Here is a 115343-nt window from a genome sequence, read left to right as displayed (position 1 = left end):
GGCCAGCGAGTTTCACACGTCCGTTGGGCAGGAGTTCCTCGTCCAGACGGACATCCAGCACACCCCAAGGGTGGGCGATGGCGAGCGGGACGAATTGTTGCTGGTCAAATTTCGACCACAGGCTCTGTTGCTGAAAGTGATGCGGCGAGAGCACAGCGCCTTCTTGCCAGAGCGGTTTGAATGTCCGCATATTCTTATCGATAAGGTTTACTGAACATTAGTTAGACGGATTTTAAACACACCGGGATGCGTGCCGTCTATCAATAAATGTATGAACGTACGACTAGAATCCGCGAAGAGTACATTCATTCTATTTATATCAAAATAAGATTTATTGAAGAATAGCAAGGTAATTCTTGCTTGTTGTGAATTGAATGATTCGTTGATTGTCGGCAAGACTCTGCACGATTATTCGTGGTATTTGGGCGATAAATCAGATATGATTTTAAAAAATTCCCGGTGGTGTGTGGATGAGAAATTTGGAATTAACAAAAAATGACGATTTAGGCATGGATATTAAGAAAAATCACCTTTGACGAAATGGGAAATAGGGGGTTTAATGCAGACCCAATATCTCGGGCGAAAGACAGCATCAGATTGATCGAGCTTATTGGGAAGGTGCGTAGGAAGCCTTACGGCACACGTTGACTGAAAGCCGAGACACGGTAGGCAACTGCTGCCGACAGGACATCACATGGCAAACAACGATTCCCAGCAAGCGGGCGCACGCGAAATCGTCGTGCTGGACGTTCGTGAAGAGGACGGTGACAGTGTCTATCAGACGCTCTGCGAAAAGATTGACCTCATGCCGGCGCGCGCAACTCGTCCGCTCGAGGCATTCCAGAACAGCGAACTGCTTTCCGGATCGTCGGCAAGCGAGCGTATCGCGTGCGGTATGAGCGCGCTCCTTGAACTCTTTAGCAAGGGCGACAAGTCGGTCGAGCGACTTGACAAGTCACTGCTAGATTTCCATATCGGACAGCTCGACGCGCAGATCGGGATGCAGCTTGATGCCGTCATTCATCACCCCGAGTTTCAGGCCGTAGAGGCACGCTGGCGCGGTGTCAAGTACACCATCGATCGTATTGATTTCCGCCGGGGCGTGCGCGTGGAGATGCTCGATCTGTCGAAGGAAAGCCTCCTGCATGACTTCGAGGACTGCGCCGAAATCATCCAGAGTGGTCTCTACCGTCACACCTACATCGACGAATACGACACGCCGGGCGGCCGGCCTGTCAGCGCCATGATCGCCGACTACGAATTCACAAACTCTCCGCAGGATATTGCGTTGCTTCGCAACATCTCGAAAGTGGCGGCCGCTGCGCATATGCCGTTCATTGGTTCGGTTGGCCCGGCGCTCTTCGGCAAGCGGACGATGGAAGAAGTGGCCGAGATCCAGGATATCGGCAACTACTTTGATCGTGCCGAGTACATCAGGTGGAATAGCTTCCGCGATACCGATGACGCGCGCTACATCGGCCTGACAATGCCTCGCGTGCTCGGGCGTCTGCCGTATGGCCCGGACACGCCGCCGGTGCACAGCTTCAACTACGAGGAAAGCATAAAGGGCCCGGACCGCGACAACTACCTGTGGGTCAATGCATCGTTCATCTTCGCGGCTAACATGGCCCGCAGCTTCATGGATCACGGCTGGTGTGTCCAGGTGCGGGGCCCCCAGGCGGGCGGGAAGGTCGAAGACCTGCCGGTTCATTTGTACGACCTCGGCACGGGTGTTCGGCCCAAGATCCCAACCGAAGTGCTAATTCCCGAGACGCGCGAATTCGAATTCGCCAACCTCGGCTTCATCCCGCTGTCGTTGTACAAGAATCACGACTACGCGTGCTTCTTCTCGGCCAACTCGGTTCAGAGGCCGGCGCTGTACGAGACCCGGGAGGCGACGGCCAATAGCCGCATCAATGCGCGCCTGCCCTACATCTTCCTGCTCTCGCGGATTGCGCATTGCCTGAAGATGATCCAGCGCGAGAACATCGGTGCGACGAAGGACCGCCGTGTGCTGGAGCTAGAGCTGAACAACTGGATCAAGGGGCTAGTGACCGAGATGAAGGACCCCGGCGACGAGCTTCAGGCGTCTCACCCGCTGCGTGAGGCCAAGGTCGTGGTTGAGGATATTGAGGATAACCAAGGTTTCTTCCGTGTGAAACTCTTCATCATCCCGCACTTCCAGATCGAGGGGATGGACATCGGCCTGTCGCTGGTGTCGCAGATGCCCAGGGCCAGCAATTGAGGGCCGAGGGTCGGGTGCCGGTTTCCATTTGTCATTTGCCAGCCGCCACGCACCGGTTGAAGTTCCGACCAGGGCATTCGGTAGCAGGATTTTTCGGGAGTGTCGAAGGTGGGTGTCAACGAAGCAATTGGATCCCTGAAGAGGGATGGCCTGCAGGCCTATCATCTTGATGTCAATGGCAGCAAGTTCGCGCCGGGGTTCGACGTCGTGGAATTTTCCGGTGTCGAGGAGGCGGGTGCGCCCACGCACTTCAAGATCAAGCTGACCCATCGGGTCGCCGATCTGCCTATAGAGGATATCCTGACGAAGACGGCGGTCTTTTCAATCCTGCCGCCAACATTGGCTGGCGTGACGCTGCCAGCGGGCCCTGGCCGGCAGTTTCAGGGCGTGATTACAGAGTTCAACCAGCTTTCCAGCAGCAAGGACGAGACGACCTACGAGGCCGTGCTTGAATCGCGCATTGCGCTGCTGAGAAACGTCAAACGCTGCCGTATTTTCCTGGGCCAGACCGATCCCGAGATCATCGAGCAGATATTCCGCGAGCAGGGGTTCGGCGCGGGCACGAGTGACTTTGAATTCACGCTACGCCGCGAGTATCCGAAGCGCGATTTCGTTATGCAATGGCACGAGACGGATCTGCAGTTTTTTTCTCGTCTTGCGCGCCGCTCCGGTATCTGGTTTGTGATTCGCCAGGGCGAATATGGCGAAGTGACGCACTTCGGTGACGACTTCACGCACTACGAGCGCAGTGATGCATTTGTCGCGCCATTCAGGCCAGCTTCAGGTCTCGAGAGTACCGGTGCCGAGTCGGTCGAGAAGTTCGAAACCCGCACGAAGACGATCGCTCAAGCGGTCACAGTACGCCACTACAACCACCGCAAGGCGCCGCAGCCTATCGATGGCGAAGCCAACGCCGCGCCGGATGACAAGACCACGTGGGGCACGCCGGACGTATGGGCAGCCGGGCACCTGAGCGACGATCAAGCCGGGTGGGAAGCCCAGTTGCGGCACGAGGCACTGCTCTGCGAAAAGATCGTCTATACCGGCGAGGGGAATGTGCTGTGTGTCGCGCCCGGCCGCGTTTTCCGCTTTACCAACCGGGTGCTGCCGGAGGCCGAGTACGGTCAGTTGATCACGCGCGTTGAACATGGTGGATCGCGCGATAAGGCCTATCACAATATCTATACGGCGATCCCGTCGCACGTGATCTACCGTATGCCGCTGCTCGAGGAAACCTGGCCCAAAATCCACGGCACCGTCAGCGGACGTATCACATCTCCGAACCGCTATAAATACAGCTACGTCAACAAGGACGGCCACTATATGGTCGCCTTCGATTTCGATCGCGATGAGCGTGCGGGCGGCTTGACGAGTTGCTGGATGCGTATCGCGAAGTCCTTTGCTGGTCCGCGGACCACCGGGAATCATTACCCGCTGCTTGACGGTTCGGGCGTCGAAGTTGGCTTCGAAAACGGCAATCCAGATTTTCCGTTTATCGCTCACGTGATGCACGACAGCGTGAATCCGGATGTGATCACGAGCGACGATCGATGGATGACGCGCAATGTCATTCACACGCAGTCGAATAATACCCTTCAGATGGAAGACTTTGAAGGGGAAGAGCACATCAAGCTTGCAACCGAAGGTGGTGGCAAAAGCCAGCTTAACCTCGGCAACATGGTCAACGCCAGCCGTGAGAAGCGCGGAAGCGGGGCTGAATTGCGCAGCGATGACCATGTGGCTGTTCGCGGCGGTAAGGGCGTATTCGTTTCTGCTGACAACCAGCCAATGGCTTCGTGCACGCAACTCGAAATGCGTGCTGCAGAAGAATTGCTTCAACAAGCCGTTGATCAGATGCAAATCGTTTCGGATGCGGCCAAAACTGCTAACGCGTATGCGGCGGAAGTCGAAAAGCAGCGCGACCTGCTGAACGAAACACTCAAGGGGCTCAAGCAAGCTGGTGTCCTGCTAAGCGCACCTGCCGGTATGGGCCTTGTCTCCGGCGACCATCTCCAAGTTAGCGCCTCCAAAAACCTTATCGCAACAGCCGGTGGTAACGCAGACATCGGCATCTTGCGAAAGCTGACAGTGGCCGTCGGCGACGCCATATCACTTTTTGCCCAGAAACTCGGAATCAAAATCTTCGCTTCTCAGGGCAAGGTTGAAATCCAGGCACAGGGCGACGAAATGTCCCTTGGTTCGCTCAAAGATCTCACCGTCACTAGCACGAATGGCCGAGTGATCATATCTGCATCCAAGGAGGTCTGGATCGGTTCCGGTGGATCGTATATCAAGATTACCGGTAACGGCATCGAGAACGTATCGCCGGGTGACATTCTCGAGCGTTGCGCGTTCTGGGATACGGTGGAACCGGCCTCGGAAACTATGCCTTTGCCACAGTTCCCACGGACGACCTGCAAGAGCTGCCTCATCGATGCGATGCGCCAAGGTTCGCCTGGCGTCTACACCAGCTAGGAGCATCAAGTGTATCGCTATATTCTGCTCGATTCGAGCCAGCATATGCGCTTTTCCAGCCGACTTGACCGACTGGGAGCGCAGTATATCTCTCTGTTTGATGGGCATCCGGAAGAGCCGTTCCGCGACATTGCACCGCTTCTGATCGACGTGACGGTCGACGGTGACGTCACACGATCAGTAATTGACGAAACGACCCGAATCGGCCTCCTTAAGCCCTGCGTGAGCACCTTGGATTCGACGAAATCTCTCCATGAGCTCGGCGAGCATCTCCGGAAATTTCATCTGTTCGAAATGCCAGGCGGCAAATTGATAGTGATGCGCTGGTATGACACTCGCATTCTTCCGGCGGTTATGAGCGTTCTGAATCCTCAACAGGCAGCAACGTTCTCCGACGGTATTACGGCATGGAAGATTTATAACCGGTTCGGCCTCGTTGAGGAGCAGCAACTACCAAATTGCAGCGACTTGAGGTCTCGCGAACCTATTCCGCTCACGCTTGACTTTGCACAGGAGCAAACACTATTCGACGCAGCGGAGCCTGACAAATTGATCCACGAGCTTCGGCGCAACATCAGGGCAGAGATCGATCGTGTACCGCGCGATATCTTGCATCCATTCATCAGCAGTCAGTGGCAGAGAGCACGGGAATGTGGGATAACGGATAGGGATGACCAGCTTCAACTGATGATTCTCGCCCTTTCCACTTCAGGCAACTACGTTGAGTATTCGGGCATCGCAGATCGCCTGAAGGCAGGTTTCGCCAACAGTCAGGAACCTTTCCAACAATGGATAGAGACACTTCCGGCGGAAGCCTGGACCGCAGGGCAGCCCCTTTGGGCGATAGACGCCAAGGCCCAAGAAAACTCCAACGGCCGGAGCGCAAGCGAAGCATCGCACCGACTCTAGCAAAATCGGTTAAAAGAGCCCTCGCGATGCTTGCTTATGTTGGCGCTGCTACGGTGGTCAGCTTCGTCGTGCTCAACGTGCTCGTTGTATCCGGTATCGATGGAGCCTACCGCCGCATATGCACGGACGGTGACATGAGTGCGGGGATAGTTCTCTTCCTCGCGCTAGCTCTCGTTGCTACCGTGCCAATATCAGGTCTGACGGGTTGTGCAATTGCGTCTCTGAGGCCACGAATGACATGGAAACGACTGGGCTACGGCGTAGGATCAATAGTGATATCGATCGGAGTGGTGTATTTGACGAGCTACGTTGGGGCGGTCCTAACCCAAGCGCAACAGCGATCCTGTGTATCGAAGTGGACACTTGTTGTTCCAGTCGACAGGAACCGCCTTGCGACTTAGGAATTTTGAACTCCAAGATCTATGGAAATGGTAATGCTGTGACTCGATAGGTTTGGCTGTAGTTTCGCCAACCCCGAATACGACATCTTGGAAATTGAACTGAGGGAAATCAAAACGATGACTTTGTTGCGAGTGGCCGCAAAAATTTTCGCATTGATTATGTTTTCTATTGCACTAGCCAGTTGCGAGGAAAAAAGCGACGCGATGGGGCTAGATGTGACTGGTTATAACCACACTGACAAAGATATCGGATTCTATTCCGTTAATGGACAAGGTGGCTCCTTCGTTGCCAGGCATGGTCAAGGCGGATCTGCATGCTGTGTTTCTATTCCTGAAAAATATGTACCGGGGATGATGGTAACCCTCAGATGGGGCGGAGAGGAAATCGGAAAGGAACAGAAGAGAGTGGTATCTGTTCCACCCTACACAGCCGATACTGCAGGTCATATCGCAGTACATTTTCTGAAGAATGGTGATATAGAGGTTTTCGTAACAATGTACTACCCTGAAAACCCTAACTATCCTCTAAAAGGCAGCGCGGCAAAGTTGTAAACCGACTACAAGGATTGCACGATGACATCTGCGGTAATTCCCGATCCAATGCCTGAAGAGGGCTACCGAAAGCTCTCACCGCAAGAAATGATGCGACGACAACGGGCGCTGACTTGTATCCGAAGCAGAGAGACGGCGCAATGTCAGGGACAGGTCTATGTAACGCTATTTTTTGATGGGACAGGCAACAATAAAGATGACAAAGAGGGCGGTAGCAAAACTCAGAAGGAGCGCTGGAAGCATAGCAACGTTGCTAGGCTGTTCGATGCAGCGATGGCCGACAATCCAAATGGGTTTTTTCCCTACTACATCGCTGGCGTGGGTACCCCATTTCCAGACGTCGACGATACAGACGGTGGCAAGACGCTCGGCGCGCCTCTAGGATTAGGTTCCGGTCACATGGGGGCCGACCGAATCAATTGGGCAATAACAAGAGTCTATAACGCGGTTCATCACTACCTGACCGGATCAGATCTTTTCAGAGGCACAAGCGCAAAGACGATTGTCAGGAACATGAGCTCCTCCGTCGGTGCGCTTTCATTTGAAGCGGCCTACCGGAAGATGGTCCTGCAGACATGGGAAAAGAAGCTGGCGGCAGTCGCACAAAGCAGTCAGCGCAAGGTGACCCAAATCAACTTGGCCGTCTTCGGATTCTCACGTGGATCGGCTGAAGCAAGAGCGTTTGCCAACTGGTTCACCGACATCGTTAAGCAGAATGATGGTGGGTTTGAGCTGGCTGGTATATCTGTACGTTTCTATTTTCTTGGAATTTTTGACACCGTTGCTTCAGTTGGAGCGCCCAATCTCGTTTCGGGTTGGGATGGTCATATGGCGTGGGCCGATGGGGTGATGGCCATCCCGGCTACCGTCGAACAATGCATTCACTATGTAGCACTTCACGAGCAACGCGCATGTTTTCCGGCGGAGGCGGCGAGCAACGTCAAACAGATAGTTTACCCCGGCATGCATTCCGACGTGGGTGGTGGATACTTGCCAACGGAACAGGGAAAGCTTGCTCAATGTTCGCAGATTCCTTTGAATGACATGCACTTCGAGGCGATACGTGCTGGCGTGCCATTAATGTCGATCGATGAGATCAATTCACATGGTGACTTGAAGACGGCTTTCCATATTCCTAAGGAACTCACTGCTGCGTATAACCAATTCTGGACGGCCTGCGGACTTGCATCAGGTGGAAGACTTCGCGATATCGTACGCCAACACACCCACCAATATGTCCAATGGCGGGGCGGGATGCTTGTAGCTGGAAAGGGGCTGTCAACGCGCCGCTTCTTCAGGGATTCTAGCGACGTAGACCGTGGGCAGTTGCGCAAAGCGGAGGATGATCTGGAGGGTCAGGTTAAGAGACTACGCTTGCAAATTGATGCGGAGAATATTCCGCAGAGTCAGATTGATAATACCGGACTCGTTGGCTTGTACGGTGATACCCCGAAGGTAAAGCCAGTCGATACGGTGACTCGCAGTTTGCTCGCGGAACTCGACAAGCATGCGACCTTGCCTCAGGCCGTAAGTGACTTTTTTGACGACTATGTCCACGATTCTCGGGCTGGTTTTACTTCTATTCCGATTTCCAAGCTTGAACCATCGGACATTACTGGTGGCTACCTTAGATACAGAAATATTTACCAGAACGAGCGTCGGGCAGCTAATGTCGCATCGATACCACAGCAGTCTTCGTCTGTTGCCGATTTGGATGCCGACAATCAGACGATGGTGGCCTGATCACTTTGCGAGGCAATTTCGTTGCTATGAAAAATTTCATACGACTTGGAGATAGCACTGATCATGGCGGGAAAGTGATCACTGCGTCAAAGAAGGTACGCATGCGCGGTCGATTCGTCGCTAGAAAGGGCGATGAAGTCACATGCCCGAAGCATCCTGATGTCCGTCCCAATCTGATAACGGAAGGGGATATCAAGGCAAACGACAATGGAATCCCACTTGCGAGGGATGGCCATCACGCGATGTGCGGCTGTCGTCTGATATCTAGTTTGGGCTGAAGATGCCGATTGAGCTACCACCGTCGCGCGACGACCAGACGTCACCGGCACCACCCAATGTATTTATTTGGGGAGGTGTCGGTGTGCTGCTCGCCGCACTTGGAATGGCACTGTCGATTGCGACGTGGCCCCATGGGAAATCAACTTCAGATCCGTGGTTTTGGGTTCGGTCGGTTGTGCTTCCTGCGATGTTCGCCGGCTTTGTGTTCGGTCTAAGGTGGCTCTTCTACGGCCAGCAAGTCTCGTTGCATGAGGCAGACGAGGAAACCGACGCGAGAGATCGTGCGGAGGCGATCAGGTTCGGCCGAGAACATCTCGCCATTATTGGGCTGGATTACCTGACGGCCATGGGAAACGGGAACGTTAGCGCGCGTATCGTTGGAGGTGAGCGGGCACTCCGATCGCAGCAGTCACCGACAACAGGCACAACGCTGCGTCGAACTCAACTGGATATTCTCGATGGTACAGACGGCATCGCGCGGTTTAACTTATGTCTGACTGAGGTGATGCGCGGTATTCGCAGCGTTATACAGGCCGCGCCATCGAATATACCGCTCGACGTGTATATCCAAATACCCGGGTCTATTTCCGACGACGAAGTTTTATCGGCGTGGCAGGCGTGCACGAAGGCGGTCGGGGTCACTCTGGCTGAGCCGCTTCGCCTTACGAAAGAAGACGGCTTGATGACCATTGATGAATGGCTCGATATTCGAGGTGGCCCTTTGCTAGAGAAGCTCGCACTTTTCGTCGCGGTGCAAGCCTCAGGCGAGGCCGCGCCAGGCAATTCAGAAGCCGCTGCTGCGATGGTGATGGCGTGGTCATCACTTGCTGAGCGTATGCATCTGGATGTGGTCGCGAAGCTGCACAGACCGGTGGATGTGCTGGAAGAACTGGCAGTTGATGACATGTCTAAGACCTTGCTTTGGGGAAATACTGAGGCGAAGGAGGTTCTTGATATGTGGCAGGCGGGCCTCTCCGAGGCTGACGATGACGTTCTGTCAAAAGCGACATCCGATCTTGGGCTGGCGCTGGTGGAAGCAGATGAGCCGGCCGGGGTCCACGATATAGATGCGGCATTGGGGAATACCGGTGAAGCTGCAGGGTGGCTCGCCATTGCACTCGCAGCTGAACGGGCGAGCGAGGCTGGAACGCCGCAGCTTGTCTGCACTCGACAGGGCACTATTCGCATGGCGGTTGTTCGACCGGCGGAGAAAGCAAATCAAGCGGAACGGACGGGATGAAGAACAAGAAGGTATTGGGATACTGGATTGTCGTTGGAACGATGACAATTGGGCTGGCTGTGACCGCCCTATTTAAGGGCGAGTCGATCAATCCCTCGTCGGCCGTCCGTGTGCTTGCTGTATTGCTTGCCGGTGCAGTTTTACTCTTGATTCAAAGCGCACTTGCATGGGCATGGCGACTGTTTTCCAAGCTTGCACCGACGAGGAACCCGGATCGATATGCTCGCGATCCGGCTGCTCGCGTGGTGTCGACGGAAAATCGGGATTGGGAATTGGAACTTGCGCAGGAATTGCGTACCCGCTATGGCTGGAAATGGCGCTACTTCCTGCCGTGGGTGCTCGTCTCTGGTGATGACCGGCTCGTTACGGGTCAGCTACCAGTCCTGGCAAAGAAGCAGTGGTGTGCGACCAATGATGTCGTTCTTCTTTGGGCGCCGCGAAACAAAAGTGGTTTGCCGGACGAAGCTTGGTTACTAAAGCTGCGTAAGCTTCGCGGACGCAGGCCGGTTGATGCCATAGCGTTTGTCATCGACGGAAGGAGTGATCCGTCCGCGTTGGCTCGGCGTACTGCGTCGCTTGGGTCATTGTTTTTTGGCATCTCGCGCATGCTGCGCTTTTCTGCACCCGTCTACCTGGTTGCCGATTCTGGCATCAATGCAATGGACAAAGAGGCCGTCGACCCGGTCGGTTGCCTTCTCCCAAGAAAATACGATGACGGGGCAACTGCGGATGCTTTAAGGTCTCTGAGCAACAATCTGGCTATTACCGGGACAAAGCGCCTGGTCGAAGACCGGCGACTCCATTACCTCGCTGGGCTGTCAGTTCAGATTGAGCACCGTTGCAAGGCGCTAACCGATCTGATGACGGCGTTGTCGACTTCAGTCCGAAGCTCACTGAACATTCGCGGGTTGTGGTTTTTGCCTGCGGCTGCGGGACAGGTCACAGCAGATCCAGAGGCAAACGGTTTGTCCAGGCTCTGGGGGGAAATCGGTAAGTGCGGAATCAAAAGCGGTGGTCGCCGTACGGGTTGGCATCCTAGCTCAATATTCGCTTCGGTGGTCACCACTCTAGCTTGCGTTTGGATTGCTGGCATGTTCATTTCTGGTGGGTCAAACACGCATGAGCTTGTCTACGCAAATCAGCTTGCTCGACAACAGGTATCGGCTCCTGACAGCAGATCCGGGCTGCACACACTCCTCGATACCCAGCAAAACATCGAGCGCTTCGAATACCGTGCATCATCAGGCGCGCCGTGGTATTCGCGTTTCGGCTTGAACCGCGACAGGGAGATTCTTGCTGGGCTTTGGAACGCCTATACCCCTGCAAGTCGACGTCTCCTCGTTTCACCGACGCAGCAGGGTCTTGAATCCTCGTTGGGAAATGTAGCCGCGATGCGTACGGATGTTTCTGATGACGCAACGAGCAAGCAGGCGCTGGCCGGGCACAAGACACTTCGGACCTACCTGATGCTGGCCGAACCGAAGCGCGCCGATGCGAAGGACATGGTGCCCGAACTCACGTGGAACTGGATCACGAACGCCAGCCTGACCGTCGGCGAACGGCTGGATCTGGCACACCAGTTTTTCCCGTTCTTCGCACAACATCTCGCGGCGCATCCGGAATGGGCGATCCAACCCCGTACCGATCTCGTGAACAACACGCGACAGGTTCTCCTCGCGCTGATCGGCACGCGCAACTCGACGGATACTATCTATCACTCGATCCTCGACACGGCTACCGGCAAGTACGGCGATCAGACGTTGGCCACGCTGCTGGCCGGAACCGACGCACGGGGTCTGTTCCGCACGAGCGCCACAGTCCCCGGTGTCTACACGCGGCAGGCCTGGGATGGCCAGATTTCGCAGGCTATCGACGAAGCAGCCCAACGTCAGAACGTGACGACCGACTGGGTGCTGAACGCTACCGCGAACAACCAGCCGACGCAGTCAGTCGAAGAGCTTCGCAAGGCGCTGCGCGACATGTACTTCGATGAATACGCGCGCCAGTGGCAGGCGTTTGCCAATTCGATCCAGTGGGTAAGCGCGCCCACGTTGCCCGCTATCGCCGAGCAGCTACGCCTTTTCGCGGACTCCCGCCAGTCTCCGATGATCGCACTGATGAAGGCGCTCGACTATCAGGGACGCGCTGGGGAGAATATCGCATCGCTTTCCGATAACCTCGTAGCGAAGGCGCAGAGCCTGATCGGCAATCATGCGGTTGCGGGGGCGGTTGAAGGCGCTGCGCAAGCGATTATCCCGCCGGAGCCGCTGGATGCCGCCTTCGGGCCGGTCCTGCGTCTCGTGAGCGCCGGCCAGCAACAAGGCAAGGCTGCCGACTCGAATATCAGTCTGCAGCGCTATCTTGACACCATAACTTCGCTGCGCCTGAAGATCGAGGCAATGACCAACAGCGGCAGCATGGACGATCAGGCCCGTCGGGTTGCACAGTCGCAGTTCCAGGGCAAAAGCTCCGAGCTGTCCGACACTCGCACCTACGCCAGCCTCGTGGCGGCGAGCCTTGGCGAGCAATGGTCCGGGCTCGGGGAATCGCTCTTTCTGCGTCCCGTTGACCAGTCCATGCAGGCCGTCATGCAACCGGCGCAGGCAAGCCTGAATGATGCATGGCGGCAGACGATCGTCGAGCCGTGGACGCGTGCATTCCAGGGACGCTATCCATTCGCGTCGAGCGACGACGATGCCTCGTTCCCGGAACTCGTGCGCTTCCTGCGCGATCAGACGGGCCTTGTTCCGGCGTTTGTCAACCAGCAACTCGCAGGTGCGCTCGAGCTGCATGGCGATCGCTGGGTTCCAGGCAGTGCTGGCGCAGGACTTCGCTTCGATCCGGCCTTCCTGAAGGCGATCAATGTGCTGCAGGGGATCGCATCCCACATGCTTGCGTCGGGCGCCGCACAGTACCGCTTCGACTTGATGCCGCAGCCGAGCGCGGATGTGACGCAAACGCAGTTCACGGTCGACGGACAGACGCTGAAATACCTGAACACGGCCGATCGCTGGCAGCCGTTCGTGTGGCCTGGCAATGACCTGCTCGTGACCGGCACTCGCCTTGAGTGGCAGACCGTCCAGTCGGGGCTCAACAAGGGTTTCGAGAAGCAGGGGCGCTGGGCTTTCGTGCGCATGCTGGCGTCTGCCAATGTCGAACCGCTCTCGGATACGCGATACAAGCTGACGTGGATCGCCATTCCCGGCCCGGTGCCAACCACCGTGGCGGCTGCAGCCGTTGCATCGAATCCGGCGACAGCGTCAGCGCCTACGATGGCGAGCGACCCGACGACGCTGACGGCGAAGGCGCCTGAGACTGCGGTGCCGAAGAGTGTGACGCATCCGCTTACCTGGGTGATGCGCACCGATGCGGGCAGGGGGCCGCTGGAACTGCTCGCGCTGCGCGGCTTTGTGATGCCGACGAGAATCTTCGCGCCGGCGGCCGCGCCGGGCCCAGCTCGCATGCAGAACGCGGGTCCGCCGCCTCTGCCAGCATCAGCGGTTGCAGCTGCCCGTCACGCGGCGATTTCACTTCCCCACGGCGCGGTGCCTGATAGCGAATGACACCGCGCATAACCCTGTTTGCCAATTTCATCAGCTCGGCCATGAAGTGACTGTGCTCGATCCGGTGCGAGCTATCGCTGTTCTGTAAAAAATACCCCAGGAATACCAGATGGATGACGATTCCACGCTGCGCTATTACGAATCCGAGATGCGCTATCTGACCGAAGCCGGTCGCGAGTTCGCGAAAGCCAATCCGGACCGCGCACGTATGCTCAATCTCGATCGTGTGGGTGAGCGCGATCCCTACGTCGAGCGGCTCTTCGAAGGCTTCGCATTTCTGGTCGGGCGCCTGCGCCAGAAGCTCGACGACGAACTGCCGGAGATCACCGAGGCGCTGGTGAGCCTGCTCTGGCCGCACTATCTGCGCATGCTCCCCTCGCTCTCTATCCTTGAACTTGTTCCAGACTTCGGCACGCTGCAAAAACGCGAGACGATTCCCGCTGATATCGAGGTACGCTCCGATCCGATCGGCCCGGAAGGCACTCGCTGCACGTATCGCACGACATGGCCAGTGGACCTCCTGCCTCTGCATCTAAAGGCGGCCAGTGCCGGCATGCGGGAAGACGGACGCTCGACCATTCGCCTGACGTTCCAGATCGAAGCCCAGTCGCGACAGAATACGCTGAGCGTTCCTTACCTGCGGCTCTATCTGAACGCAGACCGGCCGGTAGCCATGGCCCTGCATCTCGCGCTGACCCGCCATGTCGACGATATCGTGCTGCGACTGCGTGATGGGCACAATGAAGTGCGCGATGGCGAGCCGCGTTCGCTGCCGGACGCGTACTTCGCAACTGCGGGATTCTCGGCCGAAGAACGCCTGTGGCCCAAGGCCGATAATTCCTTCGGCGGCTACCAGTTACTCCTTGAATATTTCAGCTTTCCCGAGAAGTTCCTTTTCATTGACCTTCACGGCATCGATCTCGCCGCGCTCGCGCCGAGCGTGACCGAGTTCGAGGTCGAGGTGGTCTTGAACCAGACCTATCCGTCCGATCTGCGCTTCTCGGAAAAGAACATCCGCTTGTTCTGCACCCCGATCATCAACCTGTTCCGCATGGATGCCGAGCCGATCCGCGTCGATCATCACGCGACGTCCTATGTTGTGCGGCCACGGCTGCGCCACGGTGAACATGTTGAAACGTACTCGGTCGATGGGGTGGACGCGCACGATCATGCAAGCGGCGACCGCGTCGAGTACGTGCCGTTTTCAAGTTTCAAGCACCGTGGCGGCATGCTGCGGCACGAGGCACCTGAGCGTTACTACCACGCGCGTGTCCAGCAAGGCGTGAAAGGGCTCTACGAAACCTGGCTGGTGCTTGGCGGCCATGCTTGGGAAAACGCCGAGGCGCTGCCGCGCGAAACGCTGTCGCTACGCGTTACGGGTACGAACGGCATGCTTCCTCGCAAGGGTTTGCGTGAGGCCGGCATCAACGAGATGGGCAAGGGGATATCGAACGTCGTATGCGTTCGCAATCTCGTGTCGCCCACGCTGCCATTGCACCCTCCGACGGGCGACCGCTATCAGTGGCGCATTCTTTCCCATCTCGCCCCGAACTACCTGTCGCAACTCGACGCGGAAATTCTGCGTGGCACGCTGGCGTTATACGACTGGACCAACGGCGAGATGAACCGGCGGCGCCTCGACGGCATCCAGAAGGTCACTCGCAAGGGCCAGCGCAAGGTTATGAAGGGCGCCGTCGAGCGGGGCACGCAGATCGAGGTGACGCTCGACAGCCACGCGTTTGCTGGCGAGGGCGACATGATGCTGTTCGGCGAGATGCTGCACCGGTTTTTTGAGCTTTATGCCGACGTGAATCATTTCACGCAGCTCGTGATCGTGAGCCTCCCGACCCAGGAGCGCATCGAATGGCCCGCCAGCAAGTCGGACAGGTCGCCGTTATGAAGGAGATGGATGGCATGCGAAGCCGCCGGTACAAGCTCGCGCCGTTCGTGCGCGCCCTGCTGGCCGCGGCGCCGCAGACGAATGTGTTCCAGCTGCTTCGCCTGCTTGAACTGCAGGCGCCGGACAAACCGGGCTTCGGTACGCTGGACACGCCAGAGCATGAGCCGGTGCGCTTCCGGCCGCATGCGCGGGTTGGGTTCCCGGGCTCCGAAATCGCGGGCGTGGCGTTCGATGAAGAGGATGAAGACACACCGCCGTTCGTACAGACAACTTTCCTTGGCCTCTATGGCGTGGATGCGGCGATGCCGCCGCACCTGATCGACGACATCGTGCTGCGCAAAGAAGGGCACGAGAAGGTGACTGCCTTTCTCGACATCTTCAACCATCGCATCGTCACGCTGCTCTATCGCGCCTGGCTCAAGCATCACTATCCGGTCAACTTCCGCGCGGGTGGCACGGACGAGATCTCGCAGTACCTCCTGTCTCTCGCCGGTATGGGTATCGGCGATCCAGCCGGGAAATCCGGGCTGGCGCCGTCGCGACTGCTGGCGCTCGTTGGGCTCTTTATGCAGCGCACGCGGCCGGCCGAAGGCGTGGCAGGCGTTGTAGCGCATCTACTCGATGGCGCGAAGGTTACGGTGCGCGAGTTCTACCCTCAGTGGACGCCAGCCGGGCTGCAACAGGGGCTGACTGCGGGACGGCGGGCGCGTCGGGCCAACGGGGCCGCCTTGAGTGGGCTCGGTGATGGTCACGTGCTCGGCTCGCGCGTACTGGATCGCTCGCAGGCGATTCTCGTGACGATCCGACCGCTCGACACCGCGCAGGCGCACAGGCTACTACCGGGCGAGGTGCTCCATGAAGATCTGATGCGCCTGGTTGGCCTCTATCTCGGCAACAAGTCCGACGCGATTTTTCGCATGGAGATTCCTGCAAGCGCTGCGCCTACGCTCGCCCTGACGGGCGGCGCTGCGCCATCGGTCGGACATCGGCCGCGTCTGACGTGGACGGCACTGCTGACGCCTGCGGCAAACCAGACGGTGAAGATCAATCTGGGGCGATACAACTCGCTCAATTTTTGAAGATTGAAAAGGATACCAAAATGTATCGTTTGATAAAAATTCTCGCATTTTTTGCAGTTCTCGCCTTATCGAGTGCGTTGCTTGTCCATCGCAATGCAGCAGCCGATGACACCATGGGACTTGACGTCGTGGGCTACAACCATACCGATCACGATATTGGCGGATTTTCGGTTAACGGAGAAGCTGGCTCCTATCTCGGCAAACACGAGGGAGGCGGAGGATTCACCTGCTGCGTATCCTTGCCTGCGAAATACGCCTCCGGTATGACTGTCTCGGTGAGATGGACCGATGAATACAACAAAAACTCTCAAAGTCGTGCTGTAACTGTCCCGCCATTCGGACCTAAAGACACGGGTGTATTTGCAGTTCACTTTCTGCGCAATGGCGAAATCAAGGTTTTTGTCACAGACCTCGTTTATATAACCAACCCTGACTACCCGCTGAAAGGCGATGAAGCCAGAATGTAGAAGCAAAAAGGACGATAATAATGTCTTACACGCTCACAATTCCAGAGCCACTCCCGGACGATGGCTATCGCAAACTTTCGCCACGCGATTTGGCGCAAAGATCTGCCGCGATGGATTGCATACACAAGCAGGAGGCGGGACATTGTCAAGGTCAAGTTTACGCCACCGTATTTTTCGATGGTACAGGTAACAATCAAGAATGGATTGAGCCGAAAACTACCGGGAATCAGCAGGCGCGCCACAAGCACAGCAATGTTGCTCGACTCTACAATGCACGAATCGACAAATCTGATGAAGGATTCTTCTCTTTCTATATTCCTGGTGTGGGCACTCCGTTTAAAAAGATTGGTGACTACAACCAAAGCGGGAACACGCTTGGCAAGGGTGCGGGCTACATGGGGGCAGATCGGATTAATTGGGGAATTTCGCAAATCTTCAATTCCATACATGCGTATGCCACTGACGGCCACGTGCTGCTCACCGATGATAACGCCAAGCAACTCGTCAACTCCATCAGCTCCAGCACGAATTTGGATCCGAGAGGACTGATGGGGCTGGGCGACCCCCCTTCCATTATGATCGCCCTCGGGGCCGAATTAGGGAAAATGCTCGCGGACATGGCAGTGGAAAAGCAACGCCGTATTGCAGCCCTGCGTCAATGGGAGGAAAAACTGGTGGCTGTATTGAAAAGCAACAAATGCAAACGCAGAGTCACATCGGTTAACGTCGCGGTATTCGGTTTCTCACGTGGATCGGCGGAAGCTCGCGCTTTTTCGAACTGGTTGAACGAACTGCTCAAGCAGGACGACGGTGGGTACTACACACTGGCGGGAGTTCCGCTGCGCTTTTATTTCATGGGTCTCTTCGATACTGTTGCGTCAGTTGGTGTCCCGAACATGATACCTGGTGTTAATGGCCATATGGCTTGGGCCGACGGCACACAATCTATTCCTTCAATAGTGGAAAAGTGCTTCCACTTCGTTGCATTGCACGAGCAGAGAGCATGCTTTCCTCTCGAAATGGCGGACAACGTACACCAGGTGGCATATCCTGGGATGCATTCAGATGTGGGCGGTGGATACCTTCCAACGGAACAGGGAAAATCCGGACAAATGTCCCAGATTCCGTTGAATGACATGTATTACGAGGCCGTCAAGGCGGGGGTCCCGCTGTTGTCTCGCGACGAAATTAACAACAGTCCTGCGCAGAAGGACGCATTCGAGATTCCAGCTAGGTTGCTCTCAGATTATAAGGCGTACTGGAAAGATTGTCACATCGCCTCGAACGCATCAGGTCAAGGCGGCGTAATGAACATGATTCATCAGCACACGCGTCAATACCTGCAGTGGCGCAAAGCGTTGCCGACAAAAGTAGATCTACAATACCGGGAGTTTTTTATTTCAGCAGAAGGCCCGGAGAGGGACCAATTGAAAGAGGCGCAGGATAGTCTGGTCGAGCAGGTAAGTGCCATTCGCACCAGCTTGCAATCGCCGCTTAGAACCCTAGGAGCTGAAGCCACGCTTGGTATTCTCGTACCCGCTAAGGCAGCAAAGTTCGCATGGGAACATCGTCCGACAAGTGGTGAGGTTCGCGAACTCTTCTCGGCTGTTACTGAAAATACTGATGTACCAAAAGGAGTTGAGAATTTTTTCAACCACTATTTGCACGACTCCCGAGCTGGATTCCGTCTCCCAACGAATATGGAGCCGCAAGACATCACCGGTGGTTATCTGCGTTATCGGAATGTGTATCGGAATAACCACGAGCAGACTGTCGCATCTGCTTCGCACGACGGTACGGCGCCTTTGACCATCGACGTCGCGAAAGACGCGCTGGCCGGAGCTGGGAAAGAGTCCACCGTGTGAAAGGCATTCGTCTTTACTGCGGACATGTTGGATAGCCATTCCATTGCGACTCACTGAATTCATGATTCACGGAGCAAACGTGCGGATCTTTCCCGTAATGGCCATAACGGGCCTGTGTCTTTTCCTGTCGGCGTGCGGCGCGTGGCAATCCGTTTCGGACGGCACCGCGAGCGCGTACAACGCGGTGTTCCACAAATCGGTCAAGACGCTCAATATCGACTTGAACGCGCGCTCGGCGCTAAACAATACCTCGGGAACCCAGCCGTTTTCGGTTGCCGTAAGGATCTACCAGCTCAGGGACTGGAAGAGCCTGGATGCTGCGTCGTACTACGATCTTCTGGACAACGATCGAACGGTGCTTGGCCACGATCTTCAGGACATGGCCAGCGTCATCGTGACGCCGGGTGGCGCGGTGAATGTGACGCAGCCGATGAAGGCCGATACGCAGTATGTCGCGGTGGTGGCTTTTTTCCGCGATCCGGCTGGCGGCACCACCTGGCGGCGTGTGTTCCCGAAGAAAAGCCTGTCGGCGGATGACCCGCTGAAGCTCGAACTTGTCGGCAACGATCTCGTTGTCGCGGGCGACACACAAAAGACGCGGCCCGCACCGTGAGGGTCGCGAATCTGTTCTGTGAGCGGGACTTGCCGACGGAGTATCAGTTCATGGCGCTCACAGCACCACCGTCCGCGCCCCGTTGATAAACACGCGATGCTCCAGCACGGCCTTGAGCGCCCGCGCGAGCGTCACGCATTCCAGATCGCGCCCGACCGCGAGCAGCCGCTGCGGCCCATACGAGTGATCGACGCGTTGAACTTCCTGCTCGATGATCGGGCCTTCGTCGAGATCGGCGGTCACGAAATGCGCGGTCGCGCCTATCAGCTTCACGCCGCGAGCATGCGCCTGGTGATAAGGCCGCGCGCCCTTGAAGCCGGGCAGGAACGAGTGGTGGATATTGATCGCGCGGCCCGCGAGCTTCGCGCTGGTGGCGTCCGACAAAATCTGCATATAGCGCGCGAGCACGACCAGTTCCGCGCCGCTCGTGTCGACCAGATCCAGCAACCTCGCTTCCTGCTGCTCGCGCGTTTGCGCGGTCACGGGCAGATGATGAAACGGCAGCCGATGCTGCTGCGCAATAGTTTCGAAGTCCGGATGATTCGAGGCGATGCCCGCAATCTCCATCCCCAGCTCACCCACGCGCCAGCGAAACAGCAGATCGTTCAGGCAGTGTTCGAGCTTCGAAACGAGGATCAGCACCTTGGGCCGCCGACGCAGATCGTGGATCGCCCAGTCCATGCCGTGCGCGCGTCCGATAGGCGCGAAATCGTCGCGCAATGCAGCGATATCCCATGACGCTTGCGCGCCGTCCTGCGTGACTTCGTGGAAGACGCAGCGCAGGAAAAAGCGCGTTCCTTCGGCGTCGTCGAAAACGGTCAGTTCGTCGATATAGCAGCGATGGCGGTCGAGAAAGGCAGCCACGGCGGCCACCTGACCGGCCGCGCTCGGGCAGGAAAGAGTGAGGGCATAACCGTGCGGACTAACGGGCGTAGCAGCAGGGACAGACGCGGACATGCAAGTCTCCAGGTGTCATCGGGGCCGCGCGGCGCGGGGGATGACATTGGGGCGACCCTGACTGCGCGCGCGGGGATGACTTGCACGGTACGGCACACGCCCGGCAGGCGCATAGAACGATCGCGCTAACTTGCCGGTATGGGTGCGCCACGTCGCAGGGTTAGCCTCGCCGCCGGCCTGCCTGAGCAAGCAGCAATTGATGCAGCGCGCGCATATCCACCGGTTTGACCAGATGGAAATCGATGCCTGCTTCTTTCGAGCGCCGCCGGTCTTCATCCTGTCCCCAGCCGGTCAGCGCGATCAGCAGCACTGCGGCGCTCGCCGGATGCGCGCGGGCGCGTCGTGCGACTTCATAGCCGTCCATGCCCGGCATGCCGATATCGAGCAGCACGACATCGGGCGGCCAGCTATCGAACATGGCGAGCGCCGCCTTGCCGTCACGCACGATGCGAACCTGGGCGCCGAGCAGTTCGAGCAGCACGCCCAGGCTGTCAGCGGCGTCGCGGTTGTCGTCGACGATCAGAATATTGCGGCCGACCAGCGTGTGAGCGGGCAGGGCCGGGCGCTCCCCGGTTTCATCGGCGCGCGCGGCGGCCGCCATCGGCAGGCGCACGACGAATTCGCTGCCGCGTCCCAGGCCGTCGCTGCGCGCCTCGACGCTGCCGCCGTGCAGTTCCACCAGGCTGCGCACCAGCGTGAGGCCGATGCCCAGCCCGCCCTGGGCGCGGCTATAGGTGCGTTCGCCCTGAATGAACAGATCGAATACCTTGGACAGCATCGGCGCGGCAATTCCCATGCCGTTGTCGCGGATCGACACCACGGCGCTGCTGCCGAGGCCGTCGCTTTCGCCGTAGGCCGTGAGCCAGATCTGGCCGCCCGGGTCGGTGTATTTGGCGGCGTTGTTGAGCAGGTTGGCGACCACCTGACACAGCCGCACCGGGTCGGCGTCGAGCACGAGCGGCTCGGGCGGCACGCTCACCGTGAGCCGATGTCCGGCGGCGTCGATCAGCGCGCGGCTGGTCTCGACCGCCTGGCGCAGCACCGAGCCCAGTTCGACCGCTTCCTTGCGCAGCCCGATCTTGCCGCCGGTGATGCGCGAGACCTCCATGAGGTCGTCCACCAGCCGGACCATGTGGTCGAGCTGGCGCTCCAGCATGTCGTGGGTGCGCTGGGCAGCGGCGCTGCCCGCACCGGCGAGGCGCAGTATGTGCAGGCCGTTGCGGATTGGCGCGAGCGGGTTGCGCAGTTCGTGGGCGAGCGTCGCGAGGAATTCGTCCTTGCGGCGGTCGGCTTCGCGTAGCGCCTGTTCGGCGGATTTGAGCTGCGTGACGTCCTGCACCACCACGCACGCACCGATCACGCGCCCCGCGCCGTCGCGCAGCGGCGCGGCGCTCGAACGCATCCAGAGCTGTTCGGCGTGCTCGTCGGTGTAGTGCATTTCGATGCCGGGCATCACCGTTTCGCCGCGCAGCGCGCGCCTGCCGGGCCAGTCGTCGGGCGCGAGCGGATTTCCCTGGGGATCCCAGGCGCGCCAGCGCGCAAGCTGGTCGGCTTGCATCGAAGGGATGCCGCCCGGCAGCCAGCGTTTCATTACGGCGTTGCTCAGGGTCCATTTGCCGGACAGATCCATCACGCCGACGCCCGCCGGCAAGTGCTCGATGATGGTCAGCAGACGTTTTTCGCTGGCGCGCAGGGTGACGTTGGCCTGCTCGCGCTGGCGGGCGAGCCTGACGTGCGCGTCGACGCGCGCGAGCAGTTCGCGCGCCGAAAACGGTTTGACCAGGTAATCGTCGGCGCCTGCCTGCATGCCTTCGATCTGCGCTTGCTCGCCCGCGCGCGCCGACAACAGGATCACGGGAATCGTCCGCGTGCTGGCGTCGTGGCGCAGAGCGCGCAGCAGGGCAAAGCCGTCGAGGCCTGGCATCATCACGTCGGCGAGCAGCAGCGCGGGCGGGGCGCGGCGCACGCTCGCCAGTGCCGCTGCGCCGTCGTTGAGCGTCTCGACGTCGTAGAGCGGGGCGAGCAGGCGCGCGACGTAGCGGCTCATGTCGGCGTTGTCGTCGACCCAGACGATGCGCGGGCGTTGGGGCGCGGGCGAGGCCACCGGAGGGGCGGCGGCGCGCAGCCGGATCGCTTCCGCCGCGCCCGGCAGCAGGGGCGGCGTCGGGAGCTGGGCGTCTTTCCCAGCCGCGCGCTCTGCAAGGGCCAGCCAGCTAATCGCTTCCTCGACGTAGTGGCGCGCGGCGGCCGGCGCGGCGGGCGGCACAGCGGGCGTCGCGGCGGGCGGGGCGTCTTCGTCGCGAGCCGGCTCGATGCGCTCGGCCGCGAGGTGGTCGCGGCCCTTGGGAATGGCCACCGTGAAGGTGCTGCCCTGGCCGGGCGTGCTGTTCACGCTCACCGTGCCCGCGTGCAGCTTGACCAGTTCCAGCACCAGCGCGAGCCCTATGCCGGTGCCCTCGTGGGTGCGGGCGCGCGCACCTTCGATCCGATGAAAGCGCTCGAAGATATGCGGCAACTGCGCTTTGACGATGCCGGTGCCGGTGTCGCGCACCGTCAGCTCGACGCTCAGGCCCGCATCGCGCAGCTTCACTTCGATCTCGCCGTCGAGCGTGAACTTGAAGGCGTTCGAGACAAGGTTGAGGACGATCTTCTCGTACATGTCGCGATCGACGTAGATCGGCTCGGGCAGCGGCGGACAGTCCACCAGCAGGCGCAGGCCGGCGCGCTCGATCGCCGAGCGGAATGCGCTCGCAAGGTCGGTGGTGAGCCGCGCGAGATCGGTCGGCGCAAAGCTCGCGCGCTCGCGGCCCGCCTCGATGCGCGAAAAGTCGAGCAGCGAATTGACGAGTTTTTGCAGGCGCAACGTGTTGCGGTGAAGCATCTCGACGCGCTCGCGCGGCCAGGGTGCTTCGGGCTGCGCGAGCGCGTCTTCGAGCGGGCCGAGCAGCAGCGTGAGCGGCGTGCGGAATTCGTGGCTCACGTTGGAGAAGAAGGCGGTCTTGGCGAGGTCGATTTCGGCCAGCGCTTCGGCGCGGCGGCGCTCCTGCTCGTAGGCGAGCGCGTTGGCGACGGCCGAGCCGGTCTGACCGGCGACCAGGTCGAGAAAGGTGCCATAAGCGCGTTCGAGCGGGCGGCGCGGGCTCACGCCCAGCACGATCAGCCCGCAGATACTGGCGTCGCCGCCCCAGCGCAGCGGCAGCGCGCGCGCGGCGGCACAGACTTCGGGCCACGCGCCGCCGGGCGTTTCGAGGCCGCGCGCAGCCAGATCGACATCGACCGCGCGGCCCGTGCGCAGCACTTCGTCGAGCGGCCACGCAGCGGGATCGTGCGCGGCGCTGGCTTCGTCGAGTCCGGTCGAGGCGAGTTGCTCGAAGCGCGTCTCGCCCGCGTTTGAGCCGCTTGGGCCGCTTGGGCCGCTTGAGCCGCTTGAGCCGCTGTGACAGCGATAGACGATGGCAAACGGTACATCGTGGCGGTTCTGCGCGAGCACGCCGGTCACATGCTTGCAGGCCGCGACGATGCCGGTGGTTTCCGGTGCGCGCACGCCGAGCATGCGCAGCGTCTCCAGCCGCCGCGCGCTGACGACGCGCTCGGTGGTTTCGGTGCACGGGCAGAACACGCCTTCGACGGTGCGCCCGTCTGCTGCGAGAATCGGCCCGTAGGTGAAGGTGACGTAGACCTCTTCGCGCGGCAGGTCGCGATCGAAAAAGTACTGGCCGTCGTTGGACCAGACCGCTTTGCCTTTGCGCGTGACGCCTTCGAGCATCGGGCCGATGGTGGGCCAGATCTCGCTCCAGCACTCGCGGCCCGGCTGGCCGAGCGCGACCGGATGCTTGGCCTTGCCGAGGAAGGGAATGTAGGCGTCGTTGTAAAGAATGCTGTAGTCGCTGCCCCACCAGATCACGATGGGAAAGCGCGAACTCAGGCACAGGCTCAGGGCCGCGCGCAGGCTGGGCGGCCAGTCGGCGGGGCCGCCCAGCGAGGTGCCGGTCCAGTCGAGCGAGCGCACCCGCCGGGCCATCTCGCCGTGGACCGGCAAAAATCCGAATGGGTTGTCCGGCTCAGCGTTGAGCGTTGTCTTGACTTCTGCCATCGAGGGTTCTCGCGGTTTTCAAGAACCCGGTAGCAAAGCTCGCTCCCGCCAGCCAGCACGGGGCAGCCTTGCGGCCAGCGTCAGAAGCCGTGCCGCACCGTGAGGGTCGCGCCGGAATCGTGCGAGTGCAGCACGGCCACGCGCGCCGTGCCGGAGAAGACCCAGTCGTCGACGGTCAGCGACAGCCTGCGCTGCGGCGCAGCGCCAAGCGCCGTGTTCGATGAAGGCAACTGGACGATGGAGATTTGCGGCGCGGTGGACGGGCCGGTTTCGAGGAATTGCGCGGAGGGGCTGGCGCTGGCGAGCGCGGACGCGCTTGTGTCAGAGGCCGCGGCAGGCTTCTTGACGAAGGTATAGGTGTGGCCAAGCTGGGCGCTGTAGAACTGGTCCATCTGCGCGAAGAAGGCTTTGGGCTGGCTGGCCTGTTGTTCCATCTCGTAGTGGAACAGGTAGGCCTGCGGTTCGGGCGCGGGCGCCACCACCTCCACCGGCAACGGCGCGATGTTCGCGACCGTCATCGCTTCGGGCAAATCGTTCGCCGGGCTGCCCGCGAACGCAGCACCGCCAAGCATGAGCAAGACGGCGCCCACCAGCCTTTCGTTCAGGCACGTCATGGGCATGCCTCCGTAAAGAAGGAATCGAAACGTCACACGACCGATGATTACGTCTGAACAGACCTACCGTGCAAGGCGTTCTAGTGATGGCTGCGTTGCGCGCGTTGGATGCACCAGATCATTGTAGTCAGTGATTCGCATCGCGCTACCGGAATGTGTGCGCTGCCAGACATGATCGGGATGACGAAGCATGGCAGGCAGTGATGGGGGCGGTGCAGTCAAGCCGCATGAAGGCCAGATGAAATCGATGACGAAACAACCTGACGGATGCAGACGCGATGCGTTCTGCGATCTATTCACAAACAAGTATCGGACGCCACGAACGCGTTGGGGAAAACGCCAGGGAAGCGATGGCCCCGGAATTGATGCGCTATGGCGACGTGGCCCGGCGCGCACATGAGGCGCAGATAAGGCGCTTATCAGGCACGCGAGAGGAGCGCGAGGGGCACGTCGTGGCGCGCGCTCCTCGCGTGCGCTTCAGATCACCGCAAGCTCGCCCGGCTGCGCGCCTTGTTGCGGCGTGCGCGGTAACCGGATGGTGAATACGGTGCCTTCGGCCTCGTTCGACAGCACGCTCACATCGCCGCCATGCGTGCGCGCGATCAGCCGCACGATATGCAGGCCGAGGCCAAGGCCCGAACCCTGGCGTTCGGCGCGCGTCGCGGTGCTGAATGCGCCGAACAACAGCGGCATGACGTCGGCGGGAATCGCGCCGCGATTGGCGACCGTCACCAGCACTTCGGACGGCGAATCGCCGCTCGCCAGCACACGCACCGGCGCATCGGCTTCGCCATGTGTGAGCGCGTTGAAGACCAGATTGGACACGGCCTGGGCGATCAGGTCCGAATCCCACTGGCCGGCCAGATCGCCTTGCGCTTCGAACCGCACGCGGCCATCGGAAACCGCCGCCGTATTCGGCGCGAATTCTTCGATCACGGCCAGGCACAGCGCGTCGAGTTGCACGTTCGAGCGCCGCAGCGGCAAGCGCCCGCCTTGCAGACGCGCAAGATTGAGCAATTGCTCGACCATGCGCGACATGCGCCGTCCGCAATGCTCGATGCGCCGTCCCACGGCGATGGTCTTTTCGTCGGTGGATGCGCGCATCAGATATTCCGCCGAACTCATCACCGCCGAGAGCGGCGTGCGCAGATCGTGGCTGAGCACCGCCATCAGCATTTCGTTGGCTTCGAGCATCTGGCGCGTGGCCGCGAGCTGTTCGGCGAGCTGGCGCTTCTGCAGTTCGAGCTGCACGAAAATGCCCACCTTCGACTGCACGATGCGCGGCTCGATCGGCTTGTAGAGGAAGTCGACCGCGCCCGCCTCGTAGCCCTGGAAGGTGCTCAGCGCATCTTGCGAGGTGGCGGTGAGAAAGATGATCGGCACATGCGCGGTGCGCGGGCTGCCGCGGATCAGCGAGGCCAGCTCGAAGCCGCTCATGCCTGGCATGTTGACGTCGAGAATGGCAACGGCGACGTCGTGTTCAAGCAGATGTTCAAGCGCCTCGACACCCGAGCGGGCCACGAGCAGCCGCACTTCTGGCCGCGCCAGCAGGGCCGATAGCGCGGTGAGGTTGTGCTCGATGTCGTCGACGATCAGCACATTGACGGTGGGCAGGTTCATGCGGTTTGTCCGGGTCAAGCCAGTTTCATCTCCGGCCACGCGGCAAGCCGCGCGCCGAGCATGGCGGGTGTCAGGGTTGCGGTGACGGCGCCTAGCGCGATGGCCGCTTCCGGCATCTGCGGCGCGGCGGCCGTGGCGGGCGTCTGCGCCCAGGTGGTGCCGCCCGCGGCGCGAATCGCGGCGAGTCCGCGTGCGCCGTCGTCGTTGGCGCCAGAGAGCAGCACGCCCAGCAGGCGCGGGCCGTAGACGTCGGCGGCCGATTCCATCAGCACGTCGATCGAGGGGCGCGAGTAACGCACCGGGCCGCCGATCGACAGCGCCACGCGCGCATCGGTGTCCACCAGCATGTGGTAGTCGGGCGGCGCGACATAGACGCGCCCGCCGCATATCGGCTCGCCCGCGTCGGGTTCCGCTACCGGCAGCGCGCAGCGCGAGGATAGCGCGCTCACGAGGAAGCTGGGCGTGGCGGGCGGCAGATGCAGCACGATCAGCACGGCCGCGCCGAAGTGCGCGGGCAGCATCGGCAGGATCTGGCCGAGCACGTCCACGCCGCCCGCCGACGCGCCGATCACGACGGCGTCGAACGGGCCCGCGACGGCGCGCTGCGGCGCGGGCGCGTCGTTGCTGGCGGGGCCGTGTGCGGATTCGGGTGTGGGTCGAGCGGTGGACATGGCTTCAGCGCTTCTGGTAAATGCGTTCGGCAGCGCGGAACTCGTCGAAGGCTTCGTGGCGTTTGGAGAAACGCAGATTCTCCTTGCTGCCCAGACCCAGAAAGCCGCGCCGCACCAGCGCGCGTTCGAACAGGCCGATCGCGCGGTCCTGCAACGGGCGGTCGAAATAGATCAGCACGTTGCGGCACGACACCAGATGCGCTTCCAGGAACACTTCGTCGGTGGCGAGGCTGTGATCGGCGAATACCACGCGCTCCTTGAGCGTGCTCGACAGCCGCGCGCCGCCATAGGCCGCGTGATAGTAGTCGGACAGCGTGCGCCGCCCGCCCGCGGCCAGGTAATTCTGGCTGAAGCCCGCGAAGCGGTCCACCGGATAGATGCCCGATTCCGCGCGCTCCAGCGCCTGCGGGCTGATATCGGTGGCGTAGAAGATGGTGCGCTCGGCGAGACCCTCTTCTTCGAACAGGATCTTGAGCGACCAGAGTTCCTCGCCCGAACTGCAGCCCGCCACCCACACCTTGAGCGATGGATAGGTTTGCAGCACCGGCAAGACGTGCTGGCGCAGCGCGAGAAAGTATTCCGGGTCGCGGAACATGTCGCTCACCTGAATCGTCATGTAGCCGAACAGGCGCGAGAAGTCCTCGGGGCTGCGCAGCACGCGGTCCTGCAACTGGCTGAGCGACGCCACACCGAAATCGCGGCGCGCTTCTTCGAGGCGGCGGCGCAGCGAGGGCAGCGAGTAATGCCGGAAGTCGTGCTGATAGCGCTGGTAGATCGCTTCGAGCAGCAGGCGCAACTCGATGTCGAAGACACTGAGCGCGGGCCGGCCGACCTGCTGCGGGCTGGCATGCGTTGGGGTGGAGTGAGTCGGTTCGGTCATGGTCTTGCCGGGTTTTACCGGTGTTTACTTGCGCAGCCAGACGCGGCACAGCGACACCAGCTTGTCCACGTCGATGGGTTTGGAAACGTAGTCGTCCGCGCCTGCTTCCAGGCAGCGCTGGCGGTCGTCGGCCATGGCCTTGGCGGTCAGCGCGATCACCGGCAGACGCGCGGCGTGCGTGTAGCGCGCATCGCCGCGCAGCGCGCGCATGGCGGCGAGGCCGTCCATCTCCGGCATCATCACGTCCATCAGCACGAGATCCACTCGCTCCTGGCTGCCCAGGATCTCGAGCGCCTCGCGGCCATTGCGCGCGATCAGCAGCTTCGCGCCGAGCGGCTCGATCACATGCGAGAGCGCGAAGATGTTGCGCACGTCGTCTTCGGCCAGCAGGATCGTCTTGCCTTCGAAGGTATCGTCGCGCTGACGCACCGCGCGCAGCATGCGCTGCTGCTCGGGCGCAAGCGACGATTCCACGCTATGCAGGAACAGCGTGACTTCGTCGAGCAGACGTTCAGGCGAGCGCGCGCCCTTGATGATGATCGATTTCGAGTAGCGGCGCAGGCGTTGTTCGTCGTCGTCGGAGAGCATGCGGCCCGTGTAGACGATCACCGGCAGCGGCGCGACGCCTGCGTCGCCCGCGAGCGTTTCCAGCAGGTCGTAGCCGGTGCCGTCGGGCAGCGTGAGGTCGGTGACGATGCAGTCGAACGCGCCTTGCGCGATCTGCGCGTGCGCGTCCGCAAGCGTACCCACCGCGACGATCTCCACGCCGTCGCCCACCAGCAGGGCGCGGATGCTTTCGCGCATCGCGTAGTCGTCCTCGATCACCAGCACGCGTTTGACGCGTTGTTCAAGGCGCGATTCGAGCCGGCGGATCGCCGCTTCCAGCGTGCTGCGCGCGGTGGGCTTGAGGGTGTAGCCGATTGCGCCCAGATGCAGCGCCTTGTCGGCGTGATCGGTGGCGGAGACGATGTGCACGGGAATGTGGCGCGTGAGCGGGTCGCTCTTGAGCCATTCGAGCACCGAGAGACCCGAACGGTCGGGCAGGCCCACGTCGAGCAACACGGCCACGGGCGCTTCGTCCTTCACCATCGCGAAGCCGGTGGCGGCGTCGGCGGCGTGCAGGAAATCGAATTGCAGCTCGTGCACGAGGTCGCGCAGGATTTCGGCGAACGAGAGATCGTCTTCGATCACGAGGATCGCGCGATTGCCGTGGTGGCGCTGCGCGCGGTCGTCGGCGATGGGCGAGACGCCATGCGCGGCGGGCGCGCTGGCGGCGACCATGGGCTGGCCCATTGGGGGCTGGCCCATCCCGGGCTGGGTCGTCCTGGCCTGTCCCGCGCGCGCGGCGGCGTTGAGCGTGGTGGTGGCTTCGGCGACGGCGGCCTCGGAGATGACTTCGGCGCGAACGGACACCGTGTTGTGCGCATTGGCCGGGGCAGTGCGCGGCCTTGCCACCACCGCCTGAGCCGCGTCCCCGGCCTGCGCGAGCTTTGCCGCCGCCGTGCTGTCGAGCGGCAGCCACAGCGTGAACACGCTGCCCACGCCCGCCTCGCTCGCCACGCCGATGCGCCCGCCCAGCAGGCGCGAAAGTTCGCGCGAGATCGACAGGCCCAGCCCGCTGCCGCCGTATTCGCGGCTGGTCGAGCCATCGGCCTGCTGGAAGGCTTCGAAAATCATTTCCAGCTTGTCCTCGGGGATGCCGATGCCGGTGTCGCGCACATCGAAGCGCAGCACCTGCGCATCGACCGGCGAAACCGAAAGCGAGACTTCGCCCTTCGCGGTGAACTTGAGCGCATTCGACAGCAGGTTGCGCAGGATCTGCAGCACGCGCTGGCCGTCGGTGGTGAGCGTATCGGCGACGCCCGGCAGGCGGTCGATGGAGAGCGTCACGCCTTTCTCGCGCGCGAGCGGCGCGAACGTCTCGTGCAACGACGAAATCATATCGTCGAGTTTGACGGTTTCCAGCATGAGCTGGACCTGGCCAGCCTCGACCTTGGAGAGATCGAGAATGTCATTGATGAGCGAGAGCAGGTCGGTATTCGAAGCGTGAATGGTGGCCGCATAACGCACCTGTTCCTCGCTCAGATTGCCGGTGCGGTTCTGCTGCAGAAGTTTGGCGAGAATCAGCGAGCTATTGAGCGGCGTGCGCAGCTCGTGCGACATATTGGCGAGGAATTCGGACTTGTAGCGGCTCGATTGCGCGAGGCGTTCGGCGTTGCGCGTGAGTTCGCTCTGGGCGCGTTCGAGTTCGCTCTTCTGCGTCTCCAGCCGGCGCGCGTACTCTTCCAGCTGCACATTGGTCTGTTCGAGTTCGACCTGTTGCGCTTCCAGGCGCGCCTGCGAATCCATTAGCGCGCGGCCGCGTTCTTCCAGCCCTTCGTTGGCCACGCGCAGTTCTTCCTGCTGCACCTGCAGTTCGTGATTGAGCTGTTGCGCGTCGGCGTATGCTGCCTGGAGACGCTCGCGCGAGATCGCGGCTTGCACCAGATCGCCCATGGTGCCCGCCACGCGCGTGAGGAACTCGCTGTCGCGCGGCAGCAGTGCGCGCATGAAGGCCAGTTCCACCACGCCGTTGATCTGGCCAGTGGCGTCGATCGGCGCAATCAGCAGCGAGGTGGGCACGGCCGAACCCAGCCCCGATTCCACCTTCAGATAACCGGCGGGCGCTTCGCGCAGCTCGATCACGCGGCGCGAGGCGGCCGCCTGGCCCACCAGCGTCTGACCGCTTTGGAGCATCGGCACGTTGTAACCGCTTTCCTCGCCGAAACCGAAGGTCGCCACGCGGCGCAGCGAGGCGTCGTGCCCATCGCGCACGTAGAGCGTGGCGACGCTCGCGCTCAGGTAGCCCGCGAGGCAATCGAGCATCGCGCCGCCCACGTCCGCGAGCGCTTCCTTGCCCATGCCGCTTTCGGCCAGCAGGCGCTGGCCCGAGCGGAACCACACCTGTTCCGCGAGCGCTTCGGCTTGCTCGGCCTGGCCGCGCAGCGCGCTGTCGTAGGTGGCGGAGAGTGCGGTCAGTTCGCGCCGCCCCAGCCACGCGAGCAGGCCGTTGAGCAGCACGGTCAGGGCCAGAAACACCGCTACCGTGAGATAGGTCAGGTTGCGGGCCGCCGATGTGCGCTCCTGGCGCAGACGGAATTCCTCGGACAGAAAATCGGCGAACTCGCGGCGCATGGAGTCGGAATTCGCCTGACCATTGTCGCTTTGCACCGTGGCGAGCACGAGGTCATGGCTGCGGCGCAGGCGCACGGCATCGCTCGCTGATTTGTCCCATTGCTGCGCGAGCGCGAGGATGCGCTTGAGCCGCTCGACCTGAGGCGGGTTGTCGGCGACCAGTCCCGAGAGGCTGTCGAGCTGCGCCGCGAAGCGTGGGCGGCCCACTTCGAACGGCGCGAGCGCGTGCTCATCGCCGTTGAGCAGGAAGCCGCGCAGGCTCGATTCGCGGTCGGCCTGCACGCGCAGCAGTTCGTAGGTGTCGCCGATCACCCGTTCGGAGTGCTCGGCCCAGCTCATCGTCGACACCAGATAGGCAATCAGCGCGACAAAGGCGACCGCGGTCGCGATACCCGCGATAAGCGGCAGTGCGACGTTTCTTTGAATGATGCGTTTGAAACGCAGCGGGTCGATCGCATTCATTGCAGGCATTATTTTCCGATTTTTTCCGATGGTTCGTAGGTCGATGCGGATCAGGCGGGAATATCGACCGGTTTTTCACGCCGCTGCGCGCAATGGCGGGCCCTCTACGGGGCAAAAAGGGTGAAATCAATGCAGATGCAATCATACAAAAAGCCCGCGCATCGCGCGCACGCGATTTGTTGGGCAAACAGGGCTGGGCCACTGGCGCTTCGACCCGGCGCGCACGACCTTCTATTTGCCTCGCGACGAGGTGCTGCACGGGCATGCGGTGCACGGCATCAGCGCGTGGCTGTTTGCGTTCATGTCGCTGCATGCATCGTCCAGTGCGCATTGCTACGGCTTGCAGTCAGGCCATGTGGTCGAACTGGGCGTGCAGGGGGCGCTGTGAGCCCGGCAGGGCACGCGGCATGCGGTTGATGGCGAAAAGGCCCGTGCGGAGACGAACATGAAACCCGACAAGCGCAAGGCAGTGAAACCGCGTCACGACGCCCAGGCGCGCTTTTCCGGTTACGCGAAGCCGCTCGTGGACGAAGCGTTGCGGCACGCGCATCTCGACCCCAGCGCCGACGATCTCCACCAGCTGCGCGTGGCCTTGCGCAGGCTGCGCACCTTGCTGTGGGTCTGGCGGCCGCTGCTCAAGCGCGACATGGCGGTGCTCGAACGCGGCTATCTGAAGCGCGTGGGCGCTGCGGCCGGGTCGGCGCGAGACTGGGATATCGCGGCGCAAATGCTGGGCGAACTCGATATCGAAGCAAACACGGTGGCGGCCGGGCGGCTGAACGCTGCACGCATCGCCGCCCGCGATAGCGCCTGCGCGACATTGACCGCCGCCGATCTGCGTCACGCGCTGCGTGAAATGCTTCACAAGGTGAATCAGGCGCTCAATACCGCGCCGCGTCGTACATCCGTTGAGGAGCTCGCGCAGAACCGCGTGCGTGCCGCCAGGCGCGATCTGAAAAAGCGCGTGCGCCGCGCCGGCCGCGCCGCGAAAAGCGATTACGCCGCGTGGCACGACGTGCGCAAGGCCGCGAAGAGACTGCGCTACACGCTGGAGTTCTTCGCGCCGATCTTGCCGCGCCGCGATGTACAGCGTTTGAAGCCGTTGAAGAAGCTCCAGAAACGATTCGGATATCTTAACGATGCCGTTGCCACTGAGCGGTTGCTGCACGCTCACCGCGAGATCTTCGCGGACGACACTAGCGCGGAAGCTGCGCTCGCCGCATCGCGGCACGCGCGCGAGCGTCTGCAACGTCGCGCCGCGAAACTGATCGGCGCTTGAGAGCGGGCGGGGCGTCACGGCCGGCGTCTCAATGCGAAGTCTGCGGCTGCAGCAGTGCTCAAGTCAGCGCGTTCGCATCGTTCCAGCCGCCCCCCACGCGCTTTATAGAGCGAAACCAGGTTGGCTCACACCTGATTTCTGCTGCGCAGTGCTCGGTTGGCGCTGCGCGTCCAGCGCATCGATCAGCGAAACGATCCCTTTGCGTTAGCTGTCGCGCGCGCAGATAAGCGCGAGGCCGGTCCGCGACGCTTTCGTCAAACAGCGTGCCGAGCCGGTGGCCGTGTGATTTTTGGGGGGAATGCAGGCGGGGCACGGGGACTGCGCAATACAGGGTGGCGCTGCGCGCGACGAGCGCGCGGTTTTGCATCGCAGCACCCTTGCAGGAGTTCAGATCATGACCAGCACACTCGATCCCGATAACGACGACGGTATGGCACAGCCGCTGCCGCCGGGGCACGACGCCGCTTCGCTCGGCCCCGGCGATTCGTCCGATTCGGGCAGCGATACGGTGGGCGCGAAACGCCACGAGTTCGACCGCGATTCGGAGCTTGACAATCACGCACTGGAAACCGGAGAGGACGAAGCGCGAAGCGATAGCGACAGCCACGGCACTGGCGAGCGCGCCTCAGCCGATGGCGACGGAGCATTGCGGCCGGACGACGATATTTTGCCCGATGCCATCAAACACCAGCCGGACTACTAAATAGATTGCCGTGCATCGCCGGCGCAAGGAGAAGCTCGGCACGCGAAGTGCGGGAACAGGCATGCGAGCGGGCGTCCTGCTCGCATGATTTCCAACTGCAAATTCAACTTCATTTTCGACGAGGAAAGCCCATCATGAAATCACGTCACCTGATCGCACCCACCTTGCTGGTCGCCATGCTGGCTGTGTCCGGCGCGGCATTCGCGCAGGCTTCCGGCACCGATGCCACGACGCCGGCCCAGGGCGGGGACCAGAATGCGGCGACCGCTGGCATGGGTGCGAGCAGCACCGCGCACAAGTCCACCCACAAATCGCATGCAAACAAGCACGCGGCGAAAAAGCCGATGAACGATACGACCAACACGCCGGGCGCAGACGCCAGCAGCGATACGAAGGGGCAGTAGCGCACGAGTGTCCGGCAGCACGATGCCGGGCGCGGCGGAGCACGCGAGGCCGCTCGTCCTGCATCGATCGTCACAGCATCGATCGTCACGGCATCTATGGCATAGTCTGGCACCCTCGTCGATCCGGAGTGCCGCGTTATGCGTTTTTCCCGTCTTTTTGCGAGCGCCCTGTGCGTATCGGGCGCGCTCGTCAGCGCCTCCTCCTGCTTCGCCGCCCAGCCCGACTGCCAGAATCGCGACACGCGGCAGGCGATGGACGAATGCATTGGCCGCGCGATGAAAGCCTCGGATCAAGCGCTCAACGAAACGTATCGCGCGCTGCTTGCGAAGATCAGCAAGAGCGGCGCGGATCAGTTGCGCAAGACGCAGCGTGCGTGGCTGGGCTGGCGCGACGCGCAGTGCGAGTTCAATACCATGGCTACGAACGGCGGCACCATTCATTCGTCGATGTACGCGTTGTGTATCGACGAACTGACTCAGGAGCAGACCCGCCGCCTGGACGCGCAGCTCCATTGCAAGGAGGGCGATCTGTCCTGCGGCGGCCAGTAGAGCTAGCCTTGTTGTGCGGGCTTCTGGCAGATCACGCCATACCAGCCAAGTCCGCGCCAGGTTTCATAGCCCGGCGTGGCGGCAAAGGAAACAACGGTGCCGTCGTGCGCGCCATAGTAGCCCGTCTTGCGGCCTTCGGCCTGTAGCGGGAAGCGCTCGTTGAGTATGCCTTTATCATCCGACGCGGCAATCACGCGGAATGACGAATCGACGATCATGCAGCGCGTGCGCGTCCATTCCTCCTCGCTCAGGCGCACGCCCTTCACCACTGCGCCCGCCTGCGGGGCCCAGTCGAAGAAGATGGCCAGCACGCCCAGCACCCGGCCGTTCGCGCGGCCGCCTTCGCGGATCGCCGTCGTATAGGTCGCAACCTGCGCGTGGCGCAGCGGTGCGAGCGTGTCGATGTCGGCGGCCACGTAGTCCGCACCCGACGTTGTTTTCATCGCCGATCTGAACCATGCGGTTTCGCCGACGTTCTGCCCGCGCACGGGATATTGCGCCTGACGTCCGTTGGCGATCACGACGCCGTGTTCGTCGACCACCCAGAGGTCGCGATAAACCGTGTAACTGTCGAGAATCACGGCGAGACGCTCCGCTGCGTGTGCGGCTTTTGCCGATGCGTGGGCATCGTCGCGCGCCGCGAGGCAATCGACCACGGCCGAATCGGTGGCCCACCAGCGCACGTCGCAGGAGCGCTCGTAGAGATTGCGGTCGATCACGTCGATCATGTTGAGCGCGAGGTCCGCGCAACGCTGGCCGTCGTGCGAACGCAGCCGGTCGATCATGCTGTCACCCAGTTGCGTGAGCGTCGATAGCGAACCCGCGAGGTCCTTGTTCAGGGCCGTCGTGATCTCGGAGATGCGGCGAGACACGTGCTTGACCTGACTCGCGACCACGGCGAAACCCTTGCCCGCATCGCCGGCGCGCGCCGCTTCGATGAGGGCGTTGAGCGCGAGAAAGGTGGTTTCGCGATTGATGTCGTTGATGTCGCTGATCTTGCTCGTGGCAAGGCGTTTGACTTCGTGCGTGAGATCGACGATGGCTTGCGGATTCGACATGCAGGGTTCCGTGACAGGGGTGTGAATATCACCGTGCCTGCACGCAAGGTTCGGGCCTGTCGATTTCAGGCTGCTTGTCGCTTGATTGTCGCTTGATTGTCGCTTGATTGTTGCGTATGCAAGCAATCTTCGACGATAGCAAACGTTTTGCGTAGGCAATGTTTATCGCGGCGCGAATCAATGACCCGGAGTGCATGCCGAAACGCACCAGATTGGCTCATCGGCATGCACGTTTATGGGCGCGTTCAAAGCACTGTCTGGCCGAGAATTCCGCAATAAAACGCGTATTCGGCCTGAAGCGCATGCGCCTGGTTGACGGCCTTGCGAAAGCCGTGGCGCTCGTCGTCATAGTAATGCGCTTCGGTGGCGATGCCGTTGGCCTGCAGGGCGCTGACCATGCTACGCGTCTGGTCCGGAGTCACCACGGCATCCAGTTCACCCTGGAAGAAGGCGACGGGCACGCGAATCATGTCCGCGTGCAGCAGCGGCGTGCGCTCGCAGTAACGCGCGGCATCGGCCACCGCGTCGCCGATCAGCCAGTCCAGGTAATCGGCTTCGAACTTGTGCGTGTGCTGGCCCAACGTCAGCGGATCGCTCACGCCATAGAGGCTGGCGCCGCCGCGGAAGACGTCGCGAAACGCGAGCGCGCACAGTGTCGTATAGCCGCCCGCGCTGCTGCCGCGAATAAAGGCGCGGGCGGGGTCGATGCGCTGTTGCGCGGCCAGATGCGTGACGACGTTGCAGGCGTCGTCCACGTCCACCACGCCCCAGCTTTCGTGCAGCGCCTGGCGGTAGGCGCGGCCATAGCCGGTGCTGCCGCGATAGTTGAGGTTGACCACCGCGAAGCCGCGTTGCGTCCAGTAGGGGATGCGTGGATCGAAAACCGGGTAACAGGCCGAGGTTGGGCCACCGTGGATGAAAACCACGACGGGCGGCGCATCGGCATTCTGCGCACCGCGCGTGCTGTGCGTGCTTTCCGGCGCGTAGAAATACGCGTGCGATTCGCTGCCCCCGCTTGCGAAACGCAGACGTTCGGGCACGGGAATGCGTTCCACGGGCATCATAGGCGAGACTGCGGCGAGCACTTGCACGCTGAAATCGTCGCGCCGGATCGCGAGTACCGCGGCGGGGCACACCGGCGATGCGGCAAGGCAATAGAAGTGCGTTTCATCCGCCGCGAGGTTGCGAAAGCGGCTGTATTGCGGCGCCAGCGCGTGCAACGCGCCATCGGCTGCGCGATAACCGAGTACGCCCCAGCCTTCGTCCGTCCATGCGCCGAGGCTCGATCCATCGTCGAGAGCGATCCAGCTGCATCCGCCCAGTTGCCAGGGCGCCGCGGCGTGGTCCGCCTGCGCCGCGGGTAGCACTTGCAGCGCGTCGCCATGCTCGCGCCACGGCTGCCAGAAGCCGCCGCGATCGCTCAGGGTGTAGAGCGTGCCGTGTGCGTCGAATTGCGGCTGCTGCAGCGCATCTTCAATATCGTCGCCTGCAAGCGTGCGCGGCGGCAGCCATGCGCCGCTGGCGTCGCGTTCGCTGCTGCGCAGCCGCGTAGCGGTCCACGGCTGATGCGGGCGCGACCATTCGATCCACGCAAGGCGATTGCCATCGGCGCGCAGGCAGGGAGCGGCGTAAAAATCCGCGCCTTCGGCCAGCACGGTTCGCGCTCCATCGCTTACTGCAATCGACACGATCCGATGGGTGCTGCCGTCTTCTTCCACCGCGAGCACCGCGCCCTGGCGATAACGCAGGTCGCCATAACGGCGGCCTGGCCCGGTGAGGGCCACGGGCGCGGCATCGTTGTCGATCGGCTGGCGGTAGAGCCGTTGATCTGTCTCGTTGGCGAATACTACGGCATCCTCAGCAATGCAGAAGGATCCGCCGCCGTATTCGTAGACACGCCCGCGCACGCTGAAGCCTTCCGGCGTGAGACGGCGCATTGTGCCGTTGCGCCAATGCCAGATGCGCGTGGCGGCATCGGCGGGATCGTAGGTCGTCCAGAACACGCCGCGCGCCGACGCGGCCAGTTCGCCAAAATCCTTGCCGGCGGCGACCGCCTGTTCGGCGCTGACGCGCTCAGGGTTTGCCGAGTTCGCGGGAGTTCCTGTCATTGCGGAAGATGAGTTGCTGGATCGGTTGAACGGGTTGTTCGGCTTCTTTGCGCGCTTGCAGGATGATGGGATGTTCCGGCGATTTCCCGCACACGGGGTCGGTATTGGCGGCGTCGCCGGTCAGCATGAAGGCCTGGCAGCGGCAGCCGCCAAAGTCCTTTTCCTTTTCATCGCACGAGCGGCACGGTTCGGGCATCCACGCGTTGCCGCGATAACGGTTGAAGCCTGGCGAGTCATACCAGATGTGGCGCAGATCGTGATCGCGCACATTGGGGAATTCGATCGGCAGCATGCGCGCGCCGTGGCAGGGCAGCGCGGTGCCATCCGGCGTGACCGTCAGGAAGATACTGCCCCAGCCGCCCATGCAGGCTTTCGGGCGCTCTTCATAATAATCGGGCGTCACGAAGATCAGCTTGCAGGGGTTGCCGCTCGCCTCCAGCTTCGCGCGATATTCGTTGGTGATGCGCTCGGCGCGTTCGAGCTGTTCGCGCGTGGGCAGCAGCATCGCCCGGTTGAGCTTGGCCCAGCCATAGAACTGGCAGGTGGCCAGCTCGACGAAATCGGCTTCGAGCGCGATGCACAGCTCGATGATGCGGTCGATGTCGTCGATGTTGTAGCGGTGCGTGACGAAGTTCAGCACCATCGGGTAGCCATGCGCCTTCACTGCACGCGCCATCGCAAGCTTCTGCGCGAACGCCTTGTGCGAGCCAGCCAGCATGTTGTTCACTTCCTCGTCGCTCGACTGGAAGCTGATCTGGATGTGGTCGAGTCCGGCGCGCTGAAAATCGGCGAGCTTCTGCTCGTTCAGGCCGATGCCCGAGGTGATGAGATTGGTGTAATAACCGAGCTTGCGGGCCTCGCCGATCAGCTCGGCGAGATCCTTGCGCACCAGCGGCTCGCCGCCGGAAAAGCCGATCTGCGCGGCGCCCATCTGGCGCGCTTCGGTCATCACGCGAATCCATTGCGCCGTGCTCAACTCCTCGCCCTGGCGCGCGAAATCGAGCGGATTCGAGCAGTACGGGCATTGCAGCGGGCAACGGTACGTCACCTCCGCGAGCAGCCACAGGGGCAGGCCCACGGCGGGCTGGGTGCTGGCCGGCGCGGCAGCGCTGATTGCGCCGGTTGTGAGGGGTTCGTCAGACAAGATCGATCCAGTGCTTTTCGCGGGCGACCAGCATGAACTGCTCGACGTCTTCGCCCAGTTCGGGCACGCCCGGAAACTGCGTGTCCAGATGCGCGACGATGGCCGCGACGTTGCGCTCGCCGTCGATCAGCCCGCCAATGGCGGCGGCGCTGTCGTTCAGCTTGATCATGCCTTCAGGATAGAGCAGGACGTGCGCGTTCTGTGCGGGCTCGAACTGGAAGCGGTAACCGCGTCGCCAGACGGGTTTGAGAGTGCGGTCGAAGGGCGTGTTCATCGTATTCATCATGGTCCCGGTGTTCAGAGTGCGATTCCCTTGTGCCAGACGCGTTCGTTCGTGACCGTATGATAGGGCGGGCGGCCCAGTTCGTACGCCATCGACATCGCGTCGAGCATGGTCCAGAGAATGTCGAGCTTGAATTGCAGGATTTCCCGCATACGCTGCTGGCTTTCAAAAGTCGTGTAGTGCTGCAGCGTGATCTGCAGGCCGTGCTCCACGTCGCGGCGCGCCTGGCCCAGACGCGAGCGGAAATACTCGTAGCCGCGCGGATCGATCCACGGATAGTGCGTGGGCCAGGTGTCCAGGCGCGACTGGTGAATCTGCGGGGCGAACAATTCGGTGAGCGAACTGCTGGCGGCTTCCTGCCAGCTCGCGCGGCGTGCGAAATTCACATACGCATCCACGGCGAAGCGCACGCCCGGCAGCACCAGTTCCTGCGAGCGCAGTTGCGCGGGATCGAGACCGACGGATTCGCCTAGGCGCAGCCAGGCTTCGATGCCCCCATCTTCGCCGGGCGCGCCGTCGTGATCGAGCAGACGCTGGATCCACTGGCGGCGTACTTCGCGGTCGGGACAATTGGCGAGAATCGCCGCGTCCTTCATCGGTATATTGACCTGGTAGTAGAAGCGGTTCGCGACCCACCCCTGGATCTGTTCGCGGGTCGCGCGGCCTTCGTACATCGCCACGTGATACGGGTGGTGGATGTGATAGAACGCGCCTTTGGCGCGCAGGGCCTGTTCGAATTGCTCGGGAGTGAGGGCGGCCTGGCTCATGATTCGGTCCAATTCCAATGAGGGCTGCTGCGCGATAACGGCAGCAGCATGATGCAGGGTGGCGCGGTGCTTTCGCGCGCGCCGCAAGCGTGTTACAGATCGATGCTCATGCCGTCGAAGGCCACTTCGACGTGGCGCAGTGCTAGTTCGGCGCGTTCCGCCGAGTCTTCGTCGAGGATCGGATTCGTGTTGTTGATGTGCGTGAGAATCTTGCGCGCGTTCGGGAATCGATCGAGCACTTCGAGCATGCCGCCGGGGCCGCTCTGCGCGAGGTGGCCCATCTGGCGACCCGTGCGCGTGCCCACGCCGCGGCGCTGCATTTCGTCGTCGTGCCAGAGCGTGCCGTCCACCAGCAGGCAATCGGCTTCGTGCATGCGCGCGAGCAGCGCTTCATCCACTTCACCCAGGCCCGGCGCGTAAAACAGCTTGCCGCCGGTGCGCATGTCTTCGATCACGAGGCCGATGTTGTCGCCCTCGTGCGGATCGTGCCGATGCGGCGAATAGGGCGGCGCGGCGCTGCGCAGCGCGAACGGCGTGAAGCGCAGATTCGGGCACGCGGCAATCGTGAACGGCTCGCCCGAGACGATGGGGTTCCAGCGCAGGCCGCCGTTCCAGTGCGTGAGCATCGGGAAGATCGGAAAGCCGGTGCTCAGGTCTTCATGGACCATATCGGTGCACCAGACTTCGTGCGGACAGCCTTCGCGCAGCATCAGCAGGCCGGTGGTGTGGTCGATCTGGCTGTCCATCAGCACGATTGCGGCGATGCCGGTGTCGCGCAGCGCGCGGCCTGGCTGCATGGGCGCGAAGGCCTGCAGCTGGGCGCGGATATCGGGCGAGGCGTTGCAGAGAATCCAGGATTCGCCGTCGTCGGAGACGGCAATCGACGATTGCGTGCGCGCCTTCGCGTTGAGGCGGCCATTACGGAAGCCCGCGCAGTTCGCGCAATTGCAGTTCCACTGAGGAAAGCCGCCGCCGGCTGCGGAGCCGAGAATATGAATATGCATGCTTGCTAAACCAGGCTGCGGATAGAACGCGCCAGATAAATAGCCCCGGCGGGCCGGGGCTATGAGGATCCTGCGAGAGGATACTGACGCTGCGAATTAACGGTTCGAAATGTACATCGTGATTTCAAAACCGAAACGCAGATCGGTGTAAGCGGGCTTGGTCCACATGGCAAAACTCCTTGAATAATGGATGGGCAGGCGGACGTCCGGCAAAGCGGACACACCGGGCGATACGGGAAAGAGCGGCTGCTGCAGGGTTCGTGCGACAGGCGGAATGAACTGCACGCCAGTGGCACGACGACACCGGATGCGCCGCCATTCTCCTCGCGCGTATCGTATCAAATTTGCGCGCATCGCGACGGCTCGCACGCAGCGCAAAGCCTTCAAAAACCGGATCAAACTATGAAAGCGCACGTGAAACGGCGCACGAAACACGTTATTTCGTATGTGGCAATATTCGCGCCGCACCACCATGAGAACGAGTCGTGAGCGGCCGAAGGCTACGTAATCTTGAACAAGGTCGTGAACATGTCCGGGCCGGGCGCGGTTTCGCGCGGCGCGTGGGGTGGGCGTTTGCGCGCGTGTTTGCTGGCGGCGTCAGCGGCCCGTGCGGGCGGACGTACGCCCGTGTACACCGCGCGCGGGCGAATCAGATGCGGATTTTGCCGCTGTTCGAGCCCGTGAGCGATCCAGCCCACCGAGCGGCCCAGCGCAAATAGCCCGAATGCGGCGCCCATCGGCAGATTCAGATGACGCCGCAGCGCCACGAGCGCGAGGTCGAGCGAGGGCTGCTGACCGACCCGTTCGCTGGCGAGGTCGATCAGTTTTTTCCACTTAGGGTGATGCTTCAGCGTGCGCGTGAGCAGCCACGCGGCGCGCACATCGCCATCGGGGTAGAGGGGGTGGCCGAAGCCCGGTAGATCGTCGCCGCGCGCAAGGCGCTCGTGCAGCTTGCGTTCAGGATCGATATCGCCGAGTTCGTCCCACAGCGCCTCGCCGCGCGCCGTGGTCGCGCCATGTCGCCCTCCAGAAAGCCCCGCCAGGCCGCCAATCACCACCGAGCGCAGGCTCGCGTCGGTTGATGCGATGCAGCGCGCGGCGAAACTCGACGCGTTCAACTCGTGATCGGCGCACAGCACCAGTGCCATGCGGATCAGTTCCGCACCCGCTTTACCCACGCCCCAGGCGCGTGCGCATTGCTCGTGGATCGGCGCGGTGTTGGGCGCAGCGCGCAGCAGGGAGGCCGCCAGCAGGCGCACGAGATCGCCGCAGCCTTGTGCCTGGCGCCCGGCGTTGCACTGCCAGATTGCGGTGGGTGCGTCTTCGCTTGCGACCGAAAAGAGCGGCAACATCGCGGCTTCCGCGCGCTGCTTGCGGTAGTGCTGGAGCAGCGCCTTGAAGACCTCGGGCGTTGACGGTGCGTGCGTGGCGAATGCCGCGCTTGCTTCGCATTGCCAGAGCAATGCGGCCACTTCTTCGAGGCTGGCGCGCGCTGCCAGACCGAGTGCGTCGATGCCCCGATACGAAAGCCGCCCGTCTTCGATCAGCGTGATGGCCGATTCGAGCACGGGCGCTCCCCAGTCGAGCGCCGCGCGCGCCACTGCCTTCGGCTTGCGCCCGCGCGCGCGATTGGCGGCGAGCCGCTCGACTTCGGTGGCCAGATAGCGGCTTTCGCGCGTGACCGGGTTGGTTTGCGCACGCAGCAGGCCGCGGCTCACATAGGCGTAGAGCGTCTGGCGCGAGACGCTCAGACGCGCGGCGGCTTCGGCGGAACTCAGGTAGGTCGGCATGTCGATCAGGATAGTCAACATTGACGATTGATGGGCGATACGCGTGCGTACGCTGCCGGAATTGCCGCTGTCACAAGCCTTTGTCCGGCATTGCATCACTTAAAAAAACTGACATCTGAGCGATGGCGTTGCCATACCCGCGCTCGCCTAAGCTCTCGACTCGACACGTCGCTCACGACGTCAACTCGACGAGCTTTTCCGGATGGTCACTATGGGAGCAAACCTGCGATATCTTGCTGCGCTTGCCGCCGCGACCGTTAGCCTGACTGCTCACGCCGGGCTACATCTCACGCCGGCGCAATGCCGCGGTTATCCGTTCAGGCACGTGGCGCCCGGCAAGGTCACGCATGCGCAACTGATGAACGAACTGGGCGAACTCGAAGCGCGCGGCTATCGCCCTGGCGACGACGAAGGCACCTATCCCGCCGATCTGCAGGCCGCGCAGAAAGCCTTGAGCGCCGATTACAGCGCGGACTGCCTCAAACTGCATCGCAAGACCTGATGGCTGCATGCTTGTCCGCGCAGCCATAAAAAAAGCAGCGAGACGGGTGATGCCCCGTATCGCTGCCTGGAATTGCGCGGTATATCGCGCGTTGCTTAAACCACGCGTTGCTTAAACCGTTAGATTCGCGAATCGAAACGCGTGCTGGAGCGCCGCCTAGAACGCGATAGCGATGCCAAACATGGCGACAAACTGATTGCCCGTGGACGACGCCGAGGTGTTCTGCGAATCGCCCACCATCGCCACCGCATCGACGATATCGCCGCTGCCATTTGCGCCCAGCGTATGACCCGAAGCGTGCTGATACGCCTGAATGGTGTACAGCGTGGTGCGCTTCGAGAGGTGATACATCTCGCGCAGCGAAACCTGCTGATAGCGCGCCGCATCGTGAATGCCGTTCGCGCTGGAGGCGCGCGTATAGCTATAGCCGCCCGACACCTCGATCGGCGTGCTCACGCGGTAGCTCACCAGTGCGCCGTAAGTGTTGAACACGGCGGTATCGGTGAACAGCGAGTGACTGCCCGGACGATAGATCACGTTCGAATAGTTCACGCCAATCAGCAGATTGCCGAACGTGTAGGTTGCCAGCGCCGCCGCGTGCTGCACGTTGCTTGCCGACAGATAGCCGGTATTGATGGTCGAATGCGGGAACGTGGCGCTGGCGCCGGGATCGAAGCCGCCTGTGTATTCCGTGTTGTTCATGCGCAGGTAGCCCAGACCCACGGAGAGCGGGCCGCCGTCGTAGCGCAGCGCCGCGCTGAACATGCTGCCGCTCTTCATGCTGCCCGCCACGCCGCCAAAGCCATATTGCACGCTGCCGCGCACGCCATAAATCGAAGGCGATGTGTAGGTAACCGAACTATTCGCGCGGATGTCCGTATCGAAACCATCGATGTCGCCCGGGTGTGCGCCCGTCGCACCGGTCAGGTACGTGACCGGGCCCAGCGTGCCCGCGAGCAGGTAGTACGGCGTGTACTGGCGGCCCATGGTCAGCGTCCCCAGGCGGCTGTCCTGCAGACCGACGAAGGCATAGCGGTTGAAGGCCAGACCGGCCGATTGCTGTGCGCCGGTGCCCGGATCGAAACCTTCCTGCAGATCGAAAATCGCGCGGGTCGTGGCGCTCAGTTGCTCCGTGCCCTTGAAGCCGAACTTCGAGGCGAGCAGATTGCCGTTGCGCATGTAGACGTTCGAATGGCCGCCCTGGTTGTTCGCGTACGAGATCGCTTCGTCAACGTTGCCGTACAGCGTCAGGCTGTTCTGAGCCATGGCCGGCTGCGCGACGGCGGCGGCGCACAGGAGCAGCGAGCCGCCCCAGAAAAAGTGTTCAGATTTCATCGTCAACCCTGATACCGATCCGGATGATGCCCGCCGCAGCGGCAGGCAATTCCGGATTCTGAAGAATTATTTGAACCGAGTAGTTAAAAGCGAGGCCGGGAAAGAAACAGGGGCGCGTGTGTTACGCACCCCTGCGGGCCGGACATCAGGCGTTTGCGGCGTTGCTGCCTAGTGCGTCTGCGGCAGTGCGTAGGCGATCACGTAGTCGCCGCGATCCGGCGACTGGCGTGCGCCGCCTGCCGAGATCACGATGTACTGCTTGCCGTCGATCGTGTAGCTCATCGGCGTGCCCTGGCTGCCCACCGGCAGACGGGCCTTCCAGACCTCCTTGCCGGTCGAGCTGTCGAACGCGCGCAGGTAGTAGTCCTGGGTGGCTGCGAAGAACACCAGGCCGCCGCCCGTGGTCAGCGAGCCGCCAATGGTCGGCATGCCGATCGGCGTGGGCATGTGCATCTGCACGCCATACAGACGCGTGTCCTTGACCGTGCCAAGCGGCACTTGCCAGGCGATGCTGCGCGTCTTCAGGTCGATGGCCGTGAGGCTGCCGAACGGCGGCTTCTGGCAAGGGATGCCCAGCGGCGAGAAGAAGCGGTCCTTGGTCACCGAGTACGGCGTGCCGCCCAGCGGCACCGCGCCCATGCCCGCGTTGACGGCTTCGTTGCCGTCCGAGGGGCCGCCGCGCTGCTTTTCCTTCACCAGATGGACCCACAGGCCCAGGCGCATGTCGTTCACGTAGATCATGCCGGCGTTCGGGTCGTACGACAGACCGCCCCAGTTCATGCCGCCGAGCGAACCCGGGAAGCTCAGCGCGTAGTCGGTATCCGGCGCGGTGAACAGGCCGTCGTAGCGCATGCCGCGGAACGAAATGCGGCACATCAGCTGGTCGATCGGCGTGACGCCCCACATGTCGGCGTCCTTGAGCACTTCGGCGCCGATCTGCGGCATGCCCACAGACAGCGGCTGCGTCTTCGAATACGGCTCGTTCGGGATCGTCGCGGGCTTGACGGGCTGCTCGATCACCTTGGTGAGCGGCTTGCCGGTCAGACGGTCGAGCACGAACAACTGGCCCATCTTGGTGCCGACGATGAGCGCCGGCACCTTTTTGCCGTCGTCCATCGGGAAGTCGATCAGCGTCGGCTGCATCGGCACGTCGTAGTCCCAGAGGTCGTGGTGGACGGTCTGGAAGTGCCACTTTTCAGCGCCGGTGCTCGCGTCGAGTGCGAGGATCGAGGCGCCGTACTTTTCGTCGAGCGCCGTGCGCTTGACGCCCCACAGGTCGATCGCGGCGTTGCCCACCGGCATGTAGACGGTGTTCGAGGTCGCGTCATAGGTCATCGGCGCCCACACGTTGGGGGTCGAGCGCGTGAAGGACTTGCCGGTTGTCGGCGCGGCGTGGTCTTGCGGGCTGCCCGGATCGAACGCCCACTTCATCTTGCCGGTCATCACGTCGAAGCCGCGGATCACGCCGCCCGGCATGTCGAGCGAGACGTTGTCGGCAACGCGCCCGCCTACCACCAGGGTCGTGCCCGCGACGGTTGGCGCCGAGGTCAGCTGGTACAGCGGGCTCTTGGCCTTGCCCAGGCCGGCCTTCAGATCGATGATGCCGTGATCGCCGAAGTCGTCGCAGAGCTTGCCGTTGTCGGCGTCGAGCGCGACCAGCTTCGCATCGATCGTGTTCATGTAGATGCGGCGACGGCAGGCGGCGGAGTCACCCGGCGCGGCGATCGCCGACACCGGCGTCGAGCCCGCCACGGTAGGCTGCACGAGCGGTTGCGCGGCGTCGAAGTAGGCGAGGCCGCGGCAGCGCACCCAGACCGTGGTTTGGGTCGGGAACGCATGACGCCATTTTTCGGCGCCACTGGCGGCGTCGACGGCGATCACCGTGTTGTGCGGCGAGCACAGGAACAGCGTCTTGCCCACCTGGAGCGGCGTTTCCTGGTCTTCCGAGCCGCCGCCGTCCGGGCTGAGCGGCGTGTCGCCGGTGTGGAACGTCCAGGCGACCTGAAGGTTCTTCACGTTGTCGCGGTTGATCTGGGCGAAGCCCGCGAAGCGGTCGCCGCCGGCCGAATGGCCGTATGCGGTCCAGTCGCCGGTGCCGGCCGTGCCCGCGACGGGCGGGCTCGATTCGGCGCCGAACTTGCCGTGCGGCACGAACATGCCGTACACGAAACCGGCGTTGACGACGGCCAGCACGGCCGCGATGCCGAAGGCCTTGCCGCACGCGGGCGTCTTGCCTTCGCCCTTGCGCAGCACGGGGACGATCAGCGCGAGCAGCATGCCGATCATCGAGAACATGAAAATACGCGTGTTGAGCTGCCAGAAGTCGAAGCCGACTTCCCAGATGGCCCACAGCGCGGTGGCGATCAGGAACACGAGGTAGATCGCGACGCTGGCCGAGCGGCGGCGCGCGAGTTGCACGCCGGTGGCGCAGAGCGCGAGGCCGGCGAGCAGGTAATACCAGCTGCCGCCGCGCGCGATCAGCATGCCGCCGCCAATAAGGAAATACAGCCCGAGCAGCAGGCCGACGACCCCGATCAGGGGTAGGCCGATACGCACGGCCTTGGGAATCTGTTTATCTGAATCTGTTGGTTGCTTCGACATCGTTTTGTTCTCGAATGGAGGCTTGACGGCTTGCCTCGCAGTCGGCCGACCTGCGACCTTTTGTAATAGGGTGCAAGCGTCAAGCCTTGTGCTAGATTAACCAGTTGGTACATTTTATTAAGAAATTTGAAATCCTGCCCGCAAAATCGCAACCCCGTGGTTCGGATAGGCGTGCGTGGGTGAGCAGAATGCGGGTTTTGAGGTCAGCGCGAGGGCGCTGCGAGAGGCACCTCGGCGCTGCCAGTGCCGTGTGTGCGCGGGTGTTTGTGCACACGGCGGCCTTCGCTACGCGCGGGAAGATTGGGTAAAGTTGGGTAAGACGCGGGGCGGTGGGCGTGAAGCGCCCGCGCGAGGAGGGTGAGGCGCGAACGCGCTCAGGAAAGCAGCGCGAGCGTGGTTTCCAGCACGGCGCGCTTGAACTTCTTCGGATTACGGGGCAGCGAGGAAACCGTCAACATCACATGACCGTAGCCCACGGTCTTGCTCACGCCGTTGAGCAGCACGAAGAACAGCACGTCGGCATCTTTCACCTTCAGCACGCCCTGTCGCGCGGCGTCTTGCAGTAGCGGCACCATCACGTCGAAGTAGGGCCGCATGAGGCGTTCGACCAGCAGGTCGAGCCGCGCGCCTTCCTCGGTTGTCGCTGTCGAGAAAAACAGCCCCACGTCGGGTTCCTCGAACACCTTGTCGATATAGATCTCGATCGCGCGGTCCACGCGCGCCCTGGCGTCCAGCTCCGATTCGCGCAGCGCCGCCGTGGCGTCGATCATCGGCCGCGCGTGCTCGGCGATCTGCTCGACCACGGCTTCCCACAGCGAGTCCTTCGAGCCGAAATGATGCGCGAGCAAGGCCGGATCGACGCCCGAATCGCGTGCGATCTCGCGCACGCTGGTGGCGTCGTAGCCACGCGTGCCGAAGGTCTTGCGCGCATTGCGCAACAGCACATCCCGGCCCACCGAGGCTTGCTGCGCCGGTCGCCCGCGACCGCGCCTGACTGGCGTGGGCGTTGGAGATGCAGTGGCCTTCTCTTTCATGCGCTTACTGGTTTCCGTTTTTCGATGGACGTGAGTGTAACCGAGCGTCCAGGCGTTGCCGCCTGGGGTCTGCATGAGGTGTGCGGCGGCGCAGGGATGAGGTCGTTTGACACAGGCCGCGCCAGGGGATTACCATCGGCTTTTATTCATTGCGTGTTGAATTAAAGATGACGAATCCGGTACGCATCGTAATCGTGGGCGGCGGCATCGCCGGCATCCTTCTGGCAACGAAGCTGGGCGATACGCTCGGCCGCGCGGGCAAGGCCCGCATCAGGCTGATCGACAAAAGCCCCACGCACATCTGGAAGCCGATGTTGCACACGATCGCGGCCGGCACGCGCGATGTCCAGCAACAACAGGTGATCTTCCTCGCGCACGCGGCGGAGCACGGCTACACCTACGAACCCGGCGAGATGCTGGGGCTAGACCGCGCGCGCCGTTGCGTGCAACTGGGGGCGCTCACCACGACCGATGGCGGCGTGGTGCTGGAGCCGCGCGAAGTGAGCTACGACGTGCTGGTGCTTGCATTGGGCAGTCACGCGAACGATTTCGGCGTACCGGGCGTGGCGCAGCACAGTTACTTCATCGACAGCCAGAAGCAGGCCGAAACCTTCAACGAAGCGCTGCGTGCGCGTGCGTTCCGCAGCGTGGCGCGCGACGAGGCGCTGCGTGTGGCGATCGTCGGCGGCGGGGCAACCGGCGTGGAACTGGCCGCCGAATTGAGCCGCCTGCTGGAAGTGGCGAGCGCGTATGGCGACGCCACGGTGCGCGAGCGTCTGCAATTGACGCTGCTGGAAAGCGGTCCGCGCATTCTGGGCGCGTTTCCGCCTAATATTTCCGAGTCCAGCCAGCATCAGCTCGAAAAGATCGGCTTTAGCGTCAAGACCGGCACGCGCGTGACCGAGGCAACCGCGCAGGGTTTCGTCTATGACGGCGGTTCGGTGGCGCAGGCCGATCTGATGGTCTGGGCCGCAGGCGTGAAGGCCGCCGATTTTCTGCGCGGACTGGGCGGCCTCACCACCAACCGTGCGAACCAGATCGTGGTGGGACCGACTTTGCAAGCCACGGAGGATGACCATGTCTTTGCGCTCGGCGACTGTGCCAGCCTCACGCCCGCGGGGGCCGAACGCGCGCTTGCGCCAACCGCGCAGGTCGCTACGCAGCAGGCCGAATATCTCGCGCGCCACCTGCCGGGCTGGCTCGCCGGCGAGCCGCTGCCCGCGTTCGCGTTTCATGATTTTGGTTCGCTGGTCTCGCTGAGCGATTACGATGCGTTCGGCACGCTCGGGCGTTTTGGCTTCTTCCGTGGCGGCTTCATTCGCGGCAGGCTGGCGCAATTGAGTCATGCGATGCTGTACCGCCGCCATCAGCAGGCATTGCACGGCTGGCGCAAGGCGACGCTGCTGTGGAGCGCCGAGCGCATCAACGGCTGGGTGCAGCCGAAGATCCGTCTGGCCTGATCGATATGTCAACACGCCGCGCCATGCTTTGTCATGGCGCGCGGCGTCTGATCCTGAATCGTTAGCGTAACCAGGGATTCTGGCTCACGCCGGGCACATCGCCGTGCGGCCATAGCGTGCATGCCATAGCCCCAGTTCCTGTTCGTGTTCGGCCACGCGTTGCGGCACGGCATCGCGCAGGAATTCCACCAGCGTGCGGATCTTGGCGTCCAGGTATTGGCGCGATGCGTAAAGCGCGTGGACGTTGATCGGTTTGAGGCGCGCGTGCGGGAGCACCTGCACCAGCGTGCCGTCGCGCAGACCTTGAAGCGCAGTGGGAATCGGCAGCATGCCGATGCCCATGCCCGCGCGGATCGCTTCGCCCAGGGCTTCGGCGATATTCACGGTGAAAGGCGCTTCGCGCAGCGGACGTATTGCGTGCTCGTTGCCTTCGGCGTCTTCGAAAAGCCACGGCAGCGAAGGCTGATCCTGCAGCGACATCTGCACGCTGGTGTGCGTTTCCAGTTCGTCGAGCGAGGTGGGCGCGCCGCGCCGCGACAGATAGGCCGGCGACGCGCACAGGACCGCGCGCGTCGTGCCCAGGCGCTGCGAGACCAGCGACGAATCCTTCAGATTCTGCGCCACCACGATGCCCACGTCGAAACGCTCTTCGAGCAGATCGGGTGTGCGCTGCGACAGCACCAGATCAACCGAGACGCCTTCGAATAGCTGCGTGTAGCGCGCAAGCAGCGGCGTCAGATAGTGCTGGCCGAAACCCGCGGGCGCATGCACGCGCAGCCGTCCGTTGGGCTGGGCGGCTGCGCCCATGGCCTCGGCATCGGCGAGATCGACTTGATTGAGGATGCGTTCGCAATGCTCCAGGTAGCGGCGGCCCGCTTCGGTCAGCGAGATCTGGCGCGTGGTGCGGTTGAACAGGCGCGTCTGCAGGCTGGCTTCGAGATCCATGATCGCGCGCGAGACGGCGGCGGTACTGAGTGAGGCGCGCACGGCGGCCTTGGCGAAACCGCCGGCTTGCGCGACGCCCACGAACATCTTCATGCTGCCCAGCTTGTCCATTGGATTGCGCTTCTATGAGTTTCCATCGGGATTAGCGCGGGTGGCGCAGCGATGAATAGGGCGTGGCGCGCGGCCCGAGCCGTTGCGCCCTATATATTCAACGCGTGATGAAATAATTCTACTGCGGACGAGGGGGCGGTGTCAAAGCGACGGCGCGACCGGTGAATCAGGCGCGCCGTCTTCGATGCCGTCAATGCCAGAAAAGCACGATCAGGATGATGATCGGAATCGGCACGCCAAGCATGTAGAGAAGGATCGAACGCATGTCAGTCTCCTGGAGTTGTCGGGGCTGTGGTGGTCTCTAACGTGGTCAGAATTCGCGCAGGCGGCCGCCCACGGTCGCCATATAGCTGGCGGCAAAAGCGCCCATCAACAGCGACACGAACAGCCAGAGCGTGGCGTGGATGGTGGCCTTGCGCGCCTCATCGGCGGCGGCGCGAGCGGCCGTGTCGAGCGCATTCATCTTGTCCTGCAGGCGCGTATAGGTGGTGGAGACGCGCGCTTGCGCGTCGGCGGGCGAAAGCCCGGTCTGCTGCGCCACGATCTGCGCGACGTACTGCGTGTCCTCCTGCGAGAGCGCGCTGCCCGACGGCAGGGTGTTGAGGAAGATGCGAGCGATTTCCTGCTTCTGCGCGACGTTCGCGAGCGCCTGTTCAGGGCGCGTTTCCGTCTGGGCGGCCGCGCCGGCGACAGGGCGCAGCATGCCGTCGATCAGATAGCCAACGGGCCAGGTCTGCCACGCCGTCTGGGCGTTGCCGCGATCGACACCGCCCAGGCCCGCCGCTGTCTGCATGCCGGTTTCGGCGGCGGCCACTGCGGCGGTGCGGCCGATGCCCGCCGCCGTCGAGGCGAGGAGCCCGGCCATTAGCAGCGTCGCCAGCGCCCACGCGAGAAAACCATGCGCGGTGTCGCGGAAGTGGGTTTCGTCGCCGCTGATGCTCGGCCAATGACGGCGCAGGCGTCCGGCCAGATAGCCGCCCAGCCCGGAGGACATGATCTGTGACACGAAGATCCAGATCACCACCGCCGCGCCGAAGGTTTTGGGGTGCGCGCCACTGCCCGGCCAGGGTGAAAGCGATGAGAGCCCAAGACCCGTGCCCAGCGTGAGCAGGATCAGCGAGAAAGCGGCCATCCCGACCGCGCCCGCGAGTATCGCACCCCACGAAACCGCTTCGCGCGGCAGGATGTGCTGTGTTGCGGCGAGCGGTGTCGCCACGCCCACGCCCAGTTCTGTCTGATTCATGGACTCCTCCTCCTTATGGTGAGGGCGCCGTGCGCTATGTCGTGCGAATGCGCCGGGCCGATGCACAGCGTTTGAGCAGAATCCGTGCCCCGGAGGAGGGGGTCGCGCTGTGGCGGGCGATTTAAACGGCCTTTTAAGCGGCTTTTAAAGCCGATATTCCGCAAAGGTGCAATGCCTCTTTATCGCCTGTTCTTTTCGCGCGACAGAGCTGATTTAACTGAAACAATTCGCTGGTATAGTCCGCACCGACTTCGGGGACGTTGGCAAACATAAGACGAAACGCGTGCATAAAAATAACTTCAATCTATTGCGGCTGTTATTCGCCGTCGGGGTGATCTTTTCTCATTCGTTTGAGCTGCTGCGCCATCAGGACCCGCTTGAGGCAAGTGGGGCGGGGATGTCGGTCGGCACGCTCGGTGTATGCGGCTTTTTCCTGCTCAGCGGCTATCTGACTGCGCAAAGCTGGACGCATGAACCACGCGCGCTCGCGTTTTTGAAAAAGCGGGCGTTGCGCCTGTATCCGGCCTTTATCGCGGCGTCGGTGTTATCGGTATTCGTGGTGGGGCCGTTGGGCGCGAGCACGGCGCAGTACTTCAGCGACTGGTCAGCGCACAAGTTTTTCGCCGATCTCATCGGCTTGCGCCAGCCGCGCACGCCCGAGGTGTTCGCGAATTCGCCGGTGCCCTCGGTCAATGGATCGATGTGGACGATCACCTTCGAGCTGCGCTGTTATCTGCTGATGACGGTGCTGGGTTTGTGCGGCGTGATGAAGCGCCGCTGGGCGATTCTCCTGCTCGCGGTGGCGGTCAATGCCGCAGCGATTGCCGGCGCGCCGATGCAGCGCGGCGAGCAGGGCGATGCGCTGTTTGGCGTCTCCGGTTTCATGCTCTGGTTTGCCTCGCTTTATCTGGCGGGCGTGGGCTTTTATCTGCTGCGCGAGCGCCTGCCATTACGCGGGCGTTTTGCCGTGTTCGCGCTGCTGGGTTTTGGCGCGGCGCTGTTCGCAACCGCGCCTGTCATGCGCGCGGCGACGGTGACACTGGGCGCTTACTGCCTCTTTTACATCGGCCAGCGTCAATCGCCCTTGCTGCAGAAGCTGCGCATGCGCGACGATCTTTCATACGGTCTCTATCTGTACGGCTGGCCCGTCACGCAGCTACTCGCGCTGTGGCTGCCCTCGATTGCGCCGCTTGCGTTGTTCGCCTGCGTGTCGGCGATCTGCGTGCCGATCGCTTTCGTGAGCTGGCGCGGCGTGGAAGCGCCGGCGCTGCGTCTCAAACCCGCCCCCACAGCGCAAGCGCGTCCCGTCGCGGCGTGAATGCGTTAGGCTGGCGGGCATCGCCAGTCACCGCGTTATTCGCTTTGCCGCCGAGGCGGTATGGGAGGTATCGAGATGTCGCTCGCGCTCTACGGTCATCCTTTCTCTTCGTACACGCAGAAGGTGCTCGTTGCACTGTACGAGAACGGCACGCCCTTCGAATTTCGCGTCATCGGACCCGGTTCGCCGCACGCGGCGGACTGGCTGCAACGCTGGCCGCTGCGTAAATTCCCGCTGCTGGTGGACGGCGCGCGCAATGTGGCCGAAACCAGCATCATCATCGAATATCTCCATCTCATGCATCCCGGGCCCGTGCGCCTGTTGCCCGCCGATCCGATGGCGGCGCTCGACGTGCGCTTTCTCGATCGCTTCTTCGATCTGCATGTGATGACGCCGGTACAGCGTGCTGTCGATGGCGCGTTATCGGGCGACGTTGCGAAACGTGTGGAGGGCATGGCCCACGCGGCCCAGAAGCTCGATCTCGCCTACGCGTGGCTCGATGCACAACTGGCGGGGCGCAACTGGGCCGCTGGCGAGGCGTTCACCCTTGCCGATTGCGCCGCGGCTCCCGCGCTGTTTTACGCGGACTGGACACATCGCATTGCGGAGGAATTCGCCACGCTGCGCGCGTATCGCGAGCGGCTGCTCGCGCGGCCTTCGTTCGCGCGTGCGGTACAAGAGGCGCGGCCTTATCGGCCACTGTTCCCGCTGGGCGCGCCGGATCGCGATTGACGCGCTGCGGGGTTAGATAACCTTCGACGTATCCTGAGCGCCGCCGGGCAGTTTGGCGCGCTGCAAACGCGGGGCGCGGAATAATGGCAGACAATTTAAAGCTGCGGATTGCGTGATTGGCCAAAGCGCCGCGAAATTGCACGAGCGCCGCTGGCCGACGTATGCAAACGCAACAGTAGCCCTCCAACTCTGCAAAAAAGGGTGGTCTGGATGGACGCGATCAAGACGCTGCTCGAAGCCCAGCCTCTGCTGACGCTCTTCGTGACGGTGGCGCTCGGTTATGTGGTGGGCGAACTGAATATCAAAGGGGTGTCGCTTGGATCCGGCGCCGTGCTGTTCGTCGGGCTGGCGATAGGCGGCTGGGTGCCGAAGTCTGCGCCGCCCCCGCTGCTCGGCACGCTCGGCCTGCTGCTGTTTCTGTACGGCATCGGCATCCAGTACGGCGAACAGTTCTTCAAGGGGCTGAGCAGCGCCGACGGACTCAAGGCCAACGCCGCCGCCATTCTTGGGGTGATCGGCGCGGGGTTTGTCTCGATCGCCTTGATTCCCCTGTGCGGCGTGAAGCTGGACCAGGCGCTGGGGATGTTCGCCGGCTCCGGCACCAGCACGGCGAGCCTGCAGGCCGCCGTAGCGGCCTTGAAAAGCGATGGCGCGGCAGTGGGGTATAGCGTTTCGTATCCGTTTGGCGTGGCTGTGCCGATTCTCTTTCTGTACGCGCTGGGCGCGGTGCTCAAGCCCAGAATCGAACGCCCCGCGCCAAAGCTGATCGAATCCGCCGAGATCGCATTGAGAAATCCCGATCTGGTGGGCCTCACCCTCACCGATCTCATCAAGCGTCTGCCGCAAGGCGTGTTCATCGCCGCCGTGCGCCGCGCCCATCACAACCACACGCCGTTAGCCGACCTGGTTCTCCAACCCGACGACGTGCTGCTGGCGACCGCCACCGATCCGGCCTTGCTGCGCGACGCCACGGCCTTATGCGGCGAATTGCAGCCTGGACGCATGACCAATCATCGCGAGGATCTGACCTATATGCGCGTGTTCGCGTCCAGCCGCCTGGTGGTGGGGCATGCGCTGCGCGATCTGCGTTTTCCCGACGGCGTGGCGTGTTCGATCGCGCATGTCCGGCGCGGCGACGTCGATATGATGCCGGGCCAGGAACTGATACTCGAATTCGGCGACCGGGTGGGCCTGCTGGTCAATCAGGTCCACCAGAAGAGCATGCGGGCGTTCTTTGGCGATTCGATCAAAGGGACGGCGGAACTGGGCTTTATTTCGATTGGCGTGGGCGCGGCGCTAGGCTTGATCGCTGGCGCGATTCCCGTGCCGATTCCCGGCGTGGGCAGACTGACACTGGGTCTTGCGGCCGTGTTGCTGGTGGCGTTGTGTCTGGGCCGGGTGCGGCGCTTCGGGCCGTTCGTCTGGACCATGCCGCTGACCGCGAATCTGGTGCTGCGCAACTTCGGCCTGACGATCTTTCTCGCCCAGGTGGGCATGGCGTCCGGACCTAAGTTCTTTGCCACGGTCGGCGCGACGGGCGTGGCCTTTCTGCTTTACGGACTCGTCATCGTGCTGGCGTTGCTGCTTATCACGGCCGTGTGTTGCCTCTGGATCTTCCGCCTGCCCTTCGACGCGACGATGGGCGTCATCAGCGGCGCGACCGGCAACCCGGCAATCCTGGCGTTTGCAAACCGCGTGGCGCCGACGGATCTTCCAGACGTCGGTTATGCGATGATTTTCCCTTCGATGACGATCGTGAAGATTCTCTTCGTGGAAATCGCCGTGGCGTTGATGACGCATTGACGGCACGGCGCGATGAACCCGTATTCGGAGAAAGCAGATGGAAATAGCCGTATTCAGCGCCAAGCCTTACGATCGCCAGTTTCTCGACGCGGCCAATGCACAGCAAGGGCATCGCCTCAGGTATCTGGACGATCCACTCGATGAGGATACCGTAGGATTGGCGGCGGGTTATCGCGGCATCTGCATCTTCGTGAACGACAAGGCCAATGCCCGCATCCTCGAAACGCTGGCGCGCGGCGGTACGCAGCTGATCGCATTGCGTTGCACCGGCTTCAACAACGTCGACCTGAAGGCTGCCGCGCGACTGGGAATCAAGGTGGTGCGAGTGGTCGATTACTCGCCCAATTCGGTGGCCGAGCATGCCGTGGCCTTGCTGATGGCGATTAACCGCAAAGTCCATCGGGCTTATAACCGCACGCGCGATTTCAATTTTGCGCTCGATGGGCTGATGGGTTTCGACCTGTGCGGCAAGACCGTTGCCGTGATCGGCACGGGCAAGATTGGCCGCGCCTTCACGCGCATCATGGTTGGCTTCGGCTGCGAGGTGATTGGCTACGACGCCTATCCCACGCCGGAATTCGAGGCGCTGGGCGGGCGCTATGCGACCGACGGCGCGATCGGCATGAATGCGGATATCGTCTCGCTGCATTGCCCGCTGACGCCGCAGACTTACCACATCATCAACGCCGATACGCTGGCGCGCGCCAAACGCGGCGCACTCCTCATCAACACCAGCCGTGGCGGTCTGGTGGATACGGAAGCGGTCATTGGCGCGCTCAGGAGCGGGCAACTGGGTGGTCTCGCAATCGACGTCTACGAGCAGGAGGCCGACGTGTTCTTCCGCGATCTCTCGGGCACCATCGTCGACGACGACGTGTTGCAACGATTGATGACTTTTCCCAACGTGATCGTAACGGGGCATCAAGCCTTCATGACGCGCGAGGCCGTATCGACGATCTGCGAAACCACGCTGCGCAGCATCACCGAGTTCGAAACCGGTCAGCCGCTGAGCAACGAAATCAGCGTGGACGCCTAGCCGGCCAGGCGTTTCCAGGCAGCTCGCAGCCGCCGCGCGCGGTCTTCGAACAGAAACGAGGCGGCCAGCGTGATCAGCCCCGAAACCGTGCCGGTGAGCAGCGCTTCGGGAAAGGCATAGTGGCTGGGGTGCGAATAGGCGTCGCCGATGGCGCTGAGCGCGCCCATGACGAGCGCGTTGCCGTAGCGGTTCGAGTAAAGCTTCGCCAGCGGCGTGAAGGTGAGCAGCACGGCCAGCAGGCCGGTGAAGAGCCCGGTCTTGAAAGCCAGCGCCCAGTGCGCGGCGCTCATGATGTTGCTCCAGCTGCCGGGCATGCAGGTCATGCAGGCGCTGGTGGGTTGCCAGAAACGCTGCACGAACAGGCGGATCCGGCGTTTCCAGTCGAGGGGCATCGGGCGGTCTCCGGGAGCGGGCCTGGCGGCGAGGGGATGATAGCCCTCGTTTCTGTGTGAAATGCTACACCACGACAGTCCGGCTTCCTGCGCAAAGCGACGAGCCGACCGAGCGTTCAACGTCCCTGCAGGCGCACATTGCGCGCAACCCATCCCAGCAAGCCCGTGCGCGCCAGCATCGGTACAACCCGTTTGGGTCCGAATACCACGGTCCCCAACACAGCCGAGCCGAGCAGGGTGACGCGCGGCGCGGCAGCCAGCGCATGGCGCAGGTTGGTGAGCGAGAGCGCGTTAACGTGCGGCCCGGCGGGATACTGGCCCAGGCGCAAGCCGATATTGGCGATGAGCAGTTGCGTGCGTGCCCGTTCCATGCGGGCCAGCACAGCGGCTTTATGTTCGCGGCGCAGGCGGGTGCGGTGATTCATTTGAGCGCCTCCTTGATCGTTTCGACATCGGCGCGGATTTCATCCTTCAGGATGCCGAACGATTGAACATGACGCTGCGAGCGCAGCATCATCAAGGCCACCAGCGAGAGCAACAGCCAGGCCGCGGCGATGCCCCACACCACGATCAGGAAATACGCCGTGTTCCAGGCGGAGGCGATCAACGCGAAACAGAAGAACGACAACGTGAACAGCACCGTCACCGCGAGCGCCACCAGTGCGAGCATCTCCCGCATCACGCGCGCGCGGGTTTCGGCGAGTTCGATCACGAACAGTTCGCTGTAATCCGCCAGGCGGGTCATGAGGAACCGCGACACATTGCGCCAGCGGTCGAGCCTCGTTTGCATCGACATGGCCATCCTCCCGCGAAATGCGCTGTCTGGCAGCGGGGTCGCGCATCATCGATACGCGACGCTTGAAACGCTCGCAACTTCCCCCGGCGCGGCATCGCCGCTTTGCTACCTCAACGTCGGCGCGTCACGAATGTGACAGCGCGGCGTCCCTGTCAATGTTCTCGCGCATCGCGGGCGCACCCGCAACCGCCAGATCGGCGCTCGCCAGCGCGTGGCGCGCGTGGGCGCGCAGATCGTCGGCGGCATAGGCCGCGTCGGCGTTGCGCACCCACGCGGCGATGCGCAGCCGCGCGCCACCCTTCGACGGATAACTGTCTACTGCGACGCTCGGCGCGAGCGTGGTTCCGGCCAGCACGCGCGGTTCGTCGGCGACCATTTTCTTGAGTGCGGCGATGGCGGGATCGACCTGATCGCGGCGGGCGAGATCGATCGTCACGTCCACACGCTGGGTGCCGCCGCTGCTGTAATTGATGACGGGATTGCTCCAGATCTGGCTGTTCGGCACGAACACGTCGTTGCCGTCGCCGCGCTCGATGCGCGTCGTGAAGAGGCCCACCTCGCGCACGATGCCGGCTGCCGCGCCGCTGCCCTCGATCACGTCGCCGGCGCGAAACGGCCGCAACAGCAGCAACATGATGCCGGCCGCGATGTTCTGCAGCGTGCCTTGCAGGGCGAGGCCGATGGCCAGACCGGCGGCGCCCAGCGCGGCCAGCACGCTGGCGGTCGCGATGCCGACTTCGCTGAGCGACGCGACGATCGCGATCACCCGCACGGTCCACGCGGCGATGCCTGCGAGCATGGGTGCGAGAGTCGGCTCGGCGTGCGAGCGCGCGAGCATGTTGGCGAAAAGCCGGGCGATGCGGTTCGAGATCCACCAGCCAAGCGCCACGATCAGGATCGCGACGATCAGATGGAGAAGGTCGTGCGTCACCGTCGCGAGTAGCGACGGCTGCAAATGGAACAGTCGGAACAGTCGATTGAAGAAGTCGTCCATGGTTCAGGCCACCTGCGCCAACTTTGCGATGGCAAAGACGCAGCAGACGGCGTGCCCGTGAGCGGGGCCGGAACGACCGGGCGCGGTATGGCTGCGCGCTTCTTAGACGCAACGACGAACGCACCCACAAATGCACCCACAAACGCAAACGCCAGAAGCAGACGCTTCCGGCGTGCGGTGATACGGCTACAACAGCCTTTGAATCGACTTCGAGGGCTACGAATCAATGCGGCGGACGCCCTCGGTCCGCGTGCCGCTTAGTAGCGGCGCTGGGCCTCTGCGAGCAGTTCGCAGTATTCCAGGTGGCGATTGAGTGCCTTGACGCCAAGGCGGCGAAGCGCCTCAACAGCTTGATTGACGTTAGACGAAAGTGCAGCGATGAGCGCAGCCATGATGTCCTCGAAAGTCCAGGGTAGTTACCTAAGGGTTTTCCCTATTATAGGTTCCCTTTCTCGGAATGCAAGGGCAACTTGCGGCAATGCAACATTCTCATGCACGGATATGGCCCCGGAATGACAAAGCAGCGCGAACGCCGGTGCGACATGTCGCTTGCTTTAGCACCTTCGCTGCTAATGTTGTGCGGATAAATTGGTGGTTCAGGCGCCGGCGGGTGCGCAAAATCGTGCAGATTTCGCAGAAAAATCCACGATTTACGCATCCGATCCGGACTTCACCATGCTCCTCCGACTATCAGGCCCGCGGCGTTTTGCCCGCGCGTTCAGCGCACTCGCCATCGCCAGCTCAGCCGCCGTCGTCGCATTGTCGACCACGGCCCACGCCGCGCCCAAAGGACCCACGGGCACCCTGGTGTTTTGCAGCGAGGGCAGCCCCGCGGGCTTCGACCCCGGCCAGCACACCACCAGCACGGACTTCGACGCCAGCACCGACACGATCTACAACGAACTCGTGCAGTTTCGCAACGGCACGCTCGATCTCGAACCGGGTCTCGCGACCAGTTGGGACAGTTCGCCCGACCAGCGCGTCTACACGTTTCATCTGCGGCATGGCGTGAAATTCCAGACCACGGCGTACTTTCACCCGACGCGCGACTTCAACGCCGACGACGTGCTGTTCACGTTCAACCGCATGCTCGACGCGCAGCAGCCGTTTCGCAAGGCGTATCCCACAAGCTTCCCGTATTTCAGCGATCTGGGCTTCGACAAGAACATCGCGAAGATCGACAGACTCGACGACTACACGGTGCGCTTCACGCTCAAGACGCCCGACGTGATCTTCGTGCGCAATCTGGCGATGAGTTTCGCGTCGATTCTTTCCGCCGAATACGCGGCGCAATTGAGCGCGGCGCATCGCGAGGCCGATATCAACCAACTGCCGGTGGGCACCGGGCCGTTCGTATTCCGCTCCTACCAGAAGGACGCGCTGATCCGCTACGACGCGAATCCCGATTACTGGCGCCCGCAGGACGTCAAACTCGCGCATCTGATTTTCTCGATCAATCCCGATCCGGCCGTACGTATCCAGAAGCTCGCGAGCGGCGAGTGCCAGGTTTCGGTATTCCCGCGTCCCGCCGATCTCGACGTGGTCAAGCGCAATCCGTCGCTGCGGCTGGTGTCGGGCGTGGGTTTCAATGTCGGCTTCGTCGCCTATAACACGCAGCACCCGCCGCTCGACCGCGTGGAGGTGCGCCGCGCGCTCGATATGGCGATCGACAAGCCCGCGATCATTCAGGCCGTGTTCGCCGGCAATGCGAAGATCGCGTCGAATCCCATGCCGCCCTCGCAATGGTCGTATAACCCGAGCCTCAAGGACGCGCCCTACGACGCCGCGAAAGCCCGCGCGCTGCTCGCGCAGGCCGGCTTTCCGGATGGCTTCGAGATCACGCTCTGGGCGATGCCGGTGCAGCGTCCCTATAACCCCAACGGGCAGTTGATGGCGCAACTGATCCAGCAGGACTGGGCGAAGATCGGCGTGCGCGCGAAGATCGTGAGCTACGAGTGGGGCGAGTACAACCGTCGCGCCAAGCAGGGTGGCGAGCACGATGCGCTGCTCTACGGCTGGTCGGGGGACAACGGCGATCCGGATAACTGGCTCGGCGCGCTGCTCGGCTGCGATGCCGTGCATGGCAGCAATGTGTCGAAGTGGTGCGATCCGGCCTTCAACAAGCTGATCGAGAAAGCCCGCGCCGACTCCGACGTGCAGCAGCGCACCGCGCTCTACGAGCAGGCGCAGGTCATTTTCAAGCAGCAGGTGCCGTTCACGCCGATCGCACATTCGATCGTGTCGCTGCCGGTGTCGAATCGCGTCCAGGGGCTGGTGTTCTCGCCGCTCGGCAGTCATCGATTTGATGGCGTGTCGGTGCAGTAGTCCGCAGCGCGCCTGATTCTCGTTCCCACAGACGACGCGCCTTGCCGCGTCGTCTGTCATTTCTCCCCGCAAAAAGCGCGCTTCCTGCTGGTTCAGGGTTTCTACCAGCACGCTAATTTTTCGCTTTACATATCAGGTAGCCTGATAGTAAATTGACTTCAAGCCGCAAGTGCGGCACGGTCTAACGGAGAGACACGATGAGCTACGAAGGTCGCTGGAAAACGGTCAATGTCACGGTGCAGGGCGGGATTGCGTGGGTGGCGTTCAATCGCCCCGAAAAGCGCAATGCGATGAGCCCGACGCTCAACAAGGAGATGATCGACGTGCTCGAAACCGTCGAACTCGATCCTGAAGCGCAGGTGCTGGTGCTGACCGGCGAGGGCGATGCCTGGACCGCGGGCATGGACCTGAAGGAATATTTCCGCGAAGTCGATACGGGACCGGACGTGCTGCAGGAACGCATTCGCCGCGACGCCAGCCGCTGGCAATGGCAGCTGCTGCGCATGTATTCGAAGCCGACCATCGCAATGGTCAATGGCTGGTGCTTTGGCGGCGGGTTTTCGCCGCTGGTGGCTTGCGACCTGGCCATCGCCGCCGACGAAGCCGTGTTCGGGCTCTCGGAGATCAACTGGGGCATTCCGCCGGGCAATCTCGTCAGCAAGGCGATGGCCGATACGGTGGGCCACCGCGAGGCGCTGTACTACATCATGACGGGCGAAACGTTCACGGGTGAAAAGGCTGCGCAGATGGGCCTCGTCAACAAGAGCGTGCCGCGTGCGCAATTGCGCGAGGCAACGCTGGCGCTGGCCGCGAAACTGCTCGACAAGAATCCGGTGGTGATCCGCAATGCCAAGCATGGTTTCAAGCGCAGCCGCGAACTCACGTGGGAACAGAACGAGGACTATCTCTACGCCAAGCTCGATCAGGCCAACTATCGCGATCCGGAGGGCGGCCGCGCCAAGGGGCTCAAGCAGTTTCTGGACGACAAGAGCATCAAGCCGGGCCTGCAGGCTTACAAGCGCTAACGCGCTCTCTACGCTGTCCGCCCGACGCGGCGCGCACGAGCAGCGCAGCGCGCGCCGCGAAAGAACAAGCCACGCCGCCCAGGCTGAAAGGTGCTAAAAACGCACCACGGGCGGCACAACCAAGGAGACAGGTTTTGGAATCGGACCAAAGCCACGCAGGCGGCGCACCCGCAGGATTTCGGGGCGTCGCCATCGGTTCCGTCTCGCCGCGTATCGAGCGGCGCGGCGAGTGCTGGTATCTGGAGGCGGGCGCGCCCTTGGGCGCTTATCCCGAGCGCTTGACGGAGTGTCTCGAACACGGTGCGCGCGAGCATCCCGGGCGCTTGCTGGTGGCGCGGCGCGATGCCAGCGGCGCATGGCGCGGCGTGACCTACGCGCAGATGCTGGAGGATGCGCGCGCGATCGGCGCGGCGCTGCTGCAGCGCGGTTTGAACGCGCAACGCCCGATTGCCATTCTTTCTGGCAACGGCATCGAACACCTGCAGATGGCGTTCGGCGCGATGTGGGCGGGCATTCCCTATGCGCCCGTTTCTCCCGCGTATTCGCTGATTTCGGGCGATTACGGCAAGCTGCGCCACGTGCTCGACGTGCTGACGCCAGGGCTTGTTTTCGCCGACGATATCGACGCTTATGCGAAGGCACTCGATGCGGTGTTACCCGCAGGCGTGGAGCGCGTGAGCGCAGCACCCCCGCTGCGAGGCGCAGCCAGCGTCACGCGTTTCGCCGCGTTGCTCGACACGCCGCCCGATCAAGCCGACGCCGCCCACGCGAGCGTGAACGGCGACACCATCGCCAAGTTTCTTTTCACCTCGGGGTCGACGCGTCTGCCCAAGGCGGTCCCCACCACGCACCGCATGCTCTGCGCCAATCAGCAGATGCTGCTGGAGACGTTTCCCCAGTTCGGCATCGAGCCGCCCGTGCTGGTGGACTGGCTGCCGTGGAATCACACCTTCGGCGGCAGTCATAACGTGGGCATCGCGCTCTACAACGGCGGCACGCTGTATATCGACGACGGCAAGCCGGTGGCGGGCAAATTCGAGGAGACGCTGCGCAATCTGCGCGAGATCGCCCCCACCGTCTTTTTCAATGTGCCCAAGGGGTGGGAAGAGCTCACCGCCGCGCTCGAAACCGATGCCGCGCTGCGCGAGCGCTTCTTTTCGCGCGTGAAGATGTACTTCTTCGCAGGCGCGGGGCTTTCGCAGGCCGCCTGGGAAAGGCTCGAACGCGTGACGCTGGCGCATTGCGGCGAGCGTATCCGCATCATGGCGGGCCTGGGCATGACCGAGACCGCGCCTTCGTGCATGTTCACGACCGGGCCGGTGGCGCGCGCCGGCTATATCGGCCTGCCTGCGCCGGGTTGCCTCGTCAAGCTCGCTCCGGTGGATGGCAAGCTGGAAGTGCGGTTTCGCGGGCCGAACGTGATGGGCGGCTATTGGCGTGCATCGCCGGAACACCGCCGTGATGTGTTCGACGATGAAGGCTATTACCGCAGCGGCGACGCCGTGCGCTTTGTCGATCCGGCGCGGCCCGAACTGGGTCTCGCCTTCGACGGACGCATCGCGGAAGACTTCAAGCTCGCGTCGGGCACCTTCGTCAGCGTCGGGCCAATGCGCGCGCGCATCATCAGCGAAGGCGCGCCCTATGTGCAGGACGCCGTGATCACCGGCATGAATCGCGACGATGTGGGCGTGATGATTTTTCCGCGCCTCGATGCCTGCCGTGCGCTGGCAAAGCTCGAAGGCAACGCGAGTGCGGCGGATGTGCTGGCCGCGCCGTCCGTGCGCGACTTTTTTGCGGATCTGATGACGCGTCTGAATATGAGCGCCACGGGCAGTGCCACGACGATCGCGCGTCTGCGCCTGCTGGCGGCACCGCCATCGCTCGATCTGGGCGAGATCACCGATAAAGGCTCGATCAATCAGCACGCGGTGCTCCAGCATCGCGACGCACTGGTCGAAGCGATGCACGCACCCGCCGCGGACGATCCCGATGTGTTGTACTTGCACGCGCGCGGCTTAGCCATGAAACATTCATAAGGATGCCGAATGACAGGGGCATGCCGATGACTGTTCGCCTCTGCGTTCATGACGCGCTGCCCTGGGCAGTCGATGACTGCCAAAGCGGACAGTCCGCCTGCGGATTTCGTTCCACCGAAGCCGCAGCTAAGCTGTACGTGACGCTTGCGCGCCGATCCGACTGCGCCGATTTGGGACCCCGGCGCCAACGTTCTAGTGCGCGGCATCGTCGCCCAGTGCTTCGATAAAACGCGAAAACAGCTCGGGCTGCGTGGAAATCCCGAGTTTGGTGTAGAGGTGGCGACGGTGCACCTTGACCGTCTCCGGCGAAATCGCGAGCCGTTCGGCAATCGCCTTCGAGGAATTGCCGCGCAGCACCATGCGCGCAATCGCCATCTCGCGCTCGGTCAACAGCCCCGCGCCAAAGCGGCCAAGCGCGGTTTCCACGCGTGCGCCCAGATCGGCGGCGCCCGGCACGATGCGCGCCGCGTCGCCTGCCAGCCGCCAGTGCTGGCGAATGGCAGCGAGCACCCATGGCAGCGCGGCGGTGAGCTTGCCCAGCGGCTCCGTATCGAAGCGCGTAGCCGAACCCATCGACAGCGAAAGCAGCACGTCAGGCTGCGCACGCACCAGCACCTGGATTTCATCCTCGCCAACCGCATCGCGGAAATAGCTCAGAAAATACTCGCTCTGCCGGAACAGGTCGGGTGCGACTTCCTCCAGCCGGTAGCAGCCGTCCGCGAGGCCGTCGTGGCCCGCCTGCAAAAACGGATCTAGCAGATAGAGACCGTTGAGATAGAGCGGCACCGGCGAGGGCGTGTCGCTGCCGCCCGTATCGTATTCGTCGAGCACAATGGGGACGCCATCTGCGCCGATGGCGGTGGCCAGCGCGTTGTCGAACGGCGCCATCGCGTTGAGCAGCAGCACGAGGAAGCGCCAGAAACGCGGCTGACCAAGATGGTCCAGCACGCGCCCGAGCGCCTGATGCATCGCGATTTCCGTAAAGAGTCGATCCATATCCTGTCTGTCGACACCGCAAGGGCGTAACCCAAAATGGGAATAGCGGCCAAAAAAATGGCTTCCTAGACTGCTACGCAATCTGTGGCCCCGAGTATGGGCGTTCAAAAAAGCGCAGCATAGGAGAGCAGGATGAAGATGATGTCGGAATCCACGGGCGCGATGCAATCGTCGTCCGATACTCAAGGCACGCCGGCCGGTGAGGGACGCACGCTCACGCAGTCGCTCAGCGTACGCGATGCGGTGATGATCACCGTCTCGGGTGTCACGCCCGCAAGCTCGATCTTCGTGATTGCGCCGTTCGCGATCCAGCAGGCGGGCAGCGGCGCGGTGATGTCGTTTCTGCTGGGCGGCGTGCTGGCCTTTGCCTTCGCGCTCTGCTACGCGGAGCTCAGCGCCGCTCACCGCAGCGCGGGCGGAGAATATGTGATGGCCAAACGCGTGTTCGGCACCTTGCCCGGCTATCTGACCTTCGTTACGGTGCTGGCGGTCAGCGTGTTCATTCCGGCGGTGCTGGCGAGCGGCGCTGCGCCTTACCTCAACAACGCGCTGGGCACGCAGTTCGGCAATCAGTCCGTCGCACTCACCATCGTGCTGCTCAGCTATGCGCTGGGCATGCTCAACATCAAGACCAACGCCTGGATCACGGGTGCGTTTCTCGTCGTCGAAATCGGCGTGCTGATGCTGATCGCGGGGCTGGGGTTCAGCGCGCCGCATCGCAGTGCGGCGGCGCTGATGCATCCGCTCGTCGCCAGCGGCGGCGCGCTGATTCCGGCCACCGCCGCGGCCATCGTACCCGCCATCGGCACGGCGATTTTCTGCTACAACGGCTTCGGATCGGCAGTGTTTCTCGCCGAAGACCTGCGCGGCGGCAATCGCAATGTCGCGCGCGCGGTGATGTATTCGCTGCTCGTGATCCTGGTGGTCGAACTGGTGCCGCTGATTGCCATCGTGCTGGGCGCGCCTTCGCTCAGCGAGTTGTCGAAGAGCGCCGATCCGATTGGCTATGTCGTGCGCGAACTCGGCAACCCGACGCTCTCGCGCGTGGTGAGCGGTGGCATCTTTCTGTCCGTGTTCAACGCGATCATCGCCATCGTCATCACGATGGGACGTCTGCTCTATAGCAGCGGACGTCACGCGCTCTGGCCGCGTGGCTGCAATCGCGCGTTTTCGACCATCCACCCGCGCTTCGATTCACCGTGGCTCGCGACGCTTGCGCTCGCAGTGCCCTCGGCGGGACTCGTGTTCGTATCGAGCCTCGACGAGTTGACGGCTTTCACGGTGGATCTGCTGCTGCTCGTGTATCTGGTGGTGGGGCTGGCGGCGCTGGCGAGCCGTCTCGTGCGCCGCGATGTCGAGCATCACTATCGTATGCCCTGGTGGCCGGTGACGCCGCTGGTTGCTATCGCGGGTGCCGGCTACACGCTTTATACGACGCTTGCCACCGCCACCCGGCCTGCCGATCTCTACATTATCGGCGCCCTGCTGGTTGCCGCGCTGGTGATGTATGCGGCCTGCGCGCGGCGCAGCGAAACGTTCCGCGCGCTTTGAGCCGTATATCGAATTGAAGCGCAAACAACACTGCAATTGAGACTGCAATATCGGAGGACAAACATGATGCGCACGAGGGAACTCGGCATCCGTATCGGACTCGGCAAGCCGGGCCGTTTTAACGCGATCACAGACGTGCCGGGGGTGCGGGTCGGACATTGCACGCTCGAAACCGATAACGGCGATGCATCGGTACGCACCGGCGTGACGATCATCGAGCCGCGCGCGGGCGCGGCGCACGACGATCCCTGCTTTGCGGGCGTGCACGTCCTCAACGGCAACGGCGACGCGACAGGCCTCGAATGGATTCGCGAAGCGGGCCTGCTGACCACGCCCATCGCCTATACGAACACGCATAGCGTGGGCGCGGTGCGCGATGCCTTGATCGCCGCCGAACGGGACAGCGCACGCGATCGCGTTTACTGGTGCATGCCGGTCGTGATGGAGACGTATGATGGACTACTGAACGACATCTGGGCGCAACATGTGAGTGCCGCGCACGTGCGAGAAGCGCTTGCCGCGGCGCGCAGCGGGCCGGTCGAAGAGGGCGGCGTGGGCGGCGGCACGGGCATGATCTGCCATGAGTTCAAAGGCGGGATCGGCACCGCCTCACGGGTGCTCGATGCGGATGCCGGCGGCTGGACCGTGGGCGTGCTCGTGCAGTCCAACTATGGCGTGCGGGAGATGCTGCGAGTGGCGGGCTATCCGGTAGGTGAAGTGCTGCGACATGTGCATTCGCCGTTTCGTGAGGCGAACGCAAAGGGCGAGCCGGGCATGGGTTCGATCGTCGTCACGATCGCCACCGATGCGCCTTTGCTGCCGCACCAATGCACACGGCTCGCGCAGCGCGCGGGCGTGGGTCTCGCGCGAGTCGGCGGCGGCACGGAGGATTCCAGCGGCGATATCTTTCTGGCTTTCGCGACAGGCAATCGCGGCTTGCCAGCGGCGAACTATGGCCATAAAGGTACGCCAACCAGCGATATGAAGATGGTCAACAACGACCATATATCGGCGCTATTCGTGGCGGCTGCGGAAGCTGTCGAGGAAGCGATCGTGAACGCTCTGGTGGCGGGACGCGATGTTGTTTCGCGTGGCGCGAAGGTCGAGGCGCTGGGCGCGGCGCGGCTGGTCGACGCGTTGCGGGAAGTAGGGTGGCGGCCGGGACGGGGGATTTGAACGGGCCCGTAAGAGAGTATGCGCGAGGGCGCGCCGCTTATCGATACGGATTCCGTACGATATCTGGCGCGCCCCCGCATTCTTTCCTTACGCTGTTATCTAACCTCAGACTTCGGCCACCGTGATCAGCACATCGATATTGCCGCGCGTCGCCTTCGAATACGGGCAGGTCTGATGCGCGAGCTCGACCAGTTGTTCCGCCACTTCGTGCTCGACGCCCGGCAACGTCACCTTCAGGCGCGCACTCAGCGAATACGCTTCGTCACGCAGCACCAGGTCGATCTCCGCATCGACAGCCGTGTCGCGCGGCAGCGCCACCTTCAGGCGTGCCGCCGCTTTTCCCATCGCACCGATAAAACACGCGGACCAGCCCGCGCCGAACATCTGCTCGGGGTTGGTGCCCGGCGCGCTCGATCCCGGCGGCGCGAGCTTGACGTCGAGACGTCCATCGTCGCTGCGGGTTGCGCCGTCACGGCCGCCGGTGGTGTGGGTCTTGCCGGTGTACAGGACTTGCTCTGCGTTGCTCATGATGATTTCCTTGTAGATTAGAGGCGAGGCGTGCCGGGGATCGGCGCGGTTATGCCTGGTGGTTGATTGACGGACTTAACCGTATTGATTAACTGCCGCGATACAGGCTGCGCAGCGCGTCGAGCTGCCCGTTTTGTTCGGCGTCGACCAACTGCTGGCGAACCTGGGCGCGCGTGATCTTCGTGCCGGCGTTTTGCTGCGCCGGCGTCCAGTTCGGCGTCTGTGTTTGCGCTTGCACAGCAGCCTGCGCCGCGCTATCGACGGAGGCCGGCACGGCGGCGAACGAAGCGGATGCAGCAGCGAATGCGGCGACAGCGGCGAGCGAAAAAACGATCTTCGAAACTTGCATGACGTTCTCCTTGAAGCGGTAGATAAAGACAGCAACCGGTTGATCCTGAGGGCTCGCGCCCGGCAGATTTCGGCGTTGATGCATTAAAACGAGCCGACGTATCTGGCGTGTTTCGTAATCGCGCTTAATTGCAATTCCCTGTATCTGGGCCAGGCGCGGATACATAGCGACACAATCCAGATACCGGCGGCTGCTTCAATCGCATCCACCACGTTCGCCCCCAGGCGAAACGGAACTTCAGTCACTCATCACGGAGCAAATATGTCTGAACTTTGGCAATTGACAGCGGCGGAACTGGCGAAACGCATCAAGACGCGTGAAGTGAGCGCGCGCGAGGCGGCGCAATCGGCGCTCGCGCGTCTCGACGCGGTGAATCCCCTCATCAATGCCGTGGTCGCCGTGCATCGGGAAGATGTCCTGCAACAGGCCGATGCCGTCGATCAGGCGCTTGCGCGCGGCGACGACCCGGGGCCGCTTGCGGGTGTGCCGGTCACCACCAAGATCAACGTCGATCAGGCGGGTTTCGCGACCACCAATGGCCTGCACGCGCAGGAGAATCTCATCGCCCAGGCCAACAGCCCGGCGGTGGACAACCTCGTGCGTGCGGGCGCGGTGCTGCTGGGCCGCACCAACTCGCCCACCTTCGCGCTGCGCTGGTTCACCTCGAATCAGGTGCATGGCCGCACGCTCAATCCGCGCGATCCGTCGCTCACCCCGGGCGGGTCGAGCGGAGGCGGCGCGGCGGCGGTGGCTGCGGGCATCGGTCAACTGGCGCTGGGCACGGATATCGGTGGGTCGGTGCGCTACCCGGCCTATGCGTGCGGCATTCACGGGCTGCGCCCGACGCTGGGCCGGGTGCCGGCTTTCAACGCGTCGTCGCCGGAACGGGCGATCGGCGCGCAATTGATGTCGGCAGCGGGGCCGATGGGCCGCACCATCGAAGATCTGCGCCTGGGTCTGGTGGCGCTGTCCGCGCCTGATCTGCGCGATCCCTGGTATGTGGCGCTGCCCGTGGATGGTCCGGAAGTGCCGCGTCGCGCGGCGCTGTGCGTGCGTCCGGGCGGGCTTGAGACCGTCAAGGCAGTCGAGGATGCCCTGCGCGATTCGGCCAGGCGGCTGCGCGACGCCGGCTGGCAAGTCGAGGAGATCGACGACGTACCGTCGATTCGCGAAGCCGCGCTGCTGCAGGAACGCCTGTGGCTGGGCGACGGCTTCGAGGCGCTCGTCAATGCGGTGGAGAAGGACGGCGACCCGGGCGCAGCGGCGGTGATCGCAGCGGCGCGCGAGAAAGTACGCGGTCTGCCCGCCGATGTCGTCAGCCAGTCGCTGGTGCGCCGCACGACGCTCACGCGCCAATGGCGTTTGTTCCTCGATCAGTTCGCCGTGGTGCTGATGCCGGTATCGGCGGAACTGCCGTTCGCGAGCGATCTCGACATGCAGGGCAAGGAGGGCTTCGAGCGCGTCTGGGAAGCGCAACTGACGCTGCGTGCGTTGCCCGCGATGGGGCTGCCGGGACTGGCCGTCACGACCGGTCTGGTGAACGGCGTGCCGGTGGGCGTGCAGATCGTCGCCGCGCATCATCGCGAGGATCTCTGTCTGCTGGCAGGCCGCGATATCGAAGCGCGCGGGGTGCCTGCATCGCCGGTCGAACCGCGCGCCCGAGGCTGATTTAAAGCGGCTTTGAAGCGTCTTCAAATGCGCTTTTGCGGCGATTTTGATTCGTCGTGTGTATGTACGGCGGCCAGATACATTGGGACACACGGCGTTTGCGCGCTTCCGATATAAAAACGCTGAAGCGTTTATTCGCGCTATCGAGGCCGGGGCATTCCGGCTGTGGCCCATACCGGGCGATCAATAAGGAGAAATGCGTCATGTCAGATCCCGTCAATGTCCGCCGTCGTCGGATTCTGGGCACCACGCTGGCGAGCCTGAGCCTCGCGGACCTGGGGCTGAGCAGCCTCGCCCACGCGCAGTCCACGGACGGTTCCGCGTCGAACTCGCGCACGGGCGGCAACGTATCGTTCGGGCCGATCCAGCAGATCGACGCGGGCGTGCTGAGCGTGGGCTATGCAGAGGCCGGGCCGAAGAACGGTCAGCCGGTGCTGCTGCTGCATGGCTGGCCGTACGACATTCATAGCTTTGTCGAAGTCGCGCCTATGCTGGCCGCAGCAGGCTATCGCGTGATCGTGCCGTATCTGCGCGGCTATGGCTCGACGCGCTTTCTTTCCGCCGACACTCCGCGCAGCGGTCAGCAGGCGGTGACTGCCGTGGATATCGTCGCGCTCATGGATGCGCTGAAGATCGACCAGGCGATTCTGGGGGGATACGACTGGGGTGGCCGCACGGCGGACTGCATCGCGGCGCTGTGGCCGGAACGCGTGAAGGGACTGGTCTCGGTGAGCGGCTATTTGATCGGCTCGCAGGCGGCGAACAAGAACCCCTTGCCGCCGAAGGCCGAATTCCAGTGGTGGTATCAGTTCTATTTCTCGACCGAACGCGGCGCGCAAGGTTATGCGGAGAACCGCGATGCGTTCAACAAGCTGATCTGGCAACTGGCCTCGCCGAAGTGGAATTTCGACGATGCAACGTATGAGCGTACCGCCGCGTCGTTCCAGAACCCGGATCATGTGGCGGTGGTAATTCACAACTATCGCTGGCGGCTGGGTCTCGCGCAGGGCGAATCGCGGCTCGATGCGATCGAGCAGCGCCTGGCGTCCGGCCCCACGATTTCAGTGCCGACCATCACGATGGAAGGCGATGCGAACGGCGCGCCGCATCCGGAACCGGCGGCCTATGCAAAGAAGTTCACCGGCAAGTATGTGCATCGCAATCTGACTGGCGGAATTGGGCATAACCTGCCGCAAGAGGCGCCGAAGGCATTCGCCGAAGCGATTCTACAGGTGACGCATTTGTGATTGGCGTAAAACGATAAGGAATCCGATTGAAGGTGCAGGTGTGACGCCCGGGACATCCGGGCGTTTTTTATGCATGCGCGTTTGAAGTGTGCCGGATTAAATCCTATGGTCAAATACGCTGTAGGGGATCGGTTCGCGATGCGCAAGGCATAAAACCGTTCCAGCAACGGGGAACGATCTCATTCGCTCGACAATGAAAAGAACGGTCGCGTCACCATGCGCGGCTCATATCACGAGACGACCATGAACCGCATTGAGCCTGGCTGGGGATTCGCGGATACCAACGCGCATGAAAACATCGACGGCCAAGCGGCCGACCTGCTTCTGCCCATCGCGCTCGGCTCGCGTTTTAGCAAGAGCTGGGGGGAGATTCGCGCCAGGTCGTTCGAGGCCAAAGGCTCAGTTCAGCTTAGCGGCACGTCGCTGGCGATTCGCACCTCGGTATCGCGTCTGCTCGATAGTGCAATACGCAACGACCTGACGCTGCGTTTCGAGGATATCTATAACGTCCGCGTGCGCAAGCGTCTGGTGCGATTCGATCTTGTCAATGGCCCAGGCGAGCTGGAGCCCGTGATCCTGCGCACTCAGGATCACGAGGATGCGGTGCTGCTGGCAGCGTCGCTGCCCGCTCAGACGACCCGCACCTATGCCACCGAGCAGCGCGTCGAATCGCTCTTTCTCGGGCAGATGAAACAACGCACGCCGTTTGTGTGGGTCACCTGGGTCATTGTTGCGATCACGTCGCTGGTGTTTATCGTGATGGCGGCCAACGGAGCGGGCGTGATGCGGGTGAATCCCGTTGTGGCGATCGCTTGGGGCAGCAACTTCGGTCCCTATACGCAAGACGGACAATGGTGGCGCCTGTTGACGGCGGTGTTCATTCACTTTGGCCTGGTGCACATTGTCTTCAATATGCTGGCGCTGGTGCAGTTCGGGCGGCTGGCCGAGCGTTTTTACGGCAGTGGGCGATTCATTGCGATTTACCTGTTTGCAGGCATTGCAGCGAGCATGATGAGCTTGCTCATGCATCCCGGCTTCAACTGCGCGGGTGCGTCGGGCGCGATCTTCGGCGTGATAGGCGCGGTACTGGCTTACCTGCTGCTTCATCGCCAGGCAACGCCGCGCGGCTTCTACGTCAAGCATTTCCGGCTTGCCGCATGGTTTACGGTCTATGCGCTGATCAATGGACTGACACATCCCGGGGTCGACAACGGCGCCCATGTCGGCGGACTGCTGGGCGGCTTTCTGTTCGGGCTGGTGATCGCGCCGCCGCTCGAACCTGCTTCGCCCCGATCCGTTGTCGCGCGTGCGATGGCGATCGGGGCACCGGCTGTGCTGGCGGGGGGCTTTCTCGTCAGTCTGGCTGCCGTGCTTGCGATGCTCGACCGCCTTCCGGAGCGTCAGGAGTCGATGCAGTTCTCGGAACTGATCCTCAAGGCCAGCGAACTCGATCGACGCGCAGTGGCCGACTTGAAGACCATGCCGCGTGACCACTCGACGCCGCAGGCGCGTGCGGCTCTGGCCGAACGGATTCGCAGCACCTTGCTGCCCGAATGGCGGCAACTCGACACGATGTTTGCGACCGCGCGGCTGACACCGGATACGCCCAGCGCGAGAACACGCCTGAAGATCCTGACCTACTACGACGACATGTCCCAGGAGCTGGAGCTGACAGCGATGCTGGCCGAACAGAATCTTTTGAGCGATCCTGCTTCGAAAGCGGCCCTGCAGCGCTTGATCGACGAGGCGCGCAGGGCGCGCGTCGAAGCGACCAAGACCTTGCGGCAAAGAATGCAGTGAGGATGACGTATTATATTTGCCACGGCATGACTTCGCCTTTCCACCGGGTGAACGTGTCGGTCGGCCGGTGAGCGCTGGCATGCGTCAAGGCGTTGAGCCGAGGATCGGCAGGGTTTAGTGCGTTCCGGCGTGGCGAGCTTGTGCAGCCAACGCTTGAGCATCGTCGCCGGCCGGAATATGCATCGGAGCCGACGGATCGGTGGCCGCGCGCCACACGGCTTCGGCGACGTCCTGCGCGTAGGTGACCGGCGACGACGTATCCGCAAAATGCGCAAGGACATCCTGCACGACATCGGCATAGGCCTCATGATCGAAGCCGTGGATATGCTCGCGCGCGTTGTCGCCAAAGCGGGTCGACGGCGCGCGGCCCGGCATGACGATGTGCGCACGCACGCCGAAGGGCGCGAGTTCCAGCGCCATAACCTCGGTGAAGGCGTTGAGCGCTGCCTTGCTCGCGCGATAGGCGGCAATCAGGGGCAGCGGCTTGAGCGTCACGCTCGACGTCACGTTCACGACAACGCCCGTCTTGCGCTGCCGGAACTGCGGCACGACTGCCTGCGTCACGGCGATGGCACCGAAGGTATTGGTTTCGAAAAGCGCACGCACCGTGTCGAGCGGAACGAGTTCGGCGGGCGACGCCGCGCCGATGCCAGCGTTGTTGACGAGCACATCGATCGGTCCGGCGGCCGCGACCGCGTCGCGGATGCTGTCCGGTTGCGTGACGTCGAGCGCCAGCATGCGCAGGTGCTCGGAAGGCGCTAGCACGTCGTGATTGGGCCTGCGCATCGTGGCGATGACGCGCCAGTCGCGGGCCAGAAAGAAGCGCGCGATTTCGTGGCCAAATCCCGAAGAACAGCCGGTGATCAGTACGGTTTTCATTGGGGCTCCGCTGGAGTGGTGTTCGGGTGCCCCTACGATAGATCGCTTAATCCGTACTTGCTACAATAAAAAATCCGAAAATCATTGGCAGGAGTCCGGAGATGATCGATCCCCTCGCGGAAGTCGTGATGCTGCTGCAGCCGGGCGCGCGCTTCTCCAAACTCGTTCACGGTGCGAGTCCGTGGCGTATCAGCCGCTCGGAGGCGGGCGCGCCGTTCTATTGCGTGATCCTCGAAGGCGGGTGCCGCATCGCCATCGACGGGCACGAGCCAATCGAACTGCGCGCGGGCGACTTCGTGCTGATTCCCGCCGCCTATGGCGTGGCGATGTCCAGCCTCGTGCCGCCGCCCCCGGGTGTCGAAACGCTCGCGCCTGTTGCGCTGGGCAATGGCGAGTACCGGATCGGCGCGGCCGACAACCCGGTCGATGCGCGCATGATGGCGGGCCATTGCAGCTTCGCTTCGCCGGATGCGGCCCTGCTGGTTTCGCTGCTGCCGCAGATCGTGCATGTGCGCGGCAAGCAGCGCCTGGCCACGCTCGTCGAACTGGTGAGGGAGGAGTCGCGCGAGCAGCGGCCCGCGCGCGAGGTGGTGCTTTCGCGGCTCATGGAAGTGCTGCTCATCGAGGCGCTGCGCTCGATGGCACAAACGAGTGCGTCGCCGGGACTGGTGCGCGGGCTGTCCGACCGGCGGCTTGCGCTCGCGATTCGCGCGATGCACGAAGAGCCGACCCGCGCCTGGACCGTTGCCGATCTGGCCAGGCAAGCGGCGCTGTCGCGCTCGACGTTTTTCGAGCGTTTCAACCATGCGGTAGGCGTCGCGCCGATGGAATATCTGCTCACGTGGCGCATGGCGCTCGCGAAGGATCTGCTGCGCCGTAACGAAGGCAGGATTGCGGAGATTGCGCAGCGCGTTGGCTATAGTTCGGCCAGTACGTTCAGTGTGGCTTTTACGCGGCACGTCGGCCGCCCGCCCACGCAATACGCGCGCGAGGAGCGGGGGGCCGCGGGCCGCTGAGGGTTCGATCTTGTGCTTATGCGGCGAAGTCCGTGGAAGCGGAGAGCGACCGCCACGCTTGCGTTTCCTGCTCCACATAAGCGTTTTTGGCAGCGATGGCAGCGAGCGTGTCCGTGCCAAGCGGCAGCCGCAACGGCGGGTTCGCCGCGTCGACCAGCGTGACCATCGCGTCTGCAAGCTTGCTGGGGTCGCCGGGCTGGTTGTGGTTCATCTGCACGGCCTTGCGGCGAACCGCGCCCGAAGTGTCGTCATAATCGTCGATCACATCCGGCGCGACGACCAGCGACGTGCCGTCCAGAAAGTCGGTTCGGAAATAGCCCGGCTCGACCACCGTTGCGTGAATGCCCAGTGGTTTTAATTCGGCATGCAGAGCTTCGGTAATGCCTTCTACGGCGAATTTGGTCGACGAGTACACGCCAAATCCCGCCGCCGCCCGATAGCCGCCCACCGATGAAATATTGATCACATGCCCCGAGCGCTGGGCCCGTAGCGTCGGCAATACTGCACGCGTGACGTTGAGCAGGCCGAATACATTGGTGTCGTACATGCGGCGCACGTCCTTGTCGGCGGACTCTTCGATCGCGCCCAGCAGACCGAAGCCGGCGTTGTTGACCAGCACGTCGATGCGGCCGAAGTGTTCGATGGCGGTTTGCACGGCGGCCTTCGCCTGGGCTTCGTCGGTGACGTCGAGCGCGACCGGGAGCAGTGCGGCAGAGTCGCCAAGACGCTCGGCGATGGCTTTCGCGTTGCGACCCGCCGCCACGACTGCGTTGCCGTCGGCAAGCGCGGCTTCGGCGATCAGGGCGCCGATGCCGCGCGAAGCGCCCGTGATGAACCAGACCCGCTTGAAACCCGCCTGTTGAACGTTAGCCATGATGTCTCTCCTCGGTGTGTGATGAAGTCATGCCATGGTAGGCGCGTCGATTGACATGAACTAGACGTCGCCGACTGGAGTGATAATCAAGTTTTTCTTGCGAATCAAAGGCCCGGAAAATGAACGGAATTCGTGCGATCAATACCTTCGTGCGTGCCGCGACGCTTGGCAGCTTGCGTGGGGCGGCAGTCGATCAGGGCATCTCGCCTCAGGCCGCGAGTCAGGCCGTGATGCACCTTGAGAAAGATCTGGGCGTGCGGCTCTTTCATCGCACCACGCGCAAGCTCAGCCTGACGCAGGAGGGGCAGCGGCTGTTCGAGAGCGTGCAGCCGGCGCTGACGATGCTGTCGTCCGCGCTCGACGATGCGCGTCGCTCGAAGGAAGAAGTAGGCGGCACGCTGCGTGTGAGCGCGCCGCGCGCGTTTGGCCTGCCCGTTTTGTGGCCGCATTTCGAGGCATTCCAGAAGCGCTACCCGGACGTGCAACTCGAAGTTCAATGCGACGACCAGTTCACGGATCTCGTCACCGACCGCGCCGATGTGGGCTTTCGCGGCGGCCCACCGCCGGCGGGCGGCGCGATCGCCCGCCGGCTGGTGCCGATCCAGCTGATCGTGTGTGCCTCGCCCGACTATATCGAGCGTAACGGCGCGCCCCGCAGCATCGACGAACTGGCCGCGCATCGCTGCACGGGATACCGGCGCGCGAACACGGGCAAGCTTGCCCAATGGCAGTTTCGTGTCGGCGATGAAATCGTTTATCGCGATCTGCCCGCCGCCGTCTGCGTCAACGATACGGAGATGGAAACGCAGGCGGTGCTTGCGGGATTGGGCATCGGGCAGTTAGGCAGCTTCAACGCGGCGCGCCATATTCGCAGCGGCCGGCTGGTGCCGCTCTTGACGCAGCATGCGAGCGAATACGGGATGATTTATATCTATTACCGTCATCGCACCGAACAGCCGCTGCGCGTGCGAACGTTCATCGATTTCATGGTCGAGCGCATGACCGGCAATACGGATTTTTTCCTCGAAGATGAGGAGCTTCGCGCCTTCCAGCAGCCCAGGCAAAAACGCGCGACGAAGCGGCGCGCGTAGTGTCCCGCTGCGATGGCGGTTCAATGCTGCGCGAGTTCAGCCGCCTGATTTCAACTGCGTCCAGAGCCTGCTCTCCAGCCGCTTGATGGTAGCCGGAAGCGGCTTGAGCAGATACAGCGTCTTCAGCACCGGGTCCGGCGGATAGACCGTGGGATCGTTGAGGATTTCAGGGCGCACGAACTGGCGCGCGGCGGTATCGGCATTCGGATAAAACACCTCGTTGGTGATCGCCGCGTGCACTTCCGGGCGCTCGATGTAGTTGATCCATTCAAGCGCGGCTTGCGGATGCGGTGCGTCTTTCGGAATCGCCATCATGTCGAACCAGACGGGTGCGCCGCCAGCGGGGATGACGTATTTCAGCTCGTAGTTCTTGTGCGCTTCGCGCGCCCGATGGCTTGCCATCGACACATCGCCCGACCAACTCAGCGCAAAGCAGATATCGTCGCCCGCGAGATCGTTGATATAGGTGGTCGCGTTGAATTGCGTGATATAGGGGCGAATTTTCTTGAGTGTTTCGTAGGCGGCCTGGTAGTCGGCGGGATTCTCGCTGTTCGGGTCTTTGCCGATATAGTGCAGCGTCACGGCGAATACGTCGGCGGGCGCATCGAGCACCGAAACGCCGCAGCTCTTCAGCTTGCTCAGGTATTCGGGTTTGAACAGCATGTCCCAGTTATCGAGCGGTACGTCATTGCCAAGCATCGCTTTTACGCGCGTGACGTTATAGCCAAGTCCAGTCGTGCCCCACGCCCACGGTACGGCGTATTGATTGCCGGGGTCCGCAGTGGCGACGAGCTTGAGCAGATTGCGGTCCAGATTGACGAGATTCGGCAGTTTCGATTTATCGAGTTTCTGGTAGATGCCGGCGTCGATCTGTTTGGCGAGGAAATTCGAGGTGGGCACGACGACGTCGTATCCCGTCGATCCGGTCAGCAGCTTGGCCTGCAAGGTTTCGTCGCCGTCGTAGACGTCGTAGCGCACGTGAATGCCGGATTCTTTTTCGAAGTTTGGCACCGTGTCTTTGGCAATGTAATCGGCCCAGTTATACAGATTGAGCTGTTTGTCTTCGGCTTGTGCGCCCGTGCCGAAAGCAATGAGCAGGAGCGCAGCCAGTATCGGCTTCATGTGGGGTTGGGGCATGATGTGTGATCCAGACAGAGGGTAAGCTGCGTGATTGGTATTCCTACATATTCTGAAGGCGGCTCAATTTCTGGTTGCGCATCAGGCACAGAATGTCGGCGGCGAGATGCGCGGCGGCGAGCGCGGTCACATCGCTGTGATCGTAGGGCGGCGAGACTTCCACTACGTCTGCGCCCACCAGATTGACGGGGCCGAGCGCGCGCACGATCTCCAGCGCCTGCGCGGAACTCAGGCCGCCCGCAACCGGCGTTCCGGTGCCAGGCGCGAAGGCCGGATCGAGGCAGTCGATATCGAAGGTCAGATAGACCGGTGCATCGCCCACGGTCGCCAGCACTTCGCGGATCGTCGCCTGCGTGCCGTTGCGATGCACCCACGGCGCATCCAGAATGCGCACGCCCATGAAATCCTCGTTCCAGGTGCGAATGCCCACCTGGACGGATCGGGCGGGATCGATCAGACCTTCGCGGATCGCCTTGTAGAACATCGTGCCGTGATTGAGCGAAGCGGGATTGTCGTCGGGCCAGGTGTCGCAATGCGCGTCGAAGTGGATCAGGCTCAGCGGCTTGCCGTACTTTTGCGCATGCGCAACCAGCAGCGGGTAGGTGATGTAGTGATCGCCGCCCAGCGTGAGCATGCGCGCGCCGCTCGCCAGAATGCCGCGCGCGTGGTTGATGATCGCTTCGCGAATGCCGCCCGGATTGTGTGCGTCGAACCAGCAGTCGCCGTAATCGACCACGTTCAGATGGTCGAACAAGTCGATGCCCCACGGAAATGCGCCCAGTTCAGCCAGTTGCACGGAGGCGGCGCGCATGCCAGCGGGACCAAAACGGGTGCCCGGACGGAAGGTCGTGGCGAGGTCGAGGGGAACGCCGGAAATCGCTACATCGACGCCGTGCAGATTGCGTGTGTACGGGCGGCGCATGAAGGAGAGCACGCCCGCATAGGTGGGGGCGGGCGTCTGGCCGTCGCTGCCGGCTGCGGCGGTAGGCGTGAGATGCGAGGCCGTGAGATGTGTGAGAGGCGACGTCATATGGGGCGATCCTGTGGGTTTTTATCGGCGTCATCGCACAAATTTGCTTCATACCTGCGAGGCGTTCGAGGCGTGTGGAGGACGGCTGGAGTTATGATTGCGGGTAAGAATTCCGCTGAAAAGCGAAGAATCTTGCTGGAAGTATCAATATTTTTCATACCTGAAGGCGCCCCGCGCATGCGCAGACTTCCTCCTCTCCAGGCCTTGCTCGCTTTCGACGCCGCCGCGCGGCTGGGTAGCTTCACGCGCGCCGCGCAAGAGCTGGCGCTTACGCAATCGGCCATCAGCCATCAGATCCAGCAACTTGAGGAATGGACCGCTCAGCCGCTGTTCCGGCGCATTGGGCGTGGTGTGGCGTTGACAGCGGCCGGCACGCTCTACGCGCAGACCGTGACCGCCGCGCTGGCCACGCTCGCGGACGGGCGCGATCGTATCGAGCCGTATGGCAATCCCGATTCGGTGATCGTGCACTGCACGCCGGAGTTTGCTTCCGGTTGGCTGATGCCGCGCATGGGCGCTTTTTCAGCGGCGTTGCCGGATATCGAGTTCTGGCTCGTGACCGGCGAGAAGGTCAACGAGATCGATCGTGTCGATGTCGATCTCGTGGTATCGACGCAGGAGATTCGTACGCCCGAAGTGATTGGCGAACCCTTGCTGGACGAAGAGGCCGTGGCGATTTGCGGGCCACGCACCGCGCGCCGTTTGCGCGGCGTACCGTTCCCCGAGGTATTGGCGCAGGTTCCCCTGCTGGTTGACGAGGCGCGCCCGGACTGGGCGCCCTGGCTGCCCGAACTCAGGCGTGCAGGCCTGCGAACGCGGCGCGCGATGACGGCCAACGATGCGCGCTTTCTGGTGTCGGCCGCCGAACAGGACGTGGGCCTTGCCATGGTGTCGCGGCTCACCGCCGGCGAGGCATTGTCGAGCGGGCGAGTCAAGATCCTGCGGCAGGTGCCCGGCTTCGCGCTCGCGCCGTTCTGGCTGATGCGCTCGGCGCAACCGCCGCGCTCTGCTGCGGTGGATGCGGTTTATGCGTGGATCAAGGGGCTTTGCCAAACCGGCGATCAAGCGAGTAAGCCAGCAAGCGAATAACCCGGTAAGCGCGCCGCGCCGAAGGGGTGGCGCGCTTTCTCCATCGCATCTCAACCCTTCTTCGTATCGATACCCAGCAGGCTGCGAATCGTCTGCTCGGTCTGGTCGTATTCGCCCTCGCCGAAATGGCTGTAGACCAGCTTGCCGTTCTTGTCGATCAGATACAGCGCGGGCCAGTACTGGTTGTTGTACGCATTCCAGGTCGCGTACGAGTTGTCCTGCGCCACCGGATATTCGATGCCGAAGCGCGCAACCGCTTTCTTCAGGTTATCCGTGTTGCGCTCGAACGGGAGCTCGGGCGTATGCACGCCGACCACCACCAGACCCTTGTCGCGATAGCGCGAATACCACTGCTTCACGTAGGGCACGGTATGGGCGCAGTTGATGCAATCGAAGGTCCAGAACTCGACCAGCACGACCTTGCCGCGCAGCTGTTTCAGATCGAGCGGCTGGCTGTTGATCCAGGTGTTGATGCCGGTGAAATCGGGCGCGGGTGCGCCGTTCTGCACGGCGGGCGGTTCGGTGGCGGCGGGGCTGGCGGTGGACGCGAACACGGCATAGGCGGCCGTGGCGGCCAGGGCAGTGGCGACGGCGGCGATCTTGAGACGTTCGAACATGACGGGCTCTCCATCAAAGGTTGGGGTGCGAGTGGATTGGACCGCGCGCACGTATCTGCTACATGTCCCCAACTGCCGCCCTGTGCAACGTAGTGTGTCGCGGCGCGCGCCGGATACCTGGCGATACAAAACACCCGCGTAGCGCCGGCGGTTATCCAGTTTTGATTCCGCTCACGCCAGTTGGTACACCCGCTGTTTCAGATTCGCGATTTGTATCGGCGTGTATCCCGGCCGTCGCATGACACATGCCGATGCGCCCCAGGCGCTTTCCAGACATTCAGCCGATACATCGAGGCCCTGAAATACCACACATGGCCGGGGCTTTGCTGCGCCCCTCGAAATCTGTGTGGATCTGTCTGGAGACCGACTCATGTTGCTGCTCGTCGTCGCATTCATCGGCGGTGCGTTCACCGTCCTCAGTCCCTGCATCCTGCCGGTCGTGCCCTTCGTGTTCGCGCGCCCGGACCAGCCCTTTGTCACCGGACGTCTGCCCATGCTGATCGGCCTTGCGGGCACCTTCGCGCTGCTCACCGGGCTGGGTGCGGCGGGGCTCAACGGCGCGGCCCAGTTGAGCGAGTATGGGCGCTATCTCGCGCTCGCGCTGTTTGCGGTTTTCGGCGCGGCGCTGCTGTTTCCAGCTCTCGCCGCGCGTCTTGCGCGGCCCTTGACCGCGCTCGCCGATCGCTTCGTGGCGCGCAGCGCCCGGCAAGGGGCGACGGGGCAGATCGGCTCGGCGTTGTTGCTCGGCGCGGCGACGGGCCTGTTGTGGGCGCCTTGCGCGGGGCCGGTCCTCGGGCTGATCCTCACGGGCGCGGTGCGTCATGGCGTGACCTGGCAGACGTGGGCGGCGCTTGGCGCGTATGCCGTGGGCGCGGCGTGTTCGCTGGCCATTGCCGCGAGCCTTGGCAAGCGTGCGATGGATGCGCTCAAGCGCTCGATGGGCTTGGGCGAGCATCTGCGCCGCGCGGCGGGGGCGCTTGTCCTGGTGACGGTGGGCGCGATCGCGTTTGGCGTCGATACACGTGTGCTGGCGCATCTGCCGGGTTCGCCGACCGAAAGCCTGGAAAATCGCCTCACCGCGCAGTTGGGCGCGAAGACGGCCGAACCGGCCGCGGTTGCTGCTGCGGTTCCTGCCGCGGTGCCCACGGTGGTGCGGCAAACGCAAACGTCGGCGGCTGCGCACGTTGTCCGCGTCGCCACATCGGCTGCCACTGCTGCGCTGCCCGTTGAAGGCACGTTGCCGTCGCTCGATGGCGCATCGACGTGGCTGAATTCCGCGCCGCTCACGCCGCAGGATTTGCGCGGCAAGGTGGTGGTGGTCAACTTCTGGACCTATTCGTGCATCAATTGCCTGCGCACGCTGCCGTACCTCAAGACCTGGGCGCAGCGCTATCAGAACGACGGTCTGGTGGTGGTCGGCGTGCATACGCCCGAGTTCGGTTTCGAGCACAACGCCGGCAACGTGAAGCGCGCGCTGGCGGACCTGGGCATTCGCTATCCGGTTGCGCTCGATAACGACTATCGCGTCTGGAATGCCTTCGGCAATGCGTACTGGCCGGCGTTTTATGTGGTCGATGCGCAGGGCCGCGTGCGCTATCACCACTTCGGCGAGGGTAGCTATGGCGAGGCCGAGCAGGCGATCCGCCAACTGCTCGCCGAGAACGGCCGCGCGCCCGCGGCGCACGCCTCGCACGCCTCGCAGGTAGAGCAAGCGACGGGTGCGCAAGTCCCGGCCGATCTCGCCGATACCGGTTCGGGTGAGACCTATCTGGGTTATCGCGAGGGGCGCGGGTTTGCCTCGCCGCAATCGCTGCGCGCCGATACCGATGCGCATTACACGCTGCCCGCCGATCTGCCGCTCAATGCGTGGGCGCTCGATGGCCGCTGGAATATCGGCGCGGAATCGGCGGTGTCCGCCGCGCCGCAGGCGGCAGTCGCCTACCGTTTTCATGCGCGCGATCTGCATCTGGTGCTCGCGCCAGCGGCGGACGGCAAGCCGGTGCGCTTTCGCATCACCATCGACGGCGCGGCTCCCGGCGCTGCGCATGGCGCGGATGCCGCGGCGGACGGTACGGGCGTCGTAACGGGCGCCCGGCTCTATCAACTGGTGCGCCAGGGCGGCGCGATCGGCGACCGGACCTTCGAGATCCGTTTTCTCGATCCGGGCGTGAAGGTGTACACGTTCACGTTCGGTTGAGGCGGGCGGGCGCGCGGCTCAGTCGTCGCCCCAGCGCCAGCGCGGCGGCTCGCCCTTGAGCCAGCAGATGCCGACGAGCACGAGACTGAGCAGCGCGACCACCACGACGAACCCGGCCATGTGGCGTTGCGGCGCGAACGCGTGGAGGGTCGCGCCGAGCAAGGCGAAATAGCCGATCAGGACCAGCCAGCCTTGCCAGCGGGTGGGCAATCCCCAGCCCCAGCCGTAGCGTTTGGCGGGGAACCAGTAGTCGCGGGTGGATGGCATGGGGTTGATCCTTGTTGCGGGGTTTTGCGGCATTGTCGCGTGTTGCGCGCTGCTTCGCAGGTTCGCCGTGTGAATCGGCTGTCTGGGCGCTTGCAGTAATTTTTAAAAAACTACTGCAAGCGCGCATCGCATGATTTGCAGTAAAATTAAAAAAATTACTGCAATTTCTCCCGACCATGCCCGGCTTCCCCCTCTATCAGCGGCACGATCAAGCCTTCTGTTCCCAATACGCGAACGTCGAGCAGGGCGCCGCCGCCCAGCCGCGCGTCCTGGTGGGCGCGCCCGGCACGATTATCGAGCACGATCGCGGCAAGGCCGTCTACTACTACCGCCAGTTCATGGACGCCGAGGGCAAGCGCCAGCAGCTCAGCATGGGCGGCCCCAAGGGCGACGCCGAAGCCGATGCCCGCGCGGCAGCCGTGGCGCAGCAGATCGAGCAGGCCAAGGATCTCATCGGCCGAATCCGGGAACTGGCGAAGCTCGGTTTCCAGATCGCCGACAACAAAACCTACGCCACCATGGCGGTGCTCTACAACTACGGTTTGTTTCAGGCGGGCGCGGTGCTGGTGGGCTCGCACGCTTACGCCGTGCTGCTCAACAGCCTGGGCATCAAGGCGATCGCCTACGAAACGGAAGATATCGATATTGCCCGGGCGCGCCAGCTTGCGTTGCAGAATGTGCCGTCGGGCGGTCTGCTCGACATCCTGCGCGAAACCGGCATCGATTTCGTACCGGTGCCGCCGTTCAACCGGGGCGATCCGTCCACCTCGTTCAAGCAGGCGGGCAAGACACGTTTTCACGTCGATCTGCTCGTGCCGTCGCAGGACGATACGTTTCCAACCATCGCTGTACCCGAACTCAGCGCGCACGCCAGTGGCATGCCGTATCTCGCTTATCTGCTCGGCCAGTCGCATATGGGCACGCTGATATCGCGGCATGGCGCGGTGCCGGTGCGTGTGCCGGACCCGGCGCGTTTCGCGATCCACAAGATCCTCGTGTCGCGGTTGCGCACCCAAATGCTCGTCAAGTCGCAGAAGGACGTCGAGCAGGCCTGCGTGCTGCTCGCGATGCTGGGCGAGCATCGCAGCGGCGATATCGAGACGGCCTGCGCGGATCTGCCGAAATCCGCGCGGGCGCTGGTGCGCCGCGCGCTGCCCGAGGTGCGACGGGCGCTCGAAGCGCACGACGGCGCGCTGGCGGAGTTCGAGGAAAGCATCGGCGCGTAACCCGGGAAAGGCTTCAACCGCCACTGCCGTGAAAAGCGATCGGAAAAGCCGCTGAGACGATCGGGCATGTTGTTGACACTGCCCGGCATTCGCGCCGGGCGCGCCCGCGCCTAAAGTCACTCCATCGACGGCGGCCTTCGCTGCCTCAAGTGTCAGGAGTGAAGTCATGAACGCATGGATGACAAAACATGAGCCGATGCCGGCGGGTTTTTTCGGCATCGCGGTCGGGACGCTCGCGCTGGCGGGTGCGTGGCGGGTAGCCGCTAAGCTCTGGGAAGTGCCGGCCGCCGCCGCCATGGCGCTGACGGTGCTGGGGGTGATCGTGTGGGCCGCCGTGATGGCGATGTACGGCGTGAAGTGGATCGCCCATCGCGAGGCGGCGCGCAAGGAATGGCAGCATGAAGTGCAATCGTCGTTCGTGGCGCTCGCGCCGGTATCGACGATGCTGGCGGCGCAGGCCGTCAAGCTCTGGTCGCATGACGCCGGTCTCGCGCTGTTCGCGGCAGGTGCGATCAGCCAGGTCGCCGTGGGCGTGATGCTGCACGGCCGACTCTGGCAAGGTGGCCGCAATGGGGAACTCGTGACCCCCGCGCTCTATCTGCCCACGGTCGCAGCGGGTTTCGTGGCGGCGGCAACGGCGGCGGCATTCAACTTGCCCGAGCTGGCGCTGATGTTTTTCGGTAGCGGCGCGCTTTCGTGGCTCGCCATCGAATCGAAGCTGCTCAACCGCGCCGCGCTCGCCGCACCGACTGCGCCGGCCCTGCGCCCGACCTTTGGCATCCAGCTCGCGCCGCCGGTGGTGGGGGGCGTTGCCTGGATGGGGATCATGAGCAGCATGCATGTGTCGCTGACGGGCGCCGCTGGCATCGTGGCTTACGCGCTGCTTGGTTACGGGCTGTATCAAGCGATCTTGCTGCTGCGTCTGCTGCCGTGGATTCGCGTCCAGGCCTTCACGCCGTCGTATTGGGCCTTCAGCTTCGGTGTCGCGGCGCTGCCGACTCTCGCGATGCTCATCGCCCAGCACGGTGGCCCGCTTTGGGTGCATGAACTGGCTTTCGCGCTGTTCGTGGCGGCTACGGGTGTGATCGGTCTGCTGTTCGGCAAGACGGCTGCGCTGCTCTGGGAAGGCAAGCTGCTGCCGCTGCGGGCGATGCAATAGGCTCAACGAAGCGCTGTCGAGAAAGGCCTCACCGTTGGGTGAGGCCTTTTTTACGTCATGGCGATGCGATGGCTTTATTGCTGCTGTTGCTTTTGCAGGTACTGGCGCACGTCGTCGATCGACACGCGGCCGGTATGGGCCGTGTCGATCTGGTCGAAATGCTGGGAGATATAGCCAAGGCCATTGCTCTGCGCCTGCGCCTTCGTGAGCGTCGCGCCCTGGCTCAACACCGTATTCGCCCCCATGCGCGCTTCGATGCGCTTTTGCGCTTCCTGCTGCAATTGCGTGCCCGTCGAAGGCGTCACGGGTTGGGGACGGTTAGCCGGGAAGAACGGGCCGTCGACGCCGTGCCCGCCCTTGGGCAACTGGACTGGCGCGACGGACTGGGTTGCCGCCTGCGCCGTGCCGATCACGGCAACGGCCACGATGAGCGGCGCGATGCGCCACAACTTGTCGGATGGATACATGTTCGCTCGCCTTCAAAGAGGGGTTTCGGATAGATCAGATCGTGCAGCTGCCGGCCTCAAGGTTCGATCGCGGCTTGCGCCGTCGCGGTCGGCGAAGCGGCGGGGCTTTCGTCGGGCCACGGCGCGGGCAGCGTCCACACCGAAAGCGCGAGCGGTATCGGCTGGCCGGCGTAATACTTGACGAGATCGCTCTTCATCTTCGGGCGCGCGGTGTCATCCAGATAAATCATATGTCCGCCCGGGAAGAAGTTGACCTGCAGATTCGCGTTCAGACCGGACACGGTTTGCAGACGTGCGAGCTGTTTCTCGGTATTGAAGAATGGCGTGGCGAGATCGTGATAACCGTTCTCCGATAGCACCTTCAACTGCGGATTGAGCGTGATCGCGCCGAGCAGATCGGGCAGCGTGTCGGGAAGCGGCTGGCCATCGTGCGAGAAGTCCCAGACATTGATGATGTTGTCGTTGAGCGGCATGAAGGTGGCGTTGGGCGCGGTATAGCCGAGGTAATCCGGCAACTGCGTGGCCAATGCCGTGGTGAACGGCTGCGAGATCAGGATATCCGAGGGATCGCCATCGGATTGCAGGCGCGGGTCGGAATTCGGCAGCGAGACGCGTCCGTCATAACGGCCGATGGTGGTGCCAGGAATCAGCGAGTAGGTGAAGCCATTCACGTTGAAGTAGCCCTGCAAGGCCTGCAAGGTCAGGCTCGAAGGCCAGCGCCATGAATCCAGCGTGCGCGCGGGCGGCAGCACCGGCGTACCCAGTGCGTTGGGAATACCCAGTTGGCTGAGCGTCCACGTCTGCGCGTACTTCTTGAAGTGGTTGTACTGGCCCGTGGCGAAGATTTCCGATTGCAGCGCGAACAGTCCCTGATCGATCAAGGGCGGCGAGACCTGATTGAAATACGCGGCCACCTCCGCATAGCCCGGGTAATAGCCCGCGAGCGTGTCGGTATCCAGTTGCAGGCCGGCGGTCGAATTGGTGATGGCGGTGGCTTCGATCGCATCGGCATAGTAGTTCAGGATCGACGACTGCAGCACGATGCCGGTGAGCGGTACGCCCGCTGTTTCGAGCGCGAGCGCGAGCATGTCGGTGCGCGGCGTGCCATACGATTCGCCGTAGAGATAGAGCGGCGAACTGCTGCGGTTATTGACGGCAATATAGCGTTCGATGAAATCGCGTATCACGCCAACGTCGGGATCGCAGCCCCAGAACTTCTGGTTGGTGTTGGGCAGGATCGCTTCGGAAAGACCGGTGCCCGGCGGGTCGATAAACACCATATCCGTGGTGTCGATCAGGCTGTCCGCGTTATCGACGACGGGGAAATTCGGCCAGTTCGTCAGCAGCGGGTCGGGCGTGGCGACGCGCGTGGGCGCGAACGAGCCCAGCCGCAGCCAGATCGACGACGAACCCGGGCCGCCGTTGTAGATGAAGGTGACCGGACGCGGCGATCCATTGGTCGATGGCGCGGTATAGGCGACATAGGACAGAGTGGCTTCGGGATTGCCATTGGCATCCGATGCCGTCAAATGCCCGGTCGTCGTCGTGTAATTGATGGTGGTCTTGCCGGATTTCCATTGGTAATGCATGACAGCGGCTTTTTCCGCGACTTGCGAAGCCGGAAGGCCGTCAGTGGCATTGGGCGAATAGGCAACGGGGTCGGTATAAGGCTGATTGGCGCTGGCGCCGGCATTCGATTGCGATGCATTCTGCTCAGTGGCCGCGACCTGTTTCATCGCGGTGGCCGAAGTCCCGGAGCCGCTATCGCCGCCTCCGCATCCCGTCAGCATCAATATTGCCGCCATCAACGCGCCCGGCACGGCCAGGCGGCCCAATGATCGGGCGCGGCAATTGCTAATACGGCTGTCCGCATTCATATCTGTCCCTGTGGATGATGAATACCGCATGCAGAAAATCCGCGTTCGCCAGACGTGACGATTTAAAAAGACAAAGCAAATCCACGCCGGCGCGCTGCGGCTGACAATTAACTTTCCATAACCGACATTTTTAATACAATTTGTTGCGGTGAAAATTAATCAGGATGCCTATAAAAAAGGACAAGAAAAAAGACAAAGGGAAGCCCCTGAAGCCAGAAAGGCCTCTGGAGATTCCCCGTGGAAAGATTTGGTAATGAAAAGATGCAGAGGAAAAATAGAGGGTGTTGCAGTGCTTTGTCAAACACTTTTACACGCTATGCGGCATGGATAAATGGATGGCTTTATATGGCATTTAAAGCCGGTCCATAAAATTCGAAAAATAAATCGGGAAAAATACGGTATCCATTTTTTTTGCGTGTAATTGCATATGCAATTAAAGCGATGCAATGGACAGGGTGAAGCGGCAAGCGTGGGATTGCCCGCTATCACGTGTTTCGCGCGTTGAAGTGCGTGAGACGCGCGAACGACAGCGGGCAGGAATTGGCGGCGCGCAGGGACGCGCCGCGCGCAGGCTTTAGTAGTGAACCACGGTGCGGATCGACTTGCCTTCGTGCATCAGGTCGAATGCTTCATTGATGCCCGCGAGGTCCTTCGTGTGCGTGACGAAGGGCGCGAGCTCGATCTTGCCGCTCATGGCGTCTTCGACCATGCCCGGCAGTTCCGAGCGGCCCTTCACGCCGCCAAACGCGGTGCCCAGCCAGCGGCGGCCCGTGACGAGCTGGAACGGACGCGTGGAGATTTCCTGGCCCGCACCCGCCACGCCGATCACCACCGACTGGCCCCAGCCGCGGTGCGCGCATTCGAGTGCCGCGCGCATGACGTTGACATTGCCGATGCACTCGAAGCTGTGATCCACGCCCCAGCCCGTCATCTCGACGATCACTTGCTGGATGGGCTTTTGGTGATCTTTCGGGTTGACGCAATCGGTCGCGCCGAAGGCCTGCGCGAGTTCGAACTTGCTGGGATTGGTGTCGACGGCGATGATGCGGCCGGCCTTCGCAAGCTTCGCGCCCTGGATCACGGCAAGACCGATACCGCCGAGGCCGAACACGGCCACGGTATCGCCTTCCTGAACCTTGGCGGTGTTCTTCACGGCGCCCAGACCCGTGGTCACGCCACAGCCCAGCAGGCAGACCTGTTCCGGGTTGGCATCCGGATTGATCTTCGCAAGCGAGACTTCGGCGACCACCGTGTATTCGCTGAACGTCGAGCAACCCATGTAGTGATAGACGGGCTGACCGTTGTAGCTGAAGCGCGTCGTGCCGTCCGGCATCACGCCCTTGCCCTGCGTGGCGCGTACGGCAATGCACAGGTTGGTCTTGCCGCTCTTGCAGAACAGGCATTCGCCGCATTCGGCAGTGTAGAGCGGGATCACGTGATCGCCAGGCTTCACGCTGGTCACGCCTTCGCCCACTTCAACGACGATACCCGCGCCTTCGTGGCCCAACACGGCGGGAAAGAGGCCTTCGGGATCGTCGCCGGAGAGCGTGAAGGCATCGGTGTGGCATACGCCGGTGTGGGTGATCTTCACCAGCACTTCGCCCTTGCGGGGCGGTTCGACGTCGATCTCGACGATTTCGAGGGGCTTGCCCGGCCCGAATGCAACGGCTGCACGTGATTTCATAGCAATCCTCGTGAAAAAACAAAAGGGTCCGGGCCGCTCGGGCGGCTACCGGCGCGGGTCAGTCGATCATCGAAACAGCATCAACGAAGATAGGAACGCACAAGCGAAACGACTTCGTCAATGGATTTTCTGGAATTGTCGTCAGAGGGCGCGAGGCCTGAGAATTCCGCGCGCAGATGGCTTTCAAGCACGCCCGCCATCAAGCCGTTGATGGCGCCGCGCATGGCCGCAATCTGCTGGAGAATGGGCCCGCAATCCGCGCCTTCTTCCAGCGCGCGTTCGAGCGCGTCCAGCTGGCCGCGCACGCGGCGAACCCGGGCCAGAACACGCTTTTTCTCTTCGACGGTGTGGGGCATGATGGCTCCCGGTCACATACTGGACGGGAGTATGCCATAGTACTGTGGGGGAGTATGGGACGGCGGCCCGGCCGGCGAGCCGCGGGATTGCACATCTGCTTAGCTGGAGCGGCTCGCGCGGTCGCCCAGCAGCCAGTCGATCGAGATCCTGCCCGGACCCCATGCGGCGATGCCCAGCGCCATCGCGGCCCAGGTGATGTGAATGGGCCAGCCGTCGGGGACGGTCAATTCGATGATGCAGGTCATCAGGAACAGACCCGCCGCCGCGAAACGCGTGCCCAACCCCAGCACCAGCAGCACGGGGAAGCCCACTTCGCCGCACGCGGAAAGAAACGCGAACACAGCGGGCGCGGGAAAGGGATACGGGCCGCCCGGCAGGTGAAGCTGGAACTCGTCGGTGAACAGCGTGATTGCCGTATCGTTGAGATGCAGGAAACCGTGCCATTTGAGGATGCCGGAACGCCAGAACGGCACGGCAAGCGCAAGACGCAGCACGAGTTGCACCAGCCAGGGCTGGGCGAGCGCTTCGATCGCATGCCGGGCGCGCGCAATCGCATTCGTGACAAAGGCCTGCGCGGACGGCTTGAGTTCTTGCTGGGTCGACATCATGATGGGGCTCCGGAACGGATCGCGGTGAATACACCGGCGGTAATCATCGCTTGCAGATTAATATGGATATCGAACGATTCGTTGTCTTGCAGCGCGGCTTCCACTGCTGCGCCCAGCGGCACACCGGCTATCAGCGCCAGCAGGAACGCCGCGCCACCGGCGGGCAGTTGCGAAACGATCACGTCCTGATCGGGGCGCGTGACGAGCGCGTCCTGCGCGTCGCTGGCATGGAGCGGCTCGACCGGCCCGTCCTTGCGGTTCATGGCGAAAATCGATACCGCCGGATAGCGCGAACGCACGATGCGCGCGGCCGGGTGAGCGATAAACCGAAGCTGCGCAAGCGATCCGGCGTCGACGGCGGCGAACGCCTGCGTCGTCAACGGCGCGGCATCGGCTGCATGGTACGCATCCAGCCATGCGCGATCGATGCGCGCGGTATCCGCGAGCCAGGGCATGTCGCGTGCGTATTGATACGATTCGATAAAGCCTGGAAAATCCCTGCCGTATTCGAACAGCAGCGGCGAGTTCGGCGGTGTTGCGCGCACATGAAAGCGCGCCATGGCGCGAAAGAATTCGACGCCGGTGATGCGCTGTACAGCCGGATAAATGGCGGCCAGCGCATCGATCAAGCTCACCGTCACGTTGTTGCGATAGACGTTGTAGCGCTTGACCACGCCCTTGTCGTGCGATGCGATGACGTCGGCGGGCGCGCTCAGTGCAGGATCGAACAAGCCGGGGGCGAATGCGCCCGCATACGCTGAGTGCTGTTCAGCTTGCATGGCAAACGCCCCCGTCATACGCCGTGACGACGCGTGTCATGACCTGCCGCGCCGCTTCGGCCTGCGCGCGCAAGACGTCCCAGTCGGGCAGGTCGCTGTCCCATTCGATTAGTGTCGGCACGGTGCCGATGCGGGAAATCACCTCGCGATAGAGATCCCACACACGATCGGCAACGGGGCGATCGTGACTGTCGATAAGCAAGGGCTGGTTCTCGTCGTCGCGCTGTTCGCTGTGACCGGCCAGATGGATTTCGCCCACGTATTCGAGCGGAAACGCCGCGAGATACTTATGCGCCGAAAAGCCGTGATTAACCGCCGAAACGAAAACGTTATTGACGTCCAGCAACAGCCCGCATCCGGTTCTCTGCGCGACTTCGCGTAGAAAACCGGTTTCGCTCATCGTCGACGACGCGAACATCACATATGTCGAAGGGTTTTCTAGCAGGATTGTGCGGCCAATTGCGTTCTGCATCTGGTCGATATGCGCGCATAGATGCGCGAGCGTTGCGCGGTTATAGGGCAGCGGCAGCAGATCGTTGAAGAAACTGCCACCGTGCGAAGACCACGCGAGATGTTCGGAAACGAAGGCCGGTTCGTAGCGTGCAACCAGATCGCGAAAACGCGCGAGATGGGCCGTATCCAGCGCATCCGGGCTGCCCAGCGACATGCACACGCCATGCAGGGAGACCGCATGGCGCTCCCGGATGGAAGCGAGCGCACGATGCGGCGGGCCGCCCGCGCCCATGTAGTTCTCGGCATGGACTTCGAAGAAACCGTCTTCGAATCCGTCATCGAGGATCGCGCCCAGATGCCCGTGCTTGAAACTCGTGCCGACGAGGGCGGGACGGCCTGACATGGGCCATACCCTTGATCGGAAGAAGTCGCTCATGATCGTCCCGCTCCTTGTCGTGCCTGAACGATCAGGACTTCATCGGCGTGAGCGAGCCGTGGCCGCCGCCCGGCACCTGGATGCTGGTGCAGGTGCCGCCCTGCACGAACTTCCACGAGTTGCCCTGGAAGTCCATCGCGGAGGTGCCCTGGCAGGTCGTGCCTGGCCCCGCGGCGCAGTCGTTTTGGCCTTTTAGCGCGACGCCATAGCACTTTTCCTTGTGTGCGGCGATGGCGGCGCTGGCCTCTGCCTGGGTGAGCGGCGCGGCGTGAGCGGCGGACGCGAGCAGGCTTGCGACAGCGCCAACGAGCAGCGCGGCATTGACGTTGAGCTTTGCGGACATGAGTGTTCTCCGGTGGTAGAAGTAGGTGGTATCCGTCGCGGATACAACAGCTAATTCGCCCACGCCGCGCCAGCGGTTACAGCGCAGAAATGAGTTTTTTGCGGCAGGGGCGGCCATGCCCGCCGCTCTCGATGAGCGCGGTTCCGTGGCGTCGCGCGTGCACGAGCATGTCGCGCTCAATGCGATGACACACGAGAGTCGGATCGTCCACGGCGTACGACGACTCCGCAACATCGCCGCGAAACTCCATCAAGGCGATCAGCGGCATGATCGTCGCGCCGTTTGCGTGAGATCGATTATTTGATTGCAGACGTGCGCGGGACAGAATTCGAACGTTAGCAAGCGTGGCAAGGTTTATAAACCGCGAACTGTACTCCCTTGAGCAAGGCCGCAGTGTGATTCATCGGACGCATTGGCGGCCACTACTATTCAGTGTGGACGCCAGAGCGATTAAACCCGACGAATGAGCCGCCAATTCATTGTATCGGGTCGAAATGGATCATTTTCATCATGCCGGTGCTAGCATGCGATGACACGCGATTGACTCGCGCTGCATTCGTAGTTCGCTCGCTTGCGCATGACAGAATGATCGTATGAATCTGGCCTGACAATTCACCCTTGAAGGGAAGACAGACGATGCACCAAGTCAGTATCGACCATGCCTGGCAATACACGCTTACGCTGCTGGGCGGCGGCTCCGTTCTCCACGATGGCGCGCATGACAAGGCCTGTCATGCCACGAACGGTTTCTCACGATCGACCCACGCCGACATCATGGACGCCGTTCCCGCCCGGCGTGCCAATCTGGCTTTCGTCGAGGTCTGCAAGGACAAACTCATATCGGTGTCATGGAGCGATCCCACCAGCGGGCACTACACCGAGCAACTCTGGCGCCTGTGCATCGCGCGAAAACGCGGACAATGCGCGCTCACGGGCGGCGATATCCAGCGCGGCGACAAAATCTACCGGCCTTTCGTGCGTGGCACCACCCCCATCAACGCGGATTGGGCCGTACTCGCTTCGGCGCTGGAAATCGAACCGGACGAATAAGGCGTAGTCCGTAAAAAAATCCCCAAAGCGGGGGGACTTTGGGGATAGCGGAGGCCCTGCTATGGACGTCGCGCAATTTGCGCGACCGGGGCGATATTACCTGCGCCTGACCTGGGAACGAAGGGCCTATACGCCGATATCAATTATCGGCTGCTTTACCGCACTCAATGTCAGCCACCGGTCACTGGCGGAAAGAACGCAACTTCGCTGTCCTGCCGAACGCAAAGCGTGTCGACCAACGCCTGGGCAACCATCTCATGATTCACGGCCACGCGCACGGGGCGCGCCGTATCCAGCGCTTGCGCGGTGCGCGGATTACGCGCAATCAACTGGGCGCGCAGATCGCCAACGCTGATCTGCGGCGCGTCGATCTCGATCACTTCCTCGGCTGCGCCGATCTGTTCGCGGATGCTCGCGAAATATTTGATGGTGATTTTCATAGTGCCTTGAAGCGATAACGCCCTCAGCCGCCGACCAGCGACATGCGTACCGTGGGCCAGCGCTTGCGCTCGCCACTGCGTCGCCGGTCAGCATTGAGTTCCGAGTACTGGTCGTCGCGCGCGTTCCAGCGCGCGTTGATGGCGTCGATCAATTGTTCACTGGAAACGGCGTCTCCCAGCCACGGTTTCAGATCGGCGCCCTGCTTCGCGAACAGGCAGGTATATAGCTGCCCATCCGCGGATACGCGCGCCCGCGAACACTTGCCGCAAAACGGCTGCGTGACGCTGGCGATAAAGCCCACGGTGCCCGTTCCATGGGCCAGGCGGTAGTTGACCGAGGTCGACGATTCATCGGCGCTGCGCAGCGGCAGCAGCGCGAATTCGCTTTCGACGATCTCCCGCATGTTTTGCGCGGTAAGCACAGTCGAATTCGACCAGCCTGCCGCGCCGCCTACGTCCATGAATTCGATGAATCGCATGGCGATATCGGTGTTCATGAAGTGACGCACGAGCGGCAGGATCTGGCTGTCGTTGACGCCGCGCTCGATCACGGCGTTGACCTTGACGGGCGCGAGGCCGACCGCCTGGGCCTGTTCGATGCCGTCGAGAATGCGCGCCACTGGCATGTCCACATCGCTCATGCGGCGAAAGATGGCGTCGTCCAGCGCGTCCAGGCTCACCGTGACGCGCGAAAGCCCCGCATCGCGCAGGCCGCGTGCACGCGCGGCGAGCAAGGAACCGTTGGTCGTCAGCGCGATATCCAGTGGCTTGCCGCTCAGCGTCTTCACGCCCGCAAGCCGTTCGATGAACGACTCCAGCCCGCGCCGCAGCAGCGGCTCGCCGCCCGTGATGCGGACCTTTTCGACGCCAAGCGCCACGAAGGCGCGCACGAGCTTCATCATCTGGTCGAACGAAAGACGCTCGGAAGCCCGCAGGAATGCGTAGTTGGCGTCGAACACGTCGCGCGGCATGCAGTAGGTGCAGCGAAAATTGCACTGATCGATGACGGACAGGCGCAGATCGCGCAGCGGGCGAGCGAGTTCGTCGCGCGCGGGCGCAAAGGTGATGGCTTCAGCAATGGCGTTCACTTTCTTTCCCGGAGCCGTGGCGAACCGTAAAAATGGGGAGGTCGCGCGCCCTGAGCGGTCGCGAAACAAGGTTCGGACGATCGGGCGAGCTTGCAGATTCAAGCATAGGGGCGCGTCACGGTCTGCCTGGTGCACAGTCCGTGACGGATTGAAGCAGTACAGTTGAAAACCGGCGTCTCAGTGATAGCCGTGGTCGCCTTCGCGGACCTTGCCCCGGAACACGCGATACTGCATGGCGTTGTAGACCAGAATGACCGGCAGCACGATCACCGTGCCGACCAGCGCGAACAACTGGCTCGAATGACTCGACGACGCTTCCCAGATCGTGAGCGAAGGCGGAATGATATACGGCCAGATGCTGATGACCAGCCCCGTATAGCCCAGAAAGCAGATCGCGAGCGAGAGAAGGAAAGGCATTGCCTCGTGGTTCAGGTTCAGCGAGCGATAGATGCCCCATACGCACAGCACCACGAGAATCGGCACCGGCAGGAAATAGCCCAGATCGCCGCTCAAAAACCAGCGTTGCCGTACGGCGGGCAGCCCCAGCACGGTCCACAGGCTCACGATGGCAATCGCCAGCAGCAGGATGGCAACGAGCGGGCGCATGACGAAGCGCATCTTGCGCTGCAGTTCGCCGTCCGTTTTGAGGATCAGCCAGCCGCAGCCCAGCGTGGCATAGGTGAGCAGCACGCCAATGCCGCAAAACACGCTGAACGGCGAAAACCAGTCGAACGGATCGCCTGCGAATTTATCGTCGACGATCTTGATGCCTTGCAGCAACGAGCCCAGCGTGATGCCCTGGCACATCGCCGCAAGCGCAGAACCGCCGATAAACGCCAGATCCCACGCATGCTGCGTGCGCGTGGCCTTGGAGCGCAATTCGAAGGCCGCGCCGCGAAAGATCAGGCCTACCACCATCAGAATGAGCGGCATGTAATTGGCGGGCAGCAGCGTGGAATACACCACGGGAAACGCGCCATACAGGCCCGCGCCGCCCAGCACCAGAAAGGTCTCGTTGCCGTCCCAGACGGGCGCGACCGTATTGAGCATGACGTCGCGCTCGCCTTTGCCTTCGAAGAACGGAAACAGCAGCCCGATGCCCAGATCGAAACCGTCGAGCATCACGTAAATAAACACGCCGAGGCCGATGATGCCGGCCCAGATCACAGGAAGGTCGATTTGCATGGCCTTATTCCCCCACCACGGCGTCGAGTGCGCGATTGTGCAATCCCGGATACTTGAGCGACTCCGTGCTTTCCACGCCGGTTGCCGGGCCTTTCTTCATCATTTTGAGCATGTAATAAACGCCGGTTCCGAACACCAGGAAATAGACGATCACGAAGATCAGCAGCGAAACGCCCGCCTGCTGGGCGCCAATCGGCGACACGGAATCGATCGTGCGCATCACGCCATAAACGGTCCACGGTTGGCGGCCCACCTCGGTGGTGATCCAGCCGGCCAGCAGCGCGACGATGCCGGACGGCCCCATGCAAAAGACCAGCCACTGGAACCAGCGCGTTTCGTAGAGCCGCCCGCCGCGCCGCAGGATCAGGCCCAGCACGGCGGTCAGCAGCATCAACATGCCCAGCCCCGCCATGATGCGAAAGGTCCAGAACACGATGGGCGAGTAGGGGCGGTCCTGCGGGGCGAATTCCTTGAGGCCGCGGATTTCGCCGTCCCAGCTATGGGTGAGAATCAGGCTGCCAAGGTGGGGAATCTGGATCGCGTAGCGCGTGACTTCGGCGTTCATATCGGGCAGGCCGACGAGATTGAGCGCGGTGCCGCCATGCTCCGTTTCCCAAAGTCCTTCGATCGCCGCGATCTTGGCCGGCTGATATTCGCGCGTATTCAGACCGTGCGCGTCGCCCACCACGATCTGGATAGGGGCGAGAAACAGCAGCATCCAGAGCGCCATCGAAAAGCTGCGCTTCACCGGCATGTCGCGCCGTCCCTTGAGCAGATGCCAGGCACCGCACGCGGCGACGATAAACGCCGCAACGATGAATGCCGCAATCGTCATATGAGCGAGACGGAAGGGGAACGATGGATTGAAGATGATCTTCCACCAGTCCACCGGAACGATGCGGCCGTTCTGGATCGCATAGCCTTGCGGCGTCTGCATGAAGCTATTGGACGAGAGAATCCAGAAGGTGGAAATCAGTGTGCCGATAGCCACCATCACGGTGGCGAAGAAATGCGCCCTTGGACTCACACGGTTCCAGCCAAACAACATCACGCCGAGAAAACCCGCTTCCAGGAAGAAGGCGGTAAGCACTTCATAAGTGAGGAGCGGCCCGGTGATATTGCCCGCCACGGTGGAAAAGCCGCTCCAGTTGGTGCCGAATTCGTACGCCATCACCACGCCCGACACCACGCCCATGCCAAAGCCCACCGCGAAGATTTTCGACCAGAAGCGGTACATGTCCTTGTATGACGCGTCGCCCGTGAGAAGCAAACGCCATTCCAGCACGGCGAGAAAACTCGCCATGCCAATACTGATGGCGGGAAACGCGATATGAAAGGAGACGGTAAACGCAAACTGCAGGCGGGCCAGATGAAAAGCGTCGAAGATATTCATGATTCTCGTGAACTCCTGTTGACGACTTCCAGTGTTTGCGTTTACGAGCGAAAACGCATTACGGTTGCGCGTTCGACGCGCGCACGACCTGGACCGGAACGGATTTGTACGACGGCGTCCCGCTGTCCTTGTCGATGTAATCGAGCGGCACCAGTACGTTGGCTTCGGGGTAATAAGCCGCGACCGACCCTCTGGCAATGCTATACACAATTGCCGTGATGTTCTTCATTTTGAGCACACGGCCCGAGGTGACGGTTTCGATATCGACCAGATCGCCGTGTTCGATGCCGAGAGCGGCCATGTCGTCCGCGTTCATGAAGAGCACGTCGCGCCGCCCGAACACGCCGCGATAGCGGTCGTCCATCGCGTAGATGGTGGTGTTGTACTGATCGTGGCTGCGGATGGTGATGAGCCGCAGCACGTTCTCTGCGCCCAGCACGTCGGCATCTTCCTTGACGCCCTCGTAGACGGAGAACTCTGCCTTGCCCGAGGGCGTGTGCCACTCGCGCCCGGTGGGCGGCAGCGGCAGGCGAAAGCCGCCGGGCTCGCGGATGCGCCGGTTGAAATCCTCGAAGCCCGGCACCGTGCGCTCGATCAGCTCGCGAATCTTGTCGTAGTCGGAGATAAGATCCATCCAGTCGACTTTCGAGTTCGGCATGGTGGCACGCGCCATGCCCGCGACGATGGCCGGTTCGGAGCGCAGCTGGTCGGATGCGGGCTTGAGCTTGCCCGCGGAGGCATGCACCATCGACATCGAATCCTCCACCGTCACCGATTGCCGCCCGCTGCCCTGCATGTCGAGCTCCGTGCGGCCCAGGCACGGAAAGATATACGTTTCCCTCGCCACCAGCAGATGCGTACGATTGAGTTTTGTGCCGATATGCACGGCCAGGTCGAGCGCGGCCATTGCCGGGAATGCCTGCTCCGGATCGGGCAGCGCCACCGCGAAATTGCCGCCCAGGCACAGCAGCGCTCGCGCCTTGCCTTCGATCATCGCCTGCATGGCCTGTACCGCGTCGTGGCCGTGAGCGGCGGGCGGCGTGAATCCGCAGGCGTCTTCGATCAGCTTCAGGAAGGCCGGCGAGGGTTTTTCGGTGATGCCGACGGTGCGGTTGCCCTGCACGTTGGAGTGACCGCGCAAGGGGCAGATGCCCGCGCCGGGCTTGCCGATATTGCCGCGCATCAGCAGCAGATCGGCGAGCAGGCGCACGGTGGCCGTGCCCTTGTTGTGCTGCGTGACGCCCATGCCGTAGGTGACGATCGTGGCGTTGGATTTCGCGTATTCGATCGCGACGTGTTCGAGGTCGGCGCGCGCGAGGCCGCTGGCCTTTTCGATGTCTTCCCAACTGGTGGCTTCCAGGTCCGCCGCGAACGCGTCGAAGCCGTTGGTGTGCGCGGCGATGAAGTCCTTGTCGAGCACGCCGCCTTGCTCCGCCTCCATTTTCAGGAGCGATTTCATCACCCCCTTGAGCGCGGCCGCGTCGCCGCCCGCGTCCACCTGAAAATAGGTCGAGGCGATGCGCGTCGAGCCGAAGGTCGCCATCTCCATCATGCTCTGAGGATCGGCGAAGCGCTCCAGCGCCCGTTCGCGCAAGGGATTGAAGACGATGATCGGCACGTTGCGGCGCGCGGCTTCGTGTAGCGTGCCCATCATGCGCGGGTGATTGGTGCCGGGATTATGGCCGATCGAGATGATAAGTTCGGTCGTATCGAAATCGTCGAGCGACACCGTGCCCTTGCCGATGCCGATCGAGCGCGGCAGGCCCACGCTGGTCGGCTCGTGGCACATGTTCGAGCAGTCGGGGAAATTGTTGGTGCCGAATTCGCGCGCGAACAGTTGGTAGAGGAACGCGGCCTCGTTCGAGGCGCGCCCGGAGGTGTAGAACTCCACCTGATCGGGCGAGAGCGTGCGCAGTATTTCGCCGATGCGCGCGAAGGCGTCTTCCCAGTCGACGGGGCGCAGGGTGTCGGAGGCGCGGTCATAGACCATCGGGTGCGTGAGCCGGCCCATGTCTTCCAGCTCGTAATCGGTCTTTTGCAGCAGCGAGGTGACGGTATTCGCCGCGAAGAAGTCGGGCGTGACGCGCTTCGTGGTGGCTTCCCAGGTCACTGCCTTGGCGCCGTTTTCGCAGAACTGGAAGGTCGAGCGATGTTCCTTGTCTGGCCACGCGCAGCCGGGGCAGTCGAAACCGTCGGGCTGATTGGTTCGCATCAGCGTAATCGGCGCTTCGATGCTTTCCATCTGGTCGCGAATCGCCTGGGCGGTGGCCTTGAGCGCGCCCCATCCGCCTGCGGGACCGGTGTAGGGATGGACGCCGGGCACATCACGTAGTTTCGTCATGGGAAACTCCTCGGGTTTTCCGCGCGCGCGGCTAAATGTCTAAATGTCGGCTAGGTGGCTCTTGGATATCGATAAAACGCCGCACCGAAAGCGGGCAAGTGGCTGAAGCATCGAACCGCCGGTGCCTGGGTTTCAGTTTAGATAGTGAACTTCCCGAAACAAGAAATAAATGAAAGGTTCTTAATTGCCGGAATTTTCCCAATTGCGTTTTCCGGAAAGGCGATATGTCCTTGAAAATACATCGTTATTGCGCTTGATTCACTTCGCAATATTTTTCAAAGACATTTCATTGCCAAATTGTCAGCGGAATGCGCAGGCATGACGCCGAACGGGGGTTGCATGCCATGAAAGGCAGATAGCCGCCATCCCATTCTAGGGAGAGGGCGGCCTCGCGTGAACAGCGGCACAGCCGATACAAGGTATCGGTTGCGGTCTTGCGCGTGCTAGTGCTCGACCGGTACGACCTTGCCGCGGAACAGGTGATACTGATAGAGGTTGTAGCCAATCATGATCGGGAACACGATGCCGATCCCGAACAGCATGAAGGTGAGGGTCGTCGCGTCCGAAGCGGCGTCCGCCACCGTGAGTTGTCCCGGCACGATGTAAGGAAACATGCTGATTGCAAGGCCCGCGAACGACAGCACGAACAGCAGCGTCGCGCCCACGAATGGACCGTGCTCGCCGCGCATGTGAATCGAATACAGCGTATAGACGAACGCGAGCGCAGCCAATATGCCGAGTGCGATCAGCAGGTGGAATACGCCGTGATCCTGCCAGCGCGTGATGCCGACGGGGCTGAGCTTGAGTGTTGCGAGCGACACCACCAGCGCGGCCGCCACGGTCGTAAATACCGCGATGATCGCATGGCTGCGCGAACGGCTTTCGACCGCGCCGGTGGTCTTTTTGATCAACCACGTCGCGCCGAGCAGGCAATAGCCCGACACCACGCCGATGGCCGTCACGATCACAAAGCCCGTGCTGGCAAGTCCCGGCACGAAGCCGGTGAGGATCTTGCCCAGTACCACGCCTTGCGAGATGGCCGCCAGCAGGCTGCCGAAACCGAATACGCGGTCCCACACGAGCTTGCTCGTATGCGCGGCGTGACGGAATTCGATGGCGGCGCCGCGCATGATGAAGCTGGCGATCAGCACCATCACCGGCACGTAGAGGTCCGAGAGGATCTCCGCGTAGGCGGCGGGAAATGCACCGAAGAGCGCGCCTCCCAGTGCGACGAGCCAGGTCTCGTTGGCGTCCCAGACATGGCCGATCGACTGGACCATGAGATCGCGGTCGGCTTCACGGCGACGCAGCAGCGTGAGGATGCCGACACCCAGATCGAAGCCGTCGGTGACGACGTACAGCACGAGCATCAGGCCGATAAGCCCGAACCACGCATGGTTGAGCAGGTCCTGAGTTGAAGCGGGATTCATGATGACCTCCTGTTCGATGAGTGCGCGCGAGGCGCTTGAAATGCAGTGGCGATCAATAGTCGACGGTGTGCGGCACCGGCTGGTGTGCGCCTTCGACCGGCGGCATCAGCGTGAGATCGGGGCCGCGGCGCAGCCAGCGGCGAGCGAACACGAAGAACGAACTGATCAGCAGCACGAAGAAAATCGCGAACATGATCATGCTGCCCGTGATTGCCCCGGCGGGAATCGCCGAAGCGGCGTGATCGGTGCGCAGCAGTCCGTAGACTACCCACGGCTGGCGGCCCACTTCACGCACGATCCAGCCGCATTCCACCGCGATATAGGGCAGCGGAATCGCCAGCATCCAGGCGAGCAGCAGCTTGCGTTGCGCGAGCAGCTTTTCCAGATGACCACGCGATTTGTTGAAGGCGTAGAGCGTCCAGAACGCAAGAACCATAAACAGGAAGCCGATACCGGCCATCGCTCGGAACGCGTAATAGAGCAGCGGCAGCATGGGCGGCTGGTCCGCTACCGGAATATCGCGCATGCCGGTGACTTTGCCGTGCAGACTATGGGTACCCAGAATACTCAACATGCCGGGCACTTCGAGCGACCAGTCGTTGCCTTGCTTCGCGGCATCGGGCCAGGCGAGCAGCGACCAGCTTGCGCCCGTGCCCGGCGCGTTGGTCTGCCAGTGCCCTTCGATCGCTGCGCCTTTGGCAGGCTGCGTTTCGAAAACGTCCACGCCGCTCGAATCGCCGAGCCAGATCTGCACGGGCGCGACGAAGGCGAGCAGCAACAGCGCGAGCTTGAACGAGCGCACGAAGAATTCCGGGTTGCGGCGCTTGAGGAGGTAATAGGCGGAAATGCCGGCGATCACGACCAGACCTGTTTCGAGCGCTGCGAACCACATATGCGAGACGCCCCAGTACATGTCGGGATTAAAAATCGCCTTCACATAGTCGGTCACGACGAGCTTGCCGTTCACCAGCGCGACACCGCGAGGCGTTTGCAGCCACGAATTCGCAACCATGATCCAGAATGCCGAAAGCGACGAACCCAGCGCGACCATGGCCGTGGCGAACAGATGCACGCCTTTGGGCACGCGGCCCCAGCCGAGCATCATGATGCCGACGAAACCTGCTTCGAGCATGAAGGCCATCGCGCCTTCGAAGCCGAGGATATTGCCGAAGAACTGTCCCGTGTATTGCGAAAACGGTCCCCAGTTGGTGCCGAACTGGAATTCCATCGGAATGCCGCTGACTACGCCTACAGCGAAATTGAGGATAAGCAGCTTGCTCCAGAAACGCGCGTGGCGATACCAGACGACGTTGCTGGTCTTGACCCAAAGGGTTTCGACAACGAGCAGGAAAGCGGACAGGCTGATCGTGAGGATCGGCCAGAGTATGTGGAAAATCGCGGTCATGGCAAATTGACCGCGCGCCAGATTCAGGGCTTCGACAGACATGAGACTCACCAGGCGGGGTTGAATGACGGCCGCAAGTGAAAGGGCGGCCGTCGAGGAATCAGAAAGCGGGCAGTTCGAGCGGCTCGGAGGAGGCGTGCAGCAGCACGGGGATCGACTTCGAGGTGGGCGTATTGCACACATCGCCAACGCTCGAAAGCGGCACCAGCGGATTGGTCTCGGGGTAGTAAGCGCCGATACAGCCGCGTGGAATGTCGTACTCCACTAGGCGGAAGTGATCCGCGCGGCGTTCGACGCCGTCGTCCCATACGGTGCTCATATCGACCCAATCGCCATTCCTGAAGCCCAGCATGGCGATATCGGCGGGATGGATGAAGACCACGCGACGCTGGCCGAACACGCCGCGATAGCGGTCGTCCAGCGCGTAAATCGTGGTGTTGTACTGGTCGTGCGAGCGCGTCGTCATGAGCGTCATCAGGCGCTCGCCGTGCTGCGCCTTGGCGCGCGCGATCGGCGTGTCCTGCTGCACGGGATGCACGATGAAATTGGCCTTGCCCGTGTCGGTCTTCCAGTCGCGCTCGCGCGAGGCCACGCGCAGATGGAAGCCGCCCGGATGCTGGATGCGCGCGTTGTACTGATCGAAGCCCTCGATCGTCTGTTCGATGGCGTCGCGGATCTTCGCGTAATTGCCGGCGTGGCCGAGCCAGTCCACCTTGGCGTCGCCCAGCGTGGCGTGCGCGATATTCGCGACGATGGCCGTCTCCGACATCAGATTCGGCGAGGCCGGCTTGTTCATGCCGTAGGAGATGTGCACCATGCTCATCGAGTCTTCCACCGTCACGCCCTGGGCGACGCCGTTCTGCACGTCGATTTCAGTGCGCCCGAGCGTGGGCAGGATCAGCGCGTTTTCGCCATGCACGAGATGGCTGCGGTTGAGCTTGGTGGTGATGTGCACGGTGAGCCTGCACGAGCGCAGGGCATCGAAGGTGCGCAGCGTGTCGGGCGTCGCCATGGCGAAGTTGCCGCCCAGCCCCATGAACACCTTGACTTCGCCTTCGATCATATGCTCGACGGTTTCCACCACATCGAGCCCCTGCTCGCGCGGTGGTTCGAAGTCGAACACCTTGCCCAGACGATCGAGAAACGCCTGGGAAGGCTTTTCCTCGATGCCGACCGTGCGGTTGCCCTGCACATTGGAATGGCCGCGCACAGGGCACAGCCCCGCGCCTTCACGGCCGATATTGCCGCGCATCATCAGCAGGTTGGAGAGCATGTGCACCGTCTGCACCGAATGCTTGTGCTGCGTGATGCCCATGCCCCATGTTGCGATCACGCGCTTGCCATTGGCGTAAATGCGCGCGAGGCCCTCGATGTCTTCACGCGCCACGCCCGATTCCGCTTCGAGCAGCGGCCAGCTTTCGTTGCGCAGATCTTCTGCGAAGGCGTTGAATCCCAGCGTGTGCTGGGTGATGAAGTCGAGATCGATCACGCGTTCGGTGCCGTTTTCGAGCGCCTCGTCGTCCAGTTCGATCAGGCGCTTGGCCACGCCTTTGATGAGCGCGAAGTCGCCGCCGAGCTTCGGTTGAATGAAGGTCGAGGCGATTTTCGTGCTGCCGAAGGTGATCATCTCCAGCGGGTGCTGCGGGCTGGTGAAGCGTTCGAGTCCGCGCTCGCGCAGCGGATTCACCGACACAATCGTCGCGCCGCGCCGTGAAGCCTCGCGCAGTTCGCCGAGCATGCGCGGATGGTTGGTCGCCGGATTCTGGCCGAAGATAATGATGGTGTCGGCGAGTTCGAAGTCTTCAAGCGTCACCGTGCCCTTGCCGATGCCAACCGTGGTCGGCAGGCCCCGGCTGGTGGCCTCGTGACACATGTTCGAGCAGTCGGGAAAATTGTTGGTGCCGTACATGCGCACGAACAGCTGATAGAGAAACGCGGCTTCGTTGCTGGCGCGACCTGACGTGTAGAACGCGGCTTCGTCGGGCGAATCGAGTTCGTTGAGGTGTTTCGCGATCAGCGCGAAAGCGTCGCGCCATGCAATGGGTTTGTAGCGGTCGGTGAGGGCGTCGTACACCATCGGGTCGGTGAGGCGGCCGTGCTGTTCGAGTTCATGGTCGGTCTGCTTCATGAGCGACTCGACCGTATTGGCTTCGAAGAAGGCGGGCGTCACGCGTTTGGTGGTCGCTTCGGCGGCCACGGCCTTCACGCCGTTTTCGCAGAACTCGAACGTGGAGGCGTGTTCGCGGTCGGGCCACGCACAACCCGGGCAGTCGAAGCCGTCAGGCTGATTCTGCTTGAACAGTGTGCGGTAATTGCCGCCCGACACGCGCTCCTTGATCAGATTGATGGCGACATACTTGAGCGCGCCCCAGCCCGCGGCCGGATGGTGATAGGCCTCGATTTTGCCCTTGGGTTTCAGCTTGTCCATTACGCCTGGCTCCGTTGTCGTTTGCGCGGTCTCGGGAGAGTTCCGCGAGCTATGCGCAAGCGTAAAAGTTATGGGCCATGCGCAAGACACACAGAAACAGGACATCACTTAGAGTACAGTTTCGCCCGCAGCAGTACACTGCGTTGGCAGTGCTGCGAGCGGCCTCCGGGGAGAAAGCAGTGAAACTCTATGAAAAGCTCGCGGACGACATCGAAACGCTGATCCGCAAGGGCGTATTCCGGCCAGGCGACCGAGTACCTTCAGTGCGTCAGGCAAGCCAGCAGCATCGCATCAGCATTACCACCGTGATTCGCGCCTATTTGCTGCTGGAAAGTCGTGGCGTACTGGAAAGCCGGCCACAGTCGGGCTATTTCGTGAGCGCGCGCGCGGCCGAAAGCGGCACGCACGCCGACGACCTGCGCCCTAGCCGCCCGGTTGCGGCCTCGGCCGAAGTGGATGTGAGCCGGCTGGTGCTTTCCACACTGCGCTCGATTGGCGCGGACGATGCCGTGCCGCTGGGCTCGCCGTATCCCGATCCCCAACTGTTTCCTTACGAAAAGCTCAACCGCTATTCCACCGCAGTGGGCCGCAAGCGATCGTCGTGGGGCGTCACCCACGCCTTGCCGCCCGGCAGTCCTGAACTGGTGCGGCAGATTGCACGACGCTACCTGGAAAACGGCATGGCCGTTGACCCGAACGAAATCATCGTGACAGTGGGCGCGACCGAGGCAATCAACCTATGCCTGCAGGCGGTTGCCAAACCGGGTGACGTGATCGCAGTGGAATCGCCCACGTTTTACGCGATGCTGCACGCTATCGAGCGTTCCGGCATGAAGGCGATCGAAGTGGCGACGCATCCGGAATACGGCATCGAAGTGGACGCGCTGGCCAGGATCATCGACACGCAGCCGGTTGCCGCGTGCATGGTGATGCCGAATTTTCAGAATCCGCTGGGGTTCCTCATGCCAGACGAACGCAAGCGGGAGCTGGTCGATCTGCTCGCGAGGAACAACATTCCGGTAATCGAAAATGGTGTGTATAACGAACTGTATTTTGGCGATTCACATCCCACTACGCTCAAATCGTACGATAAAAAGGGCATGGTGTTGCATTGCGGATCGTTTTCGAAGAGCCTGACCGCCGCCTACCGCATTGGCTGGGCGATACCGGGACGCTTTCGCGATCAGGTCGAAAAACTCAAGTTTCTGAATACGCTCACCACGGCGGCGATTCCGCAACTGGCGATTGCCGAATACCTGGAGCGTGATGGCTACGAACATCATTTGCGGCGGATTCGCAAGCGTTACGCGCAGCAGGCCAATCTGATGAAGGCGATGGTCACGCGCTTCTTTCCGGCGGGCACGCGCATGTCCAGCCCCGCAGGCGGCTACGTGCTGTGGATCGAATTGCCCGCCAGGGTCGATTCGATGAAGCTGTACGAGCTTGCGCTCGCGCGGGGCATCACGATTGGGCCGGGCAATATGTTCTCGGTGTCGGACAGCTATCGCAACTTCATTCGCCTCAATTACAGCACGCCATGGTCGCCGGAAATCGAGCAGGCGATTATTACGGTGGGCAAGCTGGCGGCGTCGTGCGCGCGTTGAGGGTTGCCGGGACACGCGCTTGTCGCGTGCCGGCATGGTGTCACGTCAGCTGATAATGCGGCCCGGGACGCGCAGCGGGCGGCAAGGCTTCGTCGCAGAGTTCCAGCACCGAGCGCTCGATTGTGAGGGTTATCGCATCGAGCGCGAGGTTGTTCGGCGCAAGACCAAACGGATCGGATATTTCACCGGCAATCGCTTCCAGTGCCAGCAACGTATAGGAAACGAATACGCAGACGAGCGGCGTGGCAAAGCCAATCGAATCGATCAGTCCAAACGGCAACAGCGCGCAATACGCGTACACCGTGCGATGCAAAAGCACGCCATAGGCGAACGGCAGCGGCGTGCTGAGAATGCGCTCACAGCCGCCCACCGTCGCGCCCAGCTCGTTGAGCTGATGGTCGAGCATCCAGAGTTTGGTATCGCAGAGTGCGCCCGCGCGGTTCAGTGCGGCGAGATGGCGGCGCGCTGCGTCGAGCAGCATGACCGGCTGGAACACGCGCGCGGCGAGCGCGGCGGCCTGCTCCGGCCCAAGCAGGCGCGCGAGATCGGCGCCCGGGTCCGAATGGCGCAACTGGTGCTTGAGCGCATAGGCGAACGCGACAAGCAGGCGCGGAATGCGCCGGTTTTCAAATGGCGCGGAACCCGGCGGCACGTAATGACGAAACTGCGAAACCAGCGCGCGGGCCGCGATCAGCGCATTGCCCCAGAGACGGCGCGCTTCCCAATAACGTTCGTAACTTGCGTTGTTGCGAAACGCCAGAAAGATCGTTAGCGCCACGCCGCAGAGCGTAAACGGTGTGGTATTGAGCGGGATTTTTTCGCCGAAGATGCGGCCATGCGTATACATCGCGAGCAGGCTCACGAGCGTCATGAAAGCGAGTTGCGGAATGATGGACTTGAGGACTGAGCCATGCCAGACGAAGAGCATGCGAAACCAGTTCGGCGCGGGGCGGATGATCATGAATGAGCGGTCGAGTGAGGCGTCGAAGCGCGCCGGGCGGCTGCGTGCGCGCACAGTACGGAGGTTCAGAGGTTACGCGTACGTGCACCGGGCGCGTACACCACATCGTTGGCGAATCGACGAGTACAGTGAGGGCGGCGCGCCCCCTTAGCGGATAAAGACGCCGCGGCGTCTTTTCACACTGTTTCTGCTTGAAGTGCCTCGCCGACAAACGCCTTCAAGGTATCGACGATCTTGCGCACGCGCGCCGGCACCGGGCGTTGCGGCCGGATCAGCAGATTCAGCGCGAGCGGCGGCACTTCGTAAGCGGGCAGCACGCGCACGAGGCGGCCCCCGGCGATCGCGGACATGGCCGCCGGTTCCTCCAGCACGCCGATCCCCACGCCTGCCAGCACCATTTCATACATCGGCCGCCAATGCGTGGTTTTAATCGCAGTCCGAATCATGGCGCTCTCGACAACGTTCGCATCGGACGAAAGAGGCAACTGATCCGCGTCGAAACTGCCTTTGACGCGAATGAAACTGTGATTGACCAGTTGCGCCGGCGAGACAACCGGATCGTGCTGTTTCAGATACGCGGGCGACGCCACCAGCAGCCGGCGAATCTGCCCAAGCGGCCAGGCGATATACGCGCTGTCACCCAGTGGCCCGAGACGAAACGAAATATCCACGCCCTCGGTCACGAGATCGGCGATCTTGTCGTTGAGTGCGAGTTCGATATCGAGGCGCGGATAATCGGTCATCACGCGTTTTAGCCCTTCCGGCAGTATCGTCTCGCCAAAACAATGGGGCGCGGCAATGCGGATCGTCCCTTTGACGATCTGCTCGTCGTTGGCCACTTCGGCCAGCGCCTGCTCGACTGCGCCGAGCACGGTTTTGCTGCGTTCGTGGAAAATCGAGCCTTCCGGCGTGCATTGAAATGTGCGCGCGTTACGCAGCAGCAATTGGCAGCCAAGGTACTTTTCCAGTCGCTCGATGCGCTCGCTCACGGCGGGCTGTCCGATATCCAGATCGCGCGCCGCACCGGAAATACTGCCGCGCTCCACCACTCTCACGTAGATCCGCATGGCTTCCAGCAGGTTCACGCGCCGCTCCCTGGCACGCGCCGCATGCTTGCCGGCGCTCGCTGGCGCGGATAGGCCATGACTCGACATATGACTCCTTTCATGCTTCAGACTCCTGGATGGGAACACCTCCCGGTTGGTCGGCGTCATCATGGAAAGAGATTAAAAGAGCACAGTCGATGCCGGTAAGCACACATTGGCCCGGTTCGGCAGAGTACAGTTTTCCCCTGAAGCCGCGCTTCGCGCCCGTTCTCCGCGAAAACGGGGATTGTCCGGTTAGGGCAGTGCGATACGATATGCGTCTCGCAACGGGGTGCGCTGCGCCGTCGATAATTTCAAAACGCTTTCACGCCCGTCCTGACCTGCTTTTCCATCGCTACCGGGATCAAGCCTGTTCATGCCTAGCGCCGTCGCTCTGTTGGGGACCCTGATCGTCTCTTGTCTGATGAGTGTGGCCATCCTGGGGTCACTGGCCCGCACTGCGCTGCCGGGCGTGATCCGCTGGTGTCTGGGCTATGCGATGCTGGCGGTGGCGTCTGCGTGGATCCTGATTGCCGGCACGCGCGGCGGTGCGATCACCATCGTCGGGGTTTCGTTCGCCACGATGGGCGCGGTGCTGTTGCTGGTGCAGGGCACGCGATCTTTCTTCGGCGCGCCTGCCGTGCGTCGCGACGAGGTGCTGGCGTTGGCGTTGCTGTGCGCCGCGCTCGCGTACTTCACGCTGGTCTCACCCAAGGTCGGCGCGCGGGGCGTGTTGATCTCCCTGGGGCTGATCTACGGGCGCATCGCCGTGGGCGTGCTGGCGCTGCGCCATGCCAGCGGCGAACGCACGCGCTACGCCTGCCGCCTGATTGCGGCTTCCGCCTGGCTTGGCGCGCTGTTTTATTTCGCGCGTATCGCCGTGATTGTCTTTGGCGTCGCGCCGACCCTCTCGTTCATCCAGCCTTCGCCATGGAATGTGGTGTTGCTCGGGCTGGCGATCGTTACCTTGCCCTGCATGTCCACGGGCATGGTGATGCTTGCGCACGCACGCATCCTCGAACGCATGGAAAAGCTCGCGACCACCGACGAACTGACGGGCGCGCTGACGCGTCGCGCATTCATGGAACGGGCCAACGCCTTGCTCTGCGAGGTTCGCGCGCGTGGCGGCCTGTTATCGATTGCGATTCTGGATATCGACAAGTTCAAGGCCGTCAACGACAGCTTCGGCCACGCGGTGGGGGACCGGTTGCTCGCGCAGGTTTCGTCGGCCATTGCCGCTCAACTGCGCGCGTGCGATCTGTTCGGGCGGCTGGGCGGCGAGGAGTTCGCGGTCGTCTTTGCCTATGCGGACAAGGACGATGCGCTAAGGATGACGAACGAATTGCGCGGCGCGGTCGAACGCTCGTCGGCGGACGGCGTGAGCTGTACGCTCAGTGCGGGCGTCGACGGCATCGGCGCGCACGATACGCTTGAGAGCGCCATCGTGCGCGCCGACTCCGCGCTGTATGTGGCGAAGGCGTCGGGACGCAATCGCGTCACCGTTGCGAATCTGCCCGAGCTCTCTGGCGCTTAAACGAGTTCGCGCAGCGCCGCGGGTTCGAAACCACGCAGGCTGTCGACCTCGCCGTCACGCACCTTGGCGACCCAGTGTGAGTCGGTCAGCAGCGCACGGCCCACGGCGATCAGATCGAACTCGTTGCGCTCCATGCGTTCGAGCAGGCGGTCGAGGCCGACGCTGGTCGAGCTTTCGCCGCCGAACGCCGCCATGAAATCGCCTGAAAGACCCACCGATCCCACGCTGATGGTGGCCGCACCCGTGAGCTTCTTCGCCCAGCCGGCGAAGTTCAGGCCCGCTTCGCCGTCGATTTCCGGGAATTCGGGTTCCCAGAAACGGCGCTGCGAGCAGTGCAGCACGTTCGCGCCGGCCTCCACCAGGGGTTCCAGCCACTGGGCCATTTCCTGCGGCGTGTGCGCGAGGCGCGCCTTGTAGTCCTGCTGTTTCCACTGGCTCAGACGGATCACGATCGGGAAGTCCGGGCCGACGGCCGCGCGCACGGCGGCGACGATCTCGGCGGCGAAACGCGCGCGCTCGCCGATGCTCGGGCCGCCGTAGCGGTCGTCGCGCTGATTGCTGCCAGACCAGAAGAACTGGTCGATCAGATAGCCGTGTGCGCCGTGCAGTTCGATGGTATCGAAGCCAAGTCGCCTGGCGTCGGCGGCGGCCTGGGCGAACGCCGCAATGGTATCGGCGATATCGGCATCGGTCATCGCGACGCCGCGCGCCACGCCCGGCGCGTCGAGCCCCGAGGGGCTTTCGACCGGCGCATCGGGCACCCAGTCGCTCATGAAGCTCTTGACTGCGCCCGTATGCCAGAGCTGCGGGCCCATCTTGCCGCCCGCCGCATGCACCTCGTCGATCACATGTTGCCAGCCCGAAAGCGCCTGCTCGCCGTGGAAGAACGGAATGCCGGGATCGTTGCGCGAGGCGGGGCGGTTCACGACCGTGCCTTCGGACAGGATCAGGCCCACGCCGCCTTCCGCGCGACGGCGGTAGTAGGCGGCGTTGTGCGCACCCGGAATACCTTCGGGAGCGAACGAGCGGGTCATCGGCGCCATGACGATGCGGTTGGGCAGCGTGAGCGAGCCCACGGTGAAGGGCTGAAACAGGATATCGGACGAGAACGACGGCATGGAAAAAGGACTCCGTGTCGATTGAAGCGGTTATATCGATTGGCGTTGCCTGAAATCCGGCGGCATTCAATGCAACTCGTGAGAGGGCTCGCCGTGGAATTCAGCCGCACCCCGAATGGTATATTCTGGATACCAGACGTCAATAACGCACTTTGTTTCGCCCAGGTATCTTTGAGGAAACCATGCCCGACTGCCGAAAGCATTTTTCTGTGAATTGTCCGAGCCGCTTGCTGTTCGACCAGATCGCCGACAAGTGGTCGATGATGATCCTGACCGTGCTCGATGGCGGCCCGCTGCGCTTTAACGCCATCAAACGTCTTCTGGAGGGCGTCACGCAAAAAGCGCTTACGCAATGCCTGCGTCGGCTGGAGCGTAACGGGCTAGTGTCGCGCCGGGTGATTCCGGTGTCGCCGGTGGCGGTCGAATATGAAATTACGCCGCTCAGGCGCTCGTTGCAGGCGCCGTTCAAGGCGCTGTACGGATGGACGCTGCGCAATATGGATGCCGTGGAAGCGGCGCGCGCGGAATTCGATGCACGCATGGAAAGCGCCGGCTAGCGTTGTGTGATGCCGCGTTGCGCCTGCGGCAATGCGCAACGCGGAAAATGGCATTGACAAGTCGCGTCCTTATAATTAACGTTCGTTCACTGAACGGTCGTTCGATAAAGGAGACAGCATGACAGACAGCGCGCAGCCGAAGGTCGTACTCGTGATTGGCGCAGGCGACGCCACAGGGGGCGCAATCGCCGCCAGGTTCGCACGCGAAGGCTATATCGCATGCGTAAGCCGCCGCTCGGCGCAAAAGCTGGAGCCGCTTGTCAATCGCATCCGCGAGCAGGGCGGCCAGGCTTATGGTTATGGCAGCGACGCGCGCAACGAAGAGGATGTCGTCGCCCTGATCGAACGCGTGGAAGCCGAACACGGGCCGATCGAAGTCATGGTGTTCAATATCGGCGCGAACGTGCCGTGCAGCATCCTGGAAGAGAGCGCGCGCAAGTACTTCAAGATCTGGGAGATGGCCTGTTTCAGCGCATTTCTCAACGGCCGCGAAGTGGCAAAGCGGATGGTGGCGCGCGGCCGCGGCACGATCCTGTTTACCGGCGCTACGGCAAGCCTTAGAGGCGCGGCGAATTTCGCGGCATTTGCCGGTGCAAAGCATGCGCTACGCGCACTCGCGCAGAGCATGGCCAGGGAGTTGGGACCCCGAAACATTCACGTTGCGCATGTGATCGTCGATGGCGCGATCGACACCGAATTCATTCGCACGACGTTTCCTGAACGCTACGCCCTGAAAGAGCAGGACGGCATTCTCAATCCCGATCACATCGCCGAAAATTACTGGTATCTGCACCAGCAGCCGCGCGACGCCTGGACCTTCGAACTGGATCTGCGCCCGTATCTGGAGCGCTGGTAATGCATCTGCGCGTGGTCGTGCGACGGCCCGGTACACGCCATGCGAAGGTTATTTGAGTGTGTCGAGATCCAGGGCTTCGGCGAGAAAGCGGCGGCTCGAAGCAAGGATGTCGCGGCGCGTGCGCTCGCTTTCAACCGTGCGGGCAAGCAGCAGCGCGCCGACGCATTGAGCGATCACTGCCCAGGCGGTATCCGGATCGTCGATCTGGGAGCCCCAGCTTTTCTGGATGCGTTTGAGCGATTTCTCGACTGCAGCGCGCGCCTGCGGCGTGGCGCGAGCGATTTCCGCACCGAGCGCCGGCAATGCGCAACCCGATTCCGGATGCAGCGCGTGGGACGTGCTCAGATAACTGCGCAGGCGTTTCGCGAGATCGTCATCGGCGGCATTGTCGCGGCTGGCGAGCAGGTCGGCGCTATTGGACGCTTCCTCGCTGACCAGGGCGTCGAAAAGCGCCTGTTTGGAGGGGAAATGCGTATAGAACGCCGCGCCCGTCAAGCCGATCGAAGCCATCAAGGCGTCGATGCCCGTGGTCGCAAAACCGCCTTGTTTCGCGATCGCGCGGCTGCTCTCGATGAGCTTGCGTCGCGTTTCTTCCTTGTGAGTGCTCGAATAACGCATGGCGGCTTCCAGGTTGAACGTCGGGCGAGAATAGCATAACCGTCGTTCAGTTAAAGATAGTTCATCTATGGAGAGAGGGGAGATTGACGATGAACACGGTCGAGTTTTATTTCGATTTTGGCAGCCCCGCGAGTTATCTCGCGTGGACCCAGTTGCCCGCCATCGCGGCGCAATATGACGCGCAACTGATCTATCGTCCGGTACTGCTGGGCGGCATCCATAAGGCGACGAATAACGCATCGCCCGCCGCCGTTGCGTCCAAAGGCGCATGGATGCAGATCGACCTCGCGCGCTTCGCGCGGCGTTATGGTGTCCAGTTTCAGCACAATCCGTATTTCCCGATCAACACCTTGATGCTCATGCGCGGTGCGACGGGCACGCAGATGCAGGACGAAGCGCTGTTCCTGCGCTACGTGGACGTGGTGTATCGCGCGATGTGGGAAACGCCGCGCAATATGGCCGACCCGGCGACGATCGGCGCAGTGCTCGCGGCGGGCGGCGTGGACGCATCCTTGCTGCTGGATTTGACGCAGCGTCCCGACGTAAAGGAAAAGCTGAAGCTGGACACGGAGGCGGCGGTGGCGCGCGGGCTCTTCGGTGCGCCGACCATGTTCGTGGGCGACGAGATGTTCTTCGGGCAGGACAGGCTCGACTTCGTCAAGGAAGCGCTGGCCTAGTACGTTGCGCGTGCGGGGTTATCGACGCGCAATCAGCGGCCGCAGCGCGTCGATCAACTCAGTGCTGCCACGGCAAACCGTGCCGTTCGGTTC

Annotated in this window: 101 protein-coding genes (2 of these 101 only partly in view); 44 read left to right on the top strand and 57 right to left on the bottom strand. The window is 62.5% G+C overall.

The window, feature by feature from the left end:
• Positions 1 to 190: the start of a type VI secretion system baseplate subunit TssK gene (gene tssK, locus F4827_RS20910; protein WP_183726626.1), read on the bottom strand. Its footprint begins 1172 nt before the window's first position; the window shows 190 of its 1362 coding nt (coding positions 1-190); it begins with the start codon at positions 188 to 190; its stop codon lies off the left edge, out of view.
• A 504-nt stretch (positions 191 to 694) separates the two neighbouring features.
• Between tssK and tssC the strand changes: the two genes are divergently transcribed.
• The 13 genes from tssC (at position 695) to tssJ (ending at position 19331) form a co-directional block, all read left to right on the top strand.
• Positions 695 to 2245 carry a type VI secretion system contractile sheath large subunit gene (gene tssC, locus F4827_RS20905; protein WP_183726624.1) on the top strand — a complete coding sequence of 517 codons (1551 nt, stop codon included), beginning with the start codon at positions 695 to 697 and terminating at the stop codon, positions 2243 to 2245.
• Positions 2246 to 2353: 108 nt separating this feature from the next.
• Positions 2354 to 4720 (top strand): type VI secretion system Vgr family protein, encoded by a 2367-nt coding sequence (locus F4827_RS20900; RefSeq protein WP_183726622.1) that lies wholly within the window; start codon positions 2354 to 2356, stop codon positions 4718 to 4720.
• Between the two features lie 9 nt (positions 4721 to 4729).
• Positions 4730 to 5629, top strand: a complete 900-nt coding sequence (locus F4827_RS20895; RefSeq protein ID WP_183726620.1) for a DUF4123 domain-containing protein — start codon at positions 4730 to 4732, stop codon at positions 5627 to 5629.
• 488 nt (positions 5630 to 6117) lie between these two features.
• Positions 6118 to 6582 carry a DUF3304 domain-containing protein gene (locus F4827_RS20890; protein ID WP_260175339.1) on the top strand — a complete coding sequence of 155 codons (465 nt, stop codon included), beginning with the start codon at positions 6118 to 6120 and terminating at the stop codon, positions 6580 to 6582.
• A 21-nt stretch (positions 6583 to 6603) separates the two neighbouring features.
• A complete protein-coding gene (locus F4827_RS20885; RefSeq protein WP_183726618.1) occupies positions 6604 to 8325 on the top strand; it encodes a DUF2235 domain-containing protein in 1722 nt (573 codons plus the stop codon).
• 26 nt (positions 8326 to 8351) lie between these two features.
• A complete protein-coding gene (locus F4827_RS20880; protein ID WP_183726615.1) occupies positions 8352 to 8603 on the top strand; it encodes a PAAR domain-containing protein in 252 nt (83 codons plus the stop codon).
• Between the two features lie 83 nt (positions 8604 to 8686).
• Positions 8687 to 9844, top strand: a complete 1158-nt coding sequence (locus F4827_RS20875) for a hypothetical protein (protein WP_183726613.1) — start codon at positions 8687 to 8689, stop codon at positions 9842 to 9844.
• On the top strand, positions 9841 to 13407 hold the full coding sequence (locus tag F4827_RS20870) for an ImcF-related family protein (RefSeq protein WP_183726611.1): 3567 nt from the start codon (positions 9841 to 9843) through the stop codon (positions 13405 to 13407). The genes F4827_RS20875 and F4827_RS20870 overlap by 4 nt, the downstream gene beginning before the upstream one ends.
• Before the next feature lie 109 nt (positions 13408 to 13516).
• Positions 13517 to 15307: a type VI secretion system baseplate subunit TssF gene (gene tssF / locus F4827_RS20865; RefSeq protein ID WP_183726609.1), complete on the top strand. Its 1791-nt coding sequence runs from the start codon at positions 13517 to 13519 to the stop codon at positions 15305 to 15307.
• A gap of 14 nt (positions 15308 to 15321) precedes the next feature.
• Positions 15322 to 16386, top strand: a complete 1065-nt coding sequence (gene tssG, locus F4827_RS20860) for a type VI secretion system baseplate subunit TssG (protein ID WP_183726607.1) — start codon at positions 15322 to 15324, stop codon at positions 16384 to 16386.
• Complete coding sequence (locus tag F4827_RS35850; RefSeq protein ID WP_311674008.1) at positions 16308 to 16853, top strand: DUF3304 domain-containing protein; 546 nt, start codon at positions 16308 to 16310, stop codon at positions 16851 to 16853. The genes tssG and F4827_RS35850 overlap by 79 nt, the downstream gene beginning before the upstream one ends.
• Before the next feature lie 20 nt (positions 16854 to 16873).
• Positions 16874 to 18718, top strand: a complete 1845-nt coding sequence (locus tag F4827_RS20850) for a DUF2235 domain-containing protein (RefSeq protein ID WP_183726603.1) — start codon at positions 16874 to 16876, stop codon at positions 18716 to 18718.
• A 79-nt stretch (positions 18719 to 18797) separates the two neighbouring features.
• A complete protein-coding gene (gene tssJ, locus F4827_RS20845; RefSeq protein ID WP_311674006.1) occupies positions 18798 to 19331 on the top strand; it encodes a type VI secretion system lipoprotein TssJ in 534 nt (177 codons plus the stop codon).
• A 57-nt stretch (positions 19332 to 19388) separates the two neighbouring features.
• On the opposite strand, the gene purU is transcribed toward tssJ, so the two are convergent.
• From purU to F4827_RS20810, 7 genes are all read right to left on the bottom strand, one after another.
• Positions 19389 to 20288 carry a formyltetrahydrofolate deformylase gene (purU, locus tag F4827_RS20840; protein ID WP_183726601.1) on the bottom strand — a complete coding sequence of 300 codons (900 nt, stop codon included), beginning with the start codon at positions 20286 to 20288 and terminating at the stop codon, positions 19389 to 19391.
• A gap of 160 nt (positions 20289 to 20448) precedes the next feature.
• Positions 20449 to 24381, bottom strand: coding sequence for an ATP-binding protein (locus F4827_RS20835; protein ID WP_260175338.1), 3933 nt, complete (start codon positions 24379 to 24381; stop codon positions 20449 to 20451).
• Positions 24382 to 24461: 80 nt separating this feature from the next.
• Complete coding sequence (locus F4827_RS20830; protein WP_183726599.1) at positions 24462 to 24995, bottom strand: hypothetical protein; 534 nt, start codon at positions 24993 to 24995, stop codon at positions 24462 to 24464.
• A 477-nt stretch (positions 24996 to 25472) separates the two neighbouring features.
• On the bottom strand, positions 25473 to 26615 hold the full coding sequence (locus F4827_RS20825; protein WP_183726597.1) for a hybrid sensor histidine kinase/response regulator: 1143 nt from the start codon (positions 26613 to 26615) through the stop codon (positions 25473 to 25475).
• Positions 26616 to 26629: 14 nt separating this feature from the next.
• Positions 26630 to 27286 (bottom strand): chemotaxis protein CheB, encoded by a 657-nt coding sequence (locus tag F4827_RS20820; RefSeq protein ID WP_183726595.1) that lies wholly within the window; start codon positions 27284 to 27286, stop codon positions 26630 to 26632.
• 4 nt (positions 27287 to 27290) lie between these two features.
• Positions 27291 to 28166: a protein-glutamate O-methyltransferase CheR gene (locus tag F4827_RS20815; RefSeq protein WP_183726593.1), complete on the bottom strand. Its 876-nt coding sequence runs from the start codon at positions 28164 to 28166 to the stop codon at positions 27291 to 27293.
• 24 nt (positions 28167 to 28190) lie between these two features.
• Entirely contained in the window at positions 28191 to 31811 is a 3621-nt protein-coding gene (locus tag F4827_RS20810) for a response regulator (protein WP_183726591.1), read from the bottom strand.
• Positions 31812 to 31962: 151 nt separating this feature from the next.
• Between F4827_RS20810 and F4827_RS20805 the strand changes: the two genes are divergently transcribed.
• From F4827_RS20805 to F4827_RS20785, 5 genes are all read left to right on the top strand, one after another.
• Positions 31963 to 32190, top strand: a complete 228-nt coding sequence (locus tag F4827_RS20805; RefSeq protein ID WP_409258836.1) for a KUP/HAK/KT family potassium transporter — start codon at positions 31963 to 31965, stop codon at positions 32188 to 32190.
• 57 nt (positions 32191 to 32247) lie between these two features.
• The gene (locus F4827_RS20800) at positions 32248 to 33081 is read left to right on the top strand and encodes a CHAD domain-containing protein (protein WP_183726587.1); all 834 of its coding nucleotides are present in this window, start codon (positions 32248 to 32250) and stop codon (positions 33079 to 33081) included.
• A 394-nt stretch (positions 33082 to 33475) separates the two neighbouring features.
• Positions 33476 to 33784 carry a chemotaxis protein gene (locus F4827_RS20795; RefSeq protein ID WP_183726585.1) on the top strand — a complete coding sequence of 103 codons (309 nt, stop codon included), beginning with the start codon at positions 33476 to 33478 and terminating at the stop codon, positions 33782 to 33784.
• A gap of 134 nt (positions 33785 to 33918) precedes the next feature.
• A complete protein-coding gene (locus F4827_RS20790) occupies positions 33919 to 34188 on the top strand; it encodes a hypothetical protein (protein WP_183726583.1) in 270 nt (89 codons plus the stop codon).
• A gap of 138 nt (positions 34189 to 34326) precedes the next feature.
• Complete coding sequence (locus F4827_RS20785; protein WP_183726581.1) at positions 34327 to 34737, top strand: lysozyme inhibitor LprI family protein; 411 nt, start codon at positions 34327 to 34329, stop codon at positions 34735 to 34737.
• A 2-nt stretch (positions 34738 to 34739) separates the two neighbouring features.
• Here the strand turns inward: F4827_RS20785 and F4827_RS20780 are convergent, their stop codons facing one another.
• The 8 genes from F4827_RS20780 to F4827_RS20745 all read right to left on the bottom strand — a co-directional run bounded on the left by F4827_RS20780 (position 34740) and on the right by F4827_RS20745 (position 42891).
• Complete coding sequence (locus F4827_RS20780; RefSeq protein ID WP_183726579.1) at positions 34740 to 35795, bottom strand: methyl-accepting chemotaxis protein; 1056 nt, start codon at positions 35793 to 35795, stop codon at positions 34740 to 34742.
• A 245-nt stretch (positions 35796 to 36040) separates the two neighbouring features.
• Positions 36041 to 37903, bottom strand: a complete 1863-nt coding sequence (locus tag F4827_RS20775; protein WP_183726577.1) for a S9 family peptidase — start codon at positions 37901 to 37903, stop codon at positions 36041 to 36043.
• A complete protein-coding gene (gene pqqE, locus F4827_RS20770; RefSeq protein WP_221303749.1) occupies positions 37869 to 39047 on the bottom strand; it encodes a pyrroloquinoline quinone biosynthesis protein PqqE in 1179 nt (392 codons plus the stop codon). Before pqqE ends, F4827_RS20775 begins: the two co-directional genes overlap by 35 nt.
• Positions 39040 to 39321, bottom strand: coding sequence for a pyrroloquinoline quinone biosynthesis peptide chaperone PqqD (gene pqqD / locus F4827_RS20765; RefSeq protein WP_183726575.1), 282 nt, complete (start codon positions 39319 to 39321; stop codon positions 39040 to 39042). Before pqqD ends, pqqE begins: the two co-directional genes overlap by 8 nt.
• Before the next feature lie 23 nt (positions 39322 to 39344).
• Complete coding sequence (gene pqqC, locus F4827_RS20760; RefSeq protein WP_183726573.1) at positions 39345 to 40097, bottom strand: pyrroloquinoline-quinone synthase PqqC; 753 nt, start codon at positions 40095 to 40097, stop codon at positions 39345 to 39347.
• 92 nt (positions 40098 to 40189) lie between these two features.
• The gene (pqqB, locus tag F4827_RS20755; protein ID WP_183726571.1) at positions 40190 to 41101 is read right to left on the bottom strand and encodes a pyrroloquinoline quinone biosynthesis protein PqqB; all 912 of its coding nucleotides are present in this window, start codon (positions 41099 to 41101) and stop codon (positions 40190 to 40192) included.
• 96 nt (positions 41102 to 41197) lie between these two features.
• The gene (pqqA, locus tag F4827_RS20750; protein ID WP_084162062.1) at positions 41198 to 41269 is read right to left on the bottom strand and encodes a pyrroloquinoline quinone precursor peptide PqqA; all 72 of its coding nucleotides are present in this window, start codon (positions 41267 to 41269) and stop codon (positions 41198 to 41200) included.
• A gap of 332 nt (positions 41270 to 41601) precedes the next feature.
• Positions 41602 to 42891, bottom strand: a complete 1290-nt coding sequence (locus tag F4827_RS20745) for a citrate synthase family protein (RefSeq protein ID WP_183726809.1) — start codon at positions 42889 to 42891, stop codon at positions 41602 to 41604.
• 211 nt (positions 42892 to 43102) lie between these two features.
• Here F4827_RS20745 and F4827_RS20740 point away from each other — a divergent pair, with 211 nt between their 5' ends.
• A complete protein-coding gene (locus F4827_RS20740; protein ID WP_183726569.1) occupies positions 43103 to 43393 on the top strand; it encodes a DUF4148 domain-containing protein in 291 nt (96 codons plus the stop codon).
• A 156-nt stretch (positions 43394 to 43549) separates the two neighbouring features.
• Here the strand turns inward: F4827_RS20740 and F4827_RS20735 are convergent, their stop codons facing one another.
• The 3 genes from F4827_RS20735 to F4827_RS20725 all read right to left on the bottom strand — a co-directional run bounded on the left by F4827_RS20735 (position 43550) and on the right by F4827_RS20725 (position 48363).
• Positions 43550 to 44728, bottom strand: a complete 1179-nt coding sequence (locus F4827_RS20735; RefSeq protein WP_183726567.1) for a porin — start codon at positions 44726 to 44728, stop codon at positions 43550 to 43552.
• Between the two features lie 168 nt (positions 44729 to 44896).
• The gene (locus F4827_RS20730; protein ID WP_183726564.1) at positions 44897 to 47329 is read right to left on the bottom strand and encodes a membrane-bound PQQ-dependent dehydrogenase, glucose/quinate/shikimate family; all 2433 of its coding nucleotides are present in this window, start codon (positions 47327 to 47329) and stop codon (positions 44897 to 44899) included.
• 374 nt (positions 47330 to 47703) lie between these two features.
• Positions 47704 to 48363 carry a TetR/AcrR family transcriptional regulator gene (locus F4827_RS20725; RefSeq protein WP_183726562.1) on the bottom strand — a complete coding sequence of 220 codons (660 nt, stop codon included), beginning with the start codon at positions 48361 to 48363 and terminating at the stop codon, positions 47704 to 47706.
• A 167-nt stretch (positions 48364 to 48530) separates the two neighbouring features.
• On the opposite strand from F4827_RS20725, the gene F4827_RS20720 reads away from it, so the two are divergent.
• Positions 48531 to 49823, top strand: coding sequence for an NAD(P)/FAD-dependent oxidoreductase (locus tag F4827_RS20720; RefSeq protein WP_183726560.1), 1293 nt, complete (start codon positions 48531 to 48533; stop codon positions 49821 to 49823).
• Positions 49824 to 49907: 84 nt separating this feature from the next.
• Here F4827_RS20720 and F4827_RS20715 read toward each other — a convergent pair whose 3' ends face one another.
• Complete coding sequence (locus tag F4827_RS20715) at positions 49908 to 50879, bottom strand: LysR family transcriptional regulator (RefSeq protein WP_183726558.1); 972 nt, start codon at positions 50877 to 50879, stop codon at positions 49908 to 49910.
• Between the two features lie 310 nt (positions 50880 to 51189).
• Positions 51190 to 52122: a hypothetical protein gene (locus F4827_RS20710; RefSeq protein ID WP_183726556.1), complete on the bottom strand. Its 933-nt coding sequence runs from the start codon at positions 52120 to 52122 to the stop codon at positions 51190 to 51192.
• A 283-nt stretch (positions 52123 to 52405) separates the two neighbouring features.
• On the opposite strand from F4827_RS20710, the gene F4827_RS20705 reads away from it, so the two are divergent.
• The 4 genes from F4827_RS20705 to F4827_RS20690 all read left to right on the top strand — a co-directional run bounded on the left by F4827_RS20705 (position 52406) and on the right by F4827_RS20690 (position 57011).
• Positions 52406 to 53440, top strand: coding sequence for an acyltransferase (locus tag F4827_RS20705; RefSeq protein WP_221303748.1), 1035 nt, complete (start codon positions 52406 to 52408; stop codon positions 53438 to 53440).
• 75 nt (positions 53441 to 53515) lie between these two features.
• The gene (locus tag F4827_RS20700) at positions 53516 to 54172 is read left to right on the top strand and encodes a glutathione S-transferase family protein (RefSeq protein ID WP_183726807.1); all 657 of its coding nucleotides are present in this window, start codon (positions 53516 to 53518) and stop codon (positions 54170 to 54172) included.
• Between the two features lie 210 nt (positions 54173 to 54382).
• The gene (locus tag F4827_RS20695; protein ID WP_183726552.1) at positions 54383 to 55975 is read left to right on the top strand and encodes an aspartate:alanine exchanger family transporter; all 1593 of its coding nucleotides are present in this window, start codon (positions 54383 to 54385) and stop codon (positions 55973 to 55975) included.
• A gap of 37 nt (positions 55976 to 56012) precedes the next feature.
• On the top strand, positions 56013 to 57011 hold the full coding sequence (locus tag F4827_RS20690; protein ID WP_183726550.1) for a 2-hydroxyacid dehydrogenase: 999 nt from the start codon (positions 56013 to 56015) through the stop codon (positions 57009 to 57011).
• Here F4827_RS20690 and F4827_RS20685 read toward each other — a convergent pair.
• The 5 genes from F4827_RS20685 to F4827_RS35465 all read right to left on the bottom strand — a co-directional run bounded on the left by F4827_RS20685 (position 57008) and on the right by F4827_RS35465 (position 59585).
• Positions 57008 to 57403, bottom strand: coding sequence for a hypothetical protein (locus F4827_RS20685; protein WP_183726548.1), 396 nt, complete (start codon positions 57401 to 57403; stop codon positions 57008 to 57010). The two genes, F4827_RS20690 and F4827_RS20685, sit on opposite strands and share 4 nt — an antisense overlap.
• Before the next feature lie 116 nt (positions 57404 to 57519).
• Complete coding sequence (locus F4827_RS20680) at positions 57520 to 57828, bottom strand: hypothetical protein (RefSeq protein ID WP_183726546.1); 309 nt, start codon at positions 57826 to 57828, stop codon at positions 57520 to 57522.
• Positions 57825 to 58199 carry a phage holin family protein gene (locus tag F4827_RS20675; RefSeq protein WP_183726544.1) on the bottom strand — a complete coding sequence of 125 codons (375 nt, stop codon included), beginning with the start codon at positions 58197 to 58199 and terminating at the stop codon, positions 57825 to 57827. The genes F4827_RS20680 and F4827_RS20675 overlap by 4 nt, the downstream gene beginning before the upstream one ends.
• A gap of 124 nt (positions 58200 to 58323) precedes the next feature.
• Entirely contained in the window at positions 58324 to 59193 is an 870-nt protein-coding gene (locus F4827_RS20670; protein WP_183726542.1) for a mechanosensitive ion channel family protein, read from the bottom strand.
• 257 nt (positions 59194 to 59450) lie between these two features.
• Positions 59451 to 59585 (bottom strand): hypothetical protein, encoded by a 135-nt coding sequence (locus F4827_RS35465; RefSeq protein WP_260175337.1) that lies wholly within the window; start codon positions 59583 to 59585, stop codon positions 59451 to 59453.
• 283 nt (positions 59586 to 59868) lie between these two features.
• On the opposite strand from F4827_RS35465, the gene F4827_RS20665 reads away from it, so the two are divergent.
• The 3 genes from F4827_RS20665 to F4827_RS20655 all read left to right on the top strand — a co-directional run bounded on the left by F4827_RS20665 (position 59869) and on the right by F4827_RS20655 (position 64579).
• Positions 59869 to 61518, top strand: coding sequence for an ABC transporter substrate-binding protein (locus tag F4827_RS20665; RefSeq protein WP_183726540.1), 1650 nt, complete (start codon positions 59869 to 59871; stop codon positions 61516 to 61518).
• Positions 61519 to 61715: 197 nt separating this feature from the next.
• On the top strand, positions 61716 to 62543 hold the full coding sequence (locus F4827_RS20660) for a p-hydroxycinnamoyl CoA hydratase/lyase (protein ID WP_183726538.1): 828 nt from the start codon (positions 61716 to 61718) through the stop codon (positions 62541 to 62543).
• Between the two features lie 134 nt (positions 62544 to 62677).
• Positions 62678 to 64579, top strand: a complete 1902-nt coding sequence (locus F4827_RS20655; protein ID WP_183726537.1) for a feruloyl-CoA synthase — start codon at positions 62678 to 62680, stop codon at positions 64577 to 64579.
• Between the two features lie 192 nt (positions 64580 to 64771).
• Here F4827_RS20655 and F4827_RS20650 read toward each other — a convergent pair whose 3' ends face one another.
• A complete protein-coding gene (locus F4827_RS20650) occupies positions 64772 to 65575 on the bottom strand; it encodes a LuxR C-terminal-related transcriptional regulator (protein ID WP_183726535.1) in 804 nt (267 codons plus the stop codon).
• A gap of 132 nt (positions 65576 to 65707) precedes the next feature.
• Between F4827_RS20650 and F4827_RS20645 the strand changes: the two genes are divergently transcribed.
• A complete protein-coding gene (locus tag F4827_RS20645; RefSeq protein ID WP_183726533.1) occupies positions 65708 to 67126 on the top strand; it encodes an APC family permease in 1419 nt (472 codons plus the stop codon).
• 66 nt (positions 67127 to 67192) lie between these two features.
• On the top strand, positions 67193 to 68302 hold the full coding sequence (locus F4827_RS20640; protein WP_183726805.1) for a P1 family peptidase: 1110 nt from the start codon (positions 67193 to 67195) through the stop codon (positions 68300 to 68302).
• Positions 68303 to 68407: 105 nt separating this feature from the next.
• Here F4827_RS20640 and F4827_RS20635 read toward each other — a convergent pair whose 3' ends face one another.
• Both F4827_RS20635 and F4827_RS35460 read right to left on the bottom strand, forming a co-directional pair.
• Positions 68408 to 68830 (bottom strand): organic hydroperoxide resistance protein, encoded by a 423-nt coding sequence (locus F4827_RS20635; RefSeq protein ID WP_183726531.1) that lies wholly within the window; start codon positions 68828 to 68830, stop codon positions 68408 to 68410.
• A gap of 88 nt (positions 68831 to 68918) precedes the next feature.
• Positions 68919 to 69344 (bottom strand): DUF4148 domain-containing protein, encoded by a 426-nt coding sequence (locus F4827_RS35460; protein ID WP_260184623.1) that lies wholly within the window; start codon positions 69342 to 69344, stop codon positions 68919 to 68921.
• A 96-nt stretch (positions 69345 to 69440) separates the two neighbouring features.
• Here F4827_RS35460 and F4827_RS20625 point away from each other — a divergent pair, with 96 nt between their 5' ends.
• The 3 genes from F4827_RS20625 to F4827_RS20615 all read left to right on the top strand — a co-directional run bounded on the left by F4827_RS20625 (position 69441) and on the right by F4827_RS20615 (position 73894).
• Positions 69441 to 70847, top strand: a complete 1407-nt coding sequence (locus F4827_RS20625; protein WP_183726527.1) for an amidase family protein — start codon at positions 69441 to 69443, stop codon at positions 70845 to 70847.
• A 203-nt stretch (positions 70848 to 71050) separates the two neighbouring features.
• Positions 71051 to 72094 (top strand): alpha/beta fold hydrolase, encoded by a 1044-nt coding sequence (locus F4827_RS20620; RefSeq protein ID WP_183726525.1) that lies wholly within the window; start codon positions 71051 to 71053, stop codon positions 72092 to 72094.
• Positions 72095 to 72337: 243 nt separating this feature from the next.
• Positions 72338 to 73894 (top strand): rhomboid family intramembrane serine protease, encoded by a 1557-nt coding sequence (locus tag F4827_RS20615; RefSeq protein ID WP_183726523.1) that lies wholly within the window; start codon positions 72338 to 72340, stop codon positions 73892 to 73894.
• A gap of 114 nt (positions 73895 to 74008) precedes the next feature.
• Here the strand turns inward: F4827_RS20615 and F4827_RS20610 are convergent, their stop codons facing one another.
• Positions 74009 to 74773: an SDR family oxidoreductase gene (locus F4827_RS20610; RefSeq protein ID WP_183726521.1), complete on the bottom strand. Its 765-nt coding sequence runs from the start codon at positions 74771 to 74773 to the stop codon at positions 74009 to 74011.
• A gap of 101 nt (positions 74774 to 74874) precedes the next feature.
• Between F4827_RS20610 and F4827_RS20605 the strand changes: the two genes are divergently transcribed.
• Entirely contained in the window at positions 74875 to 75789 is a 915-nt protein-coding gene (locus tag F4827_RS20605; RefSeq protein ID WP_183726519.1) for an AraC family transcriptional regulator, read from the top strand.
• 16 nt (positions 75790 to 75805) lie between these two features.
• On the opposite strand, the gene F4827_RS20600 is transcribed toward F4827_RS20605, so the two are convergent.
• Positions 75806 to 76663 (bottom strand): oxidoreductase, encoded by an 858-nt coding sequence (locus F4827_RS20600; RefSeq protein WP_183726517.1) that lies wholly within the window; start codon positions 76661 to 76663, stop codon positions 75806 to 75808.
• A gap of 119 nt (positions 76664 to 76782) precedes the next feature.
• Between F4827_RS20600 and F4827_RS20595 the strand changes: the two genes are divergently transcribed.
• Positions 76783 to 77754: a LysR family transcriptional regulator gene (locus tag F4827_RS20595; RefSeq protein ID WP_183726514.1), complete on the top strand. Its 972-nt coding sequence runs from the start codon at positions 76783 to 76785 to the stop codon at positions 77752 to 77754.
• A gap of 36 nt (positions 77755 to 77790) precedes the next feature.
• On the opposite strand, the gene F4827_RS20590 is transcribed toward F4827_RS20595, so the two are convergent.
• Positions 77791 to 78876, bottom strand: a complete 1086-nt coding sequence (locus F4827_RS20590; RefSeq protein ID WP_183726803.1) for a polyamine ABC transporter substrate-binding protein — start codon at positions 78874 to 78876, stop codon at positions 77791 to 77793.
• Between the two features lie 58 nt (positions 78877 to 78934).
• On the bottom strand, positions 78935 to 79921 hold the full coding sequence (gene speB, locus F4827_RS20585) for an agmatinase (protein ID WP_311673984.1): 987 nt from the start codon (positions 79919 to 79921) through the stop codon (positions 78935 to 78937).
• 177 nt (positions 79922 to 80098) lie between these two features.
• Between speB and F4827_RS20580 the strand changes: the two genes are divergently transcribed.
• On the top strand, positions 80099 to 81010 hold the full coding sequence (locus F4827_RS20580) for a LysR substrate-binding domain-containing protein (protein ID WP_183726512.1): 912 nt from the start codon (positions 80099 to 80101) through the stop codon (positions 81008 to 81010).
• Positions 81011 to 81060: 50 nt separating this feature from the next.
• Here the strand turns inward: F4827_RS20580 and F4827_RS20575 are convergent, their stop codons facing one another.
• Positions 81061 to 81627 carry a thioredoxin family protein gene (locus F4827_RS20575; protein WP_183726510.1) on the bottom strand — a complete coding sequence of 189 codons (567 nt, stop codon included), beginning with the start codon at positions 81625 to 81627 and terminating at the stop codon, positions 81061 to 81063.
• A 370-nt stretch (positions 81628 to 81997) separates the two neighbouring features.
• Here F4827_RS20575 and F4827_RS20570 point away from each other — a divergent pair, with 370 nt between their 5' ends.
• A complete protein-coding gene (locus F4827_RS20570) occupies positions 81998 to 83824 on the top strand; it encodes a cytochrome c biogenesis protein DipZ (protein WP_183726509.1) in 1827 nt (608 codons plus the stop codon).
• 18 nt (positions 83825 to 83842) lie between these two features.
• Here F4827_RS20570 and F4827_RS20565 read toward each other — a convergent pair whose 3' ends face one another.
• Positions 83843 to 84091, bottom strand: coding sequence for a hypothetical protein (locus tag F4827_RS20565; RefSeq protein ID WP_183726507.1), 249 nt, complete (start codon positions 84089 to 84091; stop codon positions 83843 to 83845).
• 176 nt (positions 84092 to 84267) lie between these two features.
• On the opposite strand from F4827_RS20565, the gene F4827_RS20560 reads away from it, so the two are divergent.
• Both F4827_RS20560 and F4827_RS20555 read left to right on the top strand, forming a co-directional pair.
• Positions 84268 to 85317, top strand: a complete 1050-nt coding sequence (locus F4827_RS20560; RefSeq protein ID WP_183726505.1) for a GSU2403 family nucleotidyltransferase fold protein — start codon at positions 84268 to 84270, stop codon at positions 85315 to 85317.
• A gap of 166 nt (positions 85318 to 85483) precedes the next feature.
• Positions 85484 to 86476 carry a dicarboxylate transporter/tellurite-resistance protein TehA gene (locus tag F4827_RS20555; RefSeq protein ID WP_183726503.1) on the top strand — a complete coding sequence of 331 codons (993 nt, stop codon included), beginning with the start codon at positions 85484 to 85486 and terminating at the stop codon, positions 86474 to 86476.
• A 74-nt stretch (positions 86477 to 86550) separates the two neighbouring features.
• Here F4827_RS20555 and F4827_RS20550 read toward each other — a convergent pair whose 3' ends face one another.
• From F4827_RS20550 to F4827_RS20510, 9 genes are all read right to left on the bottom strand, one after another.
• Positions 86551 to 86943, bottom strand: coding sequence for a 2-oxoglutarate dehydrogenase (locus F4827_RS20550; protein WP_183726500.1), 393 nt, complete (start codon positions 86941 to 86943; stop codon positions 86551 to 86553).
• 56 nt (positions 86944 to 86999) lie between these two features.
• Entirely contained in the window at positions 87000 to 88820 is a 1821-nt protein-coding gene (locus F4827_RS20545; protein ID WP_183726498.1) for a S10 family serine carboxypeptidase-like protein, read from the bottom strand.
• A gap of 574 nt (positions 88821 to 89394) precedes the next feature.
• Entirely contained in the window at positions 89395 to 90504 is a 1110-nt protein-coding gene (locus F4827_RS20540; protein WP_183726496.1) for an S-(hydroxymethyl)glutathione dehydrogenase/class III alcohol dehydrogenase, read from the bottom strand.
• 80 nt (positions 90505 to 90584) lie between these two features.
• Complete coding sequence (gene frmR, locus F4827_RS20535; RefSeq protein ID WP_183726494.1) at positions 90585 to 90860, bottom strand: formaldehyde-responsive transcriptional repressor FrmR; 276 nt, start codon at positions 90858 to 90860, stop codon at positions 90585 to 90587.
• Positions 90861 to 90959: 99 nt separating this feature from the next.
• On the bottom strand, positions 90960 to 91466 hold the full coding sequence (locus tag F4827_RS20530) for a DoxX family protein (protein ID WP_221303757.1): 507 nt from the start codon (positions 91464 to 91466) through the stop codon (positions 90960 to 90962).
• On the bottom strand, positions 91466 to 92248 hold the full coding sequence (locus F4827_RS20525; RefSeq protein WP_183726489.1) for a DNA-binding domain-containing protein: 783 nt from the start codon (positions 92246 to 92248) through the stop codon (positions 91466 to 91468). Before F4827_RS20525 ends, F4827_RS20530 begins: the two co-directional genes overlap by 1 nt.
• Complete coding sequence (locus F4827_RS20520; protein ID WP_260175336.1) at positions 92238 to 93104, bottom strand: DUF692 domain-containing protein; 867 nt, start codon at positions 93102 to 93104, stop codon at positions 92238 to 92240. Before F4827_RS20520 ends, F4827_RS20525 begins: the two co-directional genes overlap by 11 nt.
• Before the next feature lie 64 nt (positions 93105 to 93168).
• Positions 93169 to 93480 (bottom strand): DUF2282 domain-containing protein, encoded by a 312-nt coding sequence (locus F4827_RS20515; protein ID WP_183726485.1) that lies wholly within the window; start codon positions 93478 to 93480, stop codon positions 93169 to 93171.
• Positions 93481 to 93556: 76 nt separating this feature from the next.
• Entirely contained in the window at positions 93557 to 93748 is a 192-nt protein-coding gene (locus F4827_RS20510) for a hypothetical protein (protein WP_183726483.1), read from the bottom strand.
• A 368-nt stretch (positions 93749 to 94116) separates the two neighbouring features.
• On the opposite strand from F4827_RS20510, the gene F4827_RS20505 reads away from it, so the two are divergent.
• Positions 94117 to 94530, top strand: coding sequence for a DUF3331 domain-containing protein (locus tag F4827_RS20505; protein ID WP_260175335.1), 414 nt, complete (start codon positions 94117 to 94119; stop codon positions 94528 to 94530).
• Between the two features lie 170 nt (positions 94531 to 94700).
• On the opposite strand, the gene moaD is transcribed toward F4827_RS20505, so the two are convergent.
• The 8 genes from moaD to F4827_RS20465 all read right to left on the bottom strand — a co-directional run bounded on the left by moaD (position 94701) and on the right by F4827_RS20465 (position 106240).
• Positions 94701 to 94970 carry a molybdopterin converting factor subunit 1 gene (gene moaD / locus F4827_RS20500; protein WP_183726480.1) on the bottom strand — a complete coding sequence of 90 codons (270 nt, stop codon included), beginning with the start codon at positions 94968 to 94970 and terminating at the stop codon, positions 94701 to 94703.
• A gap of 23 nt (positions 94971 to 94993) precedes the next feature.
• On the bottom strand, positions 94994 to 96058 hold the full coding sequence (gene moaA, locus F4827_RS20495; RefSeq protein WP_183726478.1) for a GTP 3',8-cyclase MoaA: 1065 nt from the start codon (positions 96056 to 96058) through the stop codon (positions 94994 to 94996).
• Between the two features lie 177 nt (positions 96059 to 96235).
• Positions 96236 to 97243, bottom strand: coding sequence for a cytochrome d ubiquinol oxidase subunit II (cydB, locus tag F4827_RS20490; protein WP_183726476.1), 1008 nt, complete (start codon positions 97241 to 97243; stop codon positions 96236 to 96238).
• 4 nt (positions 97244 to 97247) lie between these two features.
• A complete protein-coding gene (locus tag F4827_RS20485; protein WP_183726474.1) occupies positions 97248 to 98636 on the bottom strand; it encodes a cytochrome ubiquinol oxidase subunit I in 1389 nt (462 codons plus the stop codon).
• A 58-nt stretch (positions 98637 to 98694) separates the two neighbouring features.
• On the bottom strand, positions 98695 to 100977 hold the full coding sequence (locus F4827_RS20480) for an FdhF/YdeP family oxidoreductase (protein ID WP_183726472.1): 2283 nt from the start codon (positions 100975 to 100977) through the stop codon (positions 98695 to 98697).
• Between the two features lie 443 nt (positions 100978 to 101420).
• Positions 101421 to 102407, bottom strand: coding sequence for a cytochrome d ubiquinol oxidase subunit II (cydB, locus tag F4827_RS20475; protein ID WP_183726470.1), 987 nt, complete (start codon positions 102405 to 102407; stop codon positions 101421 to 101423).
• A gap of 52 nt (positions 102408 to 102459) precedes the next feature.
• On the bottom strand, positions 102460 to 103854 hold the full coding sequence (locus tag F4827_RS20470) for a cytochrome ubiquinol oxidase subunit I (RefSeq protein ID WP_183726468.1): 1395 nt from the start codon (positions 103852 to 103854) through the stop codon (positions 102460 to 102462).
• A gap of 58 nt (positions 103855 to 103912) precedes the next feature.
• Entirely contained in the window at positions 103913 to 106240 is a 2328-nt protein-coding gene (locus tag F4827_RS20465; RefSeq protein ID WP_183726466.1) for an FdhF/YdeP family oxidoreductase, read from the bottom strand.
• Between the two features lie 179 nt (positions 106241 to 106419).
• Between F4827_RS20465 and F4827_RS20460 the strand changes: the two genes are divergently transcribed.
• Positions 106420 to 107844 carry a PLP-dependent aminotransferase family protein gene (locus tag F4827_RS20460; RefSeq protein WP_183726464.1) on the top strand — a complete coding sequence of 475 codons (1425 nt, stop codon included), beginning with the start codon at positions 106420 to 106422 and terminating at the stop codon, positions 107842 to 107844.
• 40 nt (positions 107845 to 107884) lie between these two features.
• Here the strand turns inward: F4827_RS20460 and F4827_RS20455 are convergent, their stop codons facing one another.
• Complete coding sequence (locus F4827_RS20455; protein ID WP_183726461.1) at positions 107885 to 108805, bottom strand: bestrophin family protein; 921 nt, start codon at positions 108803 to 108805, stop codon at positions 107885 to 107887.
• Between the two features lie 176 nt (positions 108806 to 108981).
• Positions 108982 to 109890: a LysR family transcriptional regulator gene (locus F4827_RS20450; protein WP_183726799.1), complete on the bottom strand. Its 909-nt coding sequence runs from the start codon at positions 109888 to 109890 to the stop codon at positions 108982 to 108984.
• A gap of 424 nt (positions 109891 to 110314) precedes the next feature.
• On the opposite strand from F4827_RS20450, the gene F4827_RS20445 reads away from it, so the two are divergent.
• Positions 110315 to 111424 (top strand): GGDEF domain-containing protein, encoded by a 1110-nt coding sequence (locus F4827_RS20445; RefSeq protein ID WP_260175334.1) that lies wholly within the window; start codon positions 110315 to 110317, stop codon positions 111422 to 111424.
• Here the strand turns inward: F4827_RS20445 and F4827_RS20440 are convergent.
• Positions 111421 to 112542, bottom strand: a complete 1122-nt coding sequence (locus tag F4827_RS20440) for an NADH:flavin oxidoreductase (protein WP_183726457.1) — start codon at positions 112540 to 112542, stop codon at positions 111421 to 111423. The two genes, F4827_RS20445 and F4827_RS20440, sit on opposite strands and share 4 nt — an antisense overlap.
• A 209-nt stretch (positions 112543 to 112751) precedes the next feature.
• Here F4827_RS20440 and F4827_RS20435 point away from each other — a divergent pair, with 209 nt between their 5' ends.
• Entirely contained in the window at positions 112752 to 113099 is a 348-nt protein-coding gene (locus F4827_RS20435; protein WP_311735601.1) for a helix-turn-helix domain-containing protein, read from the top strand.
• 118 nt (positions 113100 to 113217) lie between these two features.
• The gene (locus tag F4827_RS20430; protein ID WP_183726453.1) at positions 113218 to 113955 is read left to right on the top strand and encodes an SDR family oxidoreductase; all 738 of its coding nucleotides are present in this window, start codon (positions 113218 to 113220) and stop codon (positions 113953 to 113955) included.
• A 48-nt stretch (positions 113956 to 114003) separates the two neighbouring features.
• On the opposite strand, the gene F4827_RS20425 is transcribed toward F4827_RS20430, so the two are convergent.
• On the bottom strand, positions 114004 to 114573 hold the full coding sequence (locus F4827_RS20425) for a TetR/AcrR family transcriptional regulator (RefSeq protein WP_183726451.1): 570 nt from the start codon (positions 114571 to 114573) through the stop codon (positions 114004 to 114006).
• A gap of 89 nt (positions 114574 to 114662) precedes the next feature.
• Between F4827_RS20425 and F4827_RS20420 the strand changes: the two genes are divergently transcribed.
• A complete protein-coding gene (locus F4827_RS20420; RefSeq protein WP_183726449.1) occupies positions 114663 to 115250 on the top strand; it encodes a 2-hydroxychromene-2-carboxylate isomerase in 588 nt (195 codons plus the stop codon).
• Between the two features lie 18 nt (positions 115251 to 115268).
• Here F4827_RS20420 and F4827_RS20415 read toward each other — a convergent pair whose 3' ends face one another.
• On the bottom strand, positions 115269 to 115343 hold the 3' end of the coding sequence (locus tag F4827_RS20415; protein ID WP_183726447.1) for an NAD(P)H-binding protein. Its footprint extends 801 nt past the window's final position; 75 of the gene's 876 nt are visible here — the last part of the coding sequence; its start codon lies beyond the right edge, outside the window — the gene reads right to left on this strand; it ends in the stop codon at positions 115269 to 115271.

Source organism: Paraburkholderia bannensis (assembly GCF_014200455.1).
In the GTDB taxonomy this organism is placed as follows: domain Bacteria; phylum Pseudomonadota; class Gammaproteobacteria; order Burkholderiales; family Burkholderiaceae; genus Paraburkholderia; species Paraburkholderia bannensis_A.
The sequence above is the reverse complement of the archived record's forward strand: the minus strand, read 5'-3'. Positions and strand labels throughout refer to the sequence as shown.

Coding starts and splice junctions, on each gene's coding strand:
- F4827_RS20530 (WP_221303757.1), bottom strand. CDS start 91,466: ATGTCGACCCAGCAAGAACTCAAGCCGTCCGCGCAGGCCTTTGTCACG.
- F4827_RS20740 (WP_183726569.1), top strand. CDS start 43,103: ATGGGAGCAAACCTGCGATATCTTGCTGCGCTTGCCGCCGCGACCGTT.
- F4827_RS20590 (WP_183726803.1), bottom strand. CDS start 78,876: ATGAAGCCGATACTGGCTGCGCTCCTGCTCATTGCTTTCGGCACGGGC.
- F4827_RS20510 (WP_183726483.1), bottom strand. CDS start 93,748: ATGCCGCTGATCGCCTTGATGGAGTTTCGCGGCGATGTTGCGGAGTCG.
- F4827_RS20775 (WP_183726577.1), bottom strand. CDS start 37,903: ATGACAGGAACTCCCGCGAACTCGGCAAACCCTGAGCGCGTCAGCGCC.
- speB (WP_311673984.1), bottom strand. CDS start 79,921: ATGACGTCGCCTCTCACACATCTCACGGCCTCGCATCTCACGCCTACC.
- F4827_RS20445 (WP_260175334.1), top strand. CDS start 110,315: ATGAGTGTGGCCATCCTGGGGTCACTGGCCCGCACTGCGCTGCCGGGC.
- F4827_RS20580 (WP_183726512.1), top strand. CDS start 80,099: ATGCGCAGACTTCCTCCTCTCCAGGCCTTGCTCGCTTTCGACGCCGCC.
- F4827_RS20835 (WP_260175338.1), bottom strand. CDS start 24,381: ATGGCAGAAGTCAAGACAACGCTCAACGCTGAGCCGGACAACCCATTC.
- F4827_RS20785 (WP_183726581.1), top strand. CDS start 34,327: ATGCGTTTTTCCCGTCTTTTTGCGAGCGCCCTGTGCGTATCGGGCGCG.
- F4827_RS20660 (WP_183726538.1), top strand. CDS start 61,716: ATGAGCTACGAAGGTCGCTGGAAAACGGTCAATGTCACGGTGCAGGGC.
- F4827_RS20800 (WP_183726587.1), top strand. CDS start 32,248: ATGAAACCCGACAAGCGCAAGGCAGTGAAACCGCGTCACGACGCCCAG.
- F4827_RS20745 (WP_183726809.1), bottom strand. CDS start 42,891: ATGCCGACCTACCTGAGTTCCGCCGAAGCCGCCGCGCGTCTGAGCGTC.
- F4827_RS20870 (WP_183726611.1), top strand. CDS start 9,841: ATGAAGAACAAGAAGGTATTGGGATACTGGATTGTCGTTGGAACGATG.
- F4827_RS20850 (WP_183726603.1), top strand. CDS start 16,874: ATGTCTTACACGCTCACAATTCCAGAGCCACTCCCGGACGATGGCTAT.
- pqqD (WP_183726575.1), bottom strand. CDS start 39,321: ATGAACACGCCCTTCGACCGCACTCTCAAACCCGTCTGGCGACGCGGT.
- F4827_RS20690 (WP_183726550.1), top strand. CDS start 56,013: ATGGAAATAGCCGTATTCAGCGCCAAGCCTTACGATCGCCAGTTTCTC.
- F4827_RS20650 (WP_183726535.1), bottom strand. CDS start 65,575: ATGGATCGACTCTTTACGGAAATCGCGATGCATCAGGCGCTCGGGCGC.
- F4827_RS20520 (WP_260175336.1), bottom strand. CDS start 93,104: ATGTCAGGCCGTCCCGCCCTCGTCGGCACGAGTTTCAAGCACGGGCAT.
- F4827_RS20680 (WP_183726546.1), bottom strand. CDS start 57,828: ATGAATCACCGCACCCGCCTGCGCCGCGAACATAAAGCCGCTGTGCTG.
- F4827_RS20885 (WP_183726618.1), top strand. CDS start 6,604: ATGACATCTGCGGTAATTCCCGATCCAATGCCTGAAGAGGGCTACCGA.
- F4827_RS20635 (WP_183726531.1), bottom strand. CDS start 68,830: ATGAGCAACGCAGAGCAAGTCCTGTACACCGGCAAGACCCACACCACC.
- F4827_RS20670 (WP_183726542.1), bottom strand. CDS start 59,193: ATGGACGACTTCTTCAATCGACTGTTCCGACTGTTCCATTTGCAGCCG.
- F4827_RS20700 (WP_183726807.1), top strand. CDS start 53,516: ATGTCGCTCGCGCTCTACGGTCATCCTTTCTCTTCGTACACGCAGAAG.
- tssF (WP_183726609.1), top strand. CDS start 13,517: ATGGATGACGATTCCACGCTGCGCTATTACGAATCCGAGATGCGCTAT.
- F4827_RS20675 (WP_183726544.1), bottom strand. CDS start 58,199: ATGTCGATGCAAACGAGGCTCGACCGCTGGCGCAATGTGTCGCGGTTC.
- F4827_RS35465 (WP_260175337.1), bottom strand. CDS start 59,585: ATGGCTGCGCTCATCGCTGCACTTTCGTCTAACGTCAATCAAGCTGTT.
- F4827_RS20715 (WP_183726558.1), bottom strand. CDS start 50,879: ATGGACAAGCTGGGCAGCATGAAGATGTTCGTGGGCGTCGCGCAAGCC.
- F4827_RS20695 (WP_183726552.1), top strand. CDS start 54,383: ATGGACGCGATCAAGACGCTGCTCGAAGCCCAGCCTCTGCTGACGCTC.
- F4827_RS20455 (WP_183726461.1), bottom strand. CDS start 108,805: ATGATCATCCGCCCCGCGCCGAACTGGTTTCGCATGCTCTTCGTCTGG.
- F4827_RS20665 (WP_183726540.1), top strand. CDS start 59,869: ATGCTCCTCCGACTATCAGGCCCGCGGCGTTTTGCCCGCGCGTTCAGC.
- F4827_RS20625 (WP_183726527.1), top strand. CDS start 69,441: ATGTCTGAACTTTGGCAATTGACAGCGGCGGAACTGGCGAAACGCATC.
- F4827_RS20610 (WP_183726521.1), bottom strand. CDS start 74,773: ATGAAAACCGTACTGATCACCGGCTGTTCTTCGGGATTTGGCCACGAA.
- F4827_RS20605 (WP_183726519.1), top strand. CDS start 74,875: ATGATCGATCCCCTCGCGGAAGTCGTGATGCTGCTGCAGCCGGGCGCG.
- F4827_RS20550 (WP_183726500.1), bottom strand. CDS start 86,943: ATGTATCCATCCGACAAGTTGTGGCGCATCGCGCCGCTCATCGTGGCC.
- F4827_RS20555 (WP_183726503.1), top strand. CDS start 85,484: ATGAACGCATGGATGACAAAACATGAGCCGATGCCGGCGGGTTTTTTC.
- frmR (WP_183726494.1), bottom strand. CDS start 90,860: ATGCCCCACACCGTCGAAGAGAAAAAGCGTGTTCTGGCCCGGGTTCGC.
- F4827_RS20815 (WP_183726593.1), bottom strand. CDS start 28,166: ATGACCGAACCGACTCACTCCACCCCAACGCATGCCAGCCCGCAGCAG.
- F4827_RS20615 (WP_183726523.1), top strand. CDS start 72,338: ATGAACCGCATTGAGCCTGGCTGGGGATTCGCGGATACCAACGCGCAT.
- F4827_RS20420 (WP_183726449.1), top strand. CDS start 114,663: ATGAACACGGTCGAGTTTTATTTCGATTTTGGCAGCCCCGCGAGTTAT.
- F4827_RS20565 (WP_183726507.1), bottom strand. CDS start 84,091: ATGCCATCCACCCGCGACTACTGGTTCCCCGCCAAACGCTACGGCTGG.
- cydB (WP_183726470.1), bottom strand. CDS start 102,407: ATGAATCCCGCTTCAACTCAGGACCTGCTCAACCATGCGTGGTTCGGG.
- F4827_RS20640 (WP_183726805.1), top strand. CDS start 67,193: ATGCGCACGAGGGAACTCGGCATCCGTATCGGACTCGGCAAGCCGGGC.
- F4827_RS20560 (WP_183726505.1), top strand. CDS start 84,268: ATGCCCGGCTTCCCCCTCTATCAGCGGCACGATCAAGCCTTCTGTTCC.
- F4827_RS20780 (WP_183726579.1), bottom strand. CDS start 35,795: ATGTCGAATCCGCAAGCCATCGTCGATCTCACGCACGAAGTCAAACGC.
- F4827_RS20570 (WP_183726509.1), top strand. CDS start 81,998: ATGTTGCTGCTCGTCGTCGCATTCATCGGCGGTGCGTTCACCGTCCTC.
- F4827_RS20575 (WP_183726510.1), bottom strand. CDS start 81,627: ATGTTCGAACGTCTCAAGATCGCCGCCGTCGCCACTGCCCTGGCCGCC.
- F4827_RS35460 (WP_260184623.1), bottom strand. CDS start 69,344: ATGTATCCGCGCCTGGCCCAGATACAGGGAATTGCAATTAAGCGCGAT.
- F4827_RS20480 (WP_183726472.1), bottom strand. CDS start 100,977: ATGACGAAACTACGTGATGTGCCCGGCGTCCATCCCTACACCGGTCCC.
- F4827_RS20725 (WP_183726562.1), bottom strand. CDS start 48,363: ATGAAAGAGAAGGCCACTGCATCTCCAACGCCCACGCCAGTCAGGCGC.
- F4827_RS20620 (WP_183726525.1), top strand. CDS start 71,051: ATGTCAGATCCCGTCAATGTCCGCCGTCGTCGGATTCTGGGCACCACG.
- tssC (WP_183726624.1), top strand. CDS start 695: ATGGCAAACAACGATTCCCAGCAAGCGGGCGCACGCGAAATCGTCGTG.
- F4827_RS20470 (WP_183726468.1), bottom strand. CDS start 103,854: ATGTCTGTCGAAGCCCTGAATCTGGCGCGCGGTCAATTTGCCATGACC.
- F4827_RS20645 (WP_183726533.1), top strand. CDS start 65,708: ATGAAGATGATGTCGGAATCCACGGGCGCGATGCAATCGTCGTCCGAT.
- tssG (WP_183726607.1), top strand. CDS start 15,322: ATGCGAAGCCGCCGGTACAAGCTCGCGCCGTTCGTGCGCGCCCTGCTG.
- F4827_RS20735 (WP_183726567.1), bottom strand. CDS start 44,728: ATGAAATCTGAACACTTTTTCTGGGGCGGCTCGCTGCTCCTGTGCGCC.
- F4827_RS20540 (WP_183726496.1), bottom strand. CDS start 90,504: ATGAAATCACGTGCAGCCGTTGCATTCGGGCCGGGCAAGCCCCTCGAA.
- F4827_RS20830 (WP_183726599.1), bottom strand. CDS start 24,995: ATGACGTGCCTGAACGAAAGGCTGGTGGGCGCCGTCTTGCTCATGCTT.
- F4827_RS20820 (WP_183726595.1), bottom strand. CDS start 27,286: ATGTCCACCGCTCGACCCACACCCGAATCCGCACACGGCCCCGCCAGC.
- F4827_RS20730 (WP_183726564.1), bottom strand. CDS start 47,329: ATGTCGAAGCAACCAACAGATTCAGATAAACAGATTCCCAAGGCCGTG.
- purU (WP_183726601.1), bottom strand. CDS start 20,288: ATGTCCGCGTCTGTCCCTGCTGCTACGCCCGTTAGTCCGCACGGTTAT.
- F4827_RS20710 (WP_183726556.1), bottom strand. CDS start 52,122: ATGAATCAGACAGAACTGGGCGTGGGCGTGGCGACACCGCTCGCCGCA.
- F4827_RS20465 (WP_183726466.1), bottom strand. CDS start 106,240: ATGGACAAGCTGAAACCCAAGGGCAAAATCGAGGCCTATCACCATCCG.
- F4827_RS20790 (WP_183726583.1), top strand. CDS start 33,919: ATGAAATCACGTCACCTGATCGCACCCACCTTGCTGGTCGCCATGCTG.
- pqqC (WP_183726573.1), bottom strand. CDS start 40,097: ATGAGCCAGGCCGCCCTCACTCCCGAGCAATTCGAACAGGCCCTGCGC.
- cydB (WP_183726476.1), bottom strand. CDS start 97,243: ATGCAAATCGACCTTCCTGTGATCTGGGCCGGCATCATCGGCCTCGGC.
- F4827_RS20425 (WP_183726451.1), bottom strand. CDS start 114,573: ATGCGTTATTCGAGCACTCACAAGGAAGAAACGCGACGCAAGCTCATC.
- F4827_RS20795 (WP_183726585.1), top strand. CDS start 33,476: ATGACCAGCACACTCGATCCCGATAACGACGACGGTATGGCACAGCCG.
- F4827_RS20440 (WP_183726457.1), bottom strand. CDS start 112,542: ATGCCGTCGTTCTCGTCCGATATCCTGTTTCAGCCCTTCACCGTGGGC.
- F4827_RS20545 (WP_183726498.1), bottom strand. CDS start 88,820: ATGAATGCGGACAGCCGTATTAGCAATTGCCGCGCCCGATCATTGGGC.
- F4827_RS20600 (WP_183726517.1), bottom strand. CDS start 76,663: ATGGCTAACGTTCAACAGGCGGGTTTCAAGCGGGTCTGGTTCATCACG.
- F4827_RS20595 (WP_183726514.1), top strand. CDS start 76,783: ATGAACGGAATTCGTGCGATCAATACCTTCGTGCGTGCCGCGACGCTT.
- F4827_RS20430 (WP_183726453.1), top strand. CDS start 113,218: ATGACAGACAGCGCGCAGCCGAAGGTCGTACTCGTGATTGGCGCAGGC.
- pqqB (WP_183726571.1), bottom strand. CDS start 41,101: ATGCATATTCATATTCTCGGCTCCGCAGCCGGCGGCGGCTTTCCTCAG.
- F4827_RS20515 (WP_183726485.1), bottom strand. CDS start 93,480: ATGTCCGCAAAGCTCAACGTCAATGCCGCGCTGCTCGTTGGCGCTGTC.
- F4827_RS20525 (WP_183726489.1), bottom strand. CDS start 92,248: ATGCAAGCTGAACAGCACTCAGCGTATGCGGGCGCATTCGCCCCCGGC.
- F4827_RS20880 (WP_183726615.1), top strand. CDS start 8,352: ATGAAAAATTTCATACGACTTGGAGATAGCACTGATCATGGCGGGAAA.
- moaD (WP_183726480.1), bottom strand. CDS start 94,970: ATGAAAATCACCATCAAATATTTCGCGAGCATCCGCGAACAGATCGGC.
- F4827_RS20825 (WP_183726597.1), bottom strand. CDS start 26,615: ATGAACCTGCCCACCGTCAATGTGCTGATCGTCGACGACATCGAGCAC.
- F4827_RS20505 (WP_260175335.1), top strand. CDS start 94,117: ATGCACCAAGTCAGTATCGACCATGCCTGGCAATACACGCTTACGCTG.
- F4827_RS20810 (WP_183726591.1), bottom strand. CDS start 31,811: ATGCCTGCAATGAATGCGATCGACCCGCTGCGTTTCAAACGCATCATT.
- F4827_RS20720 (WP_183726560.1), top strand. CDS start 48,531: ATGACGAATCCGGTACGCATCGTAATCGTGGGCGGCGGCATCGCCGGC.
- F4827_RS20485 (WP_183726474.1), bottom strand. CDS start 98,636: ATGAATATCTTCGACGCTTTTCATCTGGCCCGCCTGCAGTTTGCGTTT.
- F4827_RS20685 (WP_183726548.1), bottom strand. CDS start 57,403: ATGCCCCTCGACTGGAAACGCCGGATCCGCCTGTTCGTGCAGCGTTTC.